The sequence below is a fragment of the Tepidisphaeraceae bacterium genome (assembly GCA_035998445.1).
Lineage (GTDB): Bacteria > Planctomycetota > Phycisphaerae > Tepidisphaerales > Tepidisphaeraceae > DASYHQ01.
The window spans coordinates 115,344-230,686 of sequence record DASYHQ010000013.1; the positions used below are offsets into that span (position 1 = coordinate 115,344).

At 63.8% G+C, this 115,343-nt stretch carries 83 protein-coding genes and 1 other RNA gene (2 of these 84 cut by a window edge); 57 read left to right on the forward strand and 27 right to left on the reverse strand.

The window, feature by feature from the left end; all coding sequences use genetic code 11:
* The 3 genes from VGN72_03845 to VGN72_03855 form a co-directional block, all read left to right on the forward strand.
* On the forward strand, positions 1–2,402 hold the 3' portion of the coding sequence (locus VGN72_03845) for a hypothetical protein (GenBank protein ID HEV7298473.1). Its footprint begins 1,951 nt before the window's first position; 2,402 of the gene's 4,353 nt are visible here — the last part of the coding sequence; the start codon falls outside the window, past its left edge; it ends in the stop codon at positions 2,400–2,402.
* 316 nt (positions 2,403–2,718) lie between these two features.
* The gene (locus VGN72_03850; protein ID HEV7298474.1) at positions 2,719–4,503 is read left to right on the forward strand and encodes a right-handed parallel beta-helix repeat-containing protein; all 1,785 of its coding nucleotides are present in this window, start codon (positions 2,719–2,721) and stop codon (positions 4,501–4,503) included.
* Between the two features lie 62 nt (positions 4,504–4,565).
* Positions 4,566–6,137: a hypothetical protein gene (locus VGN72_03855; protein HEV7298475.1), complete on the forward strand. Its 1,572-nt coding sequence runs from the start codon at positions 4,566–4,568 to the stop codon at positions 6,135–6,137.
* 340 nt (positions 6,138–6,477) lie between these two features.
* Here VGN72_03855 and VGN72_03860 read toward each other — a convergent pair whose 3' ends face one another.
* Complete coding sequence (locus VGN72_03860; protein ID HEV7298476.1) at positions 6,478–10,353, reverse strand: beta-galactosidase; 3,876 nt, start codon at positions 10,351–10,353, stop codon at positions 6,478–6,480.
* Positions 10,354–10,586: 233 nt separating this feature from the next.
* Between VGN72_03860 and VGN72_03865 the strand changes: the two genes are divergently transcribed.
* From VGN72_03865 to VGN72_03875, 3 genes are read left to right on the forward strand one after another with little or no spacing between them, the layout of a single operon-like run.
* Positions 10,587–12,809: a hypothetical protein gene (locus VGN72_03865; GenBank protein ID HEV7298477.1), complete on the forward strand. Its 2,223-nt coding sequence runs from the start codon at positions 10,587–10,589 to the stop codon at positions 12,807–12,809.
* 13 nt (positions 12,810–12,822) lie between these two features.
* Positions 12,823–16,302 (forward strand): hypothetical protein, encoded by a 3,480-nt coding sequence (locus VGN72_03870; protein HEV7298478.1) that lies wholly within the window; start codon positions 12,823–12,825, stop codon positions 16,300–16,302.
* Positions 16,299–18,836 (forward strand): family 78 glycoside hydrolase catalytic domain, encoded by a 2,538-nt coding sequence (locus tag VGN72_03875; protein HEV7298479.1) that lies wholly within the window; start codon positions 16,299–16,301, stop codon positions 18,834–18,836. Before VGN72_03870 ends, VGN72_03875 begins: the two co-directional genes overlap by 4 nt.
* On the opposite strand, the gene VGN72_03880 is transcribed toward VGN72_03875, so the two are convergent.
* Positions 18,745–20,046 (reverse strand): XylR family transcriptional regulator, encoded by a 1,302-nt coding sequence (locus tag VGN72_03880; GenBank protein HEV7298480.1) that lies wholly within the window; start codon positions 20,044–20,046, stop codon positions 18,745–18,747. The two genes, VGN72_03875 and VGN72_03880, sit on opposite strands and share 92 nt — an antisense overlap.
* 237 nt (positions 20,047–20,283) lie before the next feature.
* Here VGN72_03880 and VGN72_03885 point away from each other — a divergent pair, with 237 nt between their 5' ends.
* From VGN72_03885 to VGN72_03900, 4 genes are all read left to right on the forward strand, one after another.
* Positions 20,284–20,646, forward strand: coding sequence for a type II secretion system protein (locus VGN72_03885; protein ID HEV7298481.1), 363 nt, complete (start codon positions 20,284–20,286; stop codon positions 20,644–20,646).
* Positions 20,647–20,730: 84 nt separating this feature from the next.
* A complete protein-coding gene (locus VGN72_03890; protein ID HEV7298482.1) occupies positions 20,731–21,174 on the forward strand; it encodes a hypothetical protein in 444 nt (147 codons plus the stop codon).
* A gap of 128 nt (positions 21,175–21,302) precedes the next feature.
* Positions 21,303–23,387: a hypothetical protein gene (locus VGN72_03895; GenBank protein ID HEV7298483.1), complete on the forward strand. Its 2,085-nt coding sequence runs from the start codon at positions 21,303–21,305 to the stop codon at positions 23,385–23,387.
* 28 nt (positions 23,388–23,415) lie between these two features.
* On the forward strand, positions 23,416–25,590 hold the full coding sequence (locus tag VGN72_03900; GenBank protein ID HEV7298484.1) for a glycoside hydrolase family 36 protein: 2,175 nt from the start codon (positions 23,416–23,418) through the stop codon (positions 25,588–25,590).
* Positions 25,591–25,663: 73 nt separating this feature from the next.
* On the opposite strand, the gene VGN72_03905 is transcribed toward VGN72_03900, so the two are convergent.
* Positions 25,664–27,166, reverse strand: coding sequence for a YdiU family protein (locus VGN72_03905; GenBank protein HEV7298485.1), 1,503 nt, complete (start codon positions 27,164–27,166; stop codon positions 25,664–25,666).
* Between the two features lie 285 nt (positions 27,167–27,451).
* On the opposite strand from VGN72_03905, the gene VGN72_03910 reads away from it, so the two are divergent.
* The 3 genes from VGN72_03910 to VGN72_03920 all read left to right on the forward strand — a co-directional run bounded on the left by VGN72_03910 (position 27,452) and on the right by VGN72_03920 (position 29,972).
* Positions 27,452–28,210: a sugar phosphate isomerase/epimerase gene (locus VGN72_03910; protein HEV7298486.1), complete on the forward strand. Its 759-nt coding sequence runs from the start codon at positions 27,452–27,454 to the stop codon at positions 28,208–28,210.
* Positions 28,211–28,264: 54 nt separating this feature from the next.
* Entirely contained in the window at positions 28,265–29,032 is a 768-nt protein-coding gene (locus VGN72_03915; protein ID HEV7298487.1) for a ChbG/HpnK family deacetylase, read from the forward strand.
* 280 nt (positions 29,033–29,312) lie between these two features.
* Positions 29,313–29,972 carry a nucleoside monophosphate kinase gene (locus VGN72_03920; protein HEV7298488.1) on the forward strand — a complete coding sequence of 220 codons (660 nt, stop codon included), beginning with the start codon at positions 29,313–29,315 and terminating at the stop codon, positions 29,970–29,972.
* 256 nt (positions 29,973–30,228) lie between these two features.
* Here VGN72_03920 and efp read toward each other — a convergent pair whose 3' ends face one another.
* The 4 genes from efp to pyk form a co-directional block, all read right to left on the reverse strand.
* Positions 30,229–30,783: an elongation factor P gene (gene efp / locus VGN72_03925; protein HEV7298489.1), complete on the reverse strand. Its 555-nt coding sequence runs from the start codon at positions 30,781–30,783 to the stop codon at positions 30,229–30,231.
* Positions 30,784–31,085: 302 nt separating this feature from the next.
* Positions 31,086–31,796: a DNA methyltransferase gene (locus VGN72_03930; GenBank protein ID HEV7298490.1), complete on the reverse strand. Its 711-nt coding sequence runs from the start codon at positions 31,794–31,796 to the stop codon at positions 31,086–31,088.
* A 153-nt stretch (positions 31,797–31,949) separates the two neighbouring features.
* Positions 31,950–32,531 (reverse strand): hypothetical protein, encoded by a 582-nt coding sequence (locus tag VGN72_03935; GenBank protein HEV7298491.1) that lies wholly within the window; start codon positions 32,529–32,531, stop codon positions 31,950–31,952.
* A 108-nt stretch (positions 32,532–32,639) separates the two neighbouring features.
* Positions 32,640–34,145, reverse strand: coding sequence for a pyruvate kinase (gene pyk / locus VGN72_03940; protein HEV7298492.1), 1,506 nt, complete (start codon positions 34,143–34,145; stop codon positions 32,640–32,642).
* A 124-nt stretch (positions 34,146–34,269) separates the two neighbouring features.
* Here pyk and VGN72_03945 point away from each other — a divergent pair, with 124 nt between their 5' ends.
* Positions 34,270–35,232: a glycosyltransferase family 9 protein gene (locus VGN72_03945; GenBank protein HEV7298493.1), complete on the forward strand. Its 963-nt coding sequence runs from the start codon at positions 34,270–34,272 to the stop codon at positions 35,230–35,232.
* Positions 35,233–35,283: 51 nt separating this feature from the next.
* Here the strand turns inward: VGN72_03945 and VGN72_03950 are convergent, their stop codons facing one another.
* Positions 35,284–36,987, reverse strand: a complete 1,704-nt coding sequence (locus tag VGN72_03950; protein HEV7298494.1) for a S26 family signal peptidase — start codon at positions 36,985–36,987, stop codon at positions 35,284–35,286.
* A gap of 108 nt (positions 36,988–37,095) precedes the next feature.
* On the opposite strand from VGN72_03950, the gene VGN72_03955 reads away from it, so the two are divergent.
* Positions 37,096–37,692 (forward strand): HAD-IA family hydrolase, encoded by a 597-nt coding sequence (locus VGN72_03955; protein HEV7298495.1) that lies wholly within the window; start codon positions 37,096–37,098, stop codon positions 37,690–37,692.
* A gap of 84 nt (positions 37,693–37,776) precedes the next feature.
* Entirely contained in the window at positions 37,777–38,958 is a 1,182-nt protein-coding gene (locus VGN72_03960) for a HAMP domain-containing sensor histidine kinase (protein ID HEV7298496.1), read from the forward strand.
* 113 nt (positions 38,959–39,071) lie between these two features.
* Here VGN72_03960 and VGN72_03965 read toward each other — a convergent pair whose 3' ends face one another.
* Both VGN72_03965 and VGN72_03970 read right to left on the reverse strand, forming a co-directional pair.
* Positions 39,072–39,461 (reverse strand): hypothetical protein, encoded by a 390-nt coding sequence (locus VGN72_03965; GenBank protein ID HEV7298497.1) that lies wholly within the window; start codon positions 39,459–39,461, stop codon positions 39,072–39,074.
* 65 nt (positions 39,462–39,526) lie between these two features.
* Positions 39,527–39,865: a co-chaperone GroES gene (locus VGN72_03970; GenBank protein HEV7298498.1), complete on the reverse strand. Its 339-nt coding sequence runs from the start codon at positions 39,863–39,865 to the stop codon at positions 39,527–39,529.
* 93 nt (positions 39,866–39,958) lie between these two features.
* Between VGN72_03970 and VGN72_03975 the strand changes: the two genes are divergently transcribed.
* Positions 39,959–40,393, forward strand: a complete 435-nt coding sequence (locus VGN72_03975; protein ID HEV7298499.1) for an EamA family transporter — start codon at positions 39,959–39,961, stop codon at positions 40,391–40,393.
* 169 nt (positions 40,394–40,562) lie between these two features.
* Here VGN72_03975 and nth read toward each other — a convergent pair whose 3' ends face one another.
* Positions 40,563–41,273 (reverse strand): endonuclease III, encoded by a 711-nt coding sequence (nth, locus tag VGN72_03980; GenBank protein HEV7298500.1) that lies wholly within the window; start codon positions 41,271–41,273, stop codon positions 40,563–40,565.
* A 111-nt stretch (positions 41,274–41,384) separates the two neighbouring features.
* On the opposite strand from nth, the gene ffs reads away from it, so the two are divergent.
* Positions 41,385–41,483: signal recognition particle sRNA small type (ffs, locus tag VGN72_03985), an RNA gene on the forward strand.
* Between the two features lie 206 nt (positions 41,484–41,689).
* Positions 41,690–42,541: an NAD(+)/NADH kinase gene (locus VGN72_03990; GenBank protein ID HEV7298501.1), complete on the forward strand. Its 852-nt coding sequence runs from the start codon at positions 41,690–41,692 to the stop codon at positions 42,539–42,541.
* A 156-nt stretch (positions 42,542–42,697) separates the two neighbouring features.
* Here VGN72_03990 and VGN72_03995 read toward each other — a convergent pair whose 3' ends face one another.
* From VGN72_03995 to VGN72_04020, 6 genes are all read right to left on the reverse strand, one after another.
* Complete coding sequence (locus tag VGN72_03995) at positions 42,698–43,327, reverse strand: hypothetical protein (protein HEV7298502.1); 630 nt, start codon at positions 43,325–43,327, stop codon at positions 42,698–42,700.
* A 109-nt stretch (positions 43,328–43,436) separates the two neighbouring features.
* Positions 43,437–44,180 (reverse strand): MgtC/SapB family protein, encoded by a 744-nt coding sequence (locus VGN72_04000; protein ID HEV7298503.1) that lies wholly within the window; start codon positions 44,178–44,180, stop codon positions 43,437–43,439.
* Positions 44,181–44,249: 69 nt separating this feature from the next.
* Positions 44,250–44,609, reverse strand: a complete 360-nt coding sequence (locus tag VGN72_04005; protein HEV7298504.1) for an STAS domain-containing protein — start codon at positions 44,607–44,609, stop codon at positions 44,250–44,252.
* A 69-nt stretch (positions 44,610–44,678) separates the two neighbouring features.
* The gene (lon, locus tag VGN72_04010) at positions 44,679–47,135 is read right to left on the reverse strand and encodes an endopeptidase La (protein ID HEV7298505.1); all 2,457 of its coding nucleotides are present in this window, start codon (positions 47,133–47,135) and stop codon (positions 44,679–44,681) included.
* 103 nt (positions 47,136–47,238) lie between these two features.
* Positions 47,239–47,658 carry an Hsp20/alpha crystallin family protein gene (locus VGN72_04015; GenBank protein HEV7298506.1) on the reverse strand — a complete coding sequence of 140 codons (420 nt, stop codon included), beginning with the start codon at positions 47,656–47,658 and terminating at the stop codon, positions 47,239–47,241.
* A 58-nt stretch (positions 47,659–47,716) separates the two neighbouring features.
* The gene (locus tag VGN72_04020) at positions 47,717–49,762 is read right to left on the reverse strand and encodes an AI-2E family transporter (protein HEV7298507.1); all 2,046 of its coding nucleotides are present in this window, start codon (positions 49,760–49,762) and stop codon (positions 47,717–47,719) included.
* Between the two features lie 171 nt (positions 49,763–49,933).
* Here VGN72_04020 and VGN72_04025 point away from each other — a divergent pair, with 171 nt between their 5' ends.
* Complete coding sequence (locus VGN72_04025; protein ID HEV7298508.1) at positions 49,934–50,539, forward strand: hypothetical protein; 606 nt, start codon at positions 49,934–49,936, stop codon at positions 50,537–50,539.
* A 138-nt stretch (positions 50,540–50,677) separates the two neighbouring features.
* Here VGN72_04025 and VGN72_04030 read toward each other — a convergent pair whose 3' ends face one another.
* Positions 50,678–53,467, reverse strand: a complete 2,790-nt coding sequence (locus VGN72_04030; protein HEV7298509.1) for a hypothetical protein — start codon at positions 53,465–53,467, stop codon at positions 50,678–50,680.
* A gap of 311 nt (positions 53,468–53,778) precedes the next feature.
* Between VGN72_04030 and VGN72_04035 the strand changes: the two genes are divergently transcribed.
* Together VGN72_04035 and VGN72_04040 are read left to right on the forward strand one after the other, a co-directional pair.
* Positions 53,779–55,236 (forward strand): methyl-accepting chemotaxis protein, encoded by a 1,458-nt coding sequence (locus tag VGN72_04035; GenBank protein ID HEV7298510.1) that lies wholly within the window; start codon positions 53,779–53,781, stop codon positions 55,234–55,236.
* 147 nt (positions 55,237–55,383) lie between these two features.
* Positions 55,384–56,979, forward strand: a complete 1,596-nt coding sequence (locus VGN72_04040) for a DASS family sodium-coupled anion symporter (protein ID HEV7298511.1) — start codon at positions 55,384–55,386, stop codon at positions 56,977–56,979.
* 231 nt (positions 56,980–57,210) lie between these two features.
* Here the strand turns inward: VGN72_04040 and VGN72_04045 are convergent, their stop codons facing one another.
* Positions 57,211–58,116, reverse strand: a complete 906-nt coding sequence (locus VGN72_04045; protein HEV7298512.1) for a phytanoyl-CoA dioxygenase family protein — start codon at positions 58,114–58,116, stop codon at positions 57,211–57,213.
* A gap of 72 nt (positions 58,117–58,188) precedes the next feature.
* On the opposite strand from VGN72_04045, the gene VGN72_04050 reads away from it, so the two are divergent.
* Positions 58,189–59,079, forward strand: coding sequence for a helix-turn-helix domain-containing protein (locus VGN72_04050; protein HEV7298513.1), 891 nt, complete (start codon positions 58,189–58,191; stop codon positions 59,077–59,079).
* A 183-nt stretch (positions 59,080–59,262) separates the two neighbouring features.
* Positions 59,263–61,992 (forward strand): hypothetical protein, encoded by a 2,730-nt coding sequence (locus VGN72_04055; protein ID HEV7298514.1) that lies wholly within the window; start codon positions 59,263–59,265, stop codon positions 61,990–61,992.
* A 143-nt stretch (positions 61,993–62,135) separates the two neighbouring features.
* Here VGN72_04055 and VGN72_04060 read toward each other — a convergent pair whose 3' ends face one another.
* Together VGN72_04060 and VGN72_04065 are read right to left on the reverse strand one after the other, a co-directional pair.
* Entirely contained in the window at positions 62,136–62,792 is a 657-nt protein-coding gene (locus tag VGN72_04060) for a TrkA family potassium uptake protein (GenBank protein HEV7298515.1), read from the reverse strand.
* A gap of 61 nt (positions 62,793–62,853) precedes the next feature.
* Complete coding sequence (locus tag VGN72_04065) at positions 62,854–64,284, reverse strand: potassium transporter TrkG (GenBank protein HEV7298516.1); 1,431 nt, start codon at positions 64,282–64,284, stop codon at positions 62,854–62,856.
* A gap of 281 nt (positions 64,285–64,565) precedes the next feature.
* Between VGN72_04065 and VGN72_04070 the strand changes: the two genes are divergently transcribed.
* Positions 64,566–66,011, forward strand: coding sequence for a ThuA domain-containing protein (locus tag VGN72_04070; GenBank protein HEV7298517.1), 1,446 nt, complete (start codon positions 64,566–64,568; stop codon positions 66,009–66,011).
* A gap of 37 nt (positions 66,012–66,048) precedes the next feature.
* On the forward strand, positions 66,049–66,372 hold the full coding sequence (locus VGN72_04075; GenBank protein ID HEV7298518.1) for a DUF3817 domain-containing protein: 324 nt from the start codon (positions 66,049–66,051) through the stop codon (positions 66,370–66,372).
* 21 nt (positions 66,373–66,393) lie between these two features.
* Here VGN72_04075 and VGN72_04080 read toward each other — a convergent pair whose 3' ends face one another.
* The 3 genes from VGN72_04080 to VGN72_04090 are packed head-to-tail and all read right to left on the reverse strand — an operon-like array spanning position 66,394 to position 69,844.
* Entirely contained in the window at positions 66,394–68,307 is a 1,914-nt protein-coding gene (locus tag VGN72_04080) for a glycoside hydrolase family 15 protein (protein HEV7298519.1), read from the reverse strand.
* 33 nt (positions 68,308–68,340) lie between these two features.
* Positions 68,341–69,120, reverse strand: coding sequence for a TIM barrel protein (locus VGN72_04085; GenBank protein HEV7298520.1), 780 nt, complete (start codon positions 69,118–69,120; stop codon positions 68,341–68,343).
* Between the two features lie 4 nt (positions 69,121–69,124).
* On the reverse strand, positions 69,125–69,844 hold the full coding sequence (locus tag VGN72_04090) for a helix-turn-helix transcriptional regulator (GenBank protein ID HEV7298521.1): 720 nt from the start codon (positions 69,842–69,844) through the stop codon (positions 69,125–69,127).
* A 170-nt stretch (positions 69,845–70,014) separates the two neighbouring features.
* On the opposite strand from VGN72_04090, the gene VGN72_04095 reads away from it, so the two are divergent.
* The 25 genes from VGN72_04095 (at position 70,015) to VGN72_04215 (ending at position 101,195) form a co-directional block, all read left to right on the forward strand.
* Entirely contained in the window at positions 70,015–71,184 is a 1,170-nt protein-coding gene (locus tag VGN72_04095) for a Gfo/Idh/MocA family oxidoreductase (protein ID HEV7298522.1), read from the forward strand.
* A 14-nt stretch (positions 71,185–71,198) separates the two neighbouring features.
* Entirely contained in the window at positions 71,199–72,218 is a 1,020-nt protein-coding gene (locus VGN72_04100) for a hypothetical protein (GenBank protein HEV7298523.1), read from the forward strand.
* 14 nt (positions 72,219–72,232) lie between these two features.
* Complete coding sequence (locus tag VGN72_04105) at positions 72,233–73,051, forward strand: sugar phosphate isomerase/epimerase family protein (GenBank protein ID HEV7298524.1); 819 nt, start codon at positions 72,233–72,235, stop codon at positions 73,049–73,051.
* A 122-nt stretch (positions 73,052–73,173) separates the two neighbouring features.
* On the forward strand, positions 73,174–74,592 hold the full coding sequence (locus VGN72_04110) for a hypothetical protein (GenBank protein ID HEV7298525.1): 1,419 nt from the start codon (positions 73,174–73,176) through the stop codon (positions 74,590–74,592).
* A 129-nt stretch (positions 74,593–74,721) separates the two neighbouring features.
* Entirely contained in the window at positions 74,722–75,504 is a 783-nt protein-coding gene (locus tag VGN72_04115; GenBank protein ID HEV7298526.1) for a 3-ketoacyl-ACP reductase, read from the forward strand.
* A gap of 45 nt (positions 75,505–75,549) precedes the next feature.
* Positions 75,550–76,185: a bifunctional 4-hydroxy-2-oxoglutarate aldolase/2-dehydro-3-deoxy-phosphogluconate aldolase gene (eda, locus tag VGN72_04120; GenBank protein ID HEV7298527.1), complete on the forward strand. Its 636-nt coding sequence runs from the start codon at positions 75,550–75,552 to the stop codon at positions 76,183–76,185.
* Positions 76,182–77,261: a sugar kinase gene (locus VGN72_04125; protein HEV7298528.1), complete on the forward strand. Its 1,080-nt coding sequence runs from the start codon at positions 76,182–76,184 to the stop codon at positions 77,259–77,261. Before eda ends, VGN72_04125 begins: the two co-directional genes overlap by 4 nt.
* 64 nt (positions 77,262–77,325) lie before the next feature.
* Positions 77,326–78,645: a glycoside hydrolase family 140 protein gene (locus VGN72_04130; GenBank protein HEV7298529.1), complete on the forward strand. Its 1,320-nt coding sequence runs from the start codon at positions 77,326–77,328 to the stop codon at positions 78,643–78,645.
* Between the two features lie 193 nt (positions 78,646–78,838).
* The gene (locus VGN72_04135) at positions 78,839–79,561 is read left to right on the forward strand and encodes a helix-turn-helix domain-containing protein (protein ID HEV7298530.1); all 723 of its coding nucleotides are present in this window, start codon (positions 78,839–78,841) and stop codon (positions 79,559–79,561) included.
* Between the two features lie 14 nt (positions 79,562–79,575).
* Positions 79,576–80,964, forward strand: coding sequence for a hypothetical protein (locus VGN72_04140; GenBank protein HEV7298531.1), 1,389 nt, complete (start codon positions 79,576–79,578; stop codon positions 80,962–80,964).
* A gap of 139 nt (positions 80,965–81,103) precedes the next feature.
* On the forward strand, positions 81,104–82,138 hold the full coding sequence (locus VGN72_04145; protein HEV7298532.1) for a ligase-associated DNA damage response exonuclease: 1,035 nt from the start codon (positions 81,104–81,106) through the stop codon (positions 82,136–82,138).
* Positions 82,135–83,754 (forward strand): ATP-dependent DNA ligase, encoded by a 1,620-nt coding sequence (locus VGN72_04150; GenBank protein ID HEV7298533.1) that lies wholly within the window; start codon positions 82,135–82,137, stop codon positions 83,752–83,754. Before VGN72_04145 ends, VGN72_04150 begins: the two co-directional genes overlap by 4 nt.
* The gene (locus tag VGN72_04155; GenBank protein HEV7298534.1) at positions 83,751–86,222 is read left to right on the forward strand and encodes a ligase-associated DNA damage response DEXH box helicase; all 2,472 of its coding nucleotides are present in this window, start codon (positions 83,751–83,753) and stop codon (positions 86,220–86,222) included. The genes VGN72_04150 and VGN72_04155 overlap by 4 nt, the downstream gene beginning before the upstream one ends.
* A complete protein-coding gene (pdeM, locus tag VGN72_04160; GenBank protein HEV7298535.1) occupies positions 86,219–86,887 on the forward strand; it encodes a ligase-associated DNA damage response endonuclease PdeM in 669 nt (222 codons plus the stop codon). The genes VGN72_04155 and pdeM overlap by 4 nt, the downstream gene beginning before the upstream one ends.
* Positions 86,888–87,121: 234 nt before the next feature.
* Entirely contained in the window at positions 87,122–87,793 is a 672-nt protein-coding gene (locus tag VGN72_04165; GenBank protein ID HEV7298536.1) for a response regulator transcription factor, read from the forward strand.
* A gap of 289 nt (positions 87,794–88,082) precedes the next feature.
* A complete protein-coding gene (locus VGN72_04170) occupies positions 88,083–89,903 on the forward strand; it encodes an ABC transporter ATP-binding protein (GenBank protein ID HEV7298537.1) in 1,821 nt (606 codons plus the stop codon).
* Between the two features lie 393 nt (positions 89,904–90,296).
* Complete coding sequence (locus VGN72_04175) at positions 90,297–91,415, forward strand: NAD-dependent epimerase/dehydratase family protein (protein HEV7298538.1); 1,119 nt, start codon at positions 90,297–90,299, stop codon at positions 91,413–91,415.
* 57 nt (positions 91,416–91,472) lie between these two features.
* Positions 91,473–93,617 carry an NAD-dependent epimerase/dehydratase family protein gene (locus VGN72_04180; protein HEV7298539.1) on the forward strand — a complete coding sequence of 715 codons (2,145 nt, stop codon included), beginning with the start codon at positions 91,473–91,475 and terminating at the stop codon, positions 93,615–93,617.
* Entirely contained in the window at positions 93,614–94,648 is a 1,035-nt protein-coding gene (locus tag VGN72_04185; protein ID HEV7298540.1) for a zinc-binding dehydrogenase, read from the forward strand. The genes VGN72_04180 and VGN72_04185 overlap by 4 nt, the downstream gene beginning before the upstream one ends.
* Positions 94,649–94,665: 17 nt before the next feature.
* Positions 94,666–95,799: a glycosyltransferase family 4 protein gene (locus tag VGN72_04190; GenBank protein HEV7298541.1), complete on the forward strand. Its 1,134-nt coding sequence runs from the start codon at positions 94,666–94,668 to the stop codon at positions 95,797–95,799.
* The gene (locus VGN72_04195) at positions 95,787–96,953 is read left to right on the forward strand and encodes a glycosyltransferase (GenBank protein ID HEV7298542.1); all 1,167 of its coding nucleotides are present in this window, start codon (positions 95,787–95,789) and stop codon (positions 96,951–96,953) included. The genes VGN72_04190 and VGN72_04195 overlap by 13 nt, the downstream gene beginning before the upstream one ends.
* A 27-nt stretch (positions 96,954–96,980) precedes the next feature.
* The gene (locus VGN72_04200; protein ID HEV7298543.1) at positions 96,981–98,108 is read left to right on the forward strand and encodes a glycosyltransferase; all 1,128 of its coding nucleotides are present in this window, start codon (positions 96,981–96,983) and stop codon (positions 98,106–98,108) included.
* Positions 98,105–99,271, forward strand: a complete 1,167-nt coding sequence (locus VGN72_04205; protein HEV7298544.1) for a glycosyltransferase — start codon at positions 98,105–98,107, stop codon at positions 99,269–99,271. The genes VGN72_04200 and VGN72_04205 overlap by 4 nt, the downstream gene beginning before the upstream one ends.
* A 57-nt stretch (positions 99,272–99,328) precedes the next feature.
* Positions 99,329–100,129: a TIGR04290 family methyltransferase gene (locus tag VGN72_04210; protein HEV7298545.1), complete on the forward strand. Its 801-nt coding sequence runs from the start codon at positions 99,329–99,331 to the stop codon at positions 100,127–100,129.
* Between the two features lie 25 nt (positions 100,130–100,154).
* Complete coding sequence (locus VGN72_04215; protein ID HEV7298546.1) at positions 100,155–101,195, forward strand: hypothetical protein; 1,041 nt, start codon at positions 100,155–100,157, stop codon at positions 101,193–101,195.
* 54 nt (positions 101,196–101,249) lie between these two features.
* Here VGN72_04215 and VGN72_04220 read toward each other — a convergent pair whose 3' ends face one another.
* The 3 genes from VGN72_04220 to VGN72_04230 all read right to left on the reverse strand — a co-directional run bounded on the left by VGN72_04220 (position 101,250) and on the right by VGN72_04230 (position 105,959).
* A complete protein-coding gene (locus tag VGN72_04220; GenBank protein HEV7298547.1) occupies positions 101,250–102,140 on the reverse strand; it encodes a DUF1559 domain-containing protein in 891 nt (296 codons plus the stop codon).
* A gap of 48 nt (positions 102,141–102,188) precedes the next feature.
* Complete coding sequence (locus VGN72_04225; GenBank protein HEV7298548.1) at positions 102,189–105,101, reverse strand: PEP-CTERM sorting domain-containing protein; 2,913 nt, start codon at positions 105,099–105,101, stop codon at positions 102,189–102,191.
* Between the two features lie 81 nt (positions 105,102–105,182).
* Positions 105,183–105,959 carry a PEP-CTERM sorting domain-containing protein gene (locus VGN72_04230; protein HEV7298549.1) on the reverse strand — a complete coding sequence of 259 codons (777 nt, stop codon included), beginning with the start codon at positions 105,957–105,959 and terminating at the stop codon, positions 105,183–105,185.
* Positions 105,960–106,432: 473 nt separating this feature from the next.
* On the opposite strand from VGN72_04230, the gene VGN72_04235 reads away from it, so the two are divergent.
* The 6 genes from VGN72_04235 to VGN72_04260 all read left to right on the forward strand — a co-directional run.
* Positions 106,433–107,452, forward strand: a complete 1,020-nt coding sequence (locus tag VGN72_04235) for a LacI family DNA-binding transcriptional regulator (GenBank protein HEV7298550.1) — start codon at positions 106,433–106,435, stop codon at positions 107,450–107,452.
* A gap of 103 nt (positions 107,453–107,555) precedes the next feature.
* Complete coding sequence (locus VGN72_04240) at positions 107,556–110,096, forward strand: alpha amylase N-terminal ig-like domain-containing protein (GenBank protein ID HEV7298551.1); 2,541 nt, start codon at positions 107,556–107,558, stop codon at positions 110,094–110,096.
* A gap of 237 nt (positions 110,097–110,333) precedes the next feature.
* Positions 110,334–112,664: an extracellular solute-binding protein gene (locus tag VGN72_04245; protein ID HEV7298552.1), complete on the forward strand. Its 2,331-nt coding sequence runs from the start codon at positions 110,334–110,336 to the stop codon at positions 112,662–112,664.
* Positions 112,665–112,808: 144 nt separating this feature from the next.
* A complete protein-coding gene (locus VGN72_04250; GenBank protein ID HEV7298553.1) occupies positions 112,809–113,819 on the forward strand; it encodes a carbohydrate ABC transporter permease in 1,011 nt (336 codons plus the stop codon).
* A gap of 325 nt (positions 113,820–114,144) precedes the next feature.
* On the forward strand, positions 114,145–115,134 hold the full coding sequence (locus VGN72_04255) for a LacI family DNA-binding transcriptional regulator (protein HEV7298554.1): 990 nt from the start codon (positions 114,145–114,147) through the stop codon (positions 115,132–115,134).
* 153 nt (positions 115,135–115,287) lie between these two features.
* Positions 115,288–115,343, forward strand: partial view of an SDR family oxidoreductase gene (locus VGN72_04260; protein HEV7298555.1) — the 5' portion only. Its footprint extends 1,036 nt past the window's final position; the window shows 56 of its 1,092 coding nt (coding positions 1–56); its start codon is at positions 115,288–115,290; the stop codon falls past the right edge of the window.

Here is a 115,343-nt window from a genome sequence, read left to right on the forward strand (position 1 = left end):
TCAAGGAGACATGGCGCAGCTGGCGCGCGCTGGGCGTCACCGGTGGGCTCGTTCCGTGGGATGATGCGCACGGGTTCGACCATTCGGGCGATGCGGGACAACGGCTGGTCGAAGTTGCCCCGCCCGCTCCCGGCCAACGTGGATCGTGGCCGCAGGCGGTCAAGGCGCGGTTCCTGAATCCCTATCAGCCGGCTGGCGCGAAGGTGCTCTCCAGTGGTGAGGCCTTGCTGAACAACAATCGCGACACGCTGGCCTACATCGCGGGCAAGCCCGAACGAGTGACGTCGCAGGACCACCACTTCACGGCCGGCGGCTCGTTCACGAAGCAAATCGTACTGATGAACGATCGCCGCGACCCAATCGAGGCCGCGTGGTCCGTCGTGGTGACGCTGGGCGACGACGAAGTTCTGCGGCGGACGGAGACGGCGTCGCTCGGCGTCGCCGAGACCCGGATGGTGCCGATCGAGATCAAGGCGCCGATGGTCACCGCCGCGACTGATGGCGCCATTGTCCTCACCGCAGAGGTGGGTGGCACCCGCCACGAGGATCGCTTTGCTTTCCGCGTTTATCCCACCCCGGCACCGGCCAGGCAGCGCGTTGCCGTCATCGATCCGCAAGGCAAGTCGGCGGCCATGCTGAAGCAACTTGGGTTCGACGTCCAGCACGTCGATACGCCTGGAGACGCGACGACGCTGATCATCGGCAGCCATGCGACAAAGGACGATCCGAAGGTGGTCTCGAAGCTGCAGGGCTGGGTAGAGCAGGGAGGCGCGCTCCTGCTGATGAGCCAGCACCCGGACTTCTTCACCGATGTGATGGGGCTGCGGGTTCATCCGCTGATCGAACGACGCGCATTTCCGGTCACCACTGACCACCCGATCACCCGTGGTTTGGACGCCGACGACTTGCGCGACTGGGTAGGCGAAAGCCGCGTGGTCGATCCGTATCCGAACTACTTGGACAAGACGATCCGCGTTACCAACTACGTTGGCTTCCCCTGGCACGGCTGGCGCTGGGGCGGGTATGGCGGCGTGACGTCGGTTGCGATCGAGAAGCCGCACCAGTCGGGTTGGACGCCGCTCATCGAATGCGGGTTCGACCTGATGTACTCCCCATTATTGACGATGCAGCACGGCCGCGGCCGCGTGACGATCTGCACGCTGGATCTGGAAGACCACGCCGCGTCCGATCCCGCAGCGGCGCTGCTGGCGCAGCGCATCGTTAGCCACAGTCTGAGTCACGTGCCAGCAGAAGAGACGGCCGCATCGTACATCGGCGGTGAAACGTTGCACGACCGTCTGACGGAACTGGGCGTCGTGTTTGAACGCGTTTCCGGTACACCCCAGCAGCCCGGCCTGCTGCTGGTTGACCCCGCGTCGACTATCGCCCCCGACGCCCTTCGGCAATATGCCGAGCGGGGCGGGCGCGTGCTGGTGCTGGCATCGGCCGACGGCAAGTCTAGCCTGGCGACGTATGCGAACGATAAGAAGTTCGCAGGATCATTAGAAGTGCCGCAGTGGCCAGAGACGGTTGGCCTGAGCGGTTCCGATCTGCGCACCCGTGTCGATGTGCCAGCCTGGAAAATTGCCGATCGCGCCGAGGTGGCTGCCAACGGGTTGCTGGCGCGCGAAACGGTCGGCACCGGCGTTATGGTCTCGTCTCAGGTCAACCCGTGGGCGTTGGACACCCAGAAGGAACCGTACCTGCGATATACCCGCTGGCGGCATACGCGGGCGCTGTCGCAACTGATCGCGAATATGGGCGGCCAGTTCCGCACGAACGCGCAGTTCTTCGCCGAACCGTCCGACGTGCCTGATGCTCTTGAACTGGCGGGATCTTGGCAGGCCAAACGCACGCTTGTCCTCGAGGCGGCCGCGTCGTTCGAAGCGGCGCACGCCGATCCTGGTCTCTCGCCAGAGGCGCAGTCGATCGTCTCCTCCACAAGCGCAGCGACCGAGGCCGGGTGGCAGGAACTAGCGTTGCCCGGCTTCTGGGACAACTGGGGCGACGGCTGGAACAAGACCGACGGCGAAGCCGTCTTCCGTCGAACGTTCGACGTGCCCGCCGCGTGGGCGGGGATAGACCTAGAGCTCGACCTGGGTCCGATCGACGACTTCGACGACACCTATGTGAACGGCACACTCGTCGGCCGGACCGATATCGCGACGCCGCGCTTCTACGAGCACGCGCGCCTCTATAACGTCCCCTCCGAGCTGACCCGTCCCGGGATGAACACGATCACGATCCGCACGTTCGACCGCTACGGCGGCGTCGGCTTCGGCGCCAAGCCGCAGCAGTTCAAGCTGTCGCCGAAACGGGAACCGACGCGCGGCTGGTACCATCCCGACTTCCGAACCGACTTCGCCTACGGCGACGACCCGTACCGCTACTGCCGCTGGTAACTCGACCGCTCAGGAACGACCTTCATGCATGCTCGTCAGATGACCTCCGCCTTTGCCGCCAGCGGGTTCGGCAAGAAGCTTCTCGCGTACCTGAGCGGCCAGCCCGTGCAGGCTACCGGCCCACTCGTAGGTAGTGTCGCCGGCGCGCGAATCGGCTGTTGTGTTCATCGACGTTTGACGACGGGCGCGCGAGTTGGTCTGCGTTTCCCGTCGTTGCCCGGTTGACGCCCGAGCGGCGCAACCTGACTTATCTGTTGACCGCTGCACGCTGAGCGCGATGCGGCCCTAGCGTATCTACCGAGGAGGATTTGCACCCATGACCGTTCACCGCCGCCATACAACGTTTGCCACGATCGCCTTTCTTTGTTGTGCTGCCTCTGCCACCTGGGCCGAGACGTACCACGTCTCGCCGTCCCCGCTGGAGGACGTCGACGCGGCGGTGCAGTTCCGCAAGATCGGCGAGGCCGCCCACAAGGTGCAGCCGGGGGACACCGTCCGCATCCATACCGGCACCTATCGCGAACAGGTCTACGTGCCCACGAGCGGGACGGCCGAGCAACCCATCGTGTTCGAGGCCGCGCCGGCGGCGCACGTGGTGGTTACCGGGGCCGACCGTCTTCTCGACTGGCGGCTGGAGGGGACGAATGAGGAACGCATCTTCTCGGCGCCGTTCCCCTACGACATCAAGACGTGGGGCGGCGACAAGCACTATCCCAAGGACGACTGGCATGCGCTGCTCGGCCGAATGGAACAGGTGTTCGTCGACCATTACCCGATGCGCCAGGTCCTGAAGCGCGCGCAACTGTCCCGCGGCACGTTCTGGATCGACGAGGAGGCCAAGCGGCTCTGGGTGTGGGCGTCGAACAACGCCAAGCTTGGGTCTTCGGTCGAAGGGGACCCCCCGGTCGAGGCTTCGGTGCGGCCGCTGCTCTGGCAGCAGGAGGGCGCCCACGTCACGATTCGCGGCCTTCACTTCCGCCGGGCGGGCAACCAGGCGCAGGGCGGCGCGGTTAACTTCAAGGGGAACGACCTGCTGATCGAGGACTGCACGTTCACAGAGAACAACACGAACGGCGCGAGCTTCACGGGAGAGCGCATCCGCGTGAACCGCTGCACGTTCGAGCGCAACGGCCAGCAGGGGTGGAGCGCCTACCGTTCGCACGGCCTGACGATGGTCGACTCGGTCACGCGCGACAACAACACGAATAACTTCAATCGCAGCTGGGAAGCAGGCGGCAACAAAATCGTGATGGCGCGCGACGTCGTCATTGAACGCTGCACGTTCAGCGGTAATCGCGGCGTAGGGCTCTGGTTCGACGTGGGCAATGAGAACGCCATCGTGCGCAACTGCCTGATCGAGAACAACGAGAACGTCGGCCTGTTCTACGAGATCTCGTTCGGCATGCACGCGCACGACAACGTGATCGTCGGCAACGGATTCGAATCGTACGGCGGCGCGTGGGGCGCGTCGGGTGGCCTCTCGATCGCCTCGTCGCCGGGGTGCGTGATCGAGCGCAACCTGATCGTGGGCAACAAGGAAGGCTTCCAGCTGCGCGAGCACCTGCGAACCACTCCGAAGATCGGCGACCCCAGCGGGACGGCGGAGCACCCGGTGTGGAACCGCGACGCGATCGTCCGCAACAACACGATCGCCCTCAACCGCGACGGGCAAATCTGGGCTTGGTTCGAGACGGGCGACTTGCGCTACTGGCCCGCTGCGATCCAAGGCGAGATGCAGGAATCGCTGGCCAAGGGGATGGTCGACAACGCCGAGGCGTACAAGGCCAAGCATCGCGGCGGGGTGCCGGACGACCTGTCGCTCGAGACACTCAACCTGAAGTTCGAGAACAACCTGCTCTGGCCGTCGGGTAAGGGGACGCTTTGGAACTGGGGCCTGCCTTGGGCCAAGCATCGCCGGTACGCCGATCTGGAGGCGGTGCGCCACGAACTGTCTCTTGACTCCGGCAGCACCATGGCCGCCTTCGAGTTCGCCAACTTCCCCCAGCGCGACTTCCGCGTGCCGGCCGACAGCCCGGCGTTGCAGATGGGCGCTTACCCGAAGGGCGAGGTGCCCGGGGTTCGCCTGGGCAAACTGGAGTAACGCAGTCGCAGACTGCCGCCCGCGGTACCGCACGCGCGGAAGATCTATCAACGGAAAACACCATGCAAAATATCGCACGACTTCGTCCCACGCGTCGCCTGACCCTCGCCGCCACGCTGATGACCGCCACGCTGCTGGCGGCTAACGTCGATGGGCAGACGAAGGTCATTTACGACACCGACTTTTCGACCGACGTTGACGATGCCGGCACGCTCGCCATGTTGCACGCGATGGCGGACAACGGGCAGGCCGACATCCTCGGCGTCATGCATAACAGCACCTACGTGCACAGCGTGGCGGCGATCGACGTCATCAACACGTACTACGGCCGCCCGAACGTGCCGATCGGCGCGTTGAAGGCGTTCGAGTTCGACAAGGACGCGACGCGCGCGTTCGTGCCACTGATCGCCGGCAAGTACGCGCACGACCAGACGCGGGCGACCGCGCCCGACGCGACGTCGCTGTACCGGCAGTTGCTCGCATCGCAGCCGGACAACAGCGTCGTGATCGTCAGCGTCGGCTTCATGACCAACCTGCAGGGGTTGATGAAGTCGACGGCCGACGCCCACAGCGACCTGGGCGGCGCTGATCTCATCCAGCGGAAGGTGAAGGAGGTCGTCATCGGCAGTGGACGGTTCCCGAGGTCCACCGAGCCGGGCTGGAACTACAGCCACGCCGGCGCGACGCCGTATACACAGGACGTAATCAACAACTGGCCCGGTCAGATGACGTTCGTCGGGAACGAAATTGCCAAGGACATCCAGACCGGTAGCGCGCTAAAGGATTCCGATCCTGCCAACCCGGTGGCCGAGTCGTACTACAGTTTCTTCAACAACAACTGGGGCAGCCGATTCAGTGCCGATCAAGGCGTGCTGCTGTACGGCGTGGGTGGAACGGCCGACCTGTTTGGCTATGTCGAGGGTGGGTACAACCACGTTTACAACAATGGCAATAACGAGTGGCTGACCACGCAGAACAAGCCGAACCACCGTTATCTCACGAAGACCGCCGTCGCGACCGATTCGCATCTGCACGGCATCATTGAGGAGCTGATGGTCCAACCGTCGGTCAATGCGCCGCCGCCGCCCGTTACGCCGCCTGAGCCGAATCCGAACACGATTCGGATCAACTTTCAGGCAGCGTCATCCGAGACGCCCGCTAGCTACCTCGCTGATGCGGGGAATGTTTTCGGCGACCGTGGGAACGGCAAGTCGTACGGGTGGAACGCCGACAACGTCGCGAACGGGCGCGAGCGCAACGCCCACGGCGATCAGCGGTACGACACGTTCAACCACATGATGAAGGAAAACGGCGGCACCGTCTGGGAGATCGCGCTCCCCGACGGCCAGTACGAGATCACCCTCGTGGCCGGCGATCCCTCTTTCTACGCCGATTCCTATCATAGCATCTTCATCGAGGACCAACTCCTGTTGCAGGGCCAGCCCACGAGCGACAGCCGCTTCATCACCCTTAGTGGCACCGTGCTCGTACAGGATGGCTACCTGTCGCTGACCAACGGGCCCGCAGCGATCAACAACAAGATCAGTTACATCGACATCACCCCGGTCCCTGAACCCACGGCCTCACTCGTGTCGCTGATTGGGGTATTTACTCTGCTAAGGCGGGCACGCTGAAGGAGTGCCATACGTAGATAGGGCATTTTGAGATTGCCCGCTCGACCGTGTCCTTCTAGCGGGGATAGACGCGCTTCAGAACGTCCGCACTGCGGGGAGTGCAACTAGAAGTTTGCTTATCGGGTATGTACTGGCGTCGAGAGCCACATCGATGCGCCTGCCGTTGTCCGGGGGACGGACGAGTGGAACGTCACGGTCATCGCGTTTCACCTGCCTCCCGAGCGCGGCGGCATCGGCGACCGTGATCGCGCGGGTGTTCGCCTTCCTCGGTGACCCCACGCGCCTGCGGCTCGTGAGAACGCAACAGAGCGGCGCGCGGCCGGCTGAATTCCCGATCGACCTACTTCTCGCTGATGCGCACCACCGCCAGCAGTCCGCGCGGCAGGGTGATGTCGGCGACGCCGTCGCGCACGTCGAGGGCGCGGCCGCTGATCAGGTCGACGCATTTAGCGTTTGCGGGAAGACCGCCGATCGTAACGGTGGCGTCGCCGGCTCTACTAATGTCGTCGAGGGATGCCTGCGCCACCTCGCGACCATCCACGTAGGCCATGGGGTGCAGCACCACGAACGTGGCGCCGTCGTCGCCGCGCATCATGCCTGACAGGACGCGGTCGCCCGCCACTTTGTACGGCGCGATGCCTGCATGCTGCGCGACGAGCCCGCCGATCCATGCCGCCGAGGCGCGCCGGTCCAGTTGACCCGCGACCACAATGACGCGGCCGCGGCCGAGCGGGCGCTCGACAACCACCGGGTCTCCAGACGCATTCCTGATGATCACTTTCGCGTCGGACGGCAGCGGCCGTAGCGTGCTGACCGACTCGAGCTTGAGGCTGACGCCGCCACCCACATCGATAGTTGCGGCGCGCGCGTCGATTGCAGGGTCGACCTCGAACCCGAACCGCGCCAGCAGGTGGTCGGTCCGTTTGGCGGTCGTGGGCTGATGCATGCCCGCAGTCACATCGCAGACAAAAACGCCACCGCCACGAACGTACGCCTCGATCGTGTCGGCCGACGCGGGCGTCAACACGCGGCTTCCGCCATCGACGATGAGCGGGTACTTGGACAGGACCTCGAGCGGGCTCACATCATCCACCCAGGCGCATGGCGTGGCGAGCACAGTCTGAGACGCGTCGTTCAAGTCGCGCACGCCGTCGTACAACAGGCAGCGCATCGAGCGAGACTGGAGCAGTTCGGTGGTCGATGAGTAATATCCCGCCCACGTGACCGCGGGGCGCAGCGTTGCCAGCGTGCCCGCATGCTGCGACATCGCCTTGCAGAGCGCGCCAACGGCGTTGTATTCCGGCATGCCGATGTGCGGCTTCTTCGCCCACACTAGTCCCCATTGAAGGTTGTGCCCACCGTACCCACCAGCCAACAGCGAATAGAAGGAAAGGCGCGCGATGGTACCGACGTTGGCCTGCACCTGCCCGGGCTCGACCATCACGTTCACGCCGTGCCCGCGCATGATGCTGGCCTGCACGAACGACGATCGATTCTCACCACCGCCGTTGCTGTAGATGTAGCGGTTGCGTTTGAACACCGGCCCGAGCAAACCGGGCGGGCCGAAGCCCTCCTTGGCGTACATATAGACAGGGCGGTCCGGGTCGATTGCGCGCGTGAGGCGCTGGAGGGCATCGAGGTAATCGGGCACGAACCCGAGCTTGAAGTTGTGGAAGTCGTACCACGCGACCGACGTCTCCCACGCGAGCGAGAAGTCCGGGATCGGCGGGCGAACCACGTCGAACGATGCGAAGGTGGCGCTCCACGCCGCATTGAGCTTGCCGATCGATTCGTAGCGCGTGCGCAGGTACGCGCGGAACGCCTTCACGGCATGCTCGCTGTAGTCGGCGATCTTCGGTGGGGTGTCGGTGATGAAGCCCTCGCTCGGCCCGGCCTGCAACGCGTACGACACGACGCGCGGGTCGCGTTGGTACCGCGTCACCACGGCCCGCCACAGCCGTTCCTGTGCCGCGCGAACGCGCGGGCCAAGCGGGCTGGCGTAGTGGTAGTCGTGGTGGATCGTCTGCTGGTTCTGGCTCAGCAGTTCCTCGAACCATAGCCATTCGGGCAGGTTGTCGCCGCTGAAGTTCACGCCGATCGCCGCCTGCCGGCCGTCGGTGGCGAAGGCGAGGTAGCGGTCGATGGCGTCCCAGTTGTAGCACCCCTCGACCGGCTCCAACTCACGCCAGAAGATCAGGAACGATGGCACCGTCTCGTGCGCGTACGCCCACTCGACCAGGTTCGGCAATGTGGATTGCGGCAACCGCTGTGTGTGCTCGGGATCTTCGGTCACCTTGGTCTGACTGAGCACGAGCGGGCGCGTGGTGGGCTTGGGAAGGACGGACGTGGCGGGCATGGAAGGCGCCAGCGGCGCGTCGACGCCGTATACGTAATCGGTGCCGTCCAAGTGCGCGCCGTCGGTCGCGGTGAACCGTATGGTCAGCGTAAAGCCACCGCCGCGGGCGGTGGGCAGGTCCAGCGTGGCCGACGGCGCGGCTGCGGTGAGCGCCGCCGACCCGGCCGCCTGCTCGCGCCCCTCGACGTCCTTCACGCTCCACGTCAGTGTCACCGGGCCCGACCGACCTGTCAGTAGCGTAGCTGCGTCGACCGTAGATCGCAGCGGCTGACCTACCGAGGCCGCCGGGCCACCCAGCTTCAGGCCGGACAGCTTCCACGGGTACGCCGCGGCCCCATCTCGCGGCAGCGTTGCAGGGGCGCCATCGTCGCGTAGGACCTGATAGTTGAAATCGGTATTGCCGACCACTGCCTCCGCGGTGTTGAAGGCGGTCAGTTCAAGCGTATAGCAACCCACCGGCAACCGGGGCAGGTCGATCGGGCGGTCCAACTCTTCCACCTGCGCGAGGCTGGTCGACCAGATCGGTTCGCCAGTGGTCGTCCGCAGCACGGCTCGCAGGCGGCTTACGGGTTTGGCGGGATCGTTGCCCAGCGCCAGTCGCCATGCTGACGGACGCAGGCGCGCTTCGGCCTCGAAGCCATAGTCGTAGAAGCGGTCGCTCGTCCAGAACGTGCTGTCGGTCTTGGGCGAGTTGTGGTTCTTCAACTTCCAGACGCGCGTCGCGTGCTCCGGGGCGGCCGTCGTGGTGACGATGAGCGGGCCGATGCTGATCGTCGTTTCAGGCTTTCGGCGGACGATCTCAATCGACTCCAACACGACTTCAGCCCCGCTGGCTGGCACGGGCATGGCAAGGTGACCGCGGCGCAGGTGCCACGCGAGCACGCCGGCCTGATGGCTTACCCAGAAGAACTGGTTCGGCCCGCTCACCGTGCCCTCGGTGTAGCCGCTTTCGACGTAGCGTCGCACGCCACCCTGACGCAGCATGAACCGCACGCCGTTGTCGCGGCGCTCGGTCATCCAAAGGCCCAAGCCCGTGGTGCCCGGCGACAGGGCGACGTTCAACGGCAGCACGAGGCGCGGCTCGTCCTTGGCCAGCACGAAGCCAGCGGCGGACCCCTCAGGATCGGTCGCCGTGCCATCGCGCGCCTCGAACTGCTGAAGCAGCGGACGAAGGTCGACCAGCCGATCGTCGTCGCCATAGCTCGCCTGCCAAGTCGCCGTCCTCGTCACCGACGCCGGTTGCGCGATGGGTGGCAGTGCGGTGGCGGGAAGATCATCGCGCAAAATCGCATCCGCTATGCCCTCGCCCGTCACCCGTACGCCGACCGCTGCGGGCGTCAGTTCCATCGATCTCCCATCAATGTTGATGGAAGCACGCCCTGCACCTTTAAGGGTCACCGATTTGGAAGAACGGCCGCGCCAGGCCTGCGCGTCAGGCACGATGTCGAACGAAGTGACGCGGATCTGCCCGGCATCGTCGCGCAACGCGATCAACGCGACCGTTGCCGGTGCCGAAGGCATGGCGGCGCCGACGACGCGCAGGTCACCGCTTGCGCGTTGCAACGCGATGACGCCGAGTCGCTTCAATGGCTGTGCGGGCCCATCGGGCAACGGGAAGACGTCGACGTAACCGTCCTCGCGCACCGTCAGCAGTTCAGGGCCGGGCGTGCTCGCCGCCGCATCGGCGACGAGCAGTCGTACACGTGGGGCGGCCGGGCCCTCCAACTTCACGCGGTAGCGGCGCTGATTGGTCGCAGCGTCGCGTACGTCGATGGTGTTGGCGTCCACCAGTACGGCGACGTCGGTCGCTGCCCCCATCGGCGCGGCAGGGGCGCCGGTAGCCGCGCTGGGTAAACACATCAGAACAGCAAGCGGAATACTTGCGCAAAGCAGGAAAACGCTGAGTCGGCTATAGCCCATGGAACGTCCCGTATATCAGTCAATACGATGTGTCTACGACGATGCAAACACCATATTGCGCATTGGGCCTTCCGGGAAGCGTGTGTAAAAAACCTGAGTTCTTTTACGGATCATCACAGTGGTGTTGGCAGCGTGGGATTGTACCGTTGGTAGGACCAATCGGAGGAGCTCGCATGCACATGTCTCAGAACGGCCACTCCGGCCGCGCCGCACGTCTCGCCATCGCGGCCGCAGCCGCAGTCGCCCTGTCCGCTTTCATCACCCCCACCGTTCGCGCCGCCACGTGGACGTGGGCCACCGCCGGTACGGGAAACCAGAGCTGGAACAATTCCGGCAACTGGGCGTCCGGGACCGTTCCCCTCTCGGCGGCCGACACCACGCTCGTCTTCGGCTCCGCCTCGGGCAGCTATACCGCCGTTCAAGATATCGTCGCGGGCGCGGCCGGGTTCAACTTGAACCTATTGCAGCTCACGGGGACCGGCAGCACTCCGACGCTGGCGATCTCAACGGGCCGCCTGAACTTTATCAGCAACGGCGCCGTTGGCCCTCGCATCGAGCAGAACGGCACGCGCCCGTTCAACATCAGCCCCAACATCAATCTGGCCGCTGATACCACGCTCACCCTCGCCGGTAGCGGCAGTGGACTGGTCACAATCCAGGGCCAGTTCTACGGTGGCGCCGGGGCAACGATCGAGATCGCATCGACGGGTTCGACGGAGTACGTGCTGGGATCGAGCACGGCCAGCGCCTCGACGGCGGCTATCGCGCTCAACGGTGGCGCCGTCGTGCTGGGCTCCGACAATCAGCCCAGCGGCCTGCTGTCGCTGAACCTTGGCAAGATCGGCACTAGTTCCAGCGGCTCGCGCACCGTCGGCAACGCCGTCAGCCTCGGTGGCAACGTTACGATGGGCCGTAGCAACGCGTTCGCTTTGAACTTCACGAACGCGGCAACGATCGCCGGCACCGGTGCCACGCGCCAGATCACCCTCGGCGCCAGTACCGCCGGCACGGTGGCGGCAGCCTTCCAGAACACGATCGGCGATGGTGGGAACGGCAACGGGCTGACGATTGCAGGCACGGGCGTCCTCGTCCTGGGCAATGCCGATGCGAACGCAAACACGTACACTGGCGCCACCACGGTAAGCGGCTCCAGCACGACGCTTCGCCTGAACAAGGCCGCGGGGACGGATGCTGTCCGTGGCGACCTGTCGCTGACCAACGGCACGATCGCGTGGCTGGCCGGCAATCAGGTGAACGACGCGTCCGCGATCACCATGTCTGGTGGTACGATGGCAGTGGACTTCAACGAGACCGTGGCGGCGCTCAGCACGACCGGAGGTGCGTTCAGCGTTGCAGAGGGCGCGACGCTGTCGGCCGGCGCGGTCTCGCTAGGTGGCACGCCGGGCGGATCGAACTATGCCGTGCCGGGTACGTTGGCCGTGGGTACGGGTGGGCTGACGATCACCCAGCCAACCCGCACCGACGGCGGGCAGGTCAGCATGCTGTCATTGACCAACGCCAGCAACGCATCGGGCACGCTGCGTCTGTCCGGTGATCTCACGCTGACCGCGACGAGCGGATCCAACGCCTCGACCCTGATCCGCCGTGGCATCAGCAACGGCGCGATCGACGTAAACGGTGGCGTACGCACCTTCAGCGTTGCGGACACCGGAGCCAACGATGACCTGATCATCAGCGCCAACCTCACCGATAGCGGTGTCGAGGGTGGCCTGATCAAAGCTGGTACCGGCACGCTTCTGCTCAGCAATAGCAGCAGCGCGAACTTCAACCGAGCCGTCGCCGTGAACGGCGGCCGGCTGCTGCTGTCGTCGAGCAGCCTCGGTGGAACGATCGCTGTTAACAACAACGGCACGCTTGGCGGCAACAGCTCGGCCGTTGGGGCGGTCACGCTGAACGGCGGCGGCACGCTGGACGCAGGCACGACGGCCGGTGGGACGGGAACGCTGACGCTCGCGTCGCTCGGCACCAATGGTGGAACCGTCCGCTTCGACGTCGCCTCGGCGTCGATCTACGACGTGCTTCTGTCCAACGGATCGGTCGACATTGGCAACGGTCTTACCACGCTCGACATCGCGGCGGACGCGTCGTACCTGCCCACCGTGGCAGACCGACTGTGGCTGATGCGCGTTGCCGATGCGGCGGGGCCGGTGAACGGGTACTTTGCGGGCCTGACCAATGGGTCTGAGCTGACGGTGAACGGCCAGCAGGCGTGGATCTACTACGACGCGAACTTTACGACCGGCGACCTCACCGGTGGTAACGACGTCTTGCTCTCGTTCACCGCTGCCGCGGTGCCGGAACCTACTGCCGTCGTGAGCGGGTTGGCTGCGTCACTCATGTTCCTGGCCCGCCGTCGGCGTGGTGTCGGGCACTAAATTGGTGAACCACGTGGACGGTCGCATCATCAATCGGATCCGGTCGAAGCAGTTCCTGCGGGTGGCAGTAGCGTCCATCGCGGCGCTCTGCTTATGTGCTTCGACACGCGCCGCCGACGACGCTGCCGTGGCGGCGCCCCATGGCGCTCATGTTGTGGTGGAGGCCGAATCGTTCCAGTTCCACGCCAGCTGGACGATCGAGAGCGAGGGGGGCACGCTTGGCGGCAAGTACATTCGTACCTCGGGCTCTGCGCACGATGTGCTGACCGTGGTCGACGTGCCCACCGCCGGTCAATATCAGTTGTGGACGCGCGCCCGCGTGTTTGCCACCAGCCAGCCGGGCACACGGCGGTTTCGGCTCTACGTCAACGGGCAGCCCGCCGAGCGCGAATCGGGTGTGGCCGCGATTGACGGATGGGTTTGGGAGCACGTGGGTGTGGCCGACCTGAAATCTGGCCCTGCCGTGCTGGCGCTGCGTGACACGGCCAAGTTTCACGGTCGGTGCGATGCGGTCTTACTGACCACCGCTGAAGTTAACCCGAACAACCTGGTTGCCAGCGAGCTGCTCAAGTATCGCGTGATGCCAACGGCGGTGACGGCCACCCCGCGCAAGCCGTTCGAGGCCGCGCCTGTAGTGGCGGCTGACAGCGTTACGAAGGAAGTCGCCTCGATCGAGAACGAGGTCGTTCGCCTCGACTTCCGAGAGGTGGCCGACGCGTCTGGCCGACCGCTCGTCCTGCGCGGCACCAGCGTGCGCGACGGCGACGGTGGGTGGCGCGAAGTTCACGCGGGTTCACCGTCGGAAGCCATAGTGATGCTGATGGCGCCTAAGGCGTCGCTGCAGGCCGAGGAGGTCGTGCCGATCTGGAACACGGGCCTGGACGAGCTGATCGTCAACGTTGTCGAGCGTGCTTACACCACCGGGGGCGGCGGGCGCGACCCCGTGGCCTCGGCGAACCATACTCGCCTCACACCCCGCGCCGTGCGCGCCACGGGCGCGGCATCCGCCGTGGTGACGTACGTGAGCGAGGATGGCGCCCATCAGGTCGAGGCGACATGGTCGCTGGCGCCGGGCCGCCGCGACGCGAAGGTGGACGTGGCGTACGTGGTGAGCGCGAGCGGTGACCACTCCGTCGCACTCTCCGCGTTCGATGAGACCGCACCCGCCGACGTGGAGGCGGTGCAGTTGCCGCCGCTGTTCCAGATGCAGCGCCTGCCCCGGCAGCCGACGATGCTCACCAGTTCCATCACGCCTCACGCGCTGGCGATGGTGCAGCGTGCCGGGCGGGACGGAGCGGCGCTTACGCTGGCGGTCACGGCCGACATCAGCCGCATGCCGTTCGAGTGGCCGCGCAAGGACAACGCCCACTACGGTTTCTCGCTGCACAGCGGCTCAGGCGAAATTCAACCCACTGCGTTCGCCCCGGTGCTCGGCATGCCGGGCTCGCGCGCCGAGGCGGGCGAGCGGCGCACCACCTCGTTCCACGTGCTTGCCTGGCCCGGGGAGTGGACGGGCGCGCTCGAATACGCGTCGAACCAGATCTTCGGAGTTACCGACTACCGCCGGCCCGCCGGCGCGTCGCTCTCGCAGGCGGCGCTCAACATGTTCGACCTGTTGAAGGACGATAAGGCCAGCGGCTGGGACGTGAAGCTAAAGGGCCTGTACAACATCGAGAGCCGCGTTACCGCCACGCACACCGCGCCCCTGGCGATGCTGTCGGCGGCGGTGTTGAGCGGTGACGAGGACCTGTGGGTCCGCCGGGCGCTACCCACGATCGAGTTCCTGCTCACACGTCCCGCTGCCCACTTTGCCACGTCTGTGCCGCAGGCGTTTCCGGTATACATCAACGAAGCGCGAACCCACCTTCAGGTGCCCGGCAGTTTCGCCACCACATCGACGTGGCAGGGCATTGATGCGCTGCTTGGCAATGCCAACCCGTGGGTGGCCGACATGGCCATCGTGGAGGGCCAGCCGCGCCACACGACGGCTTTCTCGACGTCGCTGCCGCGCTGGTCGGAAATGCTGGCGCAATACCGGCTGACGCCGACGCCGCAGGCGCGCGCCGCACTGATCGAAGAAGCCGACCGTTGGATCAAGCGTGCCTACCACGACCAGCGTACACCGCTGGGCCTGATGCCGTTTTACAACGTCAGCTTCTACCCGGCGTGGTGGGACCTGATCGACCTGTTCGAGCTAACCGGCGACCGGCGGTACCTCGCCGCTGCGGAGGAGGCGGCGTTCCTGACGATCGCGGGCCAGCGCTCTCATCCGGCCGTCACGGGGCAGGTCGTGCCGATCAATCAGGGCGTGGGCCAGATGCAGGACAAGGGCGGCGGTCCCGTCCACTTCTGGTACGGCGACCGCAAGATGCGCCTTGGCTGGGCCGACGGCAAGCCAACTGTAGTGCCGCCGACCACACAGGCTCCGGACTGGGTCGTTTCGCCCGTCGGACTGAGCATGGAACAGCCGGTGACCTACTGGCGGCCGACCGGTGGGCATCAGCCGATCATGCTCTCGAACTGGGCGCCGCACCTGCTTCGGCTCTACAAGCACACCGGCCGAGAGATCTTTCACACGTACGCGCGCAACGCGATCATCGGCCGGTACGCGAACTACCCCGGCTACTATGTGCCGCTGGCGACGGACGTGAACCTCGACCCGCGCTACCCGTACCGCGGACCCGACCTCACGTTCATCTATTACCAGCACATCGAGCCCCACCTGGCGATGACGCTCGACTACCTCTTTACCGAAGCCGAGCTCCGCAGCGAAGGGCGCATCGCGTTCCCGTGGGTGAAGCAGGCGGGCTACGTCTGGTTCAACAACTGCATTTTCGGTGGCGGCCGGGGCCGCGTGTTCGATGATGCGGACGTGGTTCCGCGCCTCGATCGCAAGACGCTGACGGTCGACAGCGACCAGATCAACTACATCATGGGCCGCGGCGCCGATCGCCTGTGGCTGGTGATGATGAACGAATCGAAGGAAGCGGTGGCCGCCACCGTGAAACTGACCGATCCTGAATTAATGCTGGGCCAGCCGTACGCCGTGTACGATGGCACGGGGCAGCGAATCGGTGACGACGCTGCGATGACGGCAACGCTCACCCCGACCGTGCCGCCGATGGGCATAATAGTCCTGTCGCTACCGGCGCAGCTGCGGCAAACCCCTGCCCAGGCCGGGCCGGTCGCCGAGGGTCATGTGGTGCGCTCGACGGGTTCACCGTGGGGTGACGTGCATGCCTTCCGGCTTCGCGGGCCCTTCGGCAGCGACTCGATCTACGTCGTTGCTACCGGCCGCCCGTCGGAGGGGGCCTCGATGAGTGTGACGCTCCGTTCTGGCGGGCGACGGGCGACGGTGAACGAGTATCCGTACGAACAGACGTTTTACCCCGTTGACGCGAAGGAACCCGCGGAGGTACTGGTTGAGCTGAACCTGCCCGGGCAGGGGGCTGCGCAGCAGGTGAAGATCGAACTGAAGGGGCACGCACCGTGAACGCGCTTTACGCCGGCCATACGCTGAGTACGCCCCCGACGGTTCGTTGGGAGCGGGGGGCGTCGTTCATCTGGTTTCCCGACGGGCGGCCGTACTACGACCTGCCGCTGAATGCCTACTGCCGGTTTCGCCGGCGATTCCACCTGCCGCCGGGCGCGACCGCGGGGCGCATGCGGCTGTTCGCCGACGCGAACTACGCGCTGTGGGTCAACGGCACCTACGTCGCGCGCGGGCCGTGCCGTGCAGATCCACGTTATTCGTTCTACGACCAGCACGACCTCGCACCGTTGCTGCGGCCGGGTGACGAGAACCTGATCGCCGTGCTGGTTCACTTTCATTCTTACGATACGGGCCAGTCGGTCGCGCGGTTTCCGTTGCTGCTGGCGGACGTAACGTTCGAAGGCGGCACTGCGCCGATCTGCACCGATGCCACCTGGCGGTGCAGCATGGCCGATGCCTACGACGTCGACTCGCCGCGAATGAATGGTTGCCAGGGTCAGATCGAGGTGTTCGACGCGCGTCGCGACGAACCGGCGTGGCGCGAGGTGGAGTTCGACGATACCGCGTGGCCCGCCGCCAAGGTGCGGGCGCTGGGCCGGTACAACCACCCGTTCTGGAACTTGTTGCAGCGTCCAATTCCGCTGCTGCGGGAAGAGATCATTCAGTCCACTGGAGCCGTGCGCCAGACTACGGTGGTGGACCGCCCCGAGCCTGCCGCTCGATTGTTCCACCAGCTGATGTCCGAGCAGAGTGGCGCGTGGACCGACAGCCCGATTCCGCGGAACGAGACTGGCGAAGTCTCGATCGCGGCGACCCCCGCTGGCACCGTCGCGGTGCGGACGTTTGATTTTGAGCGGGTCGAGGTGGGGTACGCGCGGCTGGACGTCACCGGCCCCGCAGGGGCGATCATCGATGTGGCCTACGCCGAGACGCTGATCGACGGCAAGGTGCCTGCGCATCACGTATCCAACCGCCCATTCACGCGATTCGTGCTGGCGGGGGGACGCAACGCGCTGGAAGTGGCATTCGGCTGGCGCGCGTTCCGCTACCTGCGCCTTACCGTTCGCAACGCGGCGGGCGAGGTCATCGTGCATTCGGTCGGCGCGCGAACGCGGCGCTATCCGATCGACCGCATCGGCAGCTTCAACGCAGCCGACGACGTTGCGCTCGATCGTATCTGGGACGTGTCGGCCCGCACGCTCGAGATCTGCGCTCAGGACGCGTTCGTCGATTCACCGAGCCGCGAACAGCAGCAGTGGATGGGCGATGGACGATGGCAGGCGGTGTTCAACTACCACCTGTCCGGCGACCCGCGCCTGCACGCGAAGCTGCTCGACCAGATCGGCCAGGGACAAGATTGCCACGGCCTCACGCGTTCGCGTTACCCGGACGGGCACGAGAACTACCAGCCGATCCCGTCGTTTACGCTCGCGTGGATCTGCTCGTTCGCCGACTACTGGCTCTACACCGGCGACCTGTCGCCCGCGCGGCGGTGGTGGCCGAACGTGCTGCTGGCGCTGCGCTGGTTCGACGCGCACGTGTCGCCCGGCAGCGGCCTGCTGACCGATGTGCCGCACTGGAACTTTATCGACTGGAGCCTGCCAGACATCGGTGATGCCCCCGGCCTCGCATCCACCGCGCTCAACGTTCAGTACTTGGAAGCGCTGCGGTGCGCGGCTCGCCTGGCCACTGCCCTGGGCGAACCCGAGGCCGCCGCCAATTGTGCAGATCGTGCGGAACGGCTGGAGGCGGCGATCGTGAACACCGCGTGGGACGAAGTCCGCGGCGCTTACGCGACCGTGGTCGGTTGTGCCGATGGCGGTGCCGCCGCCGGGCACGCGTTGGTGCCGACGCCCCTGTCCGAAGCGGTGAACGCCTTGGCGCTGCTTCACGTTCACGCGGCGGGGGAACCCAGGGCAGCGCGGATCCTGCAGTCGGTGTTCGCTGCCGACGCCACGCGTCTTCCAGACCCAGGCGTGCTGATCGGCAGCCCCTATTTTATGACGGTGGTCCTGCGAGCCTTGGCCGCACACGGCCAAGGAGACCTGGCGGTCTCGATCGTCCGCGAACGGTACGGGCGTCTGTTGGCAGCGGGCGCGACGTCGTTGTGGGAACGCTGGGACGTTGCGTCGCACGCCGACCCGAACGGCCTGAACCTGGACGTCACCAGCGCCAGCCATGGGTGGGGCGCGGCGCCGCTGGCAATCTTTTCCGAACTCATTCTAGGCATCCGACCGTTGCGGCCGGGCTTCGAGCGTGTGCGCATTACGCCGACGCTCGGAACCCTGCGTGGCGCTAGCGGCCGTGTGCCGACGCCGCGGGGACCGATCATCATTCACTTGTGGCGCGACGGCGAGCGGGTGATCTGCAACCTGCTGGTCCCGACCGGGTGCATCGCGGTGATGGTGGACGGCCGCGAACTGACGAGCGGTGCGCACGAGATCACTCTACCGCTGACTCCAGATCTGGCGTCGGGTCCCGTCGTTCCGCCGACTGCCGAGCGCGGAGTGCCTGGAACTGCTGTCGAAACTTGAGCGGTGTCGTCCCCTCCGCCTGCTTGAATGCGGCCGACAGATATTCGGGCGAGCCGAAGCCTCCTTGGATCGCCACGTCGCTGATCGGCAACTGCGTCTCGATCAACAATTCCTTCACGCGCTCGACGCGCAGGCGCCGGAGGTGGGCGGCGGGCGTGCGCCCCATGATGCGCTCGAAACGGTACTCGAGCGACCGCCGGCTGACCGGCACGCGGCGCAGGATGTCCTCGACGGTGATCGGCTCGATCACGTGCGCCTGGATGAACTGAACGGCGTCGCGTACGTCGGCGTCCTCGATTGCCATCGCTTCGGTGCTGGCCCGCTCGGTGACGTGTGTGGGGGGGATGAGGATGGGCGATGTCGGTGCAGTTTCGCCGCGCATCAGCCGGTCGAGAAGGCCCGCGGCCTCGTACCCGACGCGCTCGGTGGCGCAAACGATGGCGGACAGCGACGGTGTCGATGCGGCGCAGCGCAGGTCGTCGTCATCGCCGCCCAGCACGGCCAGATCCTGTGGCACCAGGATGTCGGCGGCGCGGCAGGCCTCCAGCACGTCGACCCCGTCCTGCGCCCAGGTGAAGACGGCGGCGGGGCGCTGCAACCGCTCGACCCATGCCGCCAAAGCGCGCCGGCGATCTCGCCCCGTGCCGGCCGACGGCACGAATCGCTCGCAGGTGCAACCCGCCTCTCCAACGGCTCGCGCGAAAGCCGCATAACTGTCGCCGACACTGCTGGTCCATCGAGACGCGTAGTATCCAAACCGCCGGTAGCCACGGTCGAGCAGGAACTGACCCGCAAGCCTGCTGGACGCCTGGCCATCGTTGGCAACGCGCGGGTATCGGTTTTCGCGCAAGCGAATGCCAGAGACGTTGACGACCGGCACGCGCAACTTCGCCAGGTCGCGCGCACCGGCGGCGCACGCCACCCGACCGATCACGCCGTCACCGTCCCAATGGGCCGGTGGCACGGTCCGGCTGGCCGGCCCCTCGCTATCGAGCGTTAGCGCCCAAGAGCCCTGCTCGCGGGCGTAGTGGAGAATGCCAGCCACCAGACGGCGTCCCCAGAGGGTCGAGGTGCTGACGAGCACTGCGATCCGCCGGCGCGGCATCGGCGTCGCGCCGTGCAGGCGAGAGGTGGCGGAAGCGGCATGCGGCTTTCGAACTGCGGCGGTCGTCGCGGTGGCGCTGAGACGGCGTCGTTTGGCTTTGGGCATGCTTATCGGACCTCGCTCTGGCACCTGAGACACCCGCGGCCGTCGATGGTGATTCATATTACAACGAACGGCCTCGCGGGGAAGCCCCTACTGTGAAATACCTTAGTTTATTTGCGCTCCATTGCGTAGCTGCATTACCGCCTATCACGTACATTTCTTTCGGGCGGGTTCACCTCTCTGCGCAGGTCTGACTTGAGGATCGCGCGGAACTGACGAAGGAACGAGGGAATGATGACGATGAACGTTCGAACGCAACGCGGGTTCACCCTGGTTGAGCTGCTGGTCGTCATCGGCATCATCGCGCTGCTCATCAGCATATTGCTGCCGGCGCTAAACAAGGCTCGCGAGTCCGCGGCCAGCGTGAAGTGTGCGAGCAACGTCCGGCAGATCGCGATGTCGTTGATCGCTTACGCCAACGACAACAAGGGCCTATTCCCACCCTATAACCAGGCGTCGTCGGCCGCCGATACCGACGACGTCGATGTTGACGGCAGCCCGCGAGCCGCATTCAACAATTGGGTGAACAAGATCGTCGACGGCAAGTACCTCGGCGTGCGGTTCAAGCCGATCACCGGCGACAACCACGCCCGCTTCGGCTAAATCACCGCCGGCGTCTTCTCCTGCCCGTCGCGAGGCGAACCGGCGTACGGACCGATCTCGCCAGCTTTCGAAGACAACTGGCCGATGTACGGCGTGAACTTCTCGTTCCCGCCCAACTCCGGCACCGTCGCCGCCGGCATCCGCCAGCAACGCCTTTTCCCGTACCAGGGCGCGCCTGGTCAGAGGAACCGCCTGCGGTTGGGACAGATCCGCCGAAGCACGCAGCTGATCATGCTCGGTGATGCCGAGCAGCGCAATAGCGGCATTGGCCGGTCCCTCTTCACCTACGACGACACCGCCGCCGTCGGTACCCAGCAGACTTGGTTTGCAACCTCACAGACCGGCTGGCCCGCGGCGGTTCACCCCGGCGGTGCGGCGCCCACGGGCATCGCGTACCTGAACGATGTCGGGGCCCGACGTAAGCGGTCCGCGAACATCGGCTTCTTCGACGGCCACGTTGAATCGGTGAGCCTGCGCGATCTTCAGCAGAACACCGCCGACATGTGGGGTGTGAGAAATCCCTGGTAATCACGCGGCGTGGGATCGCAACTTATTCTAAGCAGAAAGCCTGGCGTTGGTGAGCGATCGCGCGATTGTGCCGGATCATCGGTGCGTGCTCGAGCATCTCCCTGCCCAATACCCTTTCCGTCGCAGCCATGAATCTCTCCACCATTGAATGGGCGATCGTCATCGGCTTCATGGTCTCTGTCCTCGCGATCGCGTTTGCGATGCGCCAGCTGACCCGCAGCGTCGCCGACTTCCTCGCCGGCGGGCGTTGCGCGGGTCGTTACCTGCTGACGCTGTCGGAAGGCATCGCGGCGCTGGGGCTGGCGGGCACCGTCGCCAACTTCGAGAAGTTCTACACCGCCGGCTTCGCCGCGAGCTGGTGGGGCATGATGCTGATGCCGATCGGCATGGTCATCGCGCTGTTCGGCTGGGTGAGCTACCGCTACCGCCAGACGCGCGCCCTGACCATGGCCGAGTTCTTCGAACGGCGGTACAGCGCGCGCTTCCGCGTGTTTGCGGGGCTGCTCGCGTTCGTGTCGGGGGTGCTGAACTTCGGCGTCTTCCCCGGCATCGTCGCCCGCTTCCTGATCGCGTTCTGCGGCCTGCCGGGCTCGTTCGATGTGGTGGGCCTGACCGTGCCGACGCTGCCCGTGGTCATGCTGGTGATGCTGTCGCTCACGCTCACGCTGATCCTCTCCGGCGGCATGGTGACGGTGATGATCACGGACTTCGTGCAAGCGCAGTTCGTCAACATCGCGTTCGTCGTGGTGATGGCTTCGCTGCTGCTGACGTTCGCGTGGGACGACGTGGCCGCGACGCTTTCGAGCGCGCCGGCGGGGAAGTCGCTCGTCGACCCGTTCGATCAGGCGGACATCGCCAGCTTCAACGTCTGGTTCTTCGCGATCTTCGCCTTCAAGCTGTTCTACAACCGCCTCGGCTGGCAGGGCGTGCAGGGATACAACTGCGCCGCCAAGAGCCCGCACGAAGCGAAGATGGCGGGTGTGCTGGCCGAGTGGCGCGGCGGGGTGACGTACCTGATCATCATGCTGCTGCCGATCTGCGCGTACGTGCTGCTGCACGACCCTTCGCGTGCGGCCGACGCCGCGGTGGTGCAGGGGCAACTGGCGCAGGTGGGGGATGCGCAGCTTCAAAAGCAGATGACCGTGCCGCTGTCGCTCGTGCACGTGTTGCCCACGGGCGTGCTTGGCCTGCTGGCCGCGGCGCTGATCGGGGCCAGCATTGGCAACGACACGACCTACCTGCACGCGTGGGGCAGCATCTTCGTGCAAGACGTGGTGATGCCGTTCCGTAAGCGGCCGCTGTCGCCCGAGCAACACATTCGCTTGTTGCGGATCGCGATCCTAGGGGTGGCGGCATTCAGCTTCGTGTGGAGCCTGACGTTTCCAATCCGCGATTACCTGCTCATGTATTTCCTGCTCACTGGCGCGATCTACCTGGCCGGCTCGGGCGCCGTCATCATCGGCGGGCTGTACTGGAGCCGTGGCACGACCACCGGCGCGTGGGCGGCGCTGCTGACTGGCGCCATCGTGTCGGTATTCGGCATCTCGCTGCAGGCGGCGTGGCCGAGCGTGCCGATGCTGGCGCAGCTGTCGCCGGTCTTCCCGATCGGTGGGGCGTGGATCGCGTTCATCGCATCGATCGGCTCGATCTTGATGTACGTCGGCGTCTCCCTCGCCACATGCCGCGCGCCGCACGATATGGACAAGCTGCTATATCGCGGCGCCCATGCCAGCCCCGGCGACGCAGCACGAGCGGAAGCGGCAAGCGATGGTGAACCAACCTGGCTGCGCCCGTGGCAGCGCCGCATCGGGATCACCGCCGAGTTCACGCGCGGCGATCGCGCCATCTATTACCTGAAGTTCGGGTGGACCACGTTCTGGGTCGTCGCGTTCGTCATCGGCACGGTCTGCGCCCTGACCATCGGCGTTTCCGATGCGGCTTGGCTGAACTGGTGGCGCTTTACGGTGGTGCTGGGGATGGTGGTGGGGGTTATCACGGTCGTCTGGTTCCTCATCGGCGGCATCCGCGACCTCTTTGACTTGTTACGCTACCTGCGAACGACACAGCGCGACTTCGCCGACAACGGCACAGTCGCGGAGGCGGCCGAGGACGCGACCTCGCCCGAGACGGAGATCGCACCAATCTCTCCCCCGCTTACGGTTACTCCCGCCGCAGCTGGCGCCGCAGCGGTGGCGACGGCCCCGGCCGGTTGATTGCATGACTTTGAGGACGTAACGCGCAATGGACACGATGCAGATTCTGGCCGAGTACTCCCTGGGCGATATGGTCGCCCGCTATTTCCAGCGCGAGGGCGACACCGGCGCATCGCTCTGCCTGTTGCCGGCATCCCGCGTCGCCGACGTTGTGGCGCACCGCGAGAAGTTGACGGGCGTGGAGATCGACCATTTCGCCAACAAGAACCTGCCCGCGTGGCGTACCGATTCGCTCGCCCACGTGCGCCTGGCCACCGACGACTGGGGCGGTGGTCTGACAGCCGGCATGTCGATGCGGCAATCGAGGACGACGCAGTCGCTGCGCTGGATGTCGACCGAGTCGGACCAGCCGACGCCCGGCGTCACCGTCATCACGACGACCTTGCTGAACGATGCTGGCATCGTCGTGCTGCACCGGCTGACCCACCGGGCCAACGACCCGTTCGTCACGATCGATACCGCGGTACGCAACGATGGCGCGATTGAGATAACAATCGACCTGATCACGAGTTTCTCGCTCGGCGGCATGACGCCGTTCCACCCGGAGGCCGCCCCCGGTCGATTGAAGCTGCACCGCTTCCGCTCGTACTGGTCGGCCGAGGGCCGCCCGGTGGCGCAGTGGCTTGAGGAACTGCAACTCGACCGGTCCTGGGCGGGCTACACGGTTGCCAACGAGCGTTTCGGGCAGGTCGGTAGCATGCCGGTGCGCGGGTGGTTCCCGCTGGCGTTCCTGGAGGATGTGGAGGCTGGCGTAGTGTGGGGCGCGCAGGTGGCTACCGGCGCGTCGTGGCAGATCGAGGCATACCGCAAAGACGACTTCGTCAACCTCTCCGGCGGGCTGGCCGATCGGGAGTTCGGGCAGTGGTGGAAGACGCTGCGCTCCGACGAGACCTTCGCCGCACCGTCCGCGTTCCTAACCGTTGCCAGCGGCGGCATCGATCAGGTGTCGCAGCGGCTCACCGAGACGTACCGCTCTGGACGCGAGGCAGCGCCACCAATCGAGCGCGATCTGCCGGCCTGCTTCAACGAGTGGTGCACGACGTGGGGCTTCCCGACGCACGACACGATGACGGCGCAAGTTCGCTCGGCCGCGGAACTGGGCGTGCGATACGTCTGCATCGACAACGGTTGGCAGCGCAGCAAGGCCGAGATCGGCAAGCACGCCGTTGGTGATTGGGAGTCGGCCGAGCGCGTCTTCTCGCAGGGAATTGACGCGATCGTCTCCCCGGCCCGCGATGCGGGCGTGGTGATGGGCCTGTGGTTCGAACACGAGGTGGCAACGCCGAAAACCTCGTCGTTCCTCGAACACGCCGACAAGATGCTGCGCCTGGACGGGAAAATCATCGAATCGAGCGGCCGACGGTTCTTCGACATGCGGCGCGACGACGTACACGCGCTGCTCGAGCGCCGCGTTATCGATCTGCTGGACCAGCAGGGCTTCGGGTACCTCAAGATCGATTACAACGCCACGCTGCCCTACGGCGTGGACGGCGCCGAATCGCCAGGCGAGGGGCTGCGACAGCATATCGACGGCGTCCGGCGATTTATGACGCGGCTGCGGAATCGCTTGCCGAACCTGGTCATCGAAAATTGTTCGTCCGGCGGCCACCGGTTGGAACATTCGCTGATGAGCCTCGCGTCCGTCGCCTCCGGCTCCGATGCCCACGAGGGCTTGGAATGTCCGGTGCTGGCTGCGAACATGCATCGGCTAATGCTGCCGGAGCAGAACCTGGTGTGGGCGACCGCGCGTAAGAGCGACGACCTTCGCCGCATCGTCTACCGCATGGCCGCTACGTTCCTGGGGCGCGTGTGCCTCTCGGGTGATCTGACCGAGCTGGACGCGGCGCAGCGCGACCTCGTGCGCGCTGGCTTGAACTTCTACCGCGCGTGCGTCCCACTGGTCCGCCACGGAACCACGGCGTGGCACACGCCACAACCGCTCAGCTATCGGCAGCTGACTGGCCACCAACTCATCAGCCGAACGTCTCCCGGCGGCGACGAAGCATTATTTGTTGCCCACCGCTTTACCGGTGCTGCCACCGACGTGATCACACTACCGCTGGCGGCCGGTTGGCGCGTAGCGGAAACGTATCACGCGGAACCGACGGCACCGCAGATACTTCAAGACAGACTGACCTTTTCACTACCACCGTTAGCCGCCGCCGCTGTGCGAATCGTCCGCGCGAACGCGACACACATTTAGGGGGAAACGTAGCACGGCGGTCCGCTCACGTGGCTACCAGATTTGAGAGGATCGCACACGCGGGAGCACCACGTCAGGTGCCGCAGAACGTCTGGTAACAGGCGCCGTCGGCCGGCGCCGGCAGGCGGTACTTTGGCGCGTGGCGCTCGTGATCGAAGGGGGCGGCCAAGACGTCCAGCAAGCATTCGGTGACGGATATGTCACCTTGTTCCGCCGCCGCCAATGCTGCCTCGACCAAGTGGTTGCGCGGGATGACGGCCGGGTTGTGGGCGCGCTGCAGTTGCACCGACGCTTCGCGCGGCTGCGGTTGACGCGCCAGTCTGGCCTGCCAAGCATCATGCCACTGCGTGAACGCCGGATCGCTTGCCGCGGCGGCATCTGGAGCCACCACGCTGTCGGCCAATGCAGCGAACGTGTTGGTGTGGTCTGCGTGAGTGGTGCGCATCCAATCGAGCAACGCGTCGACGAGCGCCCGGTCCCCTGGCTCTTCGTTGAACAGGCCAAGTTTCCTCCGCGTGCCGCTCAGCCAATAGTGCTCAAAACGATCGGTGAAGTGCTGGAGCGCCTCGGTGGCCATCGCGATGGCCGCCTGCTCGTCGGGATACAACGGCAGCAGGGACTCGGCCAAGCGTGTCAGGTTCCACTGCGCGATTCGGGGTTGGTTGCCGTAGGCATAGCGTCCCGCGACGTCGATTGAGCTGAAGACGGTCGCGGGGTCATAGCGGTCCATGAAGGCGCAGGGGCCATAGTCGATCGTCTCGCCGGACAACGCCATGTTGTCGGTGTTCATCACGCCGTGGACGAACCCGACTAGTTGCCACTGGGCGATCAGCGCCGCCTGCCGTTCGATGGCGGCCTCCAGCAGCGCCTGGGCCGGTAGGGTTGCACCGGCCAGCTGGGGGTAGTGCCGTCGGATGGTGTAATCGAGCAGTGCGCGCAGTGCGGTCGGATCCTCGCTTTGTGCGGCTGCCCACTCGAAGGTTCCGACGCGCACGTGGCTGGCCGCCACGCGCGTCAGCACTGCGCCGGGAAGGGGGCCCGGCTGGCGCCACACGGTCTCACCCGTGGCCGTCACCGCGAGGCTCCGGGTTGTGGGGATGCGCAGCGCGTGCATGGCCTCGCTGATGATGTACTCGCGCAGCATCGGGCCCAGCGCCGCCCGCCCGTCGCCGCGCCGGGAGAACCGCGTGGGGCCGGACCCTTTTAGCTGGACGTCGTACCGCTCGCCGGTTGGGGTCACTTGCTCGCCCAACAGGATCGCGCGACCGTCACCGAGCATGGTGAAATTGCCGAACTGGTGGCCGGCGTACGCCTGTGCCAGCGGTGCTGCGCCCGGCGGCAGGCGGTTGCCCGCGAACACCGCCGCCGGCTCGTCCGCCATCAGAGCCTCGGTAGATAGGCCCAGCGAGATCGCCAGCGGCCTGTTCAATAGCACCAGCCGCGGCGCCTGCACCGGCGTTGGCGCTACCGTCACGTGAAACACCGCCGGCAGCTGCGCGTAGGTGTGTTCCAACCGCCAACCCGTCGCGGCAGGAGAGGGAGATGCGTGAAGTGGCGGGCGGGCGGATCCGGACATGTGTTCGCTCCCTCCGTGCCACCGGTGACGCGGGTACCGGTCGTCACGGTGTACGGCGATGCCTCACCCGCGCATAAGAGTGTAGGCGCGCCGCGCAACGGAGTACCGAAAGTCCGCCGTCGCCGTCTGGACCTGGGCCGAGGCGAACCGTGGTGGGTCGAACGGACAATGGGCCCCACGAGCTGCTACTGGGGATACTTGGCGGCTCGCCCGCGCAAGGGCAACTGACGGTAAGTGCCTCGTTTCAATGGCGACGGACCGTGGCCGTTGGTTACACTGAATGACATGTCGAAAGCGAACGTCGGACTGATCGGCATTGTGAGCGAGCTGGCGCGCGATGATTTCTGGGGAACGATGGCGCAGGTGGCGGCCATCGGTTACCGCGGCATCGAAGCGCCGGGCCGCCTGCTCGAAGGCGACGTTGCCGAGAACGTGAAGCGGTTTCACGGGCTGGGGCTGCAGGTGCTGACGATTGGCGCCAGCCGCGAGGCGGTGCGCGATCACCTGTCGCAGGTGACCCAGCAGGCGAAGTCGCTGGGGGCGCCAAGGGTCACGGTGTGGTGGGGCCCGTGTGACGATCGCGATGCGCTGCTGCGCGATGCCGAGATGTACAACGCAGCCGGCCGGCAATTGGCGCAGGACGGCATTCAACTCTGTTACCATAACCATGGCCACGAGTTCCAAACCACGTACGACGGCCTCTACGCGCTCGACATGCTCGTCGCCAACACCGATCCCAGGGCGCTCGCGTTCGAGATTGACATTGCCTGGGTCGCGTTTGGCGGCGAGAACCCCATCGCAGTCCTGCGACGGCTGGCTGGCCGTGTGCCGGCGATCCACGTGAAGGACATGCACAGCCTGAACGATAAGCACGCGTTCACCGCCGTGGGCACCGGGGTGGTGCCGGTGCGAGAATCGGTACAGACGGCGATCGAACTCGGCATCGAGTGGGTCGTGGTCGAACAGGATCGCCTGCGCAACCTGACCGCCATGGAGACCGCGACCGTGAGCTTCCTGAATCTGAAGGAGTACGGTCTGGTCTAATCCGGATCGCGATCGGCCGCGTCCTGCAACGTGGGAACCTTCGGAGAGCAACTTATGCAGCTCATCCTTCGCGGCGATGATGCCGGCGCTTCGCTTGCCGCCAACCGCGGCATCCTTACGGCATGCCGGGCCCGGCGACTGCCGAACGCCTCGGTGATGGCAGTGGGTCCCGCACTCGATGCGCTCGCCGGTCCGCTGCGCGAGATGGGGAACAGTGTATGTGTCGGACTGCACGTCACGTTGAACTGCGAGTGGTCCGACAATCGATGGGGTCCCATCTTGCCAGCGGCGGACGTCGGTTCGCTGGTAATGCCCGACGGCACATTCACCCGCTCGCCGGCAGCCCTTCACGAGCGCGATGCGGACCGCGCTCAAATCCGCGCCGAGATCGAAGCCCAACTCGCGACCCTTCGGCGGGCCGGGCTAACCGTGTCGTACGTCGATGAACACATGGGCGTCGGTTGGCTGCCCGGCGTGCGCGACCTGATCTGTGAACTCGCTGATCGGGAAGGGCTCATCGTAGCCGCCCGTTTCGCTCATCTGTCACTCAAGGATGTGGCCGGCGACGGGCAGCTAGATCGCATCGCCGCGGCTTTGGACAAAATCGAACCCGGTCTTTCGGCCACCGACGCGCGGGTGTTCATCACGCACCCCGAAGCGCCCTCGCCTTCCGACCCGCCTGACCGTCGCGACCCATCCGAGTTTCGTGCTCGGCAGGCGGATCTTGCATTGTTGCTCGATCCGGCGCTCGATGTCCTGCTCTCGCAACGAGACGTATCCGCGGTCACGTACGTGCAGGCGAACGCGAATCCGTCTACTTGATGTTCCACGTCACCGGCCCCTTGCGCCGCCGTTTATTGACAAGTACGGACCGGTCATCGCATCTTTCAGTTCTGACGAAAGTTGTTGAAGCGTCATAACACGGTGGTGCATCCGTGGGGATTTCAGGCGTAATCCAAATTCCCGAAATCCCTCGGAATCAGGCGAAATTGGAAGCGAAGGCGACTCAATACCCGAGATTGGCCGTGTTGGACCGGTGCGATTTTCGAACAGCCGACTCCGGGCTTTATGTCGGTATGAGCCTTCGGTTAACATCGGTGGCATGCGCTACAAGACCATCCTCCTCTTCGGAGCTCCCGGCAGCGGCAAAGGGACGCAAGGGAAGATCCTCGGTGAGATTCCCGGCTTCTTCCACAGCGCCACCGGCGACATCTTCCGTTCGCTGGACCTGCAGAGCGAGATGGGCCGCATCTTCTGGGAGTACGCCGGCGAGGGGAAGCTGGTGCCCGACGAGTTCACGATCAAGCTTTGGAAGCAGTTCATCCAAGGCATGGAGATGGTGAACCAGTTTCACCCCGAGAGCCAGATTTTGGTGCTCGACGGCATCCCGCGCAACCTCACGCAGGCGAAGCTGTTGGAGGACACGATCGACGTCGTGAAGATCATCTACCTGCGCACCGACAACCTGCAGAAGATGGTCGAACGCCTGAAGCGCCGCGCGCTGAAGGAGAACCGCTTCGACGACGCGAACGACACGGTGATCCAGCATCGCCTGGAGGTGTACGAGCAGGAGACGCGGCCGGTGCTGGACTACTACTCCGCCGACAAAATCGTGCGCATCGACTCCACGCTCAGCCAGATCCGGGTGCTGAGCGAGATCCTAAGCGTGATGGTGCCGATCAAAGAGGCCCACGATGGCCGCGGTTCGGCGAACCTCATTACGGTCCAACCGCATGCCGCCGCGGCAGCAGTGACGACGTAGACGGGCGATGCGCTTAACCGCGTGGCGGTTTAGCGGCTTCACCGCGTAGCATGGGCGTCTTGCCCATGCCTGTGGATTAGAATGAAGATTTTTTAGTGGCAAACCGCTTCGACCAGGCAGTTGCCACAAATTGAATCGTGCCGCCTCACGACAAGCATGGACGAGACGCCCATGCCACGGCCGTTGCAAAACGAAGAGAGGCACGGACCCTGCGGTCCGTGCCTCGTTTTATTCAGTTCCAATCGATCGCCGCAGCTTACGCGCGGCTCTGGTACGAGCCGGACTCGGTGCTGATGCGTACCACTTCGCCCACCTCAATGAAGGGGGGCACGCGGGTCTTCAAACCCGTCTCCATCACCGCGTCCTTCTGCTGATTTGTGGCAGTGGCGCCCTTGATGCCCGGGGCGGTGTCGGCAACGGCGAGGTCGACCGTCTTGGGCAGTTCATAGCTGACGATCTTGCCCTCGTGGAACATGGCCATCAGGGTCGTGTTCGGCTTGAGGTAGAGGATGTCGTCGCCGAAGACTTCCTTCGGAATCGTATCCTGATCGTACGTCTCCAGGTCCATCAGCACGTGCCCGTCTGCGTCGCTGTAGAGATACTCGACCTGCCGGCGGTCCAGCGTGGCCGTCTCGATGTCGTCAGTCGCGCCGACGCGCTTGTCCTGAATCGTGCCCTTCGACACGTCGCGCATTTTGAACTGCACCTTCGCCCGCAAGTTGCCCGGCGTGTTGTGATCGGCCCCGACGACGACGTACAGCTTGCCATCAATGATGACGGCCTGGCCCTTCTTGATATCGCTTGCTCGCATGTTGTTTTCCTCTAATTTTCGAGAGTCCCGAAGGTTATCCGCAGGCGCAGGTGGCGTCAAACGGGTCGCTCATCCAATGCTTCATACAATTGCCGGAAACCGGGAGACGCTTGCTCTGTCTCGACTTTGGCTTCCGTCATCATCCTGTAGTGGCGACGCCTGCGTCGCGGTCGGGGCGCAGCCCCGAATCCCGGCGTGATTCGACGCTTCGCGCCGACCGCGACGCAGGCGTCGCCACTACAGGAACTGCTTTAACAGAGGGGGCGAGACAGAGCAGGAGACTCTGAGTTCAGAGACGCCGCTCAACCTGACGAAGCGGAACGCTTACGCATGATAAACAGGTAATTGAACCCCCTCAGGTAGAAGTTTCCCTCTTCCGCTGCCTTGCGGTAGTTGCCCATCTCCAACGTCTTGTTGTGGCGGACGACGGAGATGATGTCGACGGGTTCCAGGCCCGCCGCCTGCATGCGCTGGAACAGTTCGAAGCCAAGCGGGTAGAACTTCTGCCCGTGGACGTAGCTGTCGCTGACGTAGAGCGCCATGTGGCCGCCGGTTTTTAAGACGCGCACGATATCGGCGATCACCTGTTCCATGGCGGTGTAGTACTCGCCGGTGGCGGCGTCGAGCTTGCCGATGTCGCGGGGGTCGTCGCCGTAATCTAAATGCGTGCTGTAAGGCGGATCGATGAAGACGAAGTCGGCTTTCCCCGTCAGCTCGGGTGGCAGCTTGCGCGCGTCGACGCGGAAGATGTCCTTTCGGCTGGGGTGGACGTCGTAGCCAAGTGCTTTGCGGTTCAGGTCGCGCGCCACATCGAGTGTGGTGCCGCTGCCACAGCAGGGGTCGATGACGAGGTCTTTCTCCTTCGTGTAGCGTTGCAGCAGGTTCCAGATGATGTAGCTGGGCGTGGCACCCTTATAGCCCGGGCGGCCCTGTTGGCCTTCGCCGTAGTCTTGCGAAGGGTAGTCCCAGAGGGTGGTGGGCTGGATGCGGAGGGGTGGTCGTTTGAACTTCATTGCGTGGAAAGGATATCGGTTGGTCCCCTCTCCCGCATGCTTCGGGAGAGGGTTAGGGTGAGGGTGATTTCGATCTGCTGACAATTCTTGTAAGAAGGAAATCACCGTAACCTAGCCTAGCCTCTTCCGGATTGCCGGGAGAGGAATCGGAGATCAATCCGGCAATCGCCGCTTCACGTCCTCGGCCAGCTTGGCCTCCAGGTTTTCATCGCGGCGGACGGCGTACCAGTACTGCGGGTAGTTGGCCACCGGTGGGTCGAAGTCGTTGTAGCCCTGCACCGTGGCGCCGGACAGCGCATTGCGATTCAAGACGCCGAGCGTCACCCGGCGGTCCTGCGAGGCGCGGCGTTCGACGACCACCTTGGGGTAAGCCTCGACCAACGGTCCGACGACGCGCAGCTCGAACTGGATCGTCCGCCGAACGGTGCCCAGGCTGCTTTCGGCGATCGAGTAGGCATCGGGCAGATCGCGCCGCCAGAACTCCAGCAGTTGCCCGCCGAGCAGCGGTCGGCTGGTGAGGATGCCGCTGCGATAGTCGCGACGTTCGAAATCGAAGAACCGGTCGTCCACCGCATCTTCACAGGCCTTCCAAAGGCGGTCGTAGTCCACGTCCTGCACGACCACGCTTGGTGGCCGATCGAACCAGTAGTCGAGCGAGGCCGTCTCGATCGGCGCGTACAGCGGATCGATCTGCGGCATACCCTTGGTGGCGCAGCCTGCGAGCGTTACGCACATTGCAAGGTGTAAGGAAGAACGCTGAAGGGTGAACAAGGCCTTCCCGCGACCCGCGTTGTTCTGCTTCTCTTGTGTCATCGTTCCACCTTCATCCTTCACCCTTACGTCTCACACGCCGCTGTCGATCGCGACGCTGTTGCCCGAGGGGCGGTCGAGTGGATTGGTGCTGAACTGTTCGCCAACCGTGTGGATGAAGACCCCGTTGAGCGTGCCGGGCGTGCCCATGCTGGCGCCGGCGACGATGATGATGCGGTCGCCCGCCTCGGCGAACTTGCGGGCGAGGATGACCTGATCGGTATCGGCGGCCAGATGCGTGATGTCGTCCGGTGGAACCATCTCCTGTGGCACCACACCGTAGTGCAACGCCATTCGACGCAGCACGCCGTGGTCGCTGCTCATGGCGATGATGGGCACCGGGAAGCGCGTCTTGCTGAAGATGCGGGCGGTCTCACCGCTTTGGCTCCAGATGATGACGAGTTTGATGCCCAGTTCCTGCACCATCTGGTAGACGCCCTTGGCAACCGCGGCCGACATCTGCAGCGTTTTGAGGCGCATCGCAGGTTCGTGCGTGCGGTTCTTCGTAAGATAGCGCTCGGTGACGTCGGCGATGTGCGCCATCGTGTGAACGGTGACGATCGCGAACTTGCCGACGCTGGTTTCGCCGGAAAGCATGACGGCATCGGTGCCGTCGTAGATCGCATTCGCAACGTCGCTGACCTCGGCGCGCGTCGGGCTGGCGGCATCCACCATGCTCTGCAGCATCTGCGTCGCCACGATCACCGGTTTGCCCGCGTTTTGGCAACGGCGGATGAGGTCCTTCTGCAGGATGGGCACCTCGGCGACGTCCATCTCAACGCCCAGGTCGCCGCGCGCAACCATCAGGCCGTCGGACGCATCGATGATCTCGTCGATCTGCTTGATCGCCTCCGATTTTTCGATCTTGGCAATCAGATGGGCGGTGCTGTTGCGCTTGCGCAAATGCTGGCGAAGTGTGTTGAGGTCTTCGGCGCTGCGCACGAACGAGAGGGCGACGTAGTCGATGTCGTTCTCGATCGCCCAGTCGGCACATTCCCAGTCGCGTTCGGTAATGCTGGGGGCATTCACGTGCGTGTTGGGCAGGTTGATGCCCTTGTTGTTCTTCAGCACGCCAGCGACCGTGCAGTTGGCACGAACTTCGTTGCGGTCCTTTTCCACGCAGACGAAGCGGATCAAACCGTCCTCGATCAGGATGCGGTCGCCAACCTGCACGTCGTCGACGAAGCGGTCGTAGATGCTGCTGACGCGCTTCTCGCCATCAATGAGGTTGCCGACGATCGGCTCGCGCTGAATGACAAGCGTATCGCCGACCTCCAGCGGCAGCCCACCGGTACCATCGACGTCTGCAATCTTGCTCAAGCGAATCTTCGGGCCGCACAAATCGCCCAACACCGCGATGGGCCGATCGAACCGGGCAGCGGCCTCGCGGATCATGCGCAGCATGAGCAGGTGCTCGTCGAGCGTGCCGTGCGAAAAGTTCAATCGGCAAATGTCGACGCCCGCTTCGAACAGCTTGTAAAGCGTTTCGGTGCTGCGGGTGGCGGGACCCATCGTGGCGATGATCTTAGTGCGAATCATAGTGTGTCAGCGTGCGCGCGTGGCCTAAGGGTGAATCATCTTCACGCGGGCGCGCGTGTCAAATGCGGGCGGCGGGGGGAGGCGGTTTCCTCCCACGCCAGACTTTGCGTATGCTCACGCAATCGTGCTTCGACGCAACGTGCTCATCTTCCATCAGGCGGCGCTGGGCGACTTCGTGCTGACGTGGCCGCTGGCGATCGCGCTGGGGCGGTTATATCCGCAGTCACGGATCAAGTACGTGACGGCAAGCTCGAAGGGGCGGTTGGCCGAGCGGGTGCTGGGCGTCGATTCGCTCGACGCCGAAACGGGTTGGCCGACGCTCTTCAGTGAACGGCCAAACCCTCCGGAACCCGTGTTGCGCGCTTTGAGCGGCGCGCATGCAATCTTCGACTTCGGCGCGGGCCCGAACACCTTATGGTCCGCGAACATCGCGCAACTGGCCCCGGCGGCCGACCTGTTGCACCTGCCGACCAAGCCACCTGCTGACGATGCCGACGCGCGACACGTGGTGGAACATCTGATGCAGTCCCTCGCTGCTCGCCCCGCGGTCGCCACTGCGGTCGAACAGATCCTACGCTCCGTCCGCGATCGCGGTGTCGCGGCCCGGCGGACGGTGGGGCAGGCAATCGTCATTCATCCTGGTAGTGGATCACCAACCAAGAACTGGCCGTTGGAGAACTTCATCGAAATGGCTGGGCGAGTGAAGGCGATGAACCGGCCGGTGCGGTTTCTGGTCGGAGAGGTCGAACGCGAATGCCTCATGGCTGAACAGATCGCGCAACTGTCGACTTACGGCGAGCTGATCGAACCGACCGATTACGTGCACCTGCACGCGTCGTTGATCGACGCCGCCGTCTATGTCGGCAACGACAGTGGCCCCACGCACCTGGCGGCGATGTGTGGCGTGCCGACCGTCGCGCTTCTCGTCCGACCCAACGCCAAAGTATGGGCGCCCGTTGGGCCGCGCGTGAGCGTGTTGGAAGGGGAAGCGATCGCAATCGACAAGGTTTTGGCGCGGATCAACGCACTAATTGCAACATCGGATGCCGCGCCGGATGTGAAGCTTGCCGACGCCTCGGATGACTGATCGTTCCGTAAGGGCGACGCAGGTGTCGCCCTTACGGCGCGATCCAGTTATCTAGTGGATGAACCGCATCTCGCCGAAGTTCGGTGCCAGTCCCGGCAATCCTGGCAATGGCTTGTAGCCGGCCGGCCAGTAGACGAAAAATGCCTTGCCCAACATGAATCGGCCTGGCACCCGGCCAGCTTCTACGACGAGGTCTTCACCGGGCAGGTTGATCGGGCTGCTCCAGACGCGGGCGTCGCCACTGATGAGCGAGTTGTCGCCGCAGACGAAGTACTCGTCGGGACCGAGGAAGATCGGGCTGCGCGGGTTGCCCCACGGGCGGGCCAATTCGTTGGACGGGCCCGCGTTGATGTAGTGGATGTCACGGTGCAAGCCGACGTGGCTCACGTCACAGGTCTGGTCGACTGCTTCGATCTCGGCCGTGGGCAAGGGCTTTATCCGTCCACCGCCGGCGGTGATGAGCGCTTCGACGTTCGGGGCGTAATCGGCACCGGTCGCGACAACCTCCTGGCCGTTCACGATGATGCTGGCGCGATAGTCGACGTTCTGCAAGGCCACGCGAACCTTGCCATCCAAGCTCATGGACTTCTCGCCTACCAAGGTGGGTTCGCCACCGTCGGTGGCGCGCAGCAGGCGCACCCTGTCGGGTAGCACTTCTGCCGTAAATACGTCACGTTCCTTAGATAGCCGCAGGCGAAGCGGCCCATCGCCAGCTTGGCGCTCGTAGACCACCGACAGCTGCAGGTCGGCCACGGTATGGCGGGGCGGCATGAGCGGCGCGTCCCACAGGTCGCCCCTTGCGGCTACGTTGAGCAGGTTGCGGTCCCAGTAGGTCTGGTCGTAACCAAGGAAGTCCTGGAACGGAAACGTCTCGGGCATGGCAGCGGCGTCGAAGTGAAGCGTGCCGCGATTGGTGCCGCTGTCGGTGTCGAAGCGGAACGTACGACCTCCGTTGAGCGACAGGTTCCAGCCGGCACCTTCCGTTGGAGCCCAGGGCTGGCGCCAGTCGCGGGCACGCGTCTCGCCACTTGGATGGAAGTCGTTGTCGTACACGACGCGCCACAGCGCATCCTGCACCCTCGCGGTCTTGGTCTGAACCACGAAGTCCGCGGGTGCCGGTGGGGTGCCGGTGTTGGGGGCGACGTAGATATCGCCGTCCAGGATCATGACGACCTCGTTGGGCTTGCCTACGAGGCGCTTGATGTAGTTCTGCGTGTAGTCGTGCAGCTCCGGACTGTCAGGGCTTTTGAAGACCACCACGTCCCACCGCTGGGGCTCGTTGAACAGGTAGAGGTACTTCATCACGAGGATGCGATCCCCATGATGCACCGGCGGCGATGTCGCGTCGTTGGTGGGGCGTTGCGGGTCGACCTTCGGCAACTTGTAGCCGCAGTTGGGGCAGTGGATCGGGTAAACCCGCGGTTCGGTCCCGCGCGGCCCACGCACGCCCTCGGCTTGGGCGGGAATGAAGACGTCGTCGCTTTCCGACCGGGGTGAGCTGTAGTTGGCGGTGAACTTGTAGCCGCAGTCCGGGCAGAAGAAGCGCATGTGCGCCCCGAGCAGCGTGGGGGCCATCGAGCCGGTCGGGATCACGAAGGCTTCGACGACGAACGCGCGGAAGATGAACGCGAGGATGAACGCCACGAGGATCGATTCGATCGTCTCCTGCACGTTCGTCTGCTGCGATACGGCTGCGCGCCGTGGGGCAGGCTTCGAAGGATCGGAAGCGGAGGGCGTGGTGCCGGAATCGGTCATATCGGGCAGATGGTACGACTGGCGGTGTGAAGAACAAGCGGACATAGCTATTCCGTGCCGCGGGCATGGAACGAACCTGCCGAGTCCGTTAACATTCCATGAAGAAGTATGGTCACCATTCCCCCGCATATCCGTGGTCTTGTTTTCGACTGTGACGGCACGATCGCCGACACAATGCCCCTGCACTACAAGGCCTGGACGGCCGCTTTGGGTGCTTACGGGCACGATTTCCCCGAAGCGCTCTTTTACGAGATGGCCGGCATTCCGACTGTGCGGATCATGGAGATCCTGAACGAGCGCCACGGCTATCGCCTGCCGGTGCAGGAATCGGCCGAACTTAAGGAGCGGCTGTTCGTAGAATTCATCCCTCAGGTGCTGCCGATCGAACCCGTTGTACAAATCGTCAACGACTACCGCGGCAAATTGCCCATGGCTGTCGCCACTGGGGCTACGCGGGTGACCTGTCAGAAAACGCTGACCGCGCTGGGGCTGATCGACCGCTTCAGCGTCTTAGTGACGGCCGACGACGTCCAGCATGGCAAACCGGCGCCGGACATCTTCTTAGAGGCTGCCAGGCAGATCGGCGTGCAGCCCGAACTCTGCTACGCGTTTGAGGATGCCGACCTCGGCATCGAATCAGCGACGGCCGCCGGCATGACGGTGATCGACATCCGTCCGCTGCGCGTGGCAAAGCCAAGTCCCTAATGGCCGGACCGGCCGCTTCGGTGGCCGGTGATCCGGGTCTTACGGAGCATCCGTAAGGCTTCGCATAACGAAAGATTGAACCTTATGGCGAGCCTGCAATCTTTCATCGACTGGTTCTCGGGCGGCACGAACCAGTACATGTCGCTGTATCACTGCATGGCCCACGACAACCTGTGGGTCGCGATCACCGTCGGGCTCGATTTGGCGGTGGCGGCGGGGTACGTGCTGATCATGATGCACTGGTGGCGCAACGAGCGCACGCTGCCCGACCATGTCCCCGCCAAGCACGCGCTGCGCAGCATGCGGAACATCTTCCTGTTCTGCGGGCTCTGCGGTTACCTGTTCATCCCGATCAAGATGTTCTGGCCGGCGTGGCGGTTGTACGACATCTTCATGATGGTGCTCGTCTACAACACTTGGCGCTACGCGTTGAGCGCGCGGGGGCTGAAGGTCGTTTACAACGAAATCGGCCGCAACGAGGAATTGGCCGCCGACCTCGCCGAGAGTCGCAGCGAGAGCAAGCGCAAGAGCTTCTTCCTGAACGCGATCAGCCACGACCTGCGCACGCCGCTGAACGCGATCATGCTGCAGTCGCACCTGGCCGACATGAGCGTGGCCAACAAGGACTCCGCCGCGCTCACCGAGTCGCTGCGCGACATCCGCGCCAACGCCCGCGAGACGGCCGAGCTGTTGAACACGCTGCTGGAGTACGCCCGGCTCGACTGGGCAAGCGAGCCGGTCAAGCGATCGCCGTGCAACCTCGCCGATCTGGTCGACGAGATCCTTCAGCGCCATCAGGCCGCCGCCCAGGCGCGCGGGCTGACGCTGCGCAACAACGTGCCGGGCGACCTGACGATTCATGTAGATGTAGAGAAGCTCGAGCGCGTGATCACGAATTTGGTCCAGAACGCGGTGAAGTTCACCGAGACGGGCGGCGTACGGGTGGAGGTGGACGCGCGGGGCGCCAGCGTCGAGCTGCACGTGATCGACACCGGTATCGGCATCGACCCCGCCGTCACCGAGACGCTTTTTGAGGAGTTCGTGCAGGTCGGTAACAACGAGCGTGACCGTGCCAAGGGCTTCGGTCTCGGGCTGACGATCTCCCGCCGATTCGCACGGCACTGGGGCGGTGACGTGTTGGTGGAAAGCCGCAAGGGTTCCGGCAGCCGCTTTACCATCCTGCTGCCAGACTCCCGCTTGCCGATCGCCGCCCCGGCCACCGACGCCGTCCCGTCATTGCAGGCAACGAATCTGGCTACGAAGTAGCCCTCGTCGCAGTATTGCCCCCACTTCGGTCTCTAAACCGCTTTCTCTTCGCCGCAGGAGCGCAGCTCCTATGGCGAAAAGCATACAAGGCAAAATCGATCGCGAAACCGCTTCTACACCGGCGACGTCGACGAACCGAGCGCGTCCTTCAACAACTCCGTCACGCGGGTCCCACCGATCTCGCGCTTCCCAAATCCGGGCAACGCCCCTGCTGCCTCGGCGGCCTGCTGGGCGTCGGGATAATTGCTGACAAGCATCATCTTCTGGTTCGGCATCGTCAGCTTCAGCGTGCGAATGACGTCGACGCCCATTGGCTGGTCAAAGCCATAACCCAACTCGCGATTGAACAGGATCAAATCGACCCCTTTGGCCAGACCATCGGTAAGCTCACGCGGCGCGTCGGCCATCAGAATCTCCGCGGTCGGCTCCGCCTTGCGGATCGCCATGCGGAGGTAGCTGCTGTCCGGACCGCAGTGACCGACGAGAAGAATTTTCTTAGCCATAATGAATATCGTAGGGCCGGGGCCGGCGATTGGTAAAGGGTGGATCGCCGATTGAGGACGGCTATTTACGACTCTGCTTTTGCGGGAGTTCGTCGGAATATTGCCAGCACGCGGTCGAGGCTGACAACGTACAGCCGATTGTCGTGTTCCATCTCGACCGGGATCGCCTCGCGCGGGTCGAACAGCACCTTGTCGTACTGGCGAATCGTGTGGTCCTCATCGTTCTCGATCGCCTTGCTGATCGCGATGACCCGGCCCGTGATAACGGGGATCTCGTGCGTGTCGGGCAGCACAATGCCGCTCTTGGTCTCGCGCTTGTTGTCATCCTTGCGAATAACAACGCGCTTGCCGATTGGTTCGATCAGATCGTACTCAGGGGTTCGGGCGGTGGGGCGGGTGGCCATATCGCATCATTATAGCGGAGCAGATAGGCGATAGAAGTTACGGCGGCCTCGGCGGCTTTCGCTGACGCCGTTCTGGGGACACAATTTGAGCCCATGGCGACTTGGCTCATCTACGCGTTACTGGCGGCCGTCTGCGCGGCGGCGATTTCCATCTTTGGCAAGATCGGCATGCAGGGACTGAACGCCGACATCGCGACGGCGGCGCGCAGTGTCGTGCAAGCTGCATTTGTCGTCGTGTTCGTGTTGACGATGGGTGGACTACAGCACATCGCGGCGTTGCGCGACCGGCCGTTGGCGCTTTCGATGGTGATCCTCAGCGGTGTGGCGGGGGGACTATCCTGGATCTTTGGCTTCCGCGCGCTGCAGTTGGCGGCAGTGTCGCAGGTGTCGCCGATCGACAAGCTCAGCGTGCCGATCGCGGTCGTGCTGTCGGTAATTCTGCTCGGCGATCGGCCGAGCGGGATGAACTGGTTGGGGGTCGGCATGATCGCCGTCGGGGCGTATTTCGCGTCGCTGCCGCGAGGGTGACGAGCGCGGTCTTCACGTAGCATGGGCGTCTCGCCCATGACTAAAGTAGAACAGAAAGCAGAGCTGTTCTGCTGGGTGAAGAGCATGGCTTGGCTCGAACTAGGTCTTCCGCTTCGGGGACAGTCATGGGCGGGACGCCCTTGCTATGTGGAGATGAAGATGGAAATGCTTAGCGATGTTGTTCAACGCCGACGCGAGCGCACATGTCGAACAGCGGGCACGTTGAACACTTCGGTGCCTTACCCGTGCAGACGTGCTTGCCGAACGGCACGAGCAGTTTGTTGATCTCCACCCAGTACTTCCGCGGTAGCACCGCCTGCAAAGCGGCCATTGTCTTTTCAGGTGTGCTGGCGGCGATGTAACCCCAGCGATTGGTGACGCGGTGGACGTGGATGTCGACGCCGATGCCGTGTGGGTCGTTGCAGGCGATGCCCAGGACCAAGTTCGCGCACTTGGGGCCAACGCCGGCGAAGCCGGTCAGTACATCGAAGTCGCACGGCACCTTGCCATCATGGGATTGCACGGCGGTCTCGGCGATCTGGCGGATCTGCTTTGCCTTGGGGCGATGGAACGTGCAGGCGCCGATCAACTCATCGATCTGTTCCTCGGACAGCTTCACCATGTGGGCCGGCGTGCGGGCGACGGCGAACAGCTTCTTTGACGTTGGGATCGTCACCTCCTCGAACGTGCGGATGGAGATGATGCAGGCGACCACGATTTCGAAGACGGAACTGAAGCCTTCCTCGTGCAACTGGAACATCGCCGCCTTCGGCCAAGGGCGGGTGACGTCGCGCAGCCGTTGCATGGCGGTGTGGATGTCGAACGGCACCGAGGCGGGTGCGGTGGACTTCGGACGAGAGACGGCCGGCATCCGTGCCATGTCCAATAGATTAAGTTGTAAGCGTGCCACCGCCTGCGCGCGAACTTGGTGCCGTCCATTTGGCAATGACGGCCAACTGCCATACAATAGATCGACTGGCCACTGGAAAGCGGCCGGGTCCGATGCAAGGGTCGGCTGTGAACCGGGTCAGGTCCGAAAGGAAGCAGCCCTAAACAGAACCGGTTCTGTGCCGTCGTGTCCCCGGCCGCTTTCCGGTGGCCTTTTTCATGCGATAGTCCTTCGCAGCTTCTGAAGGAAATACTCAACGCAGAGGCGCGGAGGTTGCGCAGAGAAGGCAAGATCAGTCCAGGTTTCCTCCGCGCACCACTCCGCGCTGCCTCTGCGCCTCAGCGTTGATCTCCTCGTATTTTTAGAAACGCTAACAACCTCGGGCGCTTGCCAGTAAGATCGCGGGCATGACGCGCCTGTTCATCGTTGCCAAGACAGACAAGCCCGCGGTCGCCGCGGCGCTCGAGGAACTTCGACCCTGGTTGGCACAGCGGTGCGAGATCGTGGGCGTCGAGAGCAACGGACAGAACACGCTGGCCGATCACGACGCCGACGTGGTGCTGGTGCTGGGCGGCGACGGCACGCTGCTGTCGACCGCCCGCCGACTGAACGGTCGGCCCATTCCACTGCTGGGCGTCAATTTTGGCCGGCTCGGCTTCCTGGCCAGCTTTACGCCTGAGCAGATGAAGGAAGGGCTCGAGGCGTTCATCCGCGGGCAGTTGCCGATCACGAATCGTAGCGCGCTGCAGGCGCTGGTCTATCCGCCGGGGTCGACTGAGCCGACGTTTCGCGCGACGGCGTTGAACGACGCGGTCATCACCGCGGGCGCGCCGTTTCACATGATCGAGCTGGAGCTTTGCGTCGCCAATGAAGGGGGCATTCGTTATTTCGGTGACGGTGTGATCGTGGCGACGCCGAGCGGTTCGACGGCGTACAACGTGTCGGCGGGGGGGCCGATCATCGACCCGAACGTCGACGCGCTCTGCATCACCCCGATCTGCCCGCACAGCCTCTCGTTCCGCCCGGTGGTGGTCGCCGGCGACGCGGTCGTGGAGATTTTGGGCATGCGGTTGAACGAGGGGACGACGCTCTTCTGCGATGGTCAGGCAAGCACGCCCTTGAAGCAGGGCGACCGCGTGCTGGTCAGCCGTAGCCCGAACGACGTTCGGCTGGTTGAGAACCCGCGAACGCGCCAGTGGAAGAGCTTGGCCGATAAACTACACTGGGCCGCCACGCCGCGGTACACGGACCGGAAGTAGCTCCGCATCGCGGCAACCGCGGCGTGCGCTATATTGGTCATCCTGGGGTACGCCGAAGGATCTCCCCCGTATTCGTACTTGAAGTAGAAGAGATCCTTCGGCGTACCTCAGGAGGACGATAGGCCGGCGGAGTTACGCTTAGTACCCGCGCCTTCCTTAGTGCGACGGTGGCTGCACGCCCGGGATCTTATTCACCTGATCGTAGATGCTGGAGCGGCCCGGCTTCGGCGCCGCGGGCGTGGCATCTTGCGCTGCGGGGGCGGCGGTGGCATCCGGCGTGGTCGCGCCGGCGGTCGGGGCGCTGGGGGTAGCTGGCGTCCCGGGGACGCCCGGCACGCCGCCGTCGAGGGGGATGTTGCCGGGCAGTTCGAACTTCGCACCACCACGGTCGACGACGAGCGTCTGGCGGCGCTGGTAGGCTTCCAGCGTAAGCGCCTTGGCGAGTTCGGGGTCGTCGATGTCGCGTACGCGCTGCGGGCCAACCTCGATGATCTTGTCGTCGGCTTTTAGACCAAAATAGGTCTCCATGGGCCCGCCAACCACAATATTAGAGACCAGCAGCGCCCCGGTGCGGTTGCCCGCGGGCACGGCCTCCATCACGATCGAGTCGCTGGTGCGCATGCCGTCGGCGTCCTTGCCGGCCAGCTGGTTGGCTTCGACCCGGGCCTCTTTGCCCTTCTGCAGCACCGTGACGGTGTAATCGCCCGGCCCACCTTTGGCCGAGAGCATGATGACGATCACGAGCAGCGTGATGAGGATGCCACCGAGGCCGAAGATCCATCGCATAGTCGTTCCTGGTTAGTCCGCCAGTGCCATTATGACGCCCTTTGCGTGGAAGTGAAACTGGAAAGCCGCAGGCGTCAGGGGGAACTGTGCGCGGTGTGCACTGGGCTTCTCATCCTTCCCGAGTTGAAAGCACCCAGTGGTCCCCGTCGCCCTCCACTTTGTTCTCCAGGTCGGTACCGTACAGTGGCCCGGTAACCGCGATACTCATGGTGATGTCGACGTACTGCAGGTCGTCGGAGCGTTTGATGAACGCGTCGAACACGTCGACCCCCAATTGATCCATGCGATCGACCGTCGCCTGCAGGCAGCCGGGCGTCCACCGCCGGCGGATGACGATGTCGTAGCGGTGCTGGTTGGGGAACAGATTGCCTATGTAGTCGAGCACCCACAGAGTGATCAGGATCAGCGCCGTCGCGACCAGCGTCACCGCGTACTGCCCGAAACCCGCCGCCAAGCCCATTGCCGCGACGCACCATAGGCCAGCGGCGGTGGTAAGGCCCTGAACAGAGCCGTTGTTCTTCAGGATCGAACCGGCACCAAGAAATCCGATGCCGGTCATGACACCGTAGGCGATGCGGGCAGGGTCGACTTGAAGTTCGATGGACGAGGAGAGGTTCTGCGGCTGCCACGGTTCAAATGCGAAGTGGATCGATACGATCATCACCAGCGCGCTGCCGAGGCAGACGAGCGCATGCGTACGAAAGCCAGCCTCGCGGCCGCGGAGCTGCCGCTCGATCCCGATCACGCCGCCACAGAGCATGGCGAAGATCAGCCGAAAGGCGGATTCGGTGGCGTAGCCTAACGAGCGCCCCCAATCGACCAACTGCTGGTCCAGCAGGTTCAACCATTCCATCGCCTGAGATTACCGATCAGGCCCGTCAGTTGGAACGCCGAAACGCTCATCGTGGGTCAGCTGCAGCCCTTACAGCGGCGGTACGACCTTCACAGCTTCGCGCTGGCTCGGCTTGATCTTCAGCAACCGATCGAGGCGGGTGATCTTGATCAGTTCCATCAGGCGGTCGCCCACGCCGCACAGAACGAGACTGGTGCGGTTCAACGTCGCCAGCTTCTTGTGCAGTTGGATGACGATACCGATCGCCTGACTGGAGATGTACTGGACGCGTTCGAAGTCCAGCACGATCAGCCGTTTGTCCTCGACGTCCACCAGGTGGTACAGCGAGGCGGCGATCTCCTCGAGCACGATCGGGTCCATCAGGGAGGCTTCCGTGAACTCGATCACGGTGTACTTTTCAATGGTGGTGATCGTGAAATGGCCGTTCATGGTCCTCTGTGGAGCGTGGGCGTACATAGTGAAGCTCATCGAGCGGACCACCGGCCCACTTAACGATTTTCACCGGCTGCGCGAACTGGCGGCGGCCTTCCGTGCCGATTGTGCGGGCTTTGCCGTTGCTTTCGGCCCACCCAGCGCAACCTGAAGCACCTCATCGACGTTGCTGACGAAGTGGAACTTCAACGTCTTCTTTACCTCGTCGGGCAAATCGGGCAGGTCCTTCTCGTTGCGTTTCGGCACGATCACCTGCTTGATGCCAGCCCGCATGGCGGCCAGCGTCTTTTCCTTCAGGCCACCAATCGGGAGAACGAGACCACGAAGTGTGATCTCACCGGTCATCGCCACGTCGTGATGTACGGGGCGGTTCATCAGCAACGACGCCAGCGCCGTGAACATGGCCGTGCCGGCGCTGGGGCCGTCCTTCGGGACCGCACCGGCAGGGACGTGGATGTGGATGTCGCTCTCGGCCAGCAACTTAGCATCGACGCCCAGCTGGCTGGCGCGCGACCGCACGAGGCTGAACGCCGCCGTCGCCGATTCCTTCATCACGTCACCGATCTGCCCGGTCAGCGTGATGCCGCCCTTGCCAGGATAGCGCGCGGCTTCGATGAAGAGGATCTCCCCGCCAACGGGTGTGTACGCCATGCCCGTTGCCACGCCCGGCACGCTCGTGCGGCTGGCCAACTCGGGCTCGAACCGGCGGGGGCCGAGCGTCTTCTCGACGTACACCGGGTCGACGTTCACCTTGTTCTTGTTCCCCCCCACCACCTCAGCAGCAATGCCGCGCGCGATCGAGCCGATGCTGCGCTCCAGGTTGCGCACGCCGGCCTCGCGGGTATAGCCCTCGATGACGAGCTTCAGCGCGGCGTCGTTGAAGCGGGCCTGCTTCGTCGTCAGGCCGTTGGCTTCCAGCTGGCGCGGCACGAGGTAGGTCTTGCTGATGCTCAGCTTGTCGGCCTGCGTGTAGCCGGGAATCTCGATCACTTCCATGCGGTCGCGCAGCGGGCCGGGCACGGGGTCCATGCTGTTGGCGGTCGCGATGAACAGCACCTTTGACAAGTCGAACGGCACGTCGAGGTAGTGATCGGTAAACGTGTGGTTCTGGGCCGGGTCCAGCACTTCCAGCAGCGCGCTGGCGGGGTCGCCACGGAAGTCGGCGCCGAGCTTGTCGATCTCGTCGAGCATCATCACGGGGTTGCGCGTGCCGGCCTTGCGCAGCTCCGCGATGATGCGCCCGGGCATGCTGCCGATGTACGTCCGGCGATGCCCGCGAATGTCGGCCTCGTCGCGCACGCCGCCGAGGGCCACGCGGATGAACTTACGGCCCATCGCGTCGGCGATGCTCTTGCCCAAGCTGGTCTTACCGACACCGGGTGGCCCGATGAAGCACAAAATCGCGCCGCCACCGTCCGGCTTCAGCTTGCGCACAGCCAGGTATTCGATGATGCGGCGTTTGACCTTATCCAAGTCGAAGTGGTCGCGGTCGAGAATCTTGCGCGCCTCGGCCAAGTCCAGGTGGTCCTGACTCAGGATCGACCACGGCAGTTCGCTCAGGATCTGGATGTACGTGCGGATGACGCCGTACTCGGGGCTGGCGCTGGGAATGGCCTCCAGGCGATTCAGCTCGCGCGTGGCCTCCTTCATCACGTTCTCGGGCAGCTTGGCTTCGTCCAGCTTGGCGCGCAGGTTGTCCACCTCGCTGCCACCGCCGGCCTCACCGGTCGCCTCACCGAGTTCCTTGCGGATGGCCTTCAGCTGCTCTTGCAGGTAATAGCGCCGCTGGCTCTTGTCGATGTTCTCCTTCACCTGCGACTGGATCTTGTTCTGCAGTTCCAGCACGTCCAGTTGCGTGGCGAGGCGCGACGCGATGAGGCGGAGGCGCTTCTCGACGTCCAGCTCTTCGAGCATGGTCTGCTTGTCGCCCGTATCTGCCTGCAGGTTGGCCGCGAGGAAGTCGGCCAGCGCCGATGGGTTGGTGATGCTGTTGAGCACCTGGGCCGCTTCGTCGGGCGTGTTAGGCGACAGCTCGATCACGCGGTTGGCCTGTTGACGCACGCTGGCGATGAGCGCGTCGATCGGCGCGCCGCTGGCCATGGTGTCTTCGATTATTTCGATGCGGCCGGAGGCGAACGGGTCGCTTTGCGTTAGTTCCATCAACCGGAAGCGCGCCAACCCGTGCACGATGATCGACTGGTTGCCATCGGGCAGTTTGAACAGCTTCAGGATCATGCAGGCCACGCCGACCGTGTGCAAGTCGGGGTACTGCGGGTCTTCCACGTCGGCGTTCTTCTGCGTGACGACGCCGATGACCTTTTCGCCGGGCATCACCTCGTCCAGGAGGTTCTTGCTCTTGGCGCGGCCGACGTTCAACGGCATGACGGTGCCGGGGAACACAACGATGTTGCGGATCGGCAGGATCGGCAGCACCGACGGCACGGTCAGCTTCTGCCCGTTGCCCCCACCCGTTCTGATGATGGTGGCGGCCGGACCGCGTTCGATGATGGTGGTTTCAGCCATGTCGTAGTTGTGGGCAGCGGGCAGTGGGTAGTGGACAGTTCAGCCAAGGGCCCGCCTTCGCTGAACCGTCCACCGCCCACTATCTGCTGCCCACGCTCCTCTCTCACTTCTTGGGAATCTCGATCCACAGTAAGCCGTCACGATACGACGCGTTGATCTCTTCCTTGGCGGCATCGGGCGGCAGCTCGACGCTGCGGCAGAAGCTGCCGTGGTCGATCTCCATCACGTGGACGCGCAGCTTCGGGCCACCGTCACCCTCCTTCGATGTCTGCCACGGCACCTGGCGATGGCCGCGCAACGTCAACTCGCCGGCGAGCACCTCGACGTCGATCTTCTCCTTCTCCACGCCGGCGAGGTCGACGCAGACCAGGTAGGCGGTCTCCGTCTCGTACAAATTCACCGGCGGCGACCAGGTGTCGGACCCGCAGAAGTTGTAATACCCACCGGCGCCGCTGGGGTCACCGCTGCGCCCGGACGATCGACGGATGTTGCCGTAGGGAACTTCGATTGCCTGTTGCACCATGGGATCTCCGTGGGATTGCAGAATCATGATAGGGGAACGCGTTGCGAAGGGGAACGCCTCACCCCGGCGTCTTCGCCTGACTCAGACTGGGCGCGGCCGGATCGCCCTCGGCCAGCTGCACCAGCAGGGGCTGGACGCGCTGGTCGATGTGGTCCATCGTCATTGCCAGCGTCGTCGCGATTATCACGCTCTCGTCGCACGCGATGCGCGTTTTCGCCTTGGCGATCTCGCCTTTGAAGGACCACAGGCCGACGATCATCGGCAGCGCTTTGAACCGCTGGTGCAGCCGTTTGCACAGGTATCGCGATGACGTGACGGCATCCGGCGGTAACGCGCTGACCACCACCAGATGCGCGCCGTCGCGCTCCACCTGTTCCACCATCTCGCTCGCCAGCGATTTGACCGAGACGGCGGTCGCGCAGAAGCCGCGCATCTGCAGCAGCTGCGCGACCATCAGCCCGACGACCTCGTCGGCATCGTCGTGGGCGGGCAGGATCTCGACGTTCACGATGCAGTTTCGCGGCACGCGAAACCGGCTGCCGGTCGAGGCCCGCGCGCTGGCGAGGGCCGTCGCGATGGCGTCGTCCGGTTCCGCGTCGGCCAGACCGCGCGCCACCTTCACCCGCTGCTGATCGCCAAGCTCGTCCACCATCTCGCGGATGCTCCGGCGAACGTAGGCGGCGCGGTCCTCATCCAGAGTGTTCCGGTGCCGGTCCTGCTCGGCCATCGCCAGCGCGGGCATCAGCACCTCGTCGTACACGCGCTCCAGCGACATCTCGCGCAGGTAGTCGTCGGCGATCTCGCTCGCCTCCTCGGCGTCGGTCGCGAGCAGGCGCTGGTAGATGCGCTCCGGTGGCGCGAAGACGGGGTCGTCGCCCAGCAGGATGTCCAGGAACTTCAGGTTCGGGACGTTCTTACCGAGCACCACCAGGCAGACCGTCAACGGCGTGGCGATGACGAGGCCGATCGGTCCCCACAGCCACGTCCAGAAGACCGCCGACACCAGCACGGCGATCGTCGTCATGCCGGTGCTGCTGCCGTACAGCCAAGGCTCCATAAGGTTGTTGCTGAGCAGCTCGATCGTCGCGAACAGAATGACCACGCCGATGAACACGCCGAACCCGGGGTAGACCGCGAATGCGACCACTAAGGGGAAGACCGCCGCGATCCACGGACCGACGTACGGGATGAAGCGCAGCACGGCGCACAGCAGGCCCCAGAGGATGACGTTGGGGAATGATTCCTGGCCGATGACGCGCCCGATGATCCACAGGCCAATCGAGATCGCGATGCCGTACGTGCCGTTGACGATCGCCTGGGCCAGCAGGTACCGGCTGATGCGCGTGGCGGCGTCGTCCATCGCCTTCGTGGTGATGTTCAGCTGCCCGAACCCCACGAGTCGCACCATGCGGTCACGCAGGTCCTCGCGGTCCAGCAGGATGAAGATCGCGAAGACGATGACCAGGCCCGCGGTGCCGAGCGGCCCTAAGGCAAGACCCAAGTAGCTGGCGAGTTGCGTCAGCGGCGAAGGTTGGGGTTGCACGATAGCAACGGGCAACGGGTTGTCTTCGGTATACGGTTGCGTGGTGGCGGCCTCGGCGACGCGGGTGGCGTCGGGGCCGGTGTCGCGCAGGCGGCGCGTGCCGGTGCGGGGGGCGATCTCGCTCGCGATCAGTTCCGCGGGTTCGGCGATCGCCTGGGTGGTCGCGGGCTGGTCGAGGTTCTTCTGAACGTCGGTCACCAGCCCCATCAGGTTGCCAAGTGGCCCACCGCCGGACGGCTTGAGCTGTTGGACCTTGTTGATGATGTTTTCACGGTAATTTTCGAGATTTGTGGCTAAATTAAGCGTCTGGTCGCTGACGATGTAAGCCAGCGATGCCATCAGACCGGAGACCGCTAAGACCACGATCATCACCGAGGGGATGCGCCCGAGCCGCCAGCGTTCCAGCCGGGTGACGAGCGGCGTGAGCAGGAAGCTGACCAACAACGCCAGCGCCAGCGGGATCAGCACGTCGGACGCGAGATACAGGGCGGCAACGACCAAAAAAATCGTCGCGAAAATCAGGAATCGCGAGTGACGGTCGGGTGAGGTGCGGGCGGGCATAGGGTCTCGTGCGGGTGCGACGCCCGTCCGACAGTCGGCGGGTACGGGACGAGCATACCGGAAGCGGCCATTGCCCCGGTACGCGCAAAAGCCGCGTCCGATAAATCCCGAGGCTGCCGATAACAGCGTTCGGCACGAGATGTCACGCCGTGTCTGGCCGATAAGGGGAGCATGTCGTTTAAGAAACTATGCGGGTCCGTGAGTTTGATCGTGCTGCTGTTTGCCTCAATGAGCGGCGCGCAGACCACCCGCCCGACGCCTACCCAAAACTGGTCGGCCGCGGTCGAACGGTTGGCTCTGGCGCTGGTGACCGGCGACACACCGACCGCCCACGCCGCCACCACGAACGCCTTGAGCGTGGTCCGCAGTGGATCGACGGAGGCGGCCGATCTGACAACGCTGGTCCAACGCGCGACCGGTGGGGCGGTGCTGGGGACGCACGTTTACTCGTTCCCACCATTGGCCATGGCCGCCGACCTCGCCGCCGACTTCAAGACCGCTACGACGGCGTCGGACTCGATCAAGGCGCTTATGATTCCCACCAACGACGACGCCATGCAGCGTGCCAACGCGACGGCCATCCAATGGGTCGCCCAGGCGCTGGGTGCCACGCAGGGCACGCCGGTAGCGGTCGCGCTCGTGATGCCTGCCGCTGTCGCCGAATCGCCGAAGTCGCCGGTACCGGTGCTCGTGCTGATGCGCGGTGCCGCGGGCGAGGATGGTTCGTTCCACATCTCGCGCATCGTGTTCGGCACGCCGCTTGAGATCCTCGACTAAACGGCCCCGCGTTCGCAGCCCCAACGAAACTGCCCACGAATGAGTACGAATCAACACGAATGGTAGAGGAGCCTCCTCTACTAATCGTGTTCCTTCGTGCCCCTTCGTGGGCAGTCATCACTTTGGATTCATTCCCGCCTACTGAACGTGCAGGGCCCGCAGCTGATACGGGTACATCTCCAGCGTCACCTTCCCACCTTCCGCGTTGATCGCTTCACCCGTGGAGGCGTCGGTCACCTTGCCGGCAGGCAGGGTGATCTGGACACCCTTCTTGTCCGTCATGGCAGTGTTGACGACCGAGACGTAGGTGCCGTGGCCCTCGGTCTTGATCGACCGCACCACGACGGCGTCGTCGCTGCTGGCATCGTTCAGCCGCTCGCTCGGAAGCGCCGGCAGCGCCATGAAGGCCTGATTGAAGTTGCGCACATATTCGGGGAACCCACGGCCCCAGTTCAGGCCGACCAGGTAGCCCAGGTGCGTCGGGTCACCGTTGGCCATCGCCATGGCCTCGCCCATCATGCAGTAGGGACCGGCGCGTTCGATGTCGGCGACGAAGTAGCCAAGCTTGGGCTTGTCTTCCTTGTCGTACATCATGTTCTCGTTCAGCGAGTAATGCCGCATCACCGCAAGGCCCGCGGGCGAGCGGAACGCGTCGAACGTCTTCGGGTCCGACACGGTATACAAGCGGTTGTACGCGTGCGTCAGCAGGACGCCTTCGGTTTCCTTGTAGTTGGCCGGGTCCGACTCCGGGTTGGCGTGTTGCACTTCCCAGCCGCCCCACGTGCTTAGAGGCGCGGTGAGGGCCTTCAGGTACAGCTCCTGGCCCACCACGTCCTCGACGCTCGCGGGGTTGATCTTCGCGTTGGCCTCGCTTTCGTTGGCGGCCAGCCATTCCTTCCACGCGGCCACGTCGTCGGTGACGATGTTCGGCCCGCCGAACGGGAACGACACGCCCGGCTCCTTCGGCGAGGCGGTGTAGAGGATCGTCGCGTCCTTGACGCCGTTCTCGCGCAGGTGGTCGCGCATCGCGACGAGGAACTCCCGCCTCTTGCCGAACCACCACTGCTTGTACTTGTTCAGCAGCGTCTGATCGTCGATCAGTTGCTTGCGCGTTACCTCAGTACCGCCGTTGGCTTCCTCGGCGAAGCGCTTGCGCGTCGCGTCGGCGAAGCTGATCGGCAGCTGCGAGCGCGGCCGAAGCCAGGCGCCGGCAAAGTTCGCCTTGTCCTTGAACTGGATAATGGTGATATCCAGCATTTTCTTGAAGTCGGCGTAGGTGTCGGGATCGGTGATGTCGGCGTTGGCGTTCTCGATCCACTTGATGTGCGTGTAGGCATCGTCGCGCGTCAGCGGCTTGGCGCGGCGCTGGTTACCCAGCCCCTGCTGGCCCTTGCTGCCGGCGTACTCGTAATAGGGCATGACGTCGAAGCCGCGCTCACCCATCAACTGCACGATCTGCCCCCACAGCGGGGCGGCGTCGGCATTGTGGAACGCCCAGCGGTTGCCGCCGCCCGGCGTGCTGTCCCAGTGCTGCACGGCGCCGAACTCCAGCAGGTCCTTCGTATAGGTGCGCATGCCCAGGAACTCCATCTGGTTCGCCTTGAAGCGGTACCAGTCGAGCGGTTCCTTCAGGCCGCGCTTCGTCTCGTCCTTCGTGTCCGACAGCACCCCGTCGGCCATCTCTTCACGCCAGAAGATCCGGCGTTGGGGCAAGCCCTCTGGCGGCAGGCGTAGCGACAGGTTCACCTGCTCGCGGTTGGGCACCTGATACAGCCGGATCCGCGACACGGCCGCGCCTTGCGACATCGGGATGTTCTCGGCCGAGTACTGCGCGATCGTGACGTTAAATCCCTCTTCGGCGATCACGCCACGGTCACCAATGCCGCGTATGAAGCCGAGCTCCGGGAAGCGGTCGTGCAGGTTGAACAACATCTGCCACTTCTCGTGCTTGCCCGACAGCGGCACGTTCAGCGATTCGTTGTTGTTGTTGACGTACTTCGGGTGAAACGCGTCGCCGAGCGCCGTGCCCGTGTGGAACCCGCGGGCGGTCTCGTTGCCGGCGTTCAGCACGATCATGCTGCGCGGGGCGTCCTCCGGATACTCGACCTCCAGCACGTAGGTCGCGCCGGGCTCCAGCAGTTTGTGCCGCCCGATGCGGAACGTCATGTACGCGCCCTCGCCGGGCGTCTTATTCAGCACGCGCGTTGGTTGGCCCAGGATGGTCTCAATGCGGCTGGCGTCTTCCGGACTCTGCGCAAACATGTGCCCGGGCTCGGCGGTGGCGACGTCAATCTCGTCGACCAAGGTCACCTGGCCGAACGTCTCCAGTTCAACCTTCGGGCGGTTCTTCGCTTCTTCCTGTGCCTTGGCGATCGCGGCATCCCGCTCGGCGGCGGCCTGGGCGGCCTGAGCGCGCTGGGCCTGAACATCGGCCCATTCCTGCGGCTCGTAGGCGTACAGCACGATCTCGTTGAAGTTCGCGCCGGCGTCCTTCATCGTGACCTGGAGGTAGCGGGTTTCCACCTCCAGCGGGATCTCGCGCCACTGCTGATACCGGTCCGTGCTGAAGGTGGTCAGTTCCTTCCAATTATCGGGCGTGCCGGCCGAGAAGGTGACGTCTCCCTTGCCGTTGGTGTCGTACAGCCAGACGCGCGACAACGCGCGCGACTCGCCTAGGTCAATCGTGGCGCTGATTGGGAAGCCATCCTTGCGATGCTCGGACGGAATTGCATATGGCACCGTCGGCTTGCCGGCGGGGGGGTCACCGGCCAGCGCCTGCTCGTCCACCAGACCATCAGGATTCCCGTATTCGCGGTCGTGCGTGACCATGTCCGGCTTCAGTTCGACGCGCTTGTCGGCCAAAGCGCTGGTGGTGATGCCCATCATGATGACGGCAGACAGTGCTGCCCGTTGCAACGGTGTGATCACGAAGCTTCTCCTCTTGCTGATGTGACGACGCAGCCTGTCGCAATACCGCGACAGGCTGGTCAGGATCATCGCCGACAACCGCGTTAGCAGCCGCCTCGCAACAGTATACCACAGTTGCGTGACCGCGCTGCCGGACTCAACGATTTTAAATAGCGAAGCGGCGTAAAAACCGGCGGAGGGTCGACCGACCCAGGACCGTTTAATCGCTGCTGGAACAACAAACGAAAAATGTCATAAAACTTACATTGGAAAAGTGCCGATGTACTCGTGCCGGAACGTGATAACTGGAGCACTTCTTGAATAACCGATCAATGACCGTCTCAACGCGCTTGGCCCTCATTGCCTGCCTCGTGGCCGTGGGCTTACTGATGTCCGGCGCCATTTCGTTCTACACGCTGTCGCAGGTGAAGGTGAACGGGCCGATCTACCGGCAGATCGTGATGGGCAAGGACCTGATCGCCGACATCCTGCCGCCACCCGAGTATATCATCGAAAGCTTCCTGGTCGTGCAGCAGATGACTGACGAAACCGACCCCGCAGCCCGCGCGCAGCTGGCGGACCGGTTTGCGCAGTTGAAGAAGGACTTCGACGCCCGCCACGATTATTGGACCGCCGAACTGCCTGCAGGCGCCATGCGGGACCTGATGCTGAAGGACAGCTACGGGCCCGCGACGGAGTTCTTCGGCATCTATCAGGCCGAGTTCCTGGAAGCGTCGAAGCGCAACGACACCGCCGCCATGCAACGGCTGGCGGGTGGCACGATGAAGGACGCCTACCAACGGCACCGCAGTGCGATCGACGAGACGGTAAAGCTGGCGCTAACCTTTGCCAGCGACACCGAAGCGCACGCCGCCGTCGTGGTTAGCCGTAGCACGTGGATGATCGCCGGCACGACCGCCGGGCTGATGTTGCTGGTAGGCGTGGTCGTTGGGCTGGTGGCACGCACCATCAACCGATCGCTGACGCACCTGGCGACGTCGCTCGATCAGAACTCAGGCCAGGTCGCGACCGCGGCGACGGAGGTGGCGTCGGCGAGCCGATCGCTGGCCGAGGGCGCCAGCACGCAGGCGGCGAGCCTGGAAGAATCGGCGTCGGCGCTGGAGCAGATGTCGAACATGACCCGCCGCAACGCCGACACCTCGCGCACCGCCGTCGCGCTGTCGGCCGAGGCCAAGAACGTCGCCGTTCAAGGCAACACCGCGATGACGCAGATGGCCAAGGCGATCGCCGACATTCAAAGCGCCGCGACCGACACCGCCCACATCGTCAAAACGATCGACGAAATCGCCTTCCAGACCAACTTGCTGGCCCTTAACGCGGCCGTGGAAGCCGCCCGGGCCGGTGAGGCTGGCAAGGGCTTCGCCGTCGTCGCCGACGAGGTGCGCAACCTCGCCACCCGCAGCGCAACGGCCGCCAAGGACACATCAGCTCTAATCGAACGATCGGTCGAGCACGCGCGCAACGGTGTGCAGATCGCGGCGCAGGTGGGGCAGTTCCTGGCGCAGATCACCAGCACGTCCGACAAGGTCGCCACGCTCGTCACCGAGATCGCCAGCGCCAGCAGCGAACAGGCTGCCGGCATCGAACAGGTGAACCGGGCCGTCTCGCAGATGGACACGGTGACGCAGCAGAACGCTTCGGCGTCCGAGGAATCGTCGGCGGCCAGTGAAGAGCTTTCGAGCCAGGCGCGCGGCATGTCCGACCGTGTCGCCGAACTGCGCCTGCTGGTCGGCGGCAACGCGGCCGTCGATCGTGCACGGGCGGCGTAAGACAACTTGCCGGGCAGGGGGCGGAGGGTGCCGCACGATGAAGGCAGCGGCACAGTTGCCTTCAATTGCGCGCACTCTGCAACTTACTGTACACTCCCGCGACTGACCGATCGGTGGCACCGTCGGCAGGCGCTGGAGGATACGCACTTGTCAGATTCCGGTCATGATGTCGTCGCGCCCGCCTTGCATGATGAGGTCGTCTCGGAGGGTGAGGCGCGATTCGAGCTATATCGCAAGCTGGCTGGTCTGGTCCTCACACCGCTTGCGTTTTTCATCACCTACACGCTGTGCGACGGCCTGACGCCGCAGGGTCGCACGCTGTCGGCCATCCTCGCGAGCGTGGTCGCGCTCTGGGTGACCGAACTGATCCCGCTTCCCGTTACGTCGTTGCTCGGGGCGGCGATGTGCGTCGTGCTGGGCGTGTCGGACGCGAAGACGGTGCTCGCCTACTTCGGCGACCCCATCATCTTTGTGTTCCTCGGCGGGTTCATGATCGCCCGCGCGATGAGCGTCCACCAGTTGGACCGCCGGATCGCGCTCTACTTCCTGTCGATACCCATCATTGGTTCCACGCGCGCCGGCATGCTGGCGGGGCTGGGCATCGTGACGGCGTTCCTGTCGATGTGGGTCAGCAACACCGCGACCGCAGCCATGATGCTGCCGATCGCGCTCGGCATGCTGTCGGCGATCCACCGCATGCGCGTGGAACGCGGTGAAGCCAGCGGCCCGATGGACGCCGCCAACTGGCCGTTTGCCACCGGCATGATGCTGATGGTCGCCTACGGCGCCAGCATCGGTGGCATCGGAACGCCAGTCGGGTCGCCACCGAACCTGATCGGGCTGGCACTCATCCGCAAGTCGGTCGGTGTCGACATCTCGTTCTTCCAGTGGATGATGCTTTGCCTGCCATTGCTGTTGGCGATGGGCGGAGTGCTGTTTCTGCTGCTCTACCTGATGCACCGCGATCGGCCGGCGGTGAAGTCGAGCGTGACCGGCAGTGAAGTTCTGGCGTACATCCAGTTGGAACGCCGCAAGATCGGTCCGTGGACGCGCGGCCAGGCGAATACGCTGATCGCCTTCGCGATCGCGGTGACGTTATGGGTACTTCCCGGCGTTCTCGCGTTGCCCTGGTTCGCCAAACTTCCGTCCGCCGTCGCCACAGCGGCTTGGTTCAAGTCGCACCTGCCCGAGTCCATCGTGGCGCTGCTGGCGGCGTCGCTTCTGTTCCTGCTTCCGACGCGATTGCGCACCGGTGAATTCACGCTATCGTGGAAGGATGGCCAGAAGATCGATTGGGGCACCATCCTGCTGTTCGGCGGCGGTCTGGCGCTGGGCACCCTTATGTTCGACACGAAGGTCGCCGAGGCGATGGGCTACGCGCTGACCAACCGCATCGACGCTTCGTCCCTCTGGACCCTGACGGCCGTCTCGATCGCCATGGGCATTGTGCTCAGCGAGGGCACGAGCAACACCGCCAGCGCGAACATGGTCATTCCCGTCGTCATCGCGATCAGCCAGAGCGCGGGCGTGAACCCGCTGCCGCCGGCACTGGGCGCGTGCCTGGGGGCCAGCTATGGCTTTATGCTGCCCGTCAGCACGCCGCCCAACGCGATCGTGTATGGGTCTGGCCTGGTGCCACTGTCGCGCATGATGCGCGCCGGCATCGTGTTCGACATCCTTGGCTTCGGCGTCATCTTCGGTGGCCTGCGCCTGCTTTGCCCGCTGATGGGCTTTACGGACTAAAGACCGGCGGACGAAACCTTGCCGCCTCGCGCGCAGTCGTCATCCCGATGAAAGCCTAAAGGCTAGCGGACAAAACCTCATGTCATCCCGAAGGAAGCTGTAGCGACCTGAGGGATCTCGAACCACGGACGGTTCTCGACCTTGGGAGATCCCTCAGGTCGGCAAGCCTCCCATCGGGATGACACGTTCCTGATCAACGCCGGGGTTTTTCCGCTAGCCTTGAGGCCCCCTTTACCCCTTGGTCTGCAGCACCCGGCCCGGTCGCATGCGCGGTGGGACCGGCTGGATCAGCTTCCGCCGCTCGGGCGTCAGGCGGGCCATCAGCTCGTCCGACGGCAAGTAGTTGTATCGCGGCAGCAGCACGTGCGGCGAATACCGGTAGATCATCACCCGCCGATGACCGGGGTTGGTGCGGGACGTCGAACCGTGGCAGATGGCGTCGGTAAACATCAAGGCGTCGCCAGCCTTCAAATGCACCTCCTGCATGCCCACCTGGTCACCGGCGACGATGTCGTCGTTATACGACTGCGGCTTGCCCACGCGATCGCCCACGGCCCGCAACGCCGGGTGCACCTCATGGCTCTTGTGGCTGCCGGGGATAACGGTCGTGCAACCGTCGCCGGGGCCGATGTCGGTCAGCGCCATCAGGATGTTGATCTGTCCGACCATCCAATGGCCCGTGTGGTGGCGCACCACATGTGGGAATGCTGCTACGTGACCGCCGGAGTGCAGGCCGATGAATCCACCCTGGCCGCGCACGTTCAGGAACGCTTCGTTGATCGAGATGCCGTGGCCGTCTGTGCTGATGTACCGGCGCACGTCGCCGAACCACGCGGGGTGATCGATGCATTCCTCGAACACGTCGCCGCCCTCGATGATGTTCTGGAAGTTCACGCCGTCGTGACCCTGGTACGACTGCGCCTCCACGTCGCCCACCCAGTCACCAATGTTGCCGGGCGGGTGGGCGTCCACCCAGCCGTTGATGCGCTTGAGCTGGTCTGGCGAAAGCGCGCCCTTCAACACGCGAAACCCGTTCAGGTCGAACAGGTAATCGCGCTCGGCAACAGCGTTGCTGTCGGCGGTGTTGGCAGGACTCGTGGTGGTAGAGGGCGGTGGTGACGTGAGCGTGGATTTCATGCTCGCATTGTTACGAACGGCGAGCGCGGCGTCTTCTCACGGCATGCCTGCGTGTTATCATCCTATGTCTTCATGCGGGTGAAACTTCCCATTCCGTCGGGCGACGTTGGCTTCGTGCAGGAGGCATGGGCGCGTTCGCTCAAGCCATGGAAGGGACCGCCGCACCGGCATGCGGAGTTGGAACTGAACTTGGTGTGCTCGGGGCACGCGGTGTACCTGGTGCGCAGCCGACAACCCAAAGGCCGGCAGCAGTCGCTGGGCTCGAACCGCATCAACATCGCGGCCGACAACATCCTGTGGTTGTTTCCATCGCAGGAACACATGCTGGTCGAATGCTCGTCCGATTTTCACATGCTGATCGCGGTCTTCCGCCCGGCGCTGGTCGACAGCGTTCGGCAGATGGACCGGCAGTTGAACCCGCTGGGCAGCCAGAGCGGATCGAGCAGCCCGGCGCGCATCGTAACGAAAGCGGTCCGCGCGCAGTTGCAGCCGTTGATGTCCAGTCTTACGACCGGCGGCACGGTTGATCACGCGACCACCGCCGTCGAGCGAGACTGGGGGATGCGGTGGCTGCTGGCTTCGGCATGGCGGGCTTACGAGGCGGCGTCGGACGCGCCGGTAATGGCCGACGTGCACCCCGCGGTGGAGCGGGCGGCGTTCTTGTTGCGCGACGATCCGGGCCAGTTCGACCTGGCGCTGCTGGCCCGTCGGGCGGGCGTTAGCCCCGCGTGGCTCAGCCGGCTGTTTCAACGACAGTTGGGGATGTCCGTCACCGAGTTCCGCAACCGCCAGCGCATCTCGCGATATCTGGCCGCGCATCGATCCGGTAAGGGGCAGACCCTAACCGCGGCGGCATTCGCGGCCGGGTTTAACAGCTATCCCCAGTTCTACCGCGTCTTCCGCTCCTTCACCGGATTAAGCCCGGTGGAGTACGACTCGCAGAACAGGACCTCATACGTGTAACGGCAGCCCGGCCGGCCCATGAGGAAGGCCGGTTCCACATCATCTCGTGGCCTTCGAACGGTGGTCATATTTCCAGTTTCCTCAGTTGACTCTGCAGCACCACCTACGCAATTATTGCGTAACGCATCTCGCTTGCGGAACCATGTTTGACGCAACACGTCTGATCGACTGGAGGACAACACGATGGCCCGTACCCGTAACTTCGGCAGGTGGATCACCATGGCTGCATTTGCGACCCTTCCCGTGGCGCAATCCTTGCTCGCGGTCGAAATCACCACAAAGGCCGACGCGCCTGATGCGCTGATCGTCGATGATGCGAAGTCCACCGTCACCGTGACGGTGAAGGCCAACGAACCCGCCGACGCGGGCACCTACGAGTTGCGGCAGACCTTCGTCGATCGGTACGGTCAAACCAGGCAGGGACCCGCGGTGTCGATCGAGCTGAAGGATCAATGGAAGCAACAGGTGAACGTGCCGGTCGAGCATTTCGGACCGGCCGCCTATCGCGCGACGCTTCATAAGGCCGGTGATGGCGATGAACCGGTAGCGCAGGCGGAGCAGTTGCTCATTCGGCCCGTGGCCGTGCCATTGCTGAACCGCGAGCAGCGGGCTGATTCGCCCATCGGCATTAACGTGCACACGAACGCGCATTGGAAGACGCTCGGGCAGATGGGCGTCCACTGGGCGCGTGATTATTCGTGGGGCTGGCTGGGGCCTGGCGAGCAGTGGCCACAAGCGCCGAACAAGACGAACTTCGGCAAGCTGGAACCCACCGCTGACGCCGCGGGCATCACCATTCTGCCCGTGATGCAGAAGGCGTTTCGCACGGAAGACGACAAGTATTTCATCAGTGACGGCAAGGCGATCGCTGCGGGTTACGAGCGGCTGGCGCGGGCCGTGCCGCAGTTGAAGTATTGGGAACTGGACAACGAGGCCGAGCTTCAGCATCGCGATGAGGACTCGCCGGAGTACAAAAAGTGGTTCGAGACGTACCTGGAGTACATCAAGTACGCCGATCAGGGCCTGAAGGCGGCCGGCACCGGCGCAGAGGTCGTGCTGAACGGTGAGGCGGGCATCCACCTCGAACGTACGCAGGAATTGCTGGACAAGGTCGGCGAGCACTTCGCGGTCATCAACTATCACTTCTACACCGGCACCGTCGCGCCTGAACTGGCGCTGAACGACATCAACACGGGCAGCGAGAGCCGCGTGCGTACCACCGCGTTCCTCGATCAGATGCTGCAGATCAACCGAATGGCCAAGGCCGCCGGTAAGGAGGCGTGGCTGACGGAGATCGGCTGGTCTGCGCGATCGGGCCCAGCCGTGGGGGATCGACTTCAGTCGGCGTATCTCGAGCGGCTGTACTTGCTGTCGCGCTGGGCCGGCACCGACAAGGTCTTCTGGTTCTGGGATCGCGAACTGAAGCCGGGCGGGCGCTTCAGCAGCATGGAACTCGTGCACAGCAAGGAAGGCGCCCGCGCCGCCGGCGCGGCGATGGCGGCGGTGTCGAAGTACACCGCACAGGCGTCGTACGCGGGTTCGGTCGATCTTGGGCCCGATCGCTGGTGCCTGATCTTCCAGCAGCCGGATGGCACACACACCGCGGCCGCCTGGGCGGTCGCCGGAGCGCATGATCTGCCGGAAACGCTCGCCAGTGCCGGCGAGGCATTCGACATGTACGGCAACCCGCTGCGCGACCGGCAACTGACGGTCGAGCCGGCATACTTTACGTTGTCACAACTACCGGCGGCATGGCAGGGGCAGCTGAAGGTGGAATGGGTCAGCCCGCGACTCATCAACGTCAATCGCGGCGCGTCGGCTCAGGTCGAGATGGAAATGCCCGCGGGCGGTACGGTGACGTTCGACGGGTTGCCAGAAGGGGTGAAGGCGGACGATTGGAAGCAGGACGGCACGCTGCGCACCACAACACTTCACGTGCCGCCGACATTGGAAGCCGGCACCTACAACGTGACCGCCGTCGCGAAAGGCGAGGGTTGGCAGAAGCGGTTCCCGCTATCGCTGCGGACCCGGTCGAGCGTCGCCATCGACGCCGTTGCGTATGCTGCGGGCAAGCCTGCGAAGATCGAGTTTACGAACCGCATAGAAAAGGAGCAGCAGGCGAAGTTGAGCGTAGAGCAGGGCACGATCGAGCCGGCGAACGTGACGTTGTCGCCGCAGGGCACCGTCACCGCCAGGTACACCGCGCCGGAGGGGGCTGCGGGCCCGGTAGCGCTCGACGTCCAGATGGCCGACGGCGGCACGGAGCAGTACTGGATCCGGCCGATCCAGTTGAACGTACCGCGCGCCGGCGAGGTCAAGATTGACGGTGACCTGAGCGACTGGCCGCAGGGTAGCGCTGGCGGCGTGCTGACGGAAAAGGCCCTTCAGTTGAACGGCCCCGAAGAGAACTTCCAGCCGACTATGCGACTCGCTTGGTCCCCGGCCGGACTCAATGTCGCTGCGCGCATTCCCGTAGGGCCGGACTTCGAGCCGGCACAGGATCCGAAGTCGTTCTGGGAGTGGACGAGTCTTGAGATGAACGTCAGCACGGCCGATCTTAGCAGTCCGCCCGACCCGGCCCGGTCCCACCTGCTGTGGTTCACGCCGTACAAGGACAACGCCAAGGCCGACTGGCGCCTGTACGCCGGCCAATGGTTGAAGGTCATGCCGGACGGGAAGAAAGAGACGCTGAACGATGACCAGCGCATGCCCAACGCGATGAAGTACGACGGCGAGACAGTGACGATCGAGGTGCTCGTTCCTACCGAGGTACTCGGAGCCACGCCGAAGGTGGGTGAGCAATGGGGCCTGACGATTCACAGCAAGATCGCCAAAGCCCTGAGCCCGCGCACGCTGGCGGCGTGGCCGTCAACGAAGGGTGGGCAACGGGGGACGATCAGGTTTGTCGAGTAGGTTGAGGAATCCAGCGGTATCAGAATCGTCCCCACTGCGCCGCAGGAGCGCAGCACTGCGTTTGCCTGACGTTTCGCCAGTGCAGAAACGCGGAGAGCTGCGTTCCTGCGGCGAGAAGAGGACGGACGGTTCTGATTTGCCGTTTACGTCTCTTGCGCCAGCTTCGACAGGTCTTCTTCCGTGCCTGCCACCAGAAGCGTGTCGGAGTCCTGCAGCGCCGCATCGGGGTCCGGCACCGGCAAGATCTGGTCGGTCATCACGTCGTGCACGGCGATGATCGAGACGCGAAAGTTCTGCCGCAGCGTGAGGTCGCGCAGCGTTTTGCCCTGCCACGACTCCGGCACCGCCATCTCCTGCACGCCGAAGCCGGGCAGCAGGCTGGTGTAGCTGAAGAGCGCCTTGCCGCTCATGCGGGTGCCAAGGCCGAGGGCCGATTCGCGCTCGGGGAAGATCGTCTCGGTGACGCCGATGCGTTCCATCACGCGCGCGTGGTCCTGCGAGATCACCTTCACGTACACGTCCGAGACGCCCAGGTCCTTCAGCGCCATGGTCGATAGGATGCTGGCGGCGATGTCGTCACCGGTGCTGACCACGCCGGCGTCAGCGCCTTTGGCCCCGATGCGCTCCAGCACCTGCAACGACCGCCCATCGCCCACCGCGGCCCGGGTGACGTGGACCGCGATGCGGTCGACGGCGTTCGGGTTCGTGTCGACCACGACCACCTCGTGGCCGCGCGCGTGCAGCGACTCGGCCACGCTGCCGCCAAAATTTCCCAAGCCGATGATGACGAAACGCTTCATGTCTGCCTTTCCGCGTCAGTCGACGTCGGCTCTCGCCGGCGTACGGACCACACCCGCGCCTCTACCCGACCACCACTTCTTCGTGGGCGTATCGGAACTCGGTCGCCAACTGCTTGCGGGGCCGCGCCAGCGCGGCCGCCAGCGTCAACGGGCCGACGCGCCCGAAGAACATCAGGAAGATGGTCAACCACTTGCCCGCATCCGACAGTTCGTTCGTTACACCCATGGACAGGCCCACCGTGTTGAACGCGCTGACCGCTTCAAACATGTAATTGATGAAGTCCGGCGGAGCTTCACCCCGGATCTCCGTGGTGGTGAGGATGAAGATCGAGACCGTCACGATGCCGAACGCGATCACGAACAGGCCGACGGCCCGCTGAATCGTCTCCTCCGGAACCGATCGCCCCGCGATGCTGGTCACCAGGCGTCCGCGCAACCGCGACCAGGCCAACAGCGCGATCAGCGCCACCGTCGTCGTTTTCACGCCACCCGCCATGGAGCCTGGCGAGCCGCCGATCGACATGAAGATGATCGTCAGGAAGTTCGTGCTCGCGGTGGTCTGCGAATAGTCGACCGTATTATAGCCCGCGCTTCGCGGCGTGAGGCTGAGGAACAGGCCATTGGTGAGCTTCGCCCACGTCGGCAACCTGCGAAGCGTGTAGTCCCACTCGAAGATCGTGAAGAGGATCCAGCCGCCCACGATAAGAATTGCGGTCGTAGCCAGCACGATGCGCGAGTGCAAGGAAATTCGGAATCGCTTGTTGAGCTTCTTCGCTTGCCAATGGAGTTTGATCTCCTCCAGCGTAAGGAACCCGATGCTGCCGATGACGATCAGCAGCATGATGACGCCGAGCACGCCCGGCGATGTCTGGAAGCCCACCAGCGAGTCCGAGAACGTGGCGAACCCTGCGTGGCAAAACGCGCTGATCGACTGAAACACCGCATGCCACGCGGCCTGTTGCCAGGTCCAGTTCAGCCGGTCGAGACTGGGGAGCCAGATCAGAAACAGTAATATCGCTCCGATCGTCTCCGTGACGAACGTGAAGATGAACACGTCGCGGACGAGGTTCTGCCGGTTCACCTCTGGCGCAACACCTTGGCCACCCCCCGACATCGCCTCGTGCCGCAACGACATGCGGCGGCCGAACGCCACGATGATCAGGCTGGTGAACGCGATGATCCCCAACCCGCCCAGCTGAATCAGCACCAGGACGACCGCCTGTCCGCGGGGCGTGAAGAAGGTGGCCGTGTCCTCGACGATCAGGCCAGTGATGCACGCGGCACTGGTGGCGGTGAAGAGCGCGTCGAGCCACCCCATCGGCTCGGCGACGTACAGACCGGGGATCAACTTCAGCGCCAACGTGCCGAACAACACCAGCGTGGCGAACGACCCAATGAACAGTTGCGGTGGTGACAACAGGCGCCACAGCGACCGACGACGCCGGCCGGCGACTTCCCACTTGCGAAACAGGATGTTTGAGTTGTCCGCCACCAGTGATGTTTACCGATCGATCCAGTTAGCCACGGCTAGTTCTCCGAATCACCAGGATGGACGTGCCGCTTCAGGGACCATTTCCAAGCACTCATGAGCACGACGATCAGGCGTTGCCCTGCGCGCGGGTGAACACGCTGCCCGAACGTGCCAACGATCAGGATAAGTCGGCAAGTCGACGGGTTCAATGCGGGTCCGCGGGAAAGGGACAAGAAGGCAGCACGCCGGCAACGCGAATATTCCGAAGAACTTTGATAACGTTTACGCGGAGGCGCTTCTCGATGAACCATCTGACTGCTTTCATTTCGACCGTCGCGTTAGCGTCCGGCGTCGCATTCGCCGCCGAGCCCGGCCTGCCGATCTTTACGGCGGAGCAGCGCGCATCGCATTACGTCTGGTTCCCGAAGGACGGCGAACTGCTGAAGCCCGATCCTCGCGTGCGAATCGAGGCTGACGGATTGACGTTTCTCGACGTGCCCGCGACCGATGAGCCGCAGGAGTTCGGCTATCTGGCGACGCGACAGCCGATGCGGAACTACCGGGTGATGTTCGAGTACGAATGGGGCAAGAAGCGGTTTGCTCCGCGCGCCACGGCCCTGCGGGACAGCGGCCTGCTGTACCACATGCGTGGACCCGACGCGATATGGCCCAACTGCGCGGAATGCCAGGTTCAGGAAGGCGAGACCGGCGACACGTTCCTGCTATGGCAGAAGGGCGCGCCGTCCGCTTCGTCACACGTGGCGAACGGCGCGGACAGGAAGTTCGCACCGAATGGCGAATTGAAGGCAGGCATTCGCGGCCGCATCACTCGATCCGAAACCGCCGACACGTTGACGGGCTGGAACGAGGTTGAAGTAATCGTGGAAGGAGCGGCCGCGTCGCATCGCGTGAACGGGCGCGAGGTAAACCGGCTGTGGGACCTTCGCTGGCCAGAGGGCGAATCGGCCACGGAGGGGAAGTTGGCGCTGCAGGTGGAGGGGGCGGAAGTTCGCTACCGCAACGTGCGTGTAGCACCATTGAGTTGGCCGACCGATCACAAGCCGTTCCGCGTGCTGGTTTTCTCGAAGACGATGAAATTTCGCCACGATTCGATCCCGGATGCCGTCGCCGCAGTGAAAGCGCTGGGCGCGCAGTTCGGTTTCACGGTAGATGCGACTGAAGACGCCGCGGCGTTCGCGGCCGACAACTTGAAACAGTTCGCAGTCGTCATGTTCCTGAACACCACCGGCGACGTGCTGGCGCCAGAGCAGGAACGTGCGCTGGAACAGTTCGTAAAGGGCGGCGGGGGATTTGTGGGTGTGCACTCCGCGTGCGATACCGAATACGACTGGCCCTGGTACGGCAACCTGGTGGGCACCTACTTCAAAGATCACCCCAAGATTCAGGACGCCGTCGTGCGGCTGAATGCCGACGCCACGTCACCCTCCGCATCCATTCTTCCCCGCGAGTGGCCGCGGCGAGACGAGTGGTACAACTTCGTGAAGGCGCCGACCGGCGTTGACGTGGTGCTGACGCTCGACGAATCCACCTACGAGGGCGGCAAGATGGGTGCCCAACATCCGCTGACCTGGCAACACGCGTTCGACGGTGGCCGGTCGTGGTACACCGCCATGGGGCACACGAAGGAGACTTACCGCGAACCACTGTTCCTGCTTCACCTGCTCGGCGGTATCCAATACGCCGCGGGGCTACCGGCGCCCGGGCCGGTGCTCGACGTGCCGCGGTAGCGCCTGAGTTCGATCTGACCAACGGATGAAACCATCGATGACGAATCCCGTTTCCGTATTGCGCCAAACTGCTCTAATCGAGGGCATCTCGTTTCTGCTATTGCTCGGCGTCGCGATGCCGTTGAAGTACGCGATGGACATTCCGTGGCCGGTGAAGGTGGTGGGCTGGGCGCACGGCGTGCTGTTCATGCTGCTCTGCGTGTTCCTTCTGTGGACCTTGATCACCGCGCGCTGGCCGTTGGTGCGGTCGCTTATCGTCTTCGTATCGGCACTGGTGCCGTTCGGGCCGTTCCTGATCGACCGGCGGATGAAGGCCTACGCGGCCGAGTATGAGGCGACACGCCAATTGCCGGCTGTTTAACTTCCGACCGCTTAGATTAGTTCAGGCGGGCCCACAGCGACCGTTCTCCAGCGTGCGATCGAGGTTGTATGCGGCGCTGATCAGCGCCAGGTGTGTGAACGCCTGCGGGTAGTTGCCGAGCGCTTCGCCGTGCAGGCCGGTTTCCTCGGCGTACAGGCCGAGGTGGTTCGCGTAGCCCAGCATCTTCTCAAAGATCAATCGTGCCTGCGCCAGCCGTGCCTTGTCGGTTCGGCCGGCGCGAGTCAGCGCTTCAACGAGCCAGAACGTGCACATGTTGAACGTCCCCTCTTCGCCGGGCAGGCCGTCGTCGAACTGGCCGACGTTGTAGCGGTAGACGAGGCTGTCGGAGAGCAACCCGTCCTGCTGCGGTTCACGGCAGATCGCGTCCAGCGTCTTCAGCATGCGCGGATCGTCGGGCGTCATGAAGAAGACGAGTGGCATGATGAGCGTCGACGCGTCGAGCTGGTTGCTGCCGTAGTGCTGCACGAAGGCCTGTCGCTCGTTGGACCAGCCGCGTTTCATAATGTCGAGGTAGATCTCGTCGCGCACGCGCGTCCACGTGGCGCGGTCGGCCGGTAGCGAACGCTTCTCGGCCAGCCGCAGGCCGCGGTCGACCGCAACCCAGCACATCAACTTCGAGTAGACGAAGTGCTGCTTCCCGCCGCGCGTCTCCCAGATGCCTTCATCGGGGCGGTTCCAGTTCTTACAGACCCAGTCGACCAACTGCGACAGTTCTACCCAAAGGTCGTATGAAATCGGCGAGCCGTACTTGTTGTAGAGGTAGACGCTGTCCATCAACTCGCCGTAGATGTCGAGCTGAAGCTGTCCGTACGCGCCGTTGCCGATGCGCACCGGTTTGGCGCCGCGGTAGCCATCCAAGTGGTCCAGCGTTTCCTCGGTCAGCTTCTGTTCACCGTGCAGGCCGTACATGATCTGGAGGCCACCGTCCGGGTGCCGTTCGTGGCAGCGCTTCTCCAGCCACCCCATGAAGGCCGCCGCCTCTTCGGTGTAGCCGAGGCGCAGCAGGGCGTACAGCGAGAACGAGGCATCGCGGATCCAGGTGTAGCGATAGTCCCAGTTGCGCGAACCCGGGATCGCCTCGGGCAGGCTGCAGGTCGGCGATGCGATGATGGCGCCCGTTGGCTCGAACGTCAGCAGCTTCAGCATGAGCGCCGACCGATGAACCGTCTCGCGCCACCGGCCGCTGTACTTGCAGCGGCTGATCCACTTGCGCCAGTACTCGATCGTGCTATCGAGCAGGCGCTGCTCGAGATCGGGCTCGATCACCCGCCCACCTTGGCTCTCCGGATCAAGCGGCCGAAGGACGAAGGTGGCGCGATCGCCTTGCGATAGCTTCACGATCGCCTCAACCCCGCCGCGGTCCTGCTTCAGGTCGAGTGGAATCGAGGTGGTTAGTTCGAGGTCGAGCGACTTCGATCGGAAGATTGCCCCGGTACTGTGTAGTTCGGTGGTATGTGGGTCGCGAGCGTAGTTGAACGCGGGAATGCATTCCAACTTAACCTGCCCCGCGCCACGAATCATCTCGACGCGGCGGACGAGCTGGCGGAATCCGGGCTCGCCGCGCTTCAGGCCGACTGGCATGTAGTCGACCAGTTCGATCACGCCTTCGTCGGACAGGAACCGCGTGATCAGGACGTTCGTTTCCGGCCAATAGACCTGCTTACGCGTGTACTGCTCGATAACCGGGGCGACCTTGAAGTAGCCACCCTTCGCATCATCCAGAATGGCCGCGAACACGCTCGGCGAGTCGAAGTGCGGCATGCAGAGCCAGTCGATCGACCCGTTGCGGCCCACGAGCGCCGCGGTGTGCATGTTGCCAATCAGCCCGTAATCCTCGATCGCCAGATACGCCATGCAGGGAATGTAGACGGGGACGCTTCGCAGGTCAGTGCCGAAACCGAGAAAGCGCGACATATAGCCACCGGCGTGCCGGTGGTCGTCGGAAGTTTAAAGAGCGTTCAGTAGCTCGTGTAACGTCGATGCATCCTCGCGCAATTGGTGAGGATCGTCTGACCGAACGAACTCCAATGAAACGTGCCGCGCCGGCCCACCCATCCGCCCGAGCGCCGCGAAGTAGGCCCGCCACCGCTCCGCCCCTTCAGCTAAGGGCCACCGCGTTGCCGCGGTCGGCCACCAGTGGAATACGTGCACGTTGCGCAGGTGCGGCGACAGCATCTCGATGTCCGAAAGGTTCTGCTCGATCGTCAGCCCATGCCGTGGCTGCCAATACGTCGCCACGTTCGGGTGAGCCGCGGCCTGTAGAAGTTGCAGCGTCGTCTCCGGCGTGTCCGTCAACGTGTTCGAATGATACTCCAGGCTCACGCCGATTCCCTGTGCAGCCGCCAGCGTTGCAATTCGCGCCAAGTCCACGGCGACCGCCCGCCGATAGGCTTCATCCGCGTCGGCGGAAGACATCTTTCCCGCCCAAACACGTATGCTGGGTGCCTGTAGCGCCAGCGCGCTGTCCAACACCGCCTCAAACAATGGATTATCGTTGGCGATAACGCCCACGCGGTAGTAAGACCCATACGCGCTCGTGGTGATGCCGGCGTTGGCGCAGGCGCGTTGCACCTGTTGCGCAGCCGCCACGTCGCCGTGCGGCACATGGACGTCGCCACCCCATTCGATCGACTGAAGCTTCGCGTCGACCGCGAGACGTACCACATCGGTCGCTGAAAGCTTGCGGAACGTAATGGAGACCAAGCCGGGCACGAATTGTTGGTGCATGTGGTTACCCTTCGCGACTGCGCCGATATGCCGCCGGCGCGACCCCGGTCACCTTACGAAATTGCCGCGTGAAGAAGAAGACATCGCGATAGCCCAATTGCTCGGCGATCCGCTTAATCGGCAGTTGCGTCGTGCCTAGAAGTTCCTTCGCGTGATTGATGCGTGACGAAATCACGTAGTCGCGCGGCGACATCCCCATCACGCTCTGAAACTGCCGTCGAAACGTGCGCGGCGACATGCCCGCTTCATCCGCCAAGCGCGACTGATCGACCTCGGCCCCCAACTGCTGTGCCGTCGCCAGCACAGGGTCGATCCACAAGGGCAATTCGTTCGGCCGCGACCGCGCCTCTGCCAGTTCGGTCAGAATCGCCTCCAGCAGCAACGCGGCCCGTGCCACACCGAAGCGGTCATTCCGGCGAGACAGTTCCAGCAGTTCATCAAATCGCTGCGGATAGTCACTTCGCGGGTCGACCGACTGCGGCGCGATCGGAAACAGTCCCGCCGCCCGAAGGCGTTCGACGCCAGGACCGTTGAATGCAAGATACCGGTGCACCCACGTCTCGTGCCCGGCCGCGGGACCGAAACGAATGTGCGGGCCGGGATAGCTCGACCAGAACTTGCGGCCACTAATGCGGTGCGGCTCGCCATCGATGTGAAGATCGACCGCGCCACCGTCGGCCAACTGCAGCACGTTATAGTCGAACCGCTTATCGATTCGATGCACACACTCAGGCACAAACTGGCCAAACAAAAAGGTGATCGCTTCTGCCACGGTGGCCGAATAGTACAAAGATTGGCCTAACAATCCATGGGCGGGTGTGATTTCTGGGGTAAGGTTTGCTGCATCACCAGTCGCAAGTCGGACCAACAGGCGGATCGATCAGGAGCAAACAGATGGAAACGCGTCGCATCGGCATTGTCATGAACGGCGTCACCGGCCGCATGGGCACCAACCAGCACCTCATCCGGTCGATCCTGGCCATCATCAAGCAGGGTGGCGTGAAGGTCAGCGATAAGCTGACGCTCATGCCCGAGCCCATCCTCACCGGTCGCAGCGAGAGCAAGCTGAAGGACCTCGCCGAGGGCGTCGCCCAGCGCGAGATCGGCCGCAGCATTCCCTACACCACCGATATCGATGCCGCCCTGGGCGACAAGAAGAACGAGATCTTCTTCGACGCCAGCGGCACGCTGCAGCGGGCCGGGTTCATCGAGAAGGCCGTGAAGGCGAAGAAGGCCATCTACTGCGAGAAGCCGACTGCCACGGTGACCAAGGAAGCCCTGCGGCTCGCCAAGCTGGTCGAAGACGCCGGCCTGAAGAACGGCGTGGTGCAGGACAAGCTCTGGCTCCCCAGCTTCCGCAAGATCGCCATGCTGAAAGAGCTCGGCTTCTTCGGCAAGATCCTCAGCGTGCGCGGCGAGTTCGGATACTGGGTCTTCACTGGCATGGACCTCGACCAGCCCGCCCAGCGCCCCAGCTGGAACTACCGCGCCGAGGACGGTGGGGGCATGATGATCGATATGTTCTGCCACTGGCAGTACGTCATCAGCAACTTGTTCGGCCCAATCAAGTCGCTCGTGGCCTATGGCAACGTCGACATCGATCAACGCCGCAGCGAAGACGGCAAGCCCTTCAAGGCCACCGCCGACGATTCGGCTTACGCGATATTCCTGCTGGAAGATGGCACCGTCTGTCAGTTCAACAGCAGCTGGTGCACCCGCGTTCGCCGGGACGATTTACTGACCGTGCAGGTCGACGGCATCAAGGGCACCGCCGTCGCCGGCCTGCGCGAGTGCTACGTGCAGGGCGCCGCCGAGACGCCAAAGCCCGTTTGGAACCCCGACATCCCGCAGCCGATCGACTTCTACAAGGGTTGGCAGCCGGTGCCGAACAACATCAACTACGACAACGCGTTCAAGATCCAGTGGGAAATGTTCCTGCGCCACGTCGCGCTCGACGAGCCGTTCCGCTACACCCTGCGCGAAGGCGCCAAGGGCGTGCAGCTGGCCGAGCTGGGCATGCAAAGCTGGAAGGAAAAACGCTGGATCGACGTGCCGGCGATGTGATGCGGGAGGCGCGCGTGCTGGAACGGATTGACATTGATGACCTGGTCGGCCGCGCGCTGGAAACGGTCGCGCAGTGCCAGCTGGATGCGCCCGGCCGCTACAAGCGGTACGCCACGGCGCCCGCTGACGGGCGGGACGACCAGCTGAACGAGTACGGCGTGGCCGATGCGGCCAACCTGCTGTACACGCTGGGTCATTTTCCGCAGCAGGATGACGATGCGACCCGGCGCGGCTTCGTCAGCACGATACGCGAATTGCAGAACGCGGAAACGGGGCTGTGGCACGAGGCGACGCACCACGATTACCACTGCACGGCCCATTGCATCGCGGCGCTGGAACTGTTCAACGCGCAGCCATTGCACAAGCTGACGTCGCTTGGATGCTACGGCACGCCCGAGGGCATCCGTGGGCTGTTGGACGGACTGAGTTGGGTCGACGCGCCGTGGCGGGAATCGCATAAGAGCGCCGGCGTGTTTGCATCGCTCCTGATCTGCGATCCACAGAACACGGCCATGCGCGATGCCTACTTCGACTGGCTCGCGCAACAGTGGGACCCGCAAACGGGACTGCTGCGCCGCGACTGCCTGCCCGGGCAGGCCGAGGGATCGCGGCCGTTGCATGAGCACATGGCTGGCACGTTCCATTACCTGTTCAACACGGAAGCCGATCACCGCCCGCTCCCGCACGCGGCCGCATTGGTCGACACGTGCTTGGAATGGCACCGCACCGGCCAAGCCGCCCAGTTCGCGCGGTCCGGCGGCTTCATCTTCATCGATTGGGTCTACTGCCTCACCCGTGCCGTCCGCCATAGCGGACACCGATTCATCGAAGCGCGGGCAGCGCTTGCAGAGGCGGCACGCGTGCACTTTGATCTGCTTCGGTCGATCGACCTAACCCAGCACCATGCGTGGACCGACCTGCACATGCTGTTCGGCTGGACGTGCGCGTGGGCAGAACTGCAAGCTGCGCTGCCGGGAATCATCCGCACGCAGCGTCCGTTGCGGTTGGTGCTGGACCGTCGACCGTTCATCTAACAGAGATCGCATTTATGCCGGACCTGAAAACCTGTGCCATTCATACGATGACCCACAAGCCCTGGTCGCTCGCCGAGTGCTGCGAGCGCTACGCGGCAGCGGACATCGGTGGCATCAGCGTGTGGCGGAACGTGATAGAACCGATCGGCATCGCCGAGGCGGCGCGGATCGTCCGGTCATCGGGACTGAAGGTTCCCGCACTCGTACGCGGCGGATTCTTCGCAGCGAACGAAGCGACAAAGCGGTCGGCGGCGATTGACGACAACAAGCGCTGCATCGACGAGGCGGCCGCCATCGGCGCTGAGATGGTCGTGCTGGTGGTGGGCGCGGTGGTCGGCATGCCGCTCGCCGACGCCCGCCGGCAGGTCGCCGAAGGCATCGGCAAGTGCATCGACTACGCGGCCTCCAACAATGTAAAACTGGCGATCGAGCCGCTTCACCCGATGTACGCCGCCGACCGGTCGTGCATTAACCGAATGAAGGAGGCGCGCCTGGTCTGCGAGCAGCTGCAATCCAAGTGGGTCGGCATCGCCTGCGACGTGTATCACGTCTGGTGGGACCCGGACCTGCAGGATGAAATTCAGTTGGCGGGCCAGCAGGGCACGCTCTTCGGCTTCCACGTCTGCGACTGGCGCCCGAACACGCGCGACCTGCTGAACGATCGTGGACTGATGGGCGAGGGTGCGATCGACATCAAGACGATCCGCGGCTGGGTGGAAGCCACCGGCTTCCGCGGGTTCAATGAAGTTGAAATCTTCTCGACCGAACGCTGGGCTGGGGATCAGGATGAGTATCTGAAGCAGATCGTTGAGGCGTACACGACGCACGTCTAATTTACCCTGTAGTGGCGACGCCTGCGTCGCGGTTGATGCGCAGCATGGAGATGGCCGGTGAAATGATTGCGGCTTCGCCGCAGGCGTCGCCACTACGATTTGCAATGAGGCCGAACGTAATCATGAAAAACAACAACGCACTTACACCTGCAGATCTCAAGCCCGCCCTCACCCGCCTATTCGAGATTGCCGGCAAGAAGGCGCGCCTGCTCGACAACGCCTGGGACCCGAAGAACGGCACGCCGGTCTTCACGGTCGACGGCAAGTACACGACGCGCGGCTGGACGGAGTGGACGCAGGGCTTCCAGTACGGTTGGCCGATCCTGGTCTACGACGTCACCGGTGAGAAGGCGATGTTGGAGTTGGGCCGGAGCAACACGCTGAAGCTTATGGCGCCGCACGTCACGCACATCGGCGTGCATGATCATGGGTTCAACAACCTCTCGACCTACGGCAACCTTCGCCGGCTGATGTTGGAGGGCCGCATCGAGCGCAACGAGTGGGAACTGAACTTCTACGAGATGGCGATCAAGGTCAGCGGCGCCGTGCAGGCGGCACGCTGGAGCGGCACGCATCCCGTACCGTCGTCGAAGTACACCGCCGGCGGGGCGGCGCTGGGATACGTCTACTCGTTCAACGGTCCGCATTCGTTGTTCGTCGACACGATGCGCACGATCCGCATCCTCGGCGTGGCGTGGCAGCTCGGGCACAAGCTGATGCACGAGAACGACAAGGCCGCCGACCTGCTGAAGCGCAGCGTGCTGCACGGGCTGACGACCAGCCAGTACGTGCTGTTCCACGGCGAAGGCAAGCACACCTACGACGTGCGCGGCCGCACGGCCCACGAGGCCGTCTTTAACCGCAACGATGGCAACTTCCGCAACCGCAGCACGCAGCAGGGTTACTCGCCGTTCAGCACGTGGACGCGCGGTCTGGCCTGGGCGATGCTGGGATATGCCGAGGAACTCGAGTTCTTCGCGTCGATCGACGATGCGACGTTCAAGGCGTCGGTCGGGTTGGACAAAGCGGCGGTCGTGAAGGTGTACGAGGCCGCGGCCAAGGCGACCTGCGACCATTACATCAACGACTGTGCCGCGGCCGACGGCATCACGTACTGGGATGACGGTGCTCCGAACCTGCACAAGCTTGGCGACTGGCAGTCGCGCGTCGCTGAGCCGTACAACGACTTCGAGCCGGTCGATTCATCCGCCAGTGCGATCGGCGCGCAGGGCCTGTTGCGCCTGGGCAAGTATCTCGGTGGTGGCGCGGGTCATGCATACACGAAGGCGGGCCTCACCGTCGCCAAGACGTTGCTGTCGGACGCATACCTGTCGACGAAGGACACGCACCAGGGCTTGCTGCTGCATTCGATCTACCACCGCCCGAACGGCTGGGACCACGTGCCCGCCGGCAGCAAGATCCCGGCCGGTGAGTCGAGCATGTGGGGCGACTATCACCTGCTGGAGTTGGGCGTCTACCTGCATCGCATGAATGAGACCGAACAGCCGTACCTGACGTTCTTCGATCCGAAGAAGGCGTAGACATTTTATACGTCATCCTGAGGTACTCCGAAGGATCTCTTTCTTCCCGAAGCGAATACGGGGAGATCCTTCGGAGTACCTCAGGATGACAGACGCTGTGAATGAGACATCTGAAAGAATCGAGAATCTATGCCTTCCAACAAACGAGTAGCCCTCATCACTGGCGGTAGCCGAGGCATTGGTTTCGGCGTGGCGATGAAGCTCGCCGAAAGCGGGTTCGACGTTGCCATCAACGGTCGGCGCGATGCGAGTGATGTCGCCGATGCGATCGCGGTGTTAGAGAAGACCGGCGCGGTGGTGCTCTACTGCCAGGCCGACGTCGCCAGCCGGGCAGATCACGAGACGATGCTGGCCGCCATCCGCGCGCGATTCGGCCGGCTCGACGTGCTGGTGAACAACGCGGGCGTCGCGCCGAGCGTGCGGGCGGACATCCTGGAGGCGGGGGAGGAAAGCTTCGATCGTCTGATCTCGATCAATCTGCGCGGCCCTTACTTCCTCACGCAGGCGGCCGCGAAGTGGATGGTCGAGCAACAGGCGGCGAGCCCGAGCAGCTTCCGCGGTTGCATCGTCAACGTTAGTTCTGTGAGCGCCACCGTCGTCAGCATCAACCGTGGCGACTACTGCATCAGCAAGGCCGGCGTCGCCATGGCGACCCAGTTGTGGGCGGCGCGGTTGGCCGAGCACAACATTGATGTGTACGAGGTTCGCCCCGGCGTGATCGCGACCGACATGACGGCCGGCGTAACTGAAAAGTACGACAAGCTGATCGCCAACGGCCTGACCGTTGAAAAGCGATGGGGCAAACCCGACGATGTCGGCAAGGCCGTCGCCATGCTGGCTCGCGGCGAACTGCCGTACGCCACGGGCCAAGTGCTGAACGTCGACGGTGGCATGACGCTGCAGCGGCTTTAAGTGTGGGAATCGGTTGAAACCGATCACGTGAAAAATGAGGGAATCATGAGTGACATCCTCTCTCAGATCGCTGCCAATCGTTTGATGCCCGTGATCGCTCTGGACGACACCGACGACGCCGCTCCGCTGGGCGATGCATTGATCGCCGGCGGTCTGCCCGTCGCCGAGATCACGTTTCGCACCGCCGCCGCGGAGGCATCTATTCGGACGATGTCGAAGATGCCGGGCATGCTGGTGGGCGCGGGAACGGTTCTGGATGTGGACACAGTGAAGCGGGCCGTCGATGCCGGCGCAAAGTTTATGGTGTCGCCCGGGTTCAGCAGCAAGGTGGTCAGCTACTGCGTCGACAATAACATCCCGATCACGCCGGGCACGGTAACGCCGACCGATATTCAGGCGGCCATCGAGCACGGCATCACGACCGTGAAATTCTTTCCCGCTGAAACGTTCGGCGGCATCAAGGCGATCAAGACGCTCGCGGCGCCGTTCGGACAGATTCGCTTTATCCCGACCGGTGGCATCACCGAGAAGCAGTTGCTCGACTACCTCGGCTTCAAGCCGGTGCTGGCCGTCGGTGGCAGTTGGTTTGTGACGAAGGACTTGATCAGCGCCAAGAAGTTCGACGAGATCACCCGCCTTACGTCGCAGGCGGTGAAGGTTGCCAAGGAAGCTCGACCATGAACATCAAATCCAAAGAGTCCTGCAAGTACGACCTGATCGCGCTCGGCGAGTGCATGATCCGTTTGTCGCCACCCGGACACGGGCGGGTTGAGTTTTCACCCACCCTCGAGGTGTGGGTGGGGGGCGGCGAATATAACGTGGCGTATGCGCTGGCGCGGCTGGGTTTGCGCACCGGTTGGATCGGTGGATTAAACACATCGCCGATGGGAAAGATCGTTCTGAACCACGGCCGATCGGTGGGCATGGACATGACCCACGCCGTCATGCGCAAGTATGACGGTTACGGTAAAATAGACCGAATTGGCCTCAATTTCACCGAAGTAGGTCACGGCAAGCGCGCCAGCACGACGCTCTACGATCGCGGCCATAGCGCCACTGCCGGCATCAAGCCGGGTGAGATCAACTGGAAGAAGCTGTTCCACGAGGACGGCGTGCGCTGGCTGCACACCGGAGGCATCTTCGCCGCGTTGTCGGCCGACACGCGCGCGGTGGTCGTCGAGGCGGTGAAGGCGGCGCACGAGGCGGGCACAATTGTCAGTTACGACCTGAACTTTCGCAGCAAGCTGTGGAGCAGCAAGGAAGCGATCGCGACGACCAAGCCGCTCGTGCCCTACATCGACTGTTTGATCGGCAACGAGGAAGACTTCGAGAAGGTGCTCGGCTACCACGCCGAGGGGGTGGACATCGAAAAGAACGAGCTCGACACCGGCGCGTTCAAGCAGATGGTCGAACACGTCGTGAAGGACTTCCCGAACGTGAAGATCGTCGGCACCACGCTGCGCGGCGTGAAGACGGCGCTCATCAACGACTGGTCCGCCATCATGTGGGCCGATGGCAAGTTCTACGACGGCCTGAGCTTCCCCGATCTTGAGATTGAGGATCGCGTGGGTGGTGGTGACGGTTTCGCCAGTGGCTTCACCTATGGCTTCCTGACGGGGCAGGAGCCGCAGCAGTGCGTCAACCTGGGTGTCGCCCACGGCGCGATGCTCATGAGCACGCGCGGCGACACAAGCCAGATCGAGCTGGACGACCTCCTTCACGTCGCCGGGGGTGGCAGCGCTCGCATCAAGCGATAAAGTGTTCGTCGCACCGGGCGAAAATGTGCTGCCCGGTCGGTTGAACGATCGCAGGAGATCACCGATGCGCGCCCTGAAGGTCAGCGACAACAAGCGTTTCCTCACGTACGCCGACGGCAAGCCGTTCTTCTACCTGGCCGACACCGCGTGGGAACTATTCCATCGGCTCGACCGCGCGCAGACGCTGCGCTACCTCACCGATCGCGCCGCAAAGGGGTTCACAGTCATTCAAGCCGTCGTGCTGGCCGAGATCGACGGGCTGAACACGCCGAACATGCAGGGCCACCGGCCGTTGCACGACAACGACCCGACGCGTCTAGATGAGGCCTACTTTGCGGACGTGGATTGGGTGGTCGATACCGCGGCGTCGCTTGGGCTGTACATCGGCATGCTGCCCACCTGGGGCGACAAGTGGAACAAGAAGTGGGGCATCGGCCCGGAGATCTTCACGCCCGACAACGCCTACACGTTCGGCCTTTGGCTCGGCCGGCGCTACCGCGACAAGCCCATCATCTGGATCACCGGTGGCGACCGCCCAGTGGAAACGGACCTGCATCGGGAAATCGTCACGCGCATGGCAAATGGCCTGCGTGACGGCGACGGGGGCCGCAACCTGGTCTCGTTTCACCCGACGGGTGGCCGCGCGTCGAGCGAGGTGTTTCATGCGGAGCCGTGGCTCGACTTCAACATGTGGCAGAGCGGCCACGGGCGCAATGCGGCCAATTACGAGAAGATCAGTTCGGACTACGACCGTCGCGATCCGGTAAAGCCCGTGCTGGACGCCGAACCGGGCTACGAGGATCACCCATCCGCGTTCAAGCTCGACAACGGTTATCTGGACCAGTACGACGTACGGAAAAGCCTCTACTGGTCGCTGTTCGCCGGCGCGTGTGGGTACACGTACGGGTGCCACCCGATATGGCAATTCTGGCAGTCCGGCCGCGAACCCAGGGGTTATTGCCGCACGCACTGGGAAGACGCGTTGCACCTGCCTGGCAGCGGCCAGATGCGGCACGCACGGGCGCTGTTGGAATCGCGACCGTTCCTGTCGCGCGTGCCGGATCAGTCGCTGATCGTGTCGGAACAACGGGAGGGCTCGCACCACCAGCAGGCCACGCTCGATGCGAAAGGTCGTTACGCGATGATCTACTGCCCGTACTATGATCATCCGACGATCGACTTGGCCAAGCTGTCGAATCGCGATCCCGTCGCGTACTGGTTCGACCCGCGCACCGGCACCGCTGCGACCACCTCACCCATCAAGCGTCAGGGCAATCACGCGACATACCCGACCCCGTATGGTGGGCCGGACTGGGTGCTGGTGTTGGATGATCCCGCCTGCAACTTCCCCCGGCCCGGCGCGGCGGTGACGGAGATCTTATAGCGCGCATAAGACGAATATTGTGCGGCGAGACCGATTGCACGCAACAGGTCCCTCCGCTGGCGAAACTTCGCACAAGCGCCAAAAAGTGCCAAACTGTCGTATTTCGCGAGGGTATTTTCACCCTATTTCAGCCAGAAATAGCGTATTTTGATCCACTTCTTGACAGCAGCAGTTATGATGCTATTATAGCACCATGCTCCCCGCACAGCCGAACCAGTCGCTGATCGATGGTCTCGCCTGCCTGCAAGCGCTGGCTACGGCGGTTGGGCCGATCGGCTCGCGCCAGATGGCGCGCGACCTGGGCATGGAGCCGACCCGCGTCAACCGTCTCCTGAAGACGCTCGCCCACCTCGGTATCGCCCAGCAGACCGCCGACCGGCAGTACGTGCCGGGGTCGGGCATGCACGTGCTGGCGGCGCAGGCGATCTTCGGGTCGGGCCTGCTGCGCCGCGCGACCCAACCGTTGAATCACCTTCGCCGGCACAAGTTGTCGATCGCGCTCGGCGTGCTGTGGCGCGACCAGGTGAGCTACCTCTACCACGCGTCGCCCGGCACCAGCGACAGCGAGGCGATCGGGCGCGTGGGCCTGTACCCGGCCACGCGGTCCAGCATCGGCCTCGTGCTGCTGTCGCAGTTGCCAACGGCCGACGTGCGCGCGCTGTACCGCACTCGTTCCATTCCCAACTATCCTGAGGGCATGGCCGCGCTTCTGGCTGATCTTGCCGCGGTCCAACAGAGCGGCTTCGCGGTGGTGCGACCGGACGAGGCCCACCCGACCCGCACGGTGGCCGTCGCCATTCCCGATAGCGCGGCCGCCATCGCGTTGTCCGGGGCGATCGCCGACGGCGCCCTTCACGAACTTCATCAATCCTTACGCGATGCGGCGGAACGCATCGCGGTGTCACCTTCCACTTAGGACCCGTAACCCGTATGTCACACTCAAACGTTCCCGCCAGCTTTAGCGGCGTCGTGCCCAGCCTTGCACAGGTGGGCGATCTCGGCCCACCCCGCAGCGAATGCGGCGTGGGTTGCCTGATGCCGTGGGCCGGCAAGCTCTACGTGCTGAACTACAACTCGCACAAGGAGCGCAGTGGCCGCGGCGTCAGCCTGCGACGCATCTCGGCGGACATGACGATGGAGATCGTCCCCGAGACGCGCGGCGTCGACGGTACCTACACCAACCGCTTCGTCCACTTCAAAAGCAACCAGATCGTCATCGGCCCCCACGTGATCGACGAGCGGCACAACGTCCGCACGATCAAGATGCTGCAGCCGCTGCGCATCTGCGGCACCACGTGGCACCTGACCGACCCCGACAAGGTCTACGTGCTGGCGATGGAGGGCGAGGTGTTTGAGCTGAACATGGTCACGCTGGAATGCGTGCAGGTCTTCGATTTGCAGAAGGAGCTCAGCACCGAGAAGGAGGGCATGGTCCACTTCAAGGACTGCTACTGCCACTTCGGCAAGTTCGTCGTCTGTTCGAACGAGTACAACGAGAACGACTGGAAGGGCACGCGGTCGCAGGGCCGCCTGGCCGAGTACGACGGCAAAGCGTGGAACATCATCGAACGCAAGCCCTTCATTGGTTTCGGCGGCCGCGGCACGTTCGCGCCCACGATCTTCTCGAACGGGTGGGATCAGGCCTCGGCCATCCTGAAGGTCTACACGAAGGCGGATGACAAGTGGACGACGTACCGCCTGCCCAAGGCGTCGCACTGCTTCGATCACAAGTGGCAGACCGAATGGCCGCGCATTCGCGAGGTGGAGCACGAGCGGTACCTCATGGACCACCACGGCATGTTCTACGAGCTGTCCCCGTGGGCGTACGGCGGGCGCATCTGGGGCGTGCGGCCGATCAGCACGCACCTCTGGGTGCTCGGTGACTTCTGCAGTTGGCGCGGCATGCTCGTCATGGGCGCTGACAACGCCAGCCCGAGCAACGGCGAGAACCCCACGACCGCCGAGCCGCAGAGCGGCCTGTGGTTCGGCAAGACCGACGACCTCTGGAACCTCGGTAAGCCCAAGGGCTGGGGCGGCCCGTGGTGGGAGACGAAGGTCACCGCCAACGAGCCCAGCGACCCGTACCTCATGACCGGCTTCGATCAGAAGTGCATCCACCTGACCGCCGACACGGCCAATGTCGACTTCGCGATCGAGGTCGACTTCATGGGTCACGGCGTCTTCAAGCCGTACATGACGCTGCGCACTGGCGATGCCAACTACGTCCAGCATACGTTCCCCTCCGGCTTCAGCGCCCACTGGGTGCGCGTCGTCAGCAGCAAGGGCTGCACCGCAACCGCACAGCTGCACTACACCTAGGCCCTGTGCGCCTTTTCGTGTGATCGTGTAGCTATCCGTCGCCCTGCCAGGGGATTGCTGGCAGGGCGACGTTATTTCACGCGCTTGGCAATTTGTCGCGACGAGAAGCGAAGGCAGTCTCAGGAATACAATCCGTTGGATGGACGATCTGATCACCAGCACCGAGAACGGCCTCTATTGCCCGGCCGGTGATTTTCATATCGATGCCTGGGGATCGGTCGGCCGAAACATCGTCACGCATGGCCATTCTGACCACGCGCGCTTCGGCGCCGCCAGCTACCTTTGCACCCGCCAGTCGGCGCCCATTCTTCAGAAGCGACTCGGCGACGTCTCGATCGACGCGCGCGATTATGGCGACGTGATCGACATCAACGGCGTTCGCGTCAGCCTTCACCCGGCGGGGCACATCCTGGGATCGGCACAGGTGCGCATCGAACATCGCGGGCAGATCTGCGTGGCAAGCGGCGACTACAAGCGGCAGCCCGACCCGACGTGTGCGCCGTTCGAACCCATTCGCTGTCACACGTTCATCACCGAGTGTACGTTCGGCCTGCCGATCTTCCACTGGACCGATCCCACCATCGTAATGGCCGACATCAACGCGTGGTGGCGGGACAACCACGCCGCCGGGCGCACCAGTATGTTGGCGGCCTATTCGCTCGGGAAAGCGCAGCGTGTACTGGCAGGATTGGATGCATCGACTGGCCCCATCCTGTTGCACGGTGCGGTGGTGCCGCTCGTCGAGTTGTACCGGCAGGCGGGCGTCACGCTGCCGCCCACCGAACACGCCAGTGTCGAGAACGCGAAGCTGCATCGTGGCCGCGCGTTCGTGATCGCGCCGCCCGGTGCGCTGAACTCGACATGGGTGCGCAAATTTGCTCCGTTCTCGCTTGGGGCCGCATCTGGCTGGATGCGCGTGCGGGGCTTTCGACGCCGTAAGGCGGCAGACCGGGGGTTCGTGCTGTCCGACCATGTCGACTTCGACGCGCTGCTGCAGACGATCAAGGAGACCGGCGCAGAACACGTGATGGCCACCCACGGCTACACGACCGTGCTCGCACGCCTGTTGAACGACCGCGGCCAACGCTGCACGATTATCAACACGCGCTTCGGCGACGACGAGGACGAGCCAATCGAACCGGCCGCCCTCGCCGAGAGCGAGGGGGCAGCTTGAAACGCTTCACCGAGCTCTTTCAGCAGCTGGACGCCACCACCCGCACGAGCGAGAAGGTCGAGGCGATGCAGCGGTACTTCCGCGAAGCGCCACCCGCCGACGCTGCCTGGGCGGTGTACGTGCTGGCGGGCCGCACGGTCGGCAAGGCGATCGCGTCGCGCAAGCTGCGCGAGTGGGCGTCGGAAGCATCGGGCCACCCGGCGTGGTTGGTCGACGAGAGCTATCACGTTGTGGGCGACCTTTCCGAGACGCTGTCGCTGATCGTTCCGGGTGCAACGGATGGTGAAGCTGCGCCATCGCTTCACGACATCTGTGACGGCCGGCTGCGGCCCCTCGGACAGATGACGCAGGAACAACAGCGGGCGACGATCGAGGCCACCTGGGCGCAGCTGAGCGCCGAGCAGCGCCTCGTCTTCCATAAACTGCTGGGCGGCGAGTTCCGCATCGGCGTGTCGAAATTGCTGCTGGTGCGGGCGCTGGCGGGCGTGGCCGGCGTCGAGCCCGCGGTCGTTACGCACCGCTTGTCAGGCAGCTGGATGCCCACGGCGGAGGCGATGGTGCAGTTGCTTTCGCCGCACGAGGAGGGATCGCCGACCGCGCGCGGGCTGCCGTACCCGTTCATGCTCGCCAACCCGTTCCACGAGCCGTTGGGTGAGACGCTGGGATCAATTGCGGACTGGCAGATCGAGTGGAAGTGGGACGGCATTCGGGCGCAGATCCTTCGGCGTGCCGGGCAGATCGCGATCTGGTCGCGCGGCGACGAACTGATCACCAGCGCGTTTCCCGAACTCGTGCAAGCGGCCAGCGCGCTGCCGGAGGGTACCGTGCTGGATGGGGAAATTCTCGCGTGGGACCGTGAACGGCCGTTGCCATTCCTGACGCTTCAGCAGCGCATCAATCGGAAGAACGTCGAGATGAGCTTCTGGCCCGACGTGCCGGTGATCTTCATCGCGTTCGACATGCTGGAACGGGATGGGATTGATGTGCGTACCTCGCCGCTTGCCGATCGCCGGGCAATGCTGGAAGCGTTGGTGCCGCCATCGGACAAGCCGCAGTTGATTCGGCTCGCCGAGCCGTTGCGATTCGAATCGTGGGATGCGATTACGCGTCAGTTGGACGATTGCCGCAAGCAGGGCACTGAGGGCGTGATGCTGAAGCAGCGGTCGTCGGCTTACGTGCCGGGCCGGCCAACCGGGTTGTGGTGGAAGAAGAAGATCGACCCGTACACGATGGACGCCGTCCTGATCGCCGCCGAGCCCGGCCGCGGCCGGCGTGCGGGATTGTTGAGCGCCTATACGTTCGGCGTGTGGGACGAACAGCGCAAGCTTGTGCCGATCACCAAAGCCTACAGCGGCCTGACCGACCAGGAGATGGCCGAGGTAGATCGCTTTGCGCGCAAGCACACGCTGGCGCGGCATGGGCCGGTGCATTCGGTCGAGCCGCTACTTGTCTTTGAGATCGGCTTCGAAGCGATCCAGCAATCCACGCGGCACAAGTCCGGCATCGCGGTGCGCTTCCCACGCATGCTGCGGATGCGCAAGGACAAAGCCGCTGCCGATGCGGATACGCTCGCGACGATGAGGGACCTGCTGCGAACCGCGGAGACGATGCGATGACGCAGGCTTTAACAGCCATCGCCAGCGGCCGCCAGCGCGTGCGCGAATGGTTCGCGTCGCTCGGCCGCACGCCGTTTCCGTTTCAGGAGGCGGCCTGGGAGGCATACGTGCTGGGCCAGAGCGGCCTCATTCACGCGCCGACGGGGAACGGCAAGACATTGGCCGCGGCGCTGGGGCCGATGATCGAGGCGATCGACGCTGGCGCCGAGAAGCAGCCACCGCTTACGCTGTTGTGGATTACGCCGTTGCGTGCGCTGGCAAGCGATACAGCGGCGTCGCTTCACACGGCGGTGGACGGACTAAACCTGCCGTGGAAAGTCGAGCTGCGCACGTCCGACACAACCGCCGCCGCGCGTAAACGGCAGAAGACACGCCTGCCGACGGTGCTCGTCACCACGCCCGAAAGTTTGTCGCTGTTGATCTCGTACCCCGACGCGCGGGAGCGGTTCGCGCACCTGCGATGCATCGTCGCCGACGAATGGCACGAGCTGATGGGCAACAAACGTGGCGTGCAGGCGCAACTGGCAATGGCCCACCTGAAGGCGATCCAGCCCGCGATGCGCGTGTGGGGCCTGTCGGCCACCATCGGCAACATGGACGACGCCGTCGCCACTCTCGTCGGCCCGGCCGGCGCCGCGACCGCGGTGCGCATCGATGCGCCCGATTATAAGCAGATCGACCTCCACAGCCTCCTGCCCGAGCGCATCGAGCGCTTCCCCTGGACCGGCCACCTCGGCACGCGCATGACTGAACCCGTCGCCCGCGCGATCGAGTCGGCCGGCAGCACGCTCCTCTTCACCAATACGCGCTCGCAGTCAGAGCTCTGGTTCCGCGCGCTGCTGACCGCGCGGCCAGAATGGGTGGGCGAGATGGCGATCCATCACGGGTCGATAGACCGCAAGCTCCGACAGACGGTCGAAAGCATGCTGCGCGAGGGCAAGCTTAGGGCGGTGGTCTGCACGTCCAGCCTGGACCTCGGCGTCGATTTCTGGCCGGTCGACCAAGTGATTCAGATTGGCGGCCCGAAGGGCATCGCGCGCATCATGCAGCGGGCGGGTCGCAGTGGTCATCGACCGGGCGAGGCCAGCCGAATCGTCTGCGTGCCAACCCAGGCGATGGAATTGATCGAGTACTCCGCCGCACGGCTCGGCATTCAACAGCGGGCGACCGAATCGCGCGAGCCGATCGTGTTACCATTGGACGTGCTGGCGCAGCACGTGGTTACGGTGGCCGCGGGCGATGGATTCGTCGAATCGGAACTGCTGGCTGAGGTGCGCCGCACGCATGCGTTCGAGGCCATCACCGATGAGCAGTGGGGCTGGGTAATGGACTTCGCGCAGCGCGGCGGCCCAAGCCTGACGGCGTATCCCCACTTCGCCCGTGTTCGCCTGGAGGGTAATCGCTGGGTGACCGCGTCGGATGCCACGGCCCGCATGCATCGGATGAGCATCGGCACGATCACGTCGGATGGTGCCGTTTCGGTTCAGTTCGTCACGGGCAGGCATCTCGGCAGCGTTGAAGAATCGTTCGCAGCGAAGTTGAAGGCCGGAGACACGTTTACGTTTGCCGGCCGCACGGTGCAGTTCGTGCGCCTGCACGACATGACGATCCAGGTACGGCTGGCTACGACGAAACGGGGTACCGTGCCCCGTTGGATGGGTGGGAAGCTGCCGATGTCGGCAAGCCTCGCCAAGGCCCTACGCGTGAGGCTGGACGAGGCGGCCGGCGGCCAGTTCGTGGACGCGGAGATGCAGCACGTTCGCCCGATTCTCGAGCTGCAGGCGCGGTGGTCGCAACTGCCGAGGATGAGCGAGGTGCTGATCGAGACGACGCGAACGCGCGATGGTCACCATCACTTCCTGTACACCATGCAGGGCCGGCTGGCGCACGAAGGGCTGGCGGCGCTGTTGACGTATCGGCTTGGCGAAGGTCGGCCGATCACGGCCACGTTCAACGACCTGGGGATCGAGTTACTATCGCCCGTACCACTTGCGGAAACTGCAGAGCAATGGCGTGCTGCGCTGTCGGCAGAGCGGCTACTGGAAGACGTGATGGCTTGCCTGAACACCGGTGAACTGGCCAAGCGGCACTTCCGCGAGATCGCGCGCATCGCGGGATTGCTGGTGCCGCAACGGCCAGGCGCGCATCGGAGCGTGCGTCAGCTGCAGGCGTCCAGCGGGTTATTTTACGACGTCTTCTCCGAGTTCGACCCGCAGAACCTGCTGCTGGAACAGGCGCGTAGAGAGGTGCTGCAACAACAGCTTGAGTTCACGCGGCTAAGCGGCGCACTACGCGACCTTGGCGACCGTTCGTTGATCCTGTCCTCTCCAGCCCGGCTTACACCGTTGGCCTTTCCGTTGTGGGCCGAGCGCATTCAATCACAGCAGCTGCGATCGGAGAGCGCCAGCGCGCGCATCGAACGCGTCGCCCGCCAACTGGAGGCCGCCGCCGACGCGGACGGGGGATGATGAAACTGCCGGGATCACTCCCCTATCGGCATGGGCCGGCCGAGCTGGTGCTGTTGCCGCAGCACGCCATCTGGTGGCCGGCGATGCGGGCGCTGGTCGTCGCCGACGTGCATTTGGGGAAGGGTACGGCCTTTCGTGCGTTGGGCGTGCCGGTGCCAATCGGCAGCAGCGCGAAAGATCTGGATCGACTGAGTTCGCTCCTCCAGGCGACGGCGGCCGAGCACCTCTTCATCCTTGGCGACCTCATCCATGGCCGGCGCTCGCACCAGCCAGAGTTGCATGAAACCATGTACACGTGGCGAGCAACGCACGCGAAGGTGAACATCCTGTTGATCCGCGGCAACCATGACGAACGGGCTGGCCGACTGCCGGCCGATCTCCGAATAGATGAGCTCGGTCCTCAACTTGTCGATGGTCTCATGCTGCGACACGATCCGGCGCCCGATAATTCGGGTGAGTACGTGCTGGCGGGTCATGTGCATCCGGTGATCGCTCTGCGGGATTTCGATCGGTCGCAAGTCGTCTTGCCGTGCTTTGCGTTTGGCCGCGATGGGGTGGGTATCTTACCTGCATTCGGTTCTTTCACGGGTGGCCACCGCATTGATCGCGAAGATGGTCAAACCTGCTTCGCATGTGCGGCCGGGCGGGTGCTGAAGATCAGCTGACGACCTCTAACCGTACTTCGCAGTTCGCCGCAACACTTTGCTTACGGCTGAGCCCGAATTCGTGCGCTCCGGCCTCCGCAGGTCTTCAGTAAATTGGATGACGTAGAGTGGTCAGGGGATACATGGATGTCGCACCCGCAAGTCTGTGAAAGCTCTGCTTGATGGCACCCACGAGCCGCGCCGGTACAGCCCGGCGAGGTGCCACCGTTTCGGACGACGCCGGCGCATCATTCCATGAGCGATCCACGAAAGATCAACCTGCTCGTCGCCGACGGCCGCAAGCTGTTGCGCGAGGGGCTGTGCCTGTTGCTTGAACAGCACGCTGACCTACGGGTGATCGCCGAGGCCGACGAGGCGCGGGCGGCGGTAAAGCTCGCGCGGGCGCTGCCGGTGCAGGTGGTCATTCTGAACCTGTCGGCGACGGGGCCCGATGATATCGATGTCGTGCGCGCGATCCTGCAGGCCAACCCGTCGGTGTCGGTGATCGCGCTGGCGCTGCAACCGTCCGCCGGCCGCGTGCGCGAGATATTAGAGGCTGGCGCAACGGGCTGTTTAAACAAAGAGTCCGCCGGCGCTGAACTCGTGACGGCGATCCGTCTCGTCCGCACCGGGCAGGTCTACCTCAGTCCCGGCTTGGTTCACTCGGTCGTCACCACGTACGTGCGCCCGAGCGCGCGCGACGCCGCCAAGCATAAGCCGCTGGCGCCGCGCGAACGTGAGATTCTTCGCCGCATCGCCGAGGGCCAGATCACCAAGCAGATCGCAGCCGACCTGAATGTTGGGACGAAGACGGTCGAAACGCACCGCCGGCGCATCATGGAAAAATTGAACGTCTACACCGTTGCCGAGCTGACGAAGCACGCCGTGCGCGAGGGACTAACATCGCTGGAACCGCATGGGGCGTGATCGAAGTTCGCGTTGGCGCCGCGTTTAGGTCACACATCGCAGACCCGCTTGATGCGGCGCGTTGAACCGCATTTGCGTCAATTGACGCACCCCTAAAGCCAAATCCTTTAACGGCCGATAATGAACGGTCCGGTTGCGCGCGTAAGAATGGGCCCTGCGCAGTCGGCACGATCCGCGACCACGGTTGCTTGGGCAAGCGGCCGAGCGGATGCCTCAAGTTGTTGCCGTTGTGCTCCCGTCTGGGCGTGCGCGATCCGTCGTGCACGCGCATGAGCGGGAGGATGTAAACATGCGTCTATATCTGCGCGCGTTCTCCTACTTCAAACCAGACCTCTCGCTCGTGCTGATCTGGCTCTCGCTGATCGGCCTGTCGACCGGCCTCGGCCTGCTGACGGCGTGGCCGATGGCGGTGCTGATCGATTCCGTCCTCACCGCGTCGCCGAAGCGCGACGTGATGCACAACCTTTTCCTCGCGCCGCTACCGTCCGGCCAGTTTGGGCAGATCGTCGGGTTGGCCGCGATCGGACTGCTGTTCAAACTGCTTGCGGACGTGCTGGGCGTCGCGCAGTCGGCCGTCAGCAACAAGCTGAACTACAACGGGTTGATCCGCGTGCGCTGCGACCTATACCGCAAGCTGCAGGCATTGAACCTGACTTATCACCGCAATCAGCCGCAGGGCGATGCGATCTATCGCCTTAGCACCGACACGTTCGGTTGCCAGACCATCCTCGGCGTGTTGGTGAACACAATCGTGGCAGCCGTCACGCTGGTCGCGATGACCGTTCTCCTGGCGACGCGTAACCTGTCGCTCACGTTGCTCGCGTTCTCCGTGGTGCCGGTGCTTGCCGTTGCCAACATCTACTTCGGCCGGCGGTTCCGCGAGCGCACGATGGAATGCAAAGAGGTCGACACCCGTTTCACCACCGCGGTGCAGCGGTCGATGGCCTGCATCGGCCTCGTGCAATCGTTCGGCCGCGAGTCGGACGAGTTCAGCCGATTTCACGGTACCGTCAGCCAAGCCGTGGCAGCGTGGTGGCGACTGAACCGCCAGCAGATGGCCTACACGCTTGCAACCGGCGCGACGTTCGGCGTGGGCGGGGCGATCGTCTTCGGCTACGGTGGCTATCTCGTCTACCGCGACCAGTTCCTGCAGTCTGGAAACAGCAACGGCATGACCGTGGGATCGCTCATGATCTTCACGGCCTACCTCGGCATGCTCTGGGGGCCCCTCTGCACGCTCACCGGGTTCGTCTACAACATTCAGGGCGGCGTCGCGGGCGCGCAGCGCGTCTTCGACGTGCTCGATCGTGATCCGGTGATCGCCGATCGGCCAAACGCGCAGTCTCTTCCCAGGCAGCCGCGCACGCTGCAGTTGGATGGCGTTTCGTTCGCGTACGACGGTGGCCGGCAAGTGCTGGCGGGCGTGTCGGCGACGATCAACCCGGGCGAGATGGTCGCGTTCGTCGGTCCCAGCGGCGTGGGCAAGAGCACGCTGCTGAACCTGTTCCCACGCTTCTACGATCCCAGCGGTGGGGCCGTCCGATTTGATGGCATCGACGCCCGCGACGTGAAGATCGCCGATCTGCGCAAGCACGTCGCGCTGGTGTTGCAGGAAAGCGTGATCCTGCCGACCACAATTGCTGAGAACATCGCCTACGGCCGACCGACCGCATCGGCCGACGAAATTCACCAAGCCGCCCGCCTTGCCGGCGCCGCCGGGTTTATCGAAGAACTTCCCGATGGTTACGCGACGCGCATCACCGAGGGGGGCCAGAATCTGTCGGGCGGCCAGCGCCAGCGCATCGCCATCGCGAGGGCCTTGCTGACCGAAGCGCCGTTCATCGTGCTGGATGAGCCCACCAGCGCGCTCGACCCGCTGCACGAGGCGCACGTAACTCGCGCGTTGCGCGAGTTGAAACGCCAACGGACGATCCTGATCGTCAGCCACCGGCTCAGCACCGTCGTCGATTGCGACCGCATTCTCGTCATGAACGCCGGCCGGATCGTCGAGCAGGGCACACACCAGCAACTAATTGCCCTCAATGGCCTTTACGCGCAAATGGCTGCCCAGCAATTCGATGCACCTTCAGGGCCGCGGTTGGCCGCGTAATTGGTCCTTCTTACACGCGTGCCACTCACTCCGCCGGGGTGCCGTTGTGCCGTGCAGCCCGTGTCGCAGTTGACATCGGTGAAAGCCGTAGCGTCGTCGCCGTACTTCCTGAGCCGGCGACGTTTTTCCTTACACGAATGGTGCGGTCGGCGCCCGTGTCATTCCCGTTTAATGCCTTCCGCTGCGCCACATCCCCTGCACATCCCGACGGTTCCTGCTGCTGCTGATCCTTGTCGTAGCGCGCCTCGCCAGTCTGTCCTCCCTGGGGTGGCCCATGTCCGGGCACAGCCGTTGTATTGCTGCTCATCAACGACGGCACGGGCGCGAGCCTGATGCTGCTTGAGTCTTCGCAAAGCCGGGCACTCGCTGTGGTCGGCGCAAGGGCCAACTTATATGAGCAAACGGATTCTGATCACCGGCGGGGCGGGGTTCATCGGCTCGCATCTGGCGGATGAACTGTTGGAACGGGGCTATCGCGTTCGGGTGCTCGATCACCTGTCGGCCCAAGTTCATGGCGAGGATGTTCGCCGGCCTGAATACCTTCATCCAGACGTTGAACTGACCATTGGCGACGTTCGCGACCCCGCGGCCGTCCGCCGCGCGATGGCGGGTGTGGATGCCGTCTATCACTTGGCCGCTGCGGTGGGTGTTGGTCAGAGCATGTACGAGATCGCCAACTACACTAGCCTGAACAACCTTGGTACCGCCGTGCTGCTGGAAGCGCTGATCGAACGGCCGGTCGAGCGTCTCGTCGTCGCATCCAGCATGAGCATCTACGGCGAGGGCCTTTACAAGGACCCCGACGGCGAGATCTCTACTGGCCTCGAGCGCACGCTGGACCAGTTGAAGGAACACGATTGGGAAGTGCGCAACAACCGCGCGCAGGTGCTGACGCCCATCGCGACGCCAGAATCGAAACAGCCCACGCTGGCAAGCGTGTACGCGCTGAGCAAGTTTGACCAGGAGCGCATGTGCCTTATGGTCGGCCGGGCATACGGCATTCCGACCGTCGCGATGCGCTTCTTCAACGTCTACGGCCCTCGGCAGGCGCTCAGCAACCCGTACACGGGCGTGCTGGCGATTTTTGCCAGCCGGCTGATGAACGACAAGCCCCCGATGATCTTCGAGGACGGCCTGCAGCAGCGTGACTTCGTTAGCGTGCACGACATTGCCCGCGCCTGTCGACTCGCGCTTGAAGTGCCGGATGCCGCGGGGCGCGTCTTCAACATCGGCAGCGGCAACGCTTACACCGTGCTGGAGATCGGCAGGCAGGTCGCAAAAGTGCTCGGCAAGGAATCGATCGATCCGGAGATCAGCGGTAAGTACCGCGTGGGTGACATTCGCCATTGTTTCGCCGACATCCGCCTTGCCCGCCGCGTGCTGGGGTACGAGCCGCAGGTGACGCTGGAGGATGGCTTGGTCGAACTGGCCGAGTGGCTTGAGGGACAGGTTGCCGACGACCGCGTCGCGCAGGCTCGGGCAGAGTTGGATAAGCGCGGGCTCGCCATCTAAGCGAGTGCCTGTACGGAACGTGGATGATCGAACGGTTGTAGATTGGGATCGATCTGTATGAAGAAGAAGCACACATCACGATCGCGCGGCGCCCTCGCGGCGCCAGCACGACATGCGGGGCCGGCCATTGGCATGCTCGAGTGGTTCCGTCTGGGTGAGCACGACCGCGTCGACCGCGTGCTGAGCGACCTGAAGACGCTCGGCGTGAGCGAGTTGCGCATCGGGGTCTCCTGGGCCGACTGGCACACGCCCGAGGGCGAAGCGTGGTACGCGTGGCTGTTTCCACAGTTGGCCCGGCAGGTGAACGTGCTGCCATGCTTCCTGTACACGCCGCCCAGTTGGGGCGTGGCGCCCAAGACGAGCGCTCCGCCGCGTGATACGCGATGCTACGCCGACTTCATCGACCTGATGATTAAGCGGTTTGGACGGCACTTCGAGTACGTCGAGCTCTGGAACGAACCGAACAACCTGCGCGCGTGGGACGTCGCGCTCGACCCCTATTGGCTGAAGTTCAGCGAGATGGTCGGCGCGGCCGCCTATTGGGCCAAGCAGTGCGGCAAGAAGACCGTGCTTGGCGGTATGAGCCCCATCGATGCGGGTTGGCTCCGCCTGATGGGCGAGCGCAACCTGTTGCGCTATATCGACGCGGTCGGTGTGCACGCCTTCCCAGGTTCCAGCGAGGCCAAGTGGGAAGGGTGGCGGCCGGTCATCGACCCGGTTCGCACCGTGCTCGATCAATTTCAACCCGAGGCGCAAGTCTGGATCACCGAAACCGGCTACAGCACGTGGCGGCACGATGAGCGCCGCCAGTTGACGGCGTTTGTGGATACGATCGACGCGCCGGTCGACCGGGTCTACTGGTATGCCGCCCATGACCTGGATCCGATGCTGCCGACGGTGGATGGCTTCCACGCCGACGAACGCGAATATCACTACGGCCTGAAGCGCACCGATGGCGGCGAGAAGCTGCTTTACCGCCTGTGGGCCGAAGGCGGCACCGATGCGGTGCGCGATGCGTACTGGATCGGGCGCAGCGCGCACGTGATGGGCCAGGACAAGCCGGTGCTCATCACCGGGGGTTGCGGCTTCATCGGCACGAACGTCGCGCACCGCATAATGTCGAGCGGGCAAAGCGTGCTGCTGTACGACAACCTTTCTCGCCCCGGGGTCGAGAAGAACCTGCGATGGCTGCGCCAGGAGCACGGCGACTTGATGCGCATCGAGGCGGCCGACGTGCAGGACGCCCACGCGCTGCGCATGGCCGTGGCCCGCGCGAGCAAGGTGTTCCACTTCGCCGCCCAGGTTGCGGTGACGACGAGCCTCGTGAATGCGATCCACGACTTCGAGGTCAATGCCCGCGGCACGCTGAATCTGCTGGAGGCAATTCGCGCACAGGACGAGCCACCGCCGCTCGTGTTCACCAGCACCAACAAGGTCTACGGCGGTTTGCCCGACGTGCGTCTGCGATTGACGAATAACCGCTACGAACCCGTCGACGCCGCCGTGCGAGACTACGGCATTGGCGAATCGCGGCCACTGGACTTCCACAGCCCTTACGGTTGCTCGAAGGGCACCGCCGACCAATATGTGGTCGACTACGCCCGCACGTTTGGCCTGCCGGCGGTCGTGTTCCGCATGAGCTGCATGTACGGCCCGCACCAGTTTGGCAACGAGGACCAGGGCTGGGTGGCTCACTTCCTGATCAAGGCATTGAAGGGCGAGCCCATCACCATCTACGGCGACGGCAAGCAGGTGCGCGACATCCTGTTCATCGACGACCTCGTCGACGCCTTCCTGCTCGCTCAGGCACACATGAATGACGAACGCGTCCGCGGCCACGCATTCAACATTGGTGGCACGCCCGCGAACACGATCAGCCTGTTCGATCTGCTGGACATGATCGAAGACGTGCAGGGCACGCGGCCCGACGTGCGCTTCGGGTCGTGGCGGCCAGGCGACCAGCGCTACTACGTGTCTGACGCGCGCAAGCTGACCCGCGACACGGGCTGGCGACCAACCGTTTCAGCGGCCGAGGGCGTGGCACGCCTGAACGATTGGCTGGCGGCCAACGTTGCCAAGCCGCGCCGCCGGGCGATGTCGCTGGTGAAGCCGGGCCAGAGCGCCTGGAGCAGTATTGAAGCCAAGCAAGCTGCGGACACCGTCGCGCCGCTAACCCGGCCCGCCAAGGAGGACGTGAAATGACCGCCGCCGCTGTTGACCTGCAACCGTCAACCGTTCCCGTTAGGCGTTCCACCATGCGCGCGGCGGTGCTCGTTGCGCCCGAGGTGTTCGAGATGCGCAACGATGTCACCGTGCCCACGCCCGCCGCGGGCGAGGTGCGGGTGCGGATCGAAGGGTGCGGCGTGTGTGCGTCGAATATCCCGCCGTTCGAAGGTCGCGAATGGTTCCAATACCCCATGGCACCTGGCCAACTCGGCCATGAGGCATGGGGACGAATTGATGCGGTTGGTGAGGGTGTAAGTAGCCTTCAGGTGGGCGATCGCGTCGCGATGTTATCGAACAATGCATACGCCGAGTACGACGTGGCGCCGCAAGATAAGCTAGTTCGATTACCGGCGTCGCTAGACGGCCTACCGTTTCCGGCCGAGCCGTTGGGCTGTGCGATGAACATCTTTGAACGGGCCAATGTCCGCGCCGGCCAGACCATCGCCATCATCGGCATTGGCTTCCTCGGGGCGATGCTCACACAACTGGCGGCGCAAGCAGGTGCGCGTGTCATCGCCATTTCACGGCGGCCGTTCTCGCTGGACGTTGCGCGGCAGGCGGGCGCGCACGAGGTAATCCCAATGGACGACCATTGGCAGATCATTAACCGCGTCGCTGAACTGACCGCTGGCAGTGGCGGGTACGAGGTGAAGGGCTTCTGCGACGTGGTGATTGAAGCCGTCGGCAAACAGTGGCCGTTGGACTTGGCGGCCGAGCTTTGCGCGGTGCGCGGCCGGTTGGTCGTCGCGGGGTATCACCAGGACGGCCCACGGCAGATCAACATGCAGCTGTGGAACTGGCGTGGCCTGGACGTCATCAACGCCCACGAGCGAGATACCGCCGTCTACGTCCAAGGCATGAAAGCAGCCGCGGCGGCAGTCGCAGCAGGGCGGCTGGACCCATCGTCTCTGTACACGCACACGTTCCCGCTGGAACGCCTCGGCGACGCGCTTCGGATGACCCGCGAGCGGCCGGACGGCTTCCTGAAGGCACTGATCGAGATGTGAAGGAGATGACACCCGACATGAAGGTCCTGATGACGACAGACACGGTCGGCGGCGTATGGACGTACGCGCTCGACCTCATTCGCGCTCTACGGCCGCACGGCGTGGAAGTGGCACTGGCCACCATGGGCGCCGCCGTCTCGTCGGATCAGCGGGCTCAGCTGCAACGGTTGGAGAATGCCACATTGTTCGAAAGCACCTTTGCCCTTGAATGGATGCCCGATCCGTGGAACGACGTGCGCGAAGCTGGCCGCTGGCTGCTGGAGTTGGAGCAGACGCTTCAGCCAGATGTGATTCACTTGAACGGGTATGCGCACGGTGCGCTGCCGTTCGAGGCGCCGATCGTGGTAGTGGCGCACTCGTGTGTGTTGTCGTGGTGGCAGGCCGTGAAGGGCGAGGCCGCGCCACCGGAGTGGGACACTTACCGCCGGGCAGTACAGGAAGGCCTGCGCGGTGCCGATGCAGTTGTCGCACCGACGGCGGCGATGCTGGAATGCGTGCATCAACACTACGGCGTATTGGGCAACGAGCATGTCATTTTCAACGGGCGCGAGTCCGCTGCGTACGCTGTGAGAACGAAATCTTCCTTCATCCTGTCGGCCGGGCGGTTCTGGGACGAGGCGAAGAACATCACCGCGCTCGACTCCGTCGCACCGCATCTTACCTGGCCCATTTATGTCGCTGGCGACGTGGGCGGGCAACATGGTGCCAACGGTCGATGGACGACGAACGTGCGCTCGCTCGGCAGGCTCGATGCGGGTGCATTGGCGAAGCGGATGTCTCGCGCGGCGATCTACGCGATGCCGGCTCGGTACGAACCGTTTGGTTTGTCGATCTTGGAAGCCGCCATGTCTGGGTGTGCTCTGGTCATCGGCGACATCCCCAGCCTGCGCGAGGTGTGGGGCGACGCCGCGGTGTACGTGCCGCCGACCGATACGGCACAACTGACCGACGCGATTCGCGAGTTGTGCGTCAACGAAGGCCGGCGGGCCACCTTCGCGGCCAGAGCCACCGAACGCGCGCAACGGTACACGCTATCACAGGTCGGCGATCGTTACAAAGGTCTCTACCGGCAACTAACGGACTCCGCGAGCTTCAAGGAGAGCGATTCGAACGCGCCAGGGGCGCAAGAAGGGATTGCATGCGTTTCGTGATGTTCTATCACTCGCTGTTGTCGGATTGGAATCACGGCAATGCCCACTTCCTGCGCGGTGTCGTCTCCGAGCTTCTACTGCGCGGGCACCGGGTCGATGTGTACGAACCCGGCGACGCCTGGAGCCTGCAGAACCTGACAGCGGAGCACGGGCAGGAACCGATCGCTGCATTTCGCTCCGCTTATCCGGGGTTGACCAGCCTCCCCTACGACGCGTCCACGCTCGATCTGAATGCGGTGCTGGACGGTGCCGATGTCGTCTTGGTCCACGAATGGAGCGACCACGATCTGGTTCGCCGGGTTGGGCAGCACCGGGCACAAGGCGGCAGCTATCAGTTGCTGTTCCACGATACGCACCACCGCGCGATTACCGAAGAAGCGTCGATGTCGCGCTACGACCTCACCCATTTCGACGGCGTACTGGCCTTCGGCAACGTGCTGCGCGACCTCTACCTGAACCGCGGTTGGACCCGGCGCGCCTGGACCTGGCACGAGGCCGCCGACACGCGCCTCTTCCGCCCGATCGCCGACCGGCCCTGCGATGGCGACCTGGTGTGGGTAGGCAATTGGGGCGATGACGAACGCACGGCCGAGTTGCAGGAGTTCCTGCTGGACCCCGTGAAGCAGCTGAAGCTGAAGGCGCGCATCCACGGTGTGCGCTATCCTGATCACGCCAAGTCCGCACTGGCCGACGCCGGTGTGGAGTATGCGGGCTGGCTTGCCAACTTCCGCGCCCCCGACGTCTTTGCGCGCTTCCGCGTCACGGTTCACGTGATGCGTCGCCCGTACACGTTGGCGCTGCCCGGCATCCCGACGATTCGCGTCTTCGAAGCGCTGGCGTGCGGCATTCCGCTCGTCTGTTCGCCTTGGAACGATGCCGAGAACCTCTTCACCGCAGGGCAGGATTACCTGGTGGCCCGCAATGGCGAGGAGATGAGGCGCCACCTGCGGACACTGATCAGCGACCGCGATTATGCACGTCAACTGGCTGCGCATGGGCATCGCACGGTCCTATCACGACACACGTGTGCGCATCGCGTCGATGAGTTGCTCAACATCGTCGCGGAGCTGCGTGTAGAGCGGCGGCCTGCCGGGGGGCACTTGTCGACGTCGGCACCCGCCAACAAGTCCGCCGCATTGGAGCACGCGCAGTGAATTGGTTCAGATAAGCATGGAACGATTATGAACTCACGCCTGAACATCGCATTCTTCGGCTCAAGCCTCGTCAGCGCGTATTGGAACGGTGCCGCCACGTACTACCGTGGCATCGTGCGAGCGCTGCACGGCCGCGGACACAAGGTCACGTTCTACGAGAGCGACGCGTACGATCGCCAGAAACATCGAGACATTGCGGACCCCGAATGGGCGAAGGTCGTCGTCTACTCGCATGAAAGCACGGGAGACGTACGGCGATGTTTGGACGTCGCGGCCGAGGCGGATCTGATCATCAAGGCGAGCGGCAACGGCGTGTTTGATGATCTGCTGGAAGCGGCCGTGGCTGATCTGAAGCGACCGTCGAACGTTGTCTGCTTCTGGGATGTCGACGCTCCCGCGACGCTCGAGCGCGTTCAGACGAACCCGGCCGACCCGTTCCGCTCGCTCGTGCCGCGGTACGACCTCGTACTTACCTACGGGGGCGGTGACCCGGTGGTGCAGGCGTACGAGGCACTGGGGGCGCGAAAGTGCATCCCGATCTACAACGCGCTCGACCCCCATACGCATCACCCAGTCCAGCCAGAACCGAAGTTCGCTGCCGACCTTGGCTTTTTGGGCAACCGATTGCCCGACCGCGAGGCGAGGGTTGAGGAGTTCTTCCTCAATACCGCCGCACAGTTGCCGGCCATGCAGTTCATGATTGGTGGCAATGGCTGGCACGACAAATCGATGCCGGCGAACGTGCGCGACGTCGGCCACGTTTACACGCGCGATCACAATGCGTTCAACTGTTCGCCGCGCGCCGTGCTGAACGTCAATCGCGACAGCATGGCTCGGTACGGATTCTCACCCGCCACCCGCGTGTTCGAGGCGGCCGGCGCTGGCGCGTGCCTTATCACCGATGCATTCGTAGGCGTCGAACAGTTCTTCGAGCCTGACGAAGAAATCCTCGTCGCTCGCGATGGCGACGAAGTGGCGGAACACGCGCGTTCGTTGTCGGCCGAGCGGGCGAGAACGATCGGCCAGGCGGCGCTGCGGCGGGTGTTGTCGGAACACACTTACGATCACCGCATCGGTCTGCTTGAGCAAGTGCTCGATGGGGTTGGCAGCAGCCGACCGGGACAGGCAGCCACTCTCGCATCGGTGTCAGCATGACGACCTTAAACTTCACGCAAAACCCGGAACAGGCAGTTGCAGCAGGCACGCGCGCGCCAACAGATGCTGAGTCGCTGCGGATCGTCATCATCGGGTTGACGATCACCAGTTCGTGGGGCAACGGCCACGCCACCACCTACCGTGGACTGGTTCGCGAACTGGTGCGCCGCGGTCACGACGTGGTGTTTCTGGAGCACGATAAGCCGTGGTACGCCAGCAATCGCGATTTGCCCAATCCGCCTTATGGGCAGACATGTCTGTACGACAGCATTGACACACTAAAGGACCAGTTCGAATCTGACGTTCGAAATGCGGATCTCGTCATCGTTGGATCGTACGTGCCAGAGGGCGTCACCGTAGGTGAATGGGTCACTCGAACCGCCCGCGGTACGACCGCGTTCTACGATATCGATACACCGGTGACCCTGGCCAAGCTGGCTCGTGGCGATTTGGAATATCTGTCGCCGGAACTAATTCGCAAGTACCGAATGTACCTGTCATTCACCGGCGGGCCGACGCTCACGCGGCTCGAGCAGCAGTTCGGCTCACCCCGTGCGCTGCCGCTCTATTGCAGTGTCGACCCGGCGTTGTACCACCCGGAAGAACGCCCGCGGCGATGGGACCTCGGCTACCTCGGCACGTACAGCACCGACCGTCAACCACCGTTGGACCGATTGCTGTTGCAGCCGGCCAGGGAATGGGAACAAGGCCGTTTCGTGGTGGCCGGGCCGCAATATCCACAGGATGTCGATTGGACGAACGTCGATCGCATCGAGCATCTGCCCCCTGCGGAACATCGCGCGTTTTACAACGAGCAGGCCTTCACGCTGAACATCACGCGCGCCGACATGATCGCCGCCGGCTACAGCCCGAGCGTACGCCTGTTCGAAGCGGCAGCGTGCGGGGTACCGATCATCAGCGACGTGTGGGACGGCATCGAGACCCTCTTCACCCCCGATGAGGAAATCCTGCTGGCACGGTCGACGGCAGACGTGCTGCGATACCTGCGCCAGACCAGCGACGCCGACCGCCGGCAGATTGGTGAGCGCGCCCGGCAGAAGGTGCTGTCCGCCCACACCGCGGCGCATCGGGCGGCGGAACTGGAGCGCTATGCCCTGCAATCGTTAGGCGGTCGAACGCCGATGGCGACGCCGGTTGCATGATTTATCTGCTTCGACCGGACAAGGAGTGCAAGCCCAACAGCCGACGGAGTGACCGCTATGACGACAACGATCGACCACGATTCCAAAGCCGCCGCGGTAGATCCTGAGATCGCCGCGCTTGGTCCCTGGTTTCACAACCTGCATTTGCCTGATGGCCGACAGACTTGCCCCGACCACTGGCTCGGCGATTTTCCGTCCTTCAAGTGGCGGGAGGTCGCCGGCTCAATTCCGGAGGACCTGAACGGTTGGCGGTGCCTCGACATCGGATGCAACGCCGGCTTCTACTCGTTCGAGATCGCCAAGCGCGGCGGCAGCGTGCTGGGCATCGATCTCGATGATCGATATCTCACGCAAGCGCGCTGGGCCGCAGAACAGTTCGGGTTGAGCGGCCGCACGCGCTTCGAACGCATGCAGGTGTACGACCTGGCCCGGCTGAACGAGCGGTTCGACCTCGTGCTCTTCATGGGCGTGCTCTACCACCTGCGCTACCCGATGCTGGGGCTCGATATCGTCTGCCAGAAGGTCGATCGGCTCATGCTGTTCCAAACGCTGACGATGCCCGGCACCGACGTGTTCGAACAGACGTGGGACCGCAACTTCCCCGAGCGACACCTCATGCAGGAAGCCGGCTGGCCAAAGATGGCCTTCTTCGAGCACGGCTTCGCCGGCGACCCGACGAACTGGTGGGCGCCGAACCATGCGGCGTGTGAAGCGATGTTGCGGTCGGCGGGCATGTGCATCGTCGGTCGGCCGGGTCACGAGTTCTACCTGTGCGAGCCTGATCCTGCTCGGCCGGCCAGCATCGCCACGTGGAATGCCGCGGAGCTGCTGTCGGCGACGGGGCGGTCGCAACGGTAGGTCGCCCACATCGCAGGAGGTCCTGATGTCGACGGTGCTCGCACACGATGGAACGCAACGCGCCCGCACGCTGCGCGACACGCTGGGCGTGTGCCAGTGGTTTCACTATGAGGACCACCGTGCCGTCGACCGCACGATCGAGCTGATGCGGGAGTTAAACGTCAGGCACCTGCGCACCGGCGTGTCGTGGGCCGACTACGTTCGACCCGGTGGCAAGGCGTGGTACGACTGGCAGATGGCGCGGCTGCGCGAGGGCGGCATCGACGTGCTGCTGTCCGTCTGGCACACGCCGCCGAGCATCTCGATCGCCAACGCCTGCAATGCGCCGCCGCGGCGTTTGCAGGACTACGCGGACTTCATCGACCTGCTCATCACCGACTACGGCGACGCGTTCAGCGCGCTGGAGCTGTGGAACGAGCCCAACAACCGCTACAAGTGGAACTTCCCCGTCCACGATCCCCAGTGGCGCCAGTTCGCCGAGATGATCGGCGCGGCGGCGTACTGGGCGAAGCAGCGGGGCGTGTACACGGTGCTGGGCGGCATGATCCCGGTCGACCATCACTGGCTAAACCTGATCGCCGACTACGGTGTGCTGCAACACATCGACGCCGTCGGCATCCACGCCTTCCCCGGCATGTGGTTCCCAGACAACCCAAACTGGGACTGGCACGCCCGCTGGGACGGCTGGGCCGCCAAAATCGCCTACGTCGCCGAGCATTCCGGCGGCCGCCCGATCTGGGTCACTGAGACCGGTATTGCAACGTGGGACCTGGCGCTGCACCGCGAGGCTAAGTACGAACTGCAAGTGCAGGCGCTGCGCGACGCCGCGGCCGCCGCTGCGTCATCGTCGGCCGCGCGGGTGTATTGGTACAGCCTGATCGACCTCGACCCGACCCGAGATGCTATCGAAGGGTTCCACGTTGATGAGAACGAGTACCACATGGGACTGGTGAAGGATGATGGGTTTCGGAAGGACGCGTTCGAGGTAATGAAGCAACTGATGCGAACCCCGGCAAGTATCGTCCCTCTGGAAATGAAAAAAGCCATGCCGTCAACTCGGGTTTGAGGACGGCACGGCTGGATAGAGTTTACCGAGTACTACTTAGATGCCTTACGACTCCTAGTAGTCGTACGGCGAGACACGAACTTGACCGAACTCGTGGATTTGAACGGTCGCGGCATGCCCGTCCACGAAGCTCACGTTGATACGCTTATCGTGACGCTTCAGCGGAATACCAGCCGTTAGCCAGCTCGCCTCGTAGATGTTCCGCAGGGTGCCACCGCCCGACCAATGGCTGGAGTAAACCAGCATGGCATTGTCCTCTACATCATAGGACGGAGACGGACTGGTCTGCGGCCAAACGCCGCGGTCGGCAAACAGCATCGTCTCAGACGACTTCTTCACGCGGTGAAGCAGCGTCTGCAGGGGCTGGCCTTGCGTACCGTTATATGACGGCTGGCCCTTATAAGTGCCAAGTGTGTGCGAGAAGCCGACCCGTCCCTCGCCAGACGAGTTGGACACGGCCGCGATGTCGGCATTGATGCCATATGACACCTTGATCCGCTCGTGCGTGATGTTGTTCATCCGGTAGCCGCCATCTTCGATGGCGGGATCGCTGGGGCACCAGAAAATCTTCGCGACATCGTCGGGAGCATCCTGGAAGTTCACGCTCGACTTCTTACCGAGATAGGGGAGCAGTGCGCTCGCCCAGTCTTTGATGTCGCCCGAGTCGCGGTACTGCCACTTTCGGCGCGACGGGTCTTGATCGTTGAATGCGATCGCGTGCTCGGTCGCGGTGGGAATGCGTCCCTTCCACTCATTGGCGTGCATGATGGCCGCCATGGCGATCTGGCGCAGATTCGATGTGCACTGAAGGTTCTGTGCGGCCCGCCGCGCCTTGTTCAGGCTAGGCAGCAGGATGCTGATCAGCAGGGCGATGATGCCGATGACGACCAGCAGTTCAACCAGGGTGAAGGCCGTGGGACGACGCGTGGGAGTAAGGTGGGTCATAGAAGTGCCTTGTGTTCTTATGAATACGGTGAGTTTCCTAATCGGTTTCTAGTGGTTTACCCTTTTTTTGCGACGGCGGAGCAGCAGGCCACTGGCGGTGGCCAGCAGGCCGAGGGACGTCGGCTCGGGGACGGGGACCGCGGCGCTCAGCGAGCGGTAGTAGTCCAGCGTGCCCTGCGACACGAGCGGCGACGAGCCGTTCGGCGCGGTCAGACCCAGGTTGTGCAGCCGCTGCAGCTCGTTACCCAATATGAACCAGTCCGAATTGGTCAGATAACCGTCCGCGTTCAAGTCGGCGGCGGGGTTGAACTGGCGGTTGTTGGTCGACAGGAGCCGCAGCATCTCGTCGAGGTCGTTGCCCTCGATGTAGCCGTCGAACGTCGTATCACCCAGCCCATGGCCGCGTCCGGTGGCGGGGTTGATGCCGGCGAAGCGTTGCACGTTGTAGGTGCCGGTCATCTCGTAGGTGACGATCGTGATCGCGTTGTTGCCGTTGTTGATGTCCGACAGGCCGAACTTGAACAGATCGGTGTCGATCTGCCCGGCCCGGTTGCCACCGTTCACCAGCGACTGCACTTCGGCGTCGGTGAGGGCCGCCCCGAGGTTCATGAACACGTGCATGCTGTCGGCGGTGCCATCGGTCGATTGAACGAGCAGGTCGCGGTCCTCCGGATGGGCCGGGTCCCACGGCTTGAACTCGCTCGTCAACACCTGACTTACCGGCTTCAGCCGGTCGACGTAGATCGTCTCCTTGAAGCTGCTGTAGACCGCCGGTCCACCGTCGCTGCGATGGCGGAAGGCGCGCACCTCGATGAAGTGGTAGCCCTCGCTCAGCTGCGAAGCGTCGACCGATTGGCTGTAGCTGCCGTTGCCGGTCGCGCTGCCGTAGCCGGCGTTGCTTTGCGAGAAACGTTCGAACCCGTAGACGACGCTGTTGGGCGTGACGTGGTCGACGTACCCGTTGCCGTTCACGTCGATGCCGCCGTCGATCTTGAGCACGGCCCCGTCGCCGTCGGCGTCGTAGTCGCGGAAGTAACCGAGCAGGTTGACCGCGTTCGTGTTCAGCGTGATGTCGAAGTTGTCCGACTTCACCACCTGCACGCTGGCGGTGCGGGCCGAGCCGTTGTTCCAGTCGGTCTGCGCATCGGGCCCGATCGTCTGGGCGACGTTGCTGAGCAACAGTTGGCCTTGGGGCGTGGCCAAGCCGTAAATCAGGTAGCCCTTGTCGACGTTATCGTTGTTCAGGAACTTGGCCCGCACGTACGAGGGGCCGTTGAAGTAGTCGTTGGTGACGGTCAGCAGTTCCGGCAGGCCGTTGGCCTTGGCGTTGCCGGTCAGTTCGATCAGTGGCGTGCCCCAGGGCAGGTCCACGTTCATGTTGGTCCAGTCGCTCGAGCCACCGTCGTTGCGGTTGGAGAGCATGACCAACGCCGATCCGCTGCGCTCGAACGCGTGGTAGTCGGTGCTGATCCAGCGCTCGCGATAGTCACCGCGGCCATGCGTGTTGCGGATGTTCACCAGTTCCGTGATCGTGTCACCGTAACGGCCACCGAGCGCGTCGCCGCGACCGTCTTTGGGAAAGTCGCGGCCGTTGCCGTGCTCTTTGGCGTTGAAGTAGACGACGGCGTTGCCCGGCTGCATGAGCACGTAGGCATGGGCGACGTTGTTGAGGTAGGCGCCGTTGCCCTTGTCGTGGCTGCCCACGAACATCACGCCGGCCGAGCCGTTGCGCTTGCCGTCGTCGTAGCTGTCGAGGCCGGCGTTCACGACGTTGTTCCAGTTGTTCTGGAAGCCGTTGCCGGTCAGGTTGTTGTTGAGCGCGTCGACGAGCGCAAAGTCGAGCACGTCACGGTTGCCACCAATTCGGCCGGGATCGTTGGGGTTGATGTCCTTGCGGACAAAGTCATCGTCAACCTGGTTTGCATCGTGCCAGTCGGCCCCGCGCAGCAGGTAGTCGCGGTTGCTATCGAACACCTCGCCGTAGCTGAAGACGTGCGCGGTGGAACCGTCGAGCAGCTTGCGGTCGTTCGACCGGTAGACGGCCCGGTCGTAGTAGTTCAGGCTGAAGCCTTCGACGTGCTTGGCCGCGTCGATGCGGAAGCCATCGGCGCCGATCTCCTGCACCAGCCACTGCGTGTAGCGCATCAGGTAGCCGGTGGCGTTCTCGGGCGTCGCGTCGCCGGCCATCGGGTTCTCTTTGTTGAACGAGTAAACCTTGATGTCGGTTTCGCCGGTGCGCGGGTCAAAGACGCTGATCGACGGGCCTTGCAGGTCGGGGTAAAAGCGCGCGTTGTTCGGGTCGGCCACGTTCGCCAACCGACCCCACTGCGCCGTGGTACCGGCGGGGAGGTTGCGGGAATCGTTCGGATCGACGGGGTTTCGGATGAACTGCCAGTTCTTCCCGTGATCGATGTCGATCAGACCCGAGAGGCGGCCCTGGAGGTCGCCGTAGGAGTACGACGAGTTGAAATCACCGTCGGTGTTGGGAACGCCGTAGGGGTCACTTCCACCGTCGGGGTTCTGCATGACGAATCCGGGATAGCCACCCGCTTCGATGAAACCGGGGGTGCCGGCGTCGCTGAACCCGTTGTGGTTGATGATCAGGTCGAGGTGAAGGTCGACCCCGATCTTGTCGTACGTGCGGGCGACGTTCTTCAGGCCCTTCTCGGTGCCGTAGAGCGTGGGGTTGCCGGCCTTGCCGAGGTCGAACCGGTCGTAGACGTCGTAGCCGACCGATTGATTGCCACTATCCGCCCGGCCCGGTGGCGGCAGCCAGACCGATCCATAGCCCGCCTTGAACACGTCGGCAGCGCGGCGGGCCTGCGACTGGTAGGTGCCGTCGAACCACTGCAAGATCGCCGGTGCCGAGACATCTTCTGCGTGGGCATTGCCCGTGAGCGAAGCGATCACCATCGCGGCGGCAAGGGCAAGGGCGGACTGGCGGGGCGGTGTGTACATCATGGTTGCTTAAACAAATTGAACCGATTAACCGCTATTGAATAAGAAGGGCCGGCACCCGGTAGGATGCCGGCCTTCGGTGCGTTAGTTCGCGTGACGACGACGCAGCAACGCGACGCCACCCAGCGCGAGCAGCCCAAGGCTGGTCGGTTCGGGGACGGGCGTTGCAGTGGTGAAGGTGCCGAAAGTCGAGAATGTCTGCGTGCCGGTGAACCCGGCGTTCGGCGCGTCACCGGCGCTGCCCGGCGTGGTCACGCTCAGGCCGATCGTCTCGTTCGAGCGGTAGCCTGACGTGCTGATCAGCGTGCCGACAAAGTCGAACGAGCCACCGTCGGCCACGCCGAGCGCGGCCTTGCTGTAGCTGAAGGTGAACGGCCCGGTGCCGCTACCGCTCAAACCACCACTGCTGACGAAGCCGAAATTGCTGGGGGTGGCCAGGTTAAACAGGCCCGAGAACGAGCCCGGTTCCAGCGTGATGGCCAGATCGGCGTCGAACGTCGGGGCGAAGTTAACGAGGGTACGACCGCTGCCGCTAAGGCCGGAGATCGCGGTGCGTCCGCCGTCAGCGTTGTCGGTAAGCGTCGAGGTGTTGGTGACGCCACCGGCACCATTGTCGACGTACAGCACGAGGGCGTTTCCGCTAAAGCTAACACCGGGCGACAGCGAGAAGTCGATGTTGCTGCCGTTCTCGATGACCGTCAGCGTGCTGCCTCCGATCGCGCCACCGAACCCGGTCGCGCCGTTGCCACTGTAAACCGCCGCCGACACCGGCGTTGCGGTCGCCACCGCCACCAGGGCAGCGGCGGCCAGGAGAGCCGAGCGAGACGAAACGCCACGACGACGCGAGATACCCATTTTCATATCCATCCTCCGAAGGCCAAGTGACGCAGGTCGTGGTCGCACGAACGCATCAAGTGTCATTGAAATGTTCCAGCTCGAAAGCTCGCATCGCAGTCAACCGGACCGCGACGGGCCGCTCCGCATCTCGAACCCGAGACAGGAGGGAAGTGCCGCTTCAGTTTAACCGGTTTATCGGATAAAGCAAATTGAGATGTGAATTTTGCGAGTGCCAAGCCGGGATTGAGGCCAGCAAATCGCGATATGAGGACATTCCCGCGGGATCGTTTGCTTTCGTTAAACGGCGAGGTAAACTGTTTTACCACGTCATGAAGGCGTTGTTCCGGGTGGGAAGGTGGGGGCAGATGAAAGGTGGTGCTGTGACGTCCACGATTTTTGATAAACTACAGCTACCTGTGGACCCTAGCCGTATTGATACCGACGCCTTGGTTCCCGCCGTGCCGGGGCCCCCTGGAGGGGGGCGCCCCGATCGGCCGGTGAGTTTGCGCGATGTGGCGAAGATGGCGAACGTATCGGTCGCCACCGTTTCGATGGTGTTGAACGACAACCCGCGCATCAGCCGTGCGACGCACATGCACGTGCAGCGCATCATCGACAAGGTCGGCTATCGGCCGAACCGGTTAGCTCAGTCACTCTCCAGCAAGTACACGCAAGTGCTGGCGATCATCATCCCCGCGCTGCGTCACGCGTTCGCCGACGCTTACTTTGGTGAGGTGATCTCCGGAGTCTGCGACCGCGCGGGCAAGCTGGGGTACAAGGTCATCCTAGAGCAGGCCAAGCCGGAATACATCAAGACCAAGCAGCACGTCGAGATTTTCGAACGGCGCTACGTGGACGGCGTGGTGGCGATGGGTGTGAACGATCGCCATACGTTTCTCGACGAGTTCGCCGACCGCCGATATCCGGTCATCGTGGTCGACAACTACTTCCCGCAGTGGGGCCTCGACCACGTCGTTTGCGATTATCGCGGTGGGGCGGAGCAGGCGATGAATTACCTGCTTCAGTTGGGCCACCGCGAGATCGGGCTGATTTACGCGGCCCCCGAGATCCGCACGTCGCGCGACAAGATCGAGGTCTACCAGAACAAGCTGACCGCGGCCGGCATTATGCCGATCGACACTTGGCGGGCAGACGGTAAGTTCACCGAAGCGGGTGGCGCCAGTGCCGCCGAGGCGATTCTGGCGAAACACCCGCACGTGACGGCTTTATTCGCGGGTAACGACAAGATGGCGATCGGTGCGTTGCACTATCTCAACCGTAGGCGCATCAAGGTGCCGCAGCAGATCTCGGTCGTCGGGTTCGACGACATGCAGCAGGCGGCGTTCGCCAACCCCAGCCTGACCACCGTTCACCTGCCGTTGTACGAGGTGGGGCAACTGGCGTGCGAGCGTCTCGTCGAACGCATTCGCGGCAAGGCCGACCGGGTGGCGCAAGTGCTGCCCACGCACCTGGTGGTGCGCGAGTCGACCGCCATGGCCAGCAACGTCGGAGGATAGTCCGCGCTGCGGGCGGCTCTTCCATAGAAACTTCACACATCCTGCATTTTGCAGCAACCAGCGACCGGCGGATCCCCTTCGTCGCTTGCGAGGAGAAACGTTCATGTCCCTGCCGAAAATCAGCCGCGCCACCGCGCTCTTGTCCGCCGCCGTGTTTGCCGCCTGCCCAATGCTGGCCCGCGCCGAGGTCATCGTCGATGGCAGCAACGTCACGTTCCGGCTCGACGCGCGCCAGTGGACCGACAAGCCCTCGTCCGTCAACGTCGCCGGCAGCTTTCAGGGCTGGAATAAGGATGCGACCGAACTCACTGATGCCGATGGTGACCACATCTGGGAAGCAACCGTTCCCGTTAACGACCAAGGCCAGCACCAGTACAAGTTCGTCGTCGATTCCGACCGCTGGATCAGCGACGCCACCGCCGACCCGACGCTGGACGTCGACGACAATTACGGCGGCAAGAACAGTGGGTTCATCGTCGGCTACGACGTACGCAAGGCCCCGCCACCCAAGCCCGATCATGTGAACATGGAAGCCGTGACCCACGACCCCGCCACCGATTCCTCGGTGCTCTCGGCCGATCAGGCGTTGCTGCGCATCCGCGTACAACCCGGTGACATTCAGTCGATCGATGCGGTCTACCGGTACGATCAGACGGAAGAGGTGAAGCGTACGCCCGCGTTCAAGCTGGGCGTGCGTAACGGCCTCGACGAGTACGGCGTGCTGGTGCCCAACACCGGTGCTACCTTGCGCTACACGTTCGACATTCAGGACGGCAGCACGACCACGCAGTTGAAGCCTGCCGGTGGCGAGGCGTTCGAGCTGGCGTTGAACACGCCGCTGGTGCAGACGCCCGACTGGGCCAAGAGCGCGGTCTGGTACCAGATCTTCCCCGAGCGGTTCCGCAACGGTGAGAGCAGCAACGACCCCGGTGGCAAGCCCGGCGAGCACTTGGTGAAGTGGACCAGCAACTGGTGGCAAACGCAGCCCGGTGAAACGCCCGGTGACGAGAACTTCTACAAGGGCACCGGCAACGTCTGGCAGCGCCGCTACGGTGGCGACATTCAGGGCCTGCGTGAATCGCTGCCTTACCTGCGCGAGCTGGGCATCAACGCGATCTACCTCAACCCGGTGTTCGAAGGCGAGTCGATGCACAAGTACGACACCGCCGACTTCCGCCACATCGATGACAACTTCGGCGTGAAGGGCGACATCGCGGCGCTGGAAGGGGAGAGCGACGACCCGGCGACGTGGAAGTGGACGGCCTCGGACAAGCTGTTCCTCGACTTCCTCGACGAAGCGCACCGCCAAGGCTTCAAGGTCATCATCGACGGCGTCTTCAACCACGTCGGTCGGGCGCACCCGTTCTTCCAAGACGTGCTCGCCAAGGGGAAGAACAGCAAGTACGCCGACTGGTTCGAGATCACCGACTGGGGCGACGAGAGCAACTGGCGGCCGATGGCCGACCCATACGAAGTGCACGGCAAGCCGGGTGGCATTCAGTGGAAGGCATGGGACGAGCAAAGCGGCCACCTGCCGGTCTTCAAGAAGGATGACAAACTCGGCTTAGCGCCCGGCCCGCGCGATCACATCATGGCGATCACCAAGCGCTGGCTGGCGCCCGACGGGGATCCGAGCCGCGGTATCGATGGTTGGCGCCTCGACGTGCCCGGCGACATTCCGCACCCGTTCTGGATCGATTGGCGCAAGGTCGTGAAGGGCGCCAAGCCCGATGCTTACATTACCGGTGAGATCTGGACCTGGGCCCAGCCGTGGCTGAACAAGGGCGACCAGTTCGACGCGGTGATGAATTACCAGTTTGCGATGCCGGCTCAGGAGTTCCTCATGAACGAGGAAAAGCAGATGAAGCCGAGCGTCTTCGCGTCGCGCCTGAACCAGGTTCAGCTGGCCTACCCGTTCAACGTGGCGCTCGTGCAGCAGAATTTGTACGACAGCCACGACACCGATCGCGTCGCCAGCATGTTCGTGAACCCCGATCGCCCGTACGACGGCGCGAACCGCCCGCAGGACAACGCCGCCAACTGGCTATATTCACCGGCGAAGCCCAACGATGAGCAGTGGCAGCGATTGAAGCAGGCGGCCGCGTTGCAGTACACGTACGTTGGCGCGCCGATGATCTACTACGGCACCGAGGCGGGCATGTGGTCGCCGGACGATCCGTCGAACCGCCAACCGATGATCTGGCAGCACCTGCAGCCGTACGACGACGCGCAGGTGACGTTCAAGCAGGACCTGTTCGATTACTACCAGCGCCTGGCGGCGGTCCGGCAGAAGCTCGAGGCGTTGCGCGAGGGCTTCTACGTGCCGGTGGTTGCCGACGACGAGAACAACGTGCTGGTCTACCGCCGCAGCAAGGGCGATCAGCACGTGTACGTGGTCGTAAACCGCAGCGATCAGGAACAGCAGATCGACGTGCCCTTGGCTGCGAGCGATCACGGCAAGACATTGGTGAACTGGCTGGACGAAAAGCAGGCCAATGTGAAGATGCCGGAAGGCAACGTCACCGAGCGAGCGACCGTTTCGGCTATCGACAACGGTGGGGCGGTCGCGGCGGGCGAAACGCTGAAGGTGACGCTGCCGGCCTACGGAACGGCGGTACTGTCGCAGAACGTGCCGATGCCCTAGAAGGAGTTCGGGTGGCGTGTGACGCAACTTGTCATCCCGAGCGGAGCCTAAGGCGACGGGAGGGATCTCCCATGGCCTCACAGCTTCTGGCAGTCGAGATCCCTCAGGTCGCTAGGGCTTCCATCGGGATGGCAACTGGCACGGTGACCGCGATCTGATAAGTTGAGTCCCTTATCAATTTTCTCCGCGGACAGTCGAACTGATTGCCACTAGAATCCAGCCGGACTCATCATCGACATGCACATCGGTCAATCCCTACGCTATCTGCTCGGGCTCGCGACGCTGTTGATCGTCGTTTGGGCGTTCGTGGACGTCGGGGCTCGCGTGTTTCGAAACGAGTCGCGCGGCTACGACGCCACGCTTAGCGTGCTGCACTGGGGCGATCCCGACGAAGGCCAGATCATGGCCGACCTGGTGGCCGCGTTTGAGCGCGATCACCCCAAGGTGAAGGTCAACCGCATTCACGTCAGCAGCGGGGAATTCGATTCGAAACTGAAGACGATGTTCGCGGCCGGTGATGCGCCGGACCTGTTTTACCTGAAGCCGGAAAGCACGCCCGAGATGGCGAGCATGAAGCTCATCAAGCCGCTTGATGAGCACGTGACGCAGGCGGAACTGGCCGAGTATTTCCCGAAGCTGCTCGACGTCTTCCGCTACAACGGTGAACGCTCCGGCGCGGGGCCGCTCTACGGCATTCCGAAAGATTTTTCGACGACGGTGATGTACATCAACCTCGACCTGTTTAAGCAGGCGGGTGTGCCCGTGCCGTACGGCGGGTGGACGTGGGCCGAGTACGAACAGGCGATGCGGAAGATCACCGACCTGTCGACGCCGCAGCGGCGCATTTATGGTGGCATGCTGGACCTGTGGGACGCCACGCTGCTCAACATTATCTGGACCCACGGCGGTGATTTCTTCGGTAAAGACTTCCGCGACGTGCTGCTGGACGAACCCGGCGCCCAAGCCGCGATGGAAATGGTCCGCCGGCTGCGCCACGAGGAGCGCACCGTGTTCAACGCCACCGGCATCGCCAAGGATGGTGGGCAGGAGTTCCTGCTGGGCAACATCGGCAGCATCGGGCCGATCGGTCGATGGAAGACGCCGGTCTATCGATCGATCAACAACTTCGAGTTCGACGTCGTGCCGGTGCCGTACGCGAAGGAAAAGGCATCGCAGCTGTTCACCAACGCGTGGGCGATCGGCACGCAGACGAAGCATCCGGAGGAATCGCTGCAGTTGCTGCGGTACCTGGTTGGCGAAGAGGGCCAAGCCCGCGCCGCCAAGCTGGGGCTGGCGATTCCGAGCAACCGATCGGTGGCGTTTTCCGAGGCATTCCACACCGCCGGCCAGCGCCCCGCCAACAGCAAGGCATTTTTAGATGCGATCGAGCTCGGCCGGGTGCAGCAGCATCCGCGGGAGGCGGAGTTTCGGCAGATCGTCAGCCAGGTGACAGATGATGCGCTCCGGCAGGGCACACGGAGCGTTGCTGATGCTGGGGCGGAGGTCGAACGGCAATGGCTCGCCGAGCTGCGCAGCCCGCTGCGCACGCGTGAGTTTTCACAGATCAACTGGCGGGCAATCGGTTCGATCACGGTCGCGGTCATCGCTGCGCTGGTAACGCTGTTCTGGTGGAAGGCCAGGCGGGAGAAGATTGGGGCGCTCGATCGGGCGCAACAGCGGGCCGGCATGGCGTTCGTGTCGCCTTGGGTCATCGGCTTTGTGCTGCTGACGGTCGGACCGATGGCGCTGTCGCTGATCCTGGCGTTCGCCAAGTGGACGGCGATGTCGCCGCTGGGCGAGGCGCAATATGTGGGCGGCGCCAACTTTGAACATCTGGCGAAGTTCGACCCCACGTTTGGCAAGAGCCTGTGGGTCACGTTCTACTTCGTACTGCTCGGCGTGCCGCTAACGCAGGTGGCGGCGTTGGCGGTGGCGCTGCTGATGAACGCGAAGGTGCGCGGCATCACAATCTTCCGCACGATCTACTTCGTGCCGTCGGTGGTCAGCGGAGTGGCACTGGCAACGCTGTGGCTGAAACTCTTCAACAACGACTTCGGCCTGATCAACAACGTGCTGCTTCGGCCGTTGACTTGGGTCGGCCTGAACCCGCCCGACTGGTTCGGCCTGGACGCCGGCTGGGCGGCGGTGCCGGCATTCGTGGTCATGGGGCTGTGGGGCGTTGGTGGGGGGATGGTGATCTACCTGGCGGGCTTGAAGGGCGTGCCGGAAAGCCTGTACGAGGCCGCGACGATCGACGGTGCCGGGCCAATGCGCCGGCTATTGAACGTAACGCTGCCGATGCTCAGCCCGTTGATCTTCTTCAACGTCATCATGGGCCTGATCGGTAGCTTCCAGATCTTCACCCAAGCCAAGGTCATGACCAACGGCGGCCCCGGTACCGACACGCTGTTCTACGTGCTGAACCTGTACCGCCAGGCGTTTGAGTTCCACAACATGGGCTACGCCAGCGCGATGGCCTGGGTGCTGTTCATCATCGTGCTGATATTTACCGCATTGATCTTCCGCGGCAGTAAGAAGATGGTGCATTATGAAGGATTGAAGGCGTGATCCTTTGTGATTCGCGCCAAGAACGCCAAGGAGCCAAGAGCGTCAAGAAATGAGAAGACAAGCCATTCGTTTCTTTACCTCTTGGCGATCGTGGCGTACTTGGAAACCTCGGCGCGAACTTGAAGTGCTAAAGAGCGACAAGATATGACGACCTCCGCCACCAACGCTCCCAACACGGCCAACCCCGCGACGCCACTGGTCTACGTGGCGGCGGCGAAGGAGGCGGCGCCGAACGTCGTCCGGCGGGGCATGGGTCGGCGCGATGGCCGGCGGCGTAAGTCGTGGAACAAGGTCGCGGCGTACATCACGCTGATCCTGGGCGCGGCGTTGCTGATCGTGCCGTTCGTCTGGATGCTGGCCGCCAGCCTCGACACCCAGCAGAACGTGACCGGTGGGGAGGTCGACTGGACCTTCAACGATCCGCAGTTCGCCAACTACCCCGCCTCCATGAAGCTGATGGGCGCCGAGGCCGACCGCAACGGCGACGGTGAGATCGGCGTGCTCGAGATCGCCCGGCTGCACTTTCCGGCGCTGTCGAACACCATCGTGGTAACGGTCGCGTGCATCGTCGGGCAGGTCGTCAGTTCCAGCCTGGTCGGCTTCGGTTTCGCGCGGTTCAACTTCCGCGGGCGCGGCATCCTGTTCGCGCTCATGCTCAGCACGATGATGCTGCCGGCCCAGGTGACGATGATCCCGGTCTTCGTGCTGTTCCGGCACCTGGGCATGATCGACACATTCTGGCCCTTGATTATTCCAGCGTGGCTGGCGAGCCCGTTCTTCGCGTTCATGTTCCGCCAGTTCTTTGCGCAAGTGCCCGAAGAGCTGATCGAGGCGGCCCGCATGGATGGCGCCAGCAACTTCCGCATCTACTGGCAGATGATGTTGCCCCTTAGCGGCCCGGTGATCGCGATCGTCGCGATCTTCACGTTCATGGCGACGTGGAACGACTTCATGGGCCCGCTGATCTACCTGAACAGCCCCGCAAACCGCACGCTGGCCCTCGCGCTCGCCCAGTTCAACGGTCAGTACGGCGTGCGCGACGCCCACCTGCTGATGGCGGCCAGCTTCGTCACCATGCTGCCCTGCATCATCCTGTTCTTCGCCGCCCAGAAGTACTTCGTTGAAAGCGTGGCCACGAGCGGCTTGAAGGGCTAGAGCATTCTCATTTCATCTGTAGCGGGCGCACGACGGGTTGTCACCCCGATGGGAGCCTCAGGCGACCTGAGGGATCTCGAATTACGGACGGTTCTCGGCCTTGGGAGATGGGTGAGGTCGGCAAGCATCCCATCAGGATGACACGTCCTGATCAACGCGCCGGTTTTGCCCGCCAGCCTTAAGCCTCAAGAAGACCTGTTTTTGCCTTTTTTCCTCCCTGCGCACTGTATTTCATGCTAAATTTTGACGCTCGCGCGGCGAGCCTGTATGGTTTCACAACACAACTGAAACTGTTTGACAACCTTTCGCTGTTAGGGGCTTCGAGATGGCTGAACGGCCGAGAAAGTCGATTTACGACCTGGCGGACACCCTTGGCGTTTCCGCCAGTACCGTCAGCCGAGTTTTGAATCAACGCAGTGGCATCGGTGAGGCGACCCGGAAGCGCGTGCTGGCCTCGGCCAAACGTGCTGGGTTTCGGCCGCGCATGACCGCTAGGCAGCTCACCGTGGCAGTCGTCATCGATCGCCATCGCTTCACCACGTTCGGCGGCTTCGTGCCGAACCTGCTCAGCTGCCTCGTCGAGACGATCTCGAAGCACGAGGTCGCCGTCGAATTGCTCACCGAGCATAACCTGGAGCGCCTCGATCGCCGGCTGATCGATGGCGTGGTCGCGATGGCGTGGGACGACGCGACGATCGATTTGCTGAAAAAGTTGAACGACGTGCCGGTCGTCACCTTGAACCGCGTCGACGTGCCCGAGTTTTCCGCCGTTGCCAGTGACCATCGCCAGCACGGTGAGATGGCGGTCGACTATCTGGCGGGACGCGGGCACACGAAGATCGCGATGATCTGCGAGGAGCGCGACAACTGGGGTACGCGCCAGCGGCTTGAGGGGTTCATGTCGCGCCTGCAGGCGCTCGGGTTACCGGTGGATGAGGATTCCGTGTCGTACACGGACCACCAACCGATGTACGGCCTGCTTCGCCGGTTGACCACCATTGCCAGGCCGACTGCACTGTTCGTGGCCAACGAAAGCCTAGGGCTTGAGGCGATGTACATCCTGCAGCAGGTGCTGCAAGTGCGCGTGCCGCAGGACATCTCGCTGTTGGGGATGGATTCGGCCCAGGTATCGCAGTTCCTGGCGCCGCCGCTGACGGCAATTGCGCAGCCCATGGCCGAGGTCGCCGACCGCGCGCTGAGCGTGCTGTTGAGCCAGATGGGTCAGAAGCAAAAGCCCGAGCACGTTATCCTTGAGAACCGGCTGATCGAACGCGAATCGGTCGTTTCACTGCCTGCGGAAAAGCCGCGGAAGTGAGCATGATCGGCTGCGGGCTCGGCGGGCGATGAGCCCGTGGCTCCACTGGCCGAACTCGTCATTCGCATTCGACGCATCACAGTTATGGAACGCCCCTTGCAAGCCGTGCCAGTCGCCTGAGAGCGACCGACACTGCACCAAGGGAGCACGACCATGGCTGTGAAACTCAAACCCATCGAAGAACAGACGATCGTCATCACCGGCGCCAG

Bases quoted from the DNA above. Each gene is read 5' to 3' on its own strand.
- VGN72_04045 (HEV7298512.1), bottom strand. From the start codon at position 58,116: ATGAAATCCACGCTCACGTCACCACCGCCCTCTACCACCACGAGTCCT.
- VGN72_04055 (HEV7298514.1), top strand. From the start codon at position 59,263: ATGGCCCGTACCCGTAACTTCGGCAGGTGGATCACCATGGCTGCATTT.
- VGN72_04025 (HEV7298508.1), top strand. From the start codon at position 49,934: ATGTCGTTTAAGAAACTATGCGGGTCCGTGAGTTTGATCGTGCTGCTG.
- VGN72_04215 (HEV7298546.1), top strand. From the start codon at position 100,155: ATGTCGACGGTGCTCGCACACGATGGAACGCAACGCGCCCGCACGCTG.
- VGN72_04255 (HEV7298554.1), top strand. From the start codon at position 114,145: ATGGCTGAACGGCCGAGAAAGTCGATTTACGACCTGGCGGACACCCTT.
- VGN72_03885 (HEV7298481.1), top strand. From the start codon at position 20,284: ATGAACGTTCGAACGCAACGCGGGTTCACCCTGGTTGAGCTGCTGGTC.
- VGN72_03930 (HEV7298490.1), bottom strand. From the start codon at position 31,796: ATGAAGTTCAAACGACCACCCCTCCGCATCCAGCCCACCACCCTCTGG.
- VGN72_03955 (HEV7298495.1), top strand. From the start codon at position 37,096: ATGGTCACCATTCCCCCGCATATCCGTGGTCTTGTTTTCGACTGTGAC.
- VGN72_03855 (HEV7298475.1), top strand. From the start codon at position 4,566: ATGCAAAATATCGCACGACTTCGTCCCACGCGTCGCCTGACCCTCGCC.
- VGN72_03920 (HEV7298488.1), top strand. From the start codon at position 29,313: ATGCGCTACAAGACCATCCTCCTCTTCGGAGCTCCCGGCAGCGGCAAA.
- nth (HEV7298500.1), bottom strand. From the start codon at position 41,273: ATGGCACGGATGCCGGCCGTCTCTCGTCCGAAGTCCACCGCACCCGCC.
- VGN72_03975 (HEV7298499.1), top strand. From the start codon at position 39,959: ATGGCGACTTGGCTCATCTACGCGTTACTGGCGGCCGTCTGCGCGGCG.
- VGN72_04145 (HEV7298532.1), top strand. From the start codon at position 81,104: ATGGACGATCTGATCACCAGCACCGAGAACGGCCTCTATTGCCCGGCC.
- VGN72_04060 (HEV7298515.1), bottom strand. From the start codon at position 62,792: ATGAAGCGTTTCGTCATCATCGGCTTGGGAAATTTTGGCGGCAGCGTG.
- VGN72_04155 (HEV7298534.1), top strand. From the start codon at position 83,751: ATGACGCAGGCTTTAACAGCCATCGCCAGCGGCCGCCAGCGCGTGCGC.
- VGN72_03900 (HEV7298484.1), top strand. From the start codon at position 23,416: ATGGACACGATGCAGATTCTGGCCGAGTACTCCCTGGGCGATATGGTC.
- VGN72_04110 (HEV7298525.1), top strand. From the start codon at position 73,174: ATGAAAAACAACAACGCACTTACACCTGCAGATCTCAAGCCCGCCCTC.
- VGN72_03915 (HEV7298487.1), top strand. From the start codon at position 28,265: ATGCAGCTCATCCTTCGCGGCGATGATGCCGGCGCTTCGCTTGCCGCC.
- VGN72_04115 (HEV7298526.1), top strand. From the start codon at position 74,722: ATGCCTTCCAACAAACGAGTAGCCCTCATCACTGGCGGTAGCCGAGGC.
- VGN72_04210 (HEV7298545.1), top strand. From the start codon at position 99,329: ATGACGACAACGATCGACCACGATTCCAAAGCCGCCGCGGTAGATCCT.
- VGN72_03935 (HEV7298491.1), bottom strand. From the start codon at position 32,531: ATGTGCGTAACGCTCGCAGGCTGCGCCACCAAGGGTATGCCGCAGATC.
- VGN72_04190 (HEV7298541.1), top strand. From the start codon at position 94,666: ATGAAGGTCCTGATGACGACAGACACGGTCGGCGGCGTATGGACGTAC.
- VGN72_03880 (HEV7298480.1), bottom strand. From the start codon at position 20,046: ATGCCCAAAGCCAAACGACGCCGTCTCAGCGCCACCGCGACGACCGCC.
- VGN72_03905 (HEV7298485.1), bottom strand. From the start codon at position 27,166: ATGTCCGGATCCGCCCGCCCGCCACTTCACGCATCTCCCTCTCCTGCC.
- VGN72_04205 (HEV7298544.1), top strand. From the start codon at position 98,105: ATGACGACCTTAAACTTCACGCAAAACCCGGAACAGGCAGTTGCAGCA.
- VGN72_04180 (HEV7298539.1), top strand. From the start codon at position 91,473: ATGAAGAAGAAGCACACATCACGATCGCGCGGCGCCCTCGCGGCGCCA.
- pyk (HEV7298492.1), bottom strand. From the start codon at position 34,145: ATGATTCGCACTAAGATCATCGCCACGATGGGTCCCGCCACCCGCAGC.
- VGN72_03850 (HEV7298474.1), top strand. From the start codon at position 2,719: ATGACCGTTCACCGCCGCCATACAACGTTTGCCACGATCGCCTTTCTT.
- VGN72_03950 (HEV7298494.1), bottom strand. From the start codon at position 36,987: ATGACCGATTCCGGCACCACGCCCTCCGCTTCCGATCCTTCGAAGCCT.
- VGN72_04050 (HEV7298513.1), top strand. From the start codon at position 58,189: ATGCGGGTGAAACTTCCCATTCCGTCGGGCGACGTTGGCTTCGTGCAG.
- VGN72_04070 (HEV7298517.1), top strand. From the start codon at position 64,566: ATGAACCATCTGACTGCTTTCATTTCGACCGTCGCGTTAGCGTCCGGC.
- VGN72_04075 (HEV7298518.1), top strand. From the start codon at position 66,049: ATGACGAATCCCGTTTCCGTATTGCGCCAAACTGCTCTAATCGAGGGC.
- VGN72_04200 (HEV7298543.1), top strand. From the start codon at position 96,981: ATGAACTCACGCCTGAACATCGCATTCTTCGGCTCAAGCCTCGTCAGC.
- VGN72_03865 (HEV7298477.1), top strand. From the start codon at position 10,587: ATGCACATGTCTCAGAACGGCCACTCCGGCCGCGCCGCACGTCTCGCC.
- efp (HEV7298489.1), bottom strand. From the start codon at position 30,783: ATGCGAGCAAGCGATATCAAGAAGGGCCAGGCCGTCATCATTGATGGC.
- VGN72_04130 (HEV7298529.1), top strand. From the start codon at position 77,326: ATGCGCGCCCTGAAGGTCAGCGACAACAAGCGTTTCCTCACGTACGCC.
- pdeM (HEV7298535.1), top strand. From the start codon at position 86,219: ATGATGAAACTGCCGGGATCACTCCCCTATCGGCATGGGCCGGCCGAG.
- VGN72_03895 (HEV7298483.1), top strand. From the start codon at position 21,303: ATGAATCTCTCCACCATTGAATGGGCGATCGTCATCGGCTTCATGGTC.
- VGN72_03965 (HEV7298497.1), bottom strand. From the start codon at position 39,461: ATGGCTAAGAAAATTCTTCTCGTCGGTCACTGCGGTCCGGACAGCAGC.
- VGN72_03990 (HEV7298501.1), top strand. From the start codon at position 41,690: ATGACGCGCCTGTTCATCGTTGCCAAGACAGACAAGCCCGCGGTCGCC.
- VGN72_03970 (HEV7298498.1), bottom strand. From the start codon at position 39,865: ATGGCCACCCGCCCCACCGCCCGAACCCCTGAGTACGATCTGATCGAA.
- VGN72_04225 (HEV7298548.1), bottom strand. From the start codon at position 105,101: ATGATGTACACACCGCCCCGCCAGTCCGCCCTTGCCCTTGCCGCCGCG.
- VGN72_04185 (HEV7298540.1), top strand. From the start codon at position 93,614: ATGACCGCCGCCGCTGTTGACCTGCAACCGTCAACCGTTCCCGTTAGG.
- VGN72_04080 (HEV7298519.1), bottom strand. From the start codon at position 68,307: ATGTCGCGCTTTCTCGGTTTCGGCACTGACCTGCGAAGCGTCCCCGTC.
- VGN72_04250 (HEV7298553.1), top strand. From the start codon at position 112,809: ATGACGACCTCCGCCACCAACGCTCCCAACACGGCCAACCCCGCGACG.
- VGN72_04035 (HEV7298510.1), top strand. From the start codon at position 53,779: ATGACCGTCTCAACGCGCTTGGCCCTCATTGCCTGCCTCGTGGCCGTG.
- VGN72_04220 (HEV7298547.1), bottom strand. From the start codon at position 102,140: ATGACCCACCTTACTCCCACGCGTCGTCCCACGGCCTTCACCCTGGTT.
- VGN72_04245 (HEV7298552.1), top strand. From the start codon at position 110,334: ATGCACATCGGTCAATCCCTACGCTATCTGCTCGGGCTCGCGACGCTG.
- lon (HEV7298505.1), bottom strand. From the start codon at position 47,135: ATGGCTGAAACCACCATCATCGAACGCGGTCCGGCCGCCACCATCATC.
- VGN72_04095 (HEV7298522.1), top strand. From the start codon at position 70,015: ATGGAAACGCGTCGCATCGGCATTGTCATGAACGGCGTCACCGGCCGC.
- VGN72_04175 (HEV7298538.1), top strand. From the start codon at position 90,297: ATGAGCAAACGGATTCTGATCACCGGCGGGGCGGGGTTCATCGGCTCG.
- VGN72_04140 (HEV7298531.1), top strand. From the start codon at position 79,576: ATGTCACACTCAAACGTTCCCGCCAGCTTTAGCGGCGTCGTGCCCAGC.
- VGN72_04170 (HEV7298537.1), top strand. From the start codon at position 88,083: ATGCGTCTATATCTGCGCGCGTTCTCCTACTTCAAACCAGACCTCTCG.
- VGN72_03860 (HEV7298476.1), bottom strand. From the start codon at position 10,353: ATGTGTTTACCCAGCGCGGCTACCGGCGCCCCTGCCGCGCCGATGGGG.
- VGN72_04135 (HEV7298530.1), top strand. From the start codon at position 78,839: ATGCTCCCCGCACAGCCGAACCAGTCGCTGATCGATGGTCTCGCCTGC.
- VGN72_03960 (HEV7298496.1), top strand. From the start codon at position 37,777: ATGGCGAGCCTGCAATCTTTCATCGACTGGTTCTCGGGCGGCACGAAC.
- VGN72_04020 (HEV7298507.1), bottom strand. From the start codon at position 49,762: ATGCCCGCCCGCACCTCACCCGACCGTCACTCGCGATTCCTGATTTTC.
- VGN72_04125 (HEV7298528.1), top strand. From the start codon at position 76,182: ATGAACATCAAATCCAAAGAGTCCTGCAAGTACGACCTGATCGCGCTC.
- VGN72_04240 (HEV7298551.1), top strand. From the start codon at position 107,556: ATGTCCCTGCCGAAAATCAGCCGCGCCACCGCGCTCTTGTCCGCCGCC.
- VGN72_04005 (HEV7298504.1), bottom strand. From the start codon at position 44,609: ATGAACGGCCATTTCACGATCACCACCATTGAAAAGTACACCGTGATC.
- VGN72_03995 (HEV7298502.1), bottom strand. From the start codon at position 43,327: ATGCGATGGATCTTCGGCCTCGGTGGCATCCTCATCACGCTGCTCGTG.
- eda (HEV7298527.1), top strand. From the start codon at position 75,550: ATGAGTGACATCCTCTCTCAGATCGCTGCCAATCGTTTGATGCCCGTG.
- VGN72_04230 (HEV7298549.1), bottom strand. From the start codon at position 105,959: ATGAAAATGGGTATCTCGCGTCGTCGTGGCGTTTCGTCTCGCTCGGCT.
- VGN72_04000 (HEV7298503.1), bottom strand. From the start codon at position 44,180: ATGGAATGGTTGAACCTGCTGGACCAGCAGTTGGTCGATTGGGGGCGC.
- VGN72_04085 (HEV7298520.1), bottom strand. From the start codon at position 69,120: ATGCACCAACAATTCGTGCCCGGCTTGGTCTCCATTACGTTCCGCAAG.
- VGN72_04165 (HEV7298536.1), top strand. From the start codon at position 87,122: ATGAGCGATCCACGAAAGATCAACCTGCTCGTCGCCGACGGCCGCAAG.
- VGN72_03910 (HEV7298486.1), top strand. From the start codon at position 27,452: ATGTCGAAAGCGAACGTCGGACTGATCGGCATTGTGAGCGAGCTGGCG.
- VGN72_03890 (HEV7298482.1), top strand. From the start codon at position 20,731: ATGTACGGCGTGAACTTCTCGTTCCCGCCCAACTCCGGCACCGTCGCC.
- VGN72_04015 (HEV7298506.1), bottom strand. From the start codon at position 47,658: ATGGTGCAACAGGCAATCGAAGTTCCCTACGGCAACATCCGTCGATCG.
- VGN72_04195 (HEV7298542.1), top strand. From the start codon at position 95,787: ATGCGTTTCGTGATGTTCTATCACTCGCTGTTGTCGGATTGGAATCAC.
- VGN72_04105 (HEV7298524.1), top strand. From the start codon at position 72,233: ATGCCGGACCTGAAAACCTGTGCCATTCATACGATGACCCACAAGCCC.